This window comes from Akkermansia sp. N21116, from assembly GCF_029854705.2.
Taxonomy (GTDB): Bacteria; Verrucomicrobiota; Verrucomicrobiia; order Verrucomicrobiales; family Akkermansiaceae; genus Akkermansia.
Genome location: NZ_CP139035.1, coordinates 3401699 through 3497179, shown reverse-complemented (window position 1 = coordinate 3497179; position 95481 = coordinate 3401699). Strand labels below are relative to the sequence as shown.

Below are 95481 nucleotides of genomic sequence, written 5' to 3'. Positions count from 1 at the left end.
AAGAGTCAACTATAATTCAGAAATAGACAAATGGGGGCTACTCGCCCCCAATCCCCCCGGCAGCGTGCGACGCTGCATCCGGGGGAATTATTTTTTTCGTTAAGCTATTGAGATAAATGATTAGAGAATGACAGCAGGCAATAAGTGCACACTTTCGTGTTTTTCCCACAGAGAGAAAATGTTTGTACTTCGCCTGCAAGATTTCATTGCACCTCAAGGCACTAACCGTTGCCAAATAGAGAAGATGGCGCAGTTCCTTTCTGCCCCCATGTATTTTGCGTGTTCCTTTCATCGTTCCGCTTTCCCAGGAATAAGGCACTACTCCGAGTAGGGCTGACGCCTGCTTTCTATTAATGCTTCCCAATTCGGGCATGAGGCTAATCAACGCCATGGCATTGCGTTTCCCTATTCCTTTAACATTCAAATAGGTTTCATACTTTTCTTTTAGCTCTTGATGAGTATTGATGAGTTTTTCCATTTGAACCTGCAACGCCTCTATGCGTTTTTCTTCCTGCTTCAGGGCTTGATCCAATTGCTGTTTCAGAAACGGCTGATTGGTTGCTTTTTGCTCGTTTTTCAACTGTGCCCGTCTTTTGACATAAAAAGTAAGGACACTTTCGTATTCTTTGAGCTGAAGAATTTCTCGGGTAAGTGGATAGTCTTGCTCAAGTTGTTTGTCTTTTCCCAATTGGCAGAGCACCTGAGCGTCCAAACGGTCGGTCTTGGCCTGTAGTCCTTCACTTCTGGCATAGTTTCTTACTCGTACCGGATTAAGGCATGTTTGGGAGATATTGGCGTCCATGAAAACGGGGATAAGCCGACGGCTTAAATAGCCGGTGGACTCATACACGACATGAACTGGTTGTTCCTGTTTTTCAAAAAGACGGAACATGTTCTTATGTCCTGTCTTGTTGTTGGTGAATCGGTAGGTTTTATGCTGAAGGCAGATATCCAAATAGTCTTTGGATATATCTACTCCGGCATAGTTCTTTTGAGGTATGTTTTCTCCTACTTCACGATTGATTTTTGTTTTGTTGGGCTTCATTCTGATCTCCTCCTCAAATGCGGACTCATCTCGGGGAGACGGTCCTTTCAACTATTCGAGATTTGGAATGATCGGATCCCCGGATGGGGCTTGTATCGGCACTGACTCTTTGACATTCTCCGCCCTAGGGCGGGAATCTGGCTGTCTCTCGTGCTCAATACAAGCCAGGGCTTCGTGGTTGCGATCCTCGAAGCCCTGCTCCGATTCCACGAAGCATTTTACCCTCCGTGGTAATCAAATATTAGCTCTTTTTATTATTTGGGGCTGTCTCTCTAAAAAGAGGCAACCCCTTTGTTTTTTTGAAAAAATCGTACAAAACGCCCTTTCCACGGAATCTTACCAGAAAAAAATCCATAAACCACCATCACTGGTCTTTTATTAAATTCCTGCTTTTATTCTGTTCTCCCCACTATTCTTCATTTAGCTTTTTTCCATGTTCAAACTCAGACACCATGCATTCTATCTTCTTACCGCGCTTGGAGGGACGCTCCTCATGCCAGCTTGGGGAGGTCCTGTAGCTCCATGGCTCAGAGCTTACATTGACGGTGAAGAAGTAGTTGGCACTACATTGGAAAGCCGCTACAGCACTCCTGACGATGAAGCGACCAAACCTGTCATCCAATGGGAAAAAGCGGATTCCCGCAACGGAAAACCCGTTCCGGTGCAGCAGGGCAAGGATGCGGAATCCTACACCCTGACGGACAAAGACGCCGGAAAATACTTTCGGATCATTGTGGGCAAAGGGACCAAGGACGCCATCGCCAGCCAATGGATAGGCCCGGTCATCACGGAAGAGCAGGCGGAAAGCATCAACAACCGTTTTGATCCCGGTAAAAGCTACCAGGAAAATGTGGATGCACTCCAAAAGGAGCTGTCCGAAAAACTCAAGGACGCCGTTTACTTCACCGTCGATACAGATAAACTCCACGGCGCGCCTTACGCGATGGTCGGAAACAAACGGATAGCGCTGCCTGAAGATGTCAGGCCTTTCCGGGAAAACGGGAATATCTACGTAAACCATCCTTTTGTGCAAGCCGTTTTCAACAAAGAGCTGCCGGACGAAATCATGGAGGAAGCAGGCGGCCAGAAGGCCTATGAAATAGGCAACGTGGCCAAGGCCCTGAAACTCCACCTCTGGCAGGGAGACAAGGAAAAGGCCCCCGTACCAAACTTCCGCATGCAGCCCATGGCGGAAGGCCTGGTGGTTCTTTCTCCTGAAAAAGATGTTTTCTCCCCCGTCCGGGACCGCGACCTGATCAATGAAGCCATCAACAGACTCTTTGACTTCAAGGCCAATGACAAGCAGTTGAAATGGTTCCGCGACGCCAAATTCGGCCTGTTCGTGCACTGGAACCCCTCTTCCCTGCTGGAACGGGAAATCAGCTGGGAACGCAATGCGGCGCGCCCCAAGGACAGTGCGAGCGGCCACCAAAACGTCATAGACTTTGAATATGACTCAGCCCATCGCCGCTTCAACCCCAAGCAATACGATCCCAGGAAGTGGATGTCCGTGGCCAAAAAAAGCGGCATGAAATACGCTGTTCTGACCACCAAGCACCACGACAGCTTCTCCAACTTCCCCTCCGACTACGACACATTCACCATCGCCAACACTCCCTACGGCAAAGACATCGTGGGGCAGTTCGCGGCAGCGGCCCATGCGGCAGGGCTCAGGCTGGGCTTCTATTATTCCGGCCGGGACTGGTACAATCCCTACTACCTGACCAACCAGCACTACCGCTATCTGGAATACTACTTCGGCCAGCTCAGTGAACTGCTCACCCGCTACGGCCAGGTAGACGTGCTCTGGTTCGACAGCCTGGGCAATAGCTCCCTGAACCAGTGGGATCCGCGTACCATGATGCGCCGCATCAAGCAGTACCAGCCGGACATTCTAGTCAACAACCGCATGAACGGCACGAGGGGAGGCAACAAGGGGCCGCTGGCCGACGACCTGAAAGGCGACTTCCTGACGCCGGAATGCAAGCTGGGGCCGTTCAATGATAAAACGCCCTGGGAAAGCTGCATGACCGTGGCTGACATTCCCGGTACACGCTGGACAGGCAACTGGTCCTATACCTCCAAGGCCAAGGTCAAACCCGTTGAAACCTCCATCAAATTCCTGATCAACAACACCGTCAAGGACGGCAACCTGCTTTACAACATCGGGCCCACCCCGCTGGGTACTCTGGATCCGAAACAGGCAGAAACCTTCTTGGCCATGGGTAAATGGATCGCCCCCTACCGGGAGGCTATCTACAATACCCGCGGAGGCCCCTACAAAGACGAACCCTGGGGCGGCAGCTGCTACAAAACAACCAACAGCGGCAAAAAAATCGTTTATCTGCATATCAGTCCGCTGATCGCTCAAAAAGGAAAAGAGCTTAAAGGAAACGAGCCGCTCTTCATCAAAGACATCGGAGAGAAATTCACGAAGGCAACCATCATCGTGAACGGCAAAGGAAACGGGCAGGCTGCCAAACTTGAAAAAGTAGATGACCAATACAAAATCACCCTGCCCGCAGGCGTAGCCTGGGACAGCATAGACACCGTCATCAAACTTCAATGACCCCCTTTCTCCTACGGAGCGAGAGATAGCATGCAGCTCGGGGGCTGTTTCACGAAGGATTGAAAAATCCGACTGAGACAGCCCTTGTATGAAAGTCGAGGAGAGTTCCTCGGTTTATTGATCGCCAAAGCAGACGCCCAAGTCGCGACCGGTCTGGACGAGTTGGCAGCCGGGATCGACCAGTTTGAGCGTTTTGACTGCTTCTTCGATCGGAACTGCAACCATTTCCGTACCGTGCAGAGCAACCATGTGGCTGAATTGCCCGGCGGAGACGAGTTGGATGGCATGAGCTCCGAAGCGGGTTCCGATGACGCGGTCGAAGGCGCAGGGGGATCCGCCGCGCTGAGTATGGCCGAGGACGCAGGCTCGCGTTTCGATACCGGTGGCTTCTTCGAGCTTTTCGGCGATGACATTGCCGATACCTCCTAGGCGGACTTCACCTTGAGTGGCAGCGTCGATGAGAATTAATTCGTTGGCGAGCATGGCGCCTTCGGAGACGACGACGATGATTTCACGCTGTCCTTTCGCTTTGCGTTCGTTGATGGATGCGACGACGGTTCCGAGATCGAAGGGGATTTCGGGGAGGAGGATGACGTCCGCACTACCTGCAATGCCACCATGGAGGGCGATCCATCCGGCATGGCGCCCCATGACTTCAACAACCATCATGCGCTGGTGGGCGCAGGCGGTAGTACGGAGGCGATCAATGGCTTCGGTGACGACTTCTACGGCGCTGTTGAAGCCAAAGGTGACGTCGGTGGCTCCCAGGTCATTGTCGATGGTTTTGGGAACTCCGACGACAGGCAGACCGATTTCGGAAAGGAGGAGGGCTGTGGATTGTGAACCGTCTCCGCCGACAACGATCAGGGCTTCGATGTTGAGACGTTCTACCGTGGCTTTGGTCTTGGCGAGAACCGAGGGTTCAATTTCACCTTTTTGGCCGATGCCTACTTTGATCGCGAAGTTGCCCTTGTTGACAGTGCCGAGGATGGTGCCGCCCATGGAGCGGATGTTGCGGCAGCTTTCGGGAGTGAGAATTTCGTAGCGGGGTTTGTCCGGCTCGGAGAGGAGACCTTCGAAGCCGTCGTAAAAACCATAGACGGTCCAGCCTTTTCTGGAAGCGGCGCCGACGGCTCCTTCGATAACCGCATTAAGTCCGGGGCAATCTCCTCCACTGTTCAGGATACCGATATTCATAATTTTTTGAAGTAGTGAGTTGAATGAAATTGCCGGGAGTTTATCCCGGCATTTGCTATTATTTGGTTGGTTGTTGAGCAGTGGGAAGTTGGAGGAATTCCTTGTGATCAAGCGCGGGAGCCCCCGAGTTGATCCATCGTTCCCACGATTTCCAGCTATGAGTGATAAGACTCTTGGAAAGCTTGTAACGGTCTTCCGTGCCAAGTACGACGATGACCAGACGCTGAGGGTAGATCATGTCTTTGCCTGTTTGCGGGTTTTGCCTGACGTAGGCATTGCGCGTGGCACTCAGAAGAATGCAAGGGCCGGAGATCCTTGATTTGGCTGTTTTGATTCCGTCGACTCCCGGTTGTGCAAGGAGGGCGTTGGTGTTGGTAACGTCGTAAAGTTGCGTTCCGCTGGAGAGGGTTTCTACTCCGATGCGGCGGCTGGGTTGCTTGACGATGAAGCAGAAGGCTGGCCGTTGGGTGGCGTACATGCCTAGAAGAGCCAGGTCAACGGCGCAGGAGGTGGAGGCCGAATCGGGAGATTCCAGACCATGAGGGGCAACGAAATGCGTTTTCTTCATGCCGATGGCCGCTGCGAGATTGTTCATTTCACGGACGAACAGGCTGATCGGAGAGCCTCCGCCACGGCGGGCAGACAGGTCTCTGCCGACGAAATTGGCGATGGTCAGCGAAGAAACGTTATCGGCTCCCAGCAGGGTTGAGTAAAGAGCGTCGCGAAGGGTGATACGGTCACCGGGCCGGAGGTTCATGGGGTTGCCCATCGTGATGGCATAGGCTTCCTGAGGAACCGTGATGATACGGTTGAGTTCGACCTTGGTACGTTCCACCCAGTCCAGGGCGACAAGAGCAGTGGCAACCTGGGCGAGGCTGGAGATGGGGCGTTCCTTCTCTGCGTTGCTGCTGAACAGTATTTTGCCGGAGTTGGATTCAACTGCGATGTAGCTTGGCGCACCCTTCTGCTGAGCCATGGCGGGCATGACGGAGAGGGCGACGAGCGCTGCGAATGCTAGAATCAATTTCTTCATAAGGAGGCGGGCAGATAATGAAACGAAAATTCGGGTTTGGAAAGCGAAAAAACGGTTCGCATCAAATGTGGTGCGAACCGTTGGATCCAAATGTGTTTTTAACTTACGGCATCAGTCGTTGATGACCCCGCAATACTTGGCGCAAGTCCATAGGGCGCGCGGGTGGTGGAAGAAGGATTTCCACAGGCTGCCCTTGAGTGTATTGGAAGGGGAACCGTCGCGGTTGAGATAGCCGAACCATTCTCCGTTTTCTTTGTCCTGGAAGTGGTTGAAGGACCACTCGTGCACCATGTTGTGCATGGTGGCGTAGCGGGATTCTCCCGTCAGGACATAGGCAAGCATGGAACCGATGAGGGCTTCGTCGTGAGGCCACCAGAATTTCATGTTGTGCCAGTATTCCTGGACGGGTTTGTTGTAAACGTCGCAATAGTAGAGCAGTCCGCCTTGTTCCCGGTCCCATCCGCGTGCGAAGGCCCAGTCGATCATGTCGCAGCCGATTTTGATCAGGGCTGGGTCGTTGCCGCGTTGCCGGGCTTCTTCCAGGACGAACCATCCGCCTTCGATCGTATGGCCGGGATTCAGCGTACGTTCATTGAAATGATCAATGATGCTGCCGTCCGGAGCTACGACTTCCATGACTGCCTTGATGTCGGGCTTCATGAACAGGGTGACCAGGTCGTTGATGCAACGGTCGATCCATTGAGTGAATAAGGGGTCTTTGCCCAGAAACCGGCGCATTTCCTGGGCGGTGACGAGGGTGATCATCCGGGAGCCCAGATCGGTTGCCGGGCGGTTACCCGTGAACTTCGGTTCCATGGCTCCGGGTTCGAAGTGGATCCGGGTGAAGATATCGAACCAATGGCGTGCCTTGACGGCTGAGTCGCCGTTCCCCGTAGCGGCCGCATGGGCGGCGAAGGAAATAGCGGCAAACGATTCGCTGTAGGCATAACGGCGCTTGCGAATCGGGGTGCCGTCCTGGGCTACATGGAAGTACATGCGGCCATCGGACGGGTCGACGCAGTAGCGCTCCAGGAAAGTGAGGGCGCTTTCCGCCCATGCAAGCCATTCCGGACGTTTCTCGATGCTCTGATACATGGTCAGCAGCATCCAGGCCATACGGCCCTGGGCCCAGACGGATTTGTCGGTATCGACGATGGAGCCGTCCGCATCGAAGCAATGCAGAAGGCCTCCATGCCGGGTATCAACGGCGCGGGGGAACCAAAACGGGACAACGTCGTTGAGCAGGCGGTCTTTATAGAATTCGCCCAGTTCTTTCAGATCGAGAGAATCGCTCATGGTTGACCGGATTAGTTGAGTGCCCACTGGAAGAAGCCGATGGCTTCGAGTTCTGCCCGGAGTTCCTTCAGGGCAGTTGCGGACGGATTGCCCTGGGGCAGGCGGGCCGGTCCCAGCGGGACTCCCTGCCAGCCGAGGACTGCTTTGGCACATCCCATGTAGCCTTTAGACGCCAGGATGTTGATCATTTTGACGGAAAGGAGCTGACATTCGTGAGCCGTAGCCAAGTCTCCTTCCGCATAGGAAGCCATGAGTTTCTGGTACAGGGCGGGAGCAAAGTTGAAGGAACTGCCGACGGCACCTTTGGCTCCGGTGGCGAGGGCGCCCAGGAACCATTCGTCAACGCCCCAGGGGAGGTCGAATGCACCAGTTTCATAGTTCAGAGCATCCATGTACAGGGCAAGATCGGGATTGGTGAATTTGATCCCTGCAAAATTGGGGATGCGTTCCTTGGCCAGTTTGAGGAAGGCGACGGGACTGAAGCGGACGCCGGTCAACACGGGGATGTCGTAGAAGTAGTAAGGGAGGTTGGGAGCTCCTGCTGCAGCTTCGGCGCAGCAATCGACAAGGAGTTCCAGAGTGCCGGGCTTGTAATAGGACGGTGCAAGCGAACTTGTGGCCAGGAAACCGAGTTCCTGGGCATAGGCTGCCAGTTCCCGGGCATCGCGGATGCTGTTGGAACCGGTGTGGGCGATAACGCCGACGCCATACTTCTCACCTGCTTCTTTCCATGCGGCATAGATTTCCTTGCGTTCGGCAAGCTGCATGGAAGAGGACTCTCCCGTACTGCCGGTGATGAAGGCAAGTTTGACGTTTTGTTCGGACAGGTGGCGTGCCTGGTCGGCAACGGCTGCGGGGTTCAGGTCTCCGTTTTCGAGGAACGGCGTATGGACTGCGGCGACGAGACCGTGGAGTTTTAATTGGGAATTCATGGGAGTCTTCTGTTGATGTTGATAGAAGGGGGGATTATTTGGCTGAAGAACTGTTACGGAAAAGGCGGAGGGCGAGTTGAGCCCATGTTTCCAGTCGGTCGAACAGTTCGGAGGATTCCAGTTCTTCCGGGGATTTGAAAGAAAGGTTGGCTAGGGCGGACTCGTTGGATGTGACGTCGCCCGATTCCAGTTCAAAGAGGTGGACGATACCGAGATGGACGGCTCCGACGTCGTTGGTGTCATCATTAATGGCTCCAATGACGTGCTGGGTGTAGGATCCTTTGATGCTAATTTCTTCGCGGACTTCTCGGTCGACTCCGGCCATGTAAGTAGCGAGGGTGATGGTATCTTCCTGGTTATCGATGGGGTTGATATGTCCGCCGATACCGAGAGAACCTTTGTCGTGCAGTCTGGCTTCTCCTCCGGAGCCTCCGCGGGTGTAATGGAGGATTTTACCGTCGCGAACGAAAATTCCATAAGGAATAATCTGTTTGAAGGAGGAATCCTGCTCCGCTGCTTCCCGATCCATGAAACGGGCTACCCCCGGCTTCATGCAGGCGTCCAGCAGATGGCTGGCCTCCGGGCTGGTCCCCTGAAAGTAACCGGCTTCTTCAAAAGCGGATCGGGGAATAACGAGTACTTGTTCTCCATGGTACCGGGACATGCCAAACAACGTATATGAATCGGTGCATGGTTCAATCCAAATATGCGTTAAACTTGAAGGAAGAAATGGAAAATGTACGAAAATGGAAAAGAAAAATTGAGCGAAAACTCCTGTGTACGGACTCTAATACGCATGGAAGAATTGAGAATAATTCAAATTATAGGCCGTGAAATTTTGGATTCACGCGGAAATCCTACTATTGAAGCAGAAGTCCGCTTGGCCGGAGGAGCATTGGGACGGGCATCCGTACCCAGCGGGGCATCGACGGGCGAACATGAAGCCTGGGAACTCCGCGATGGAGACAAATCCCGCTACCATGGACGCGGAGTAACCCGAGCGGTTGGTAATATCAATGACTTGATTGCCCCGGCTCTTGTCGGTTGGGATGCGACTCGGCAGACGGATATTGATGCGATTATGACGTCGCTGGACGGTACGGTGAACAAGTCCCGGCTGGGGGCCAACGCTATCTTGGGAGTGTCTCTTGCCGTGGCAAGGGCTGCGGCAGTCCAATTGGGGTTGCCTTTGTACAAATACCTCGGAGGACCGAATGCGAAGGTTCTGCCTGTTCCAATGATGAATATCATCAATGGAGGAGCGCATTCCGATGCCCCGATTGACTTTCAGGAACTGATGATTATGCCCAAAGGGGCTCCTTCTTTCCGGGAGGCTCTCCGGTATGGTGCGGAAATTTTCCATTCTCTGAAGGACGTGCTGCACTCCAGGGGGCTGTCGACTGCCGTCGGTGATGAAGGCGGGTTTGCGCCCGATTTCAAATCGGTGGAGGATGCTCTGGACAGTATTGCCCTTGCTGTCGAGAAGGCGGGATATGAGTTGGGAGAAGATATTGTGTTGGCGTTGGATGCAGCGTCTTCCGAGTTTTATGATGCGGATTCCGGGTTGTACGTCTTTAAGAAATCCGACGGAAGTAAGAAAACGGCTTCCGAGTTGGCTGATTACTATGTGGAGTTGAAGAAAAAATATCCCATTGCCTCAATTGAAGACGGCTGTGCTGAAAATGATTGGGACGGCTGGAAGGTCCTGACGGAGAAACTGAGTGCTACGACCCAGCTTGTTGGAGATGACCTTTTCGTGACGAATGTGGAATTCCTGAAGAAGGGGATGGAAAAGGGCGTTGCCAATTCCATTCTCGTCAAGGTTAACCAGATCGGTTCCCTGACGGAAACGTTCGATACGGTGGATATGGCGATGCGCAACCGCTATACGGCAGTGATTTCCCACCGTTCCGGAGAAACGGAGGATTCTACCATTGCGGATATGGCTGTGGCATTGAATGCCGGGCAAATCAAGACAGGCTCCTTGAGCCGTTCCGACCGCATGGCCAAGTACAACCAGTTGTTGCGCATTGAGGAAGAACTGGGAACTTCCGCCCGTTTCGGCAGTGATCTTTTGCTGTTTTGATGAAATGATTTGAATGAGGTGCCGCCTACCGGAAGGATATTCCCGGTAGGCGGCACTTCCTGTCTTGCGGGATAGATTTTTTTCCCATAGAACAAAAGAGTGAATAGGAAAGTCGTTGTTTTTGCCGTTGCCGGGGTGCTTCTTGCGGTTATCCTGTTTTTTCTGCTGGGGGAGAAACCGGATCCTCGCGAGGTTGTTCTTGGGGATTGGGTCGATCCCCATTATCGGGTTGAGGCTCATGTGTCGCCCCATGAAATACGTTTTTCTCTGCCGGACGACCGGAGAGGGCATACCTTCTCCTACAGGATGGATACGGATAAGGATCCATGCGAGATGATTCTACTGAGGGATGATGGAAAAACTCCTTTTTTTACGGCTTTGCTTGAATTCGAAGGGAGAGACAAGGTAAAATCACGCAGTGCCAAACGCCGCTCCCTGATGGACGGTGGCATGGCAGGGAACTGGCAACGCATGAAGGATGAAAAAAAATGAGTCCGGTGCAGAACTTTTTTTCAATCCGCGTGTTTAATAGTCAGAAGTACTATGGAAGAAATGAATCAGGAAGACCGTCCATTATGGGATTTGCTTGGCAAGGCGGAGCGGGCTAAGGCCCCTGCCGGATTTGCCGATTCCATCATGGCGAAGATTTCCGCGGTAGAACAGCCTGCGGTGCCTGTGCCCCATGGTTCATGGGGACGCTGGAAGTGGAGCGGAGCGGTGGCGGCAGCCTTGGTCGTCTGCGTGAGTTTGGTCATTTCCTTGCAGGATTCCTCCGTGTCTCAGGATACTTATGCTGTACAGGTTGTGGATGACGAGCTTCTGCTGGATGTGGCTTATGCCTCTTTGGGTAGTGAAAGCCTGCAAGATGCCGTATGCCTGCTTTCTTCACAGGAGTCCGTTGCTGATATGAGCGATTCGGAAATCGTCGGTCTCGTATTCTGAATAAATCGTTTGCCTTGTCTCATCCATGCCTTCCCTTGAGGAAGGCATTTTTTATGGTTGGATGGGGAGGGAAAATTCCTGCGGAGCACCTCCGGCACACGGTGGGAATCAATGAATGGAATGCACCGGTTCGATACGGATGATGTTTTCTTCCGGGAGAGCAAGGTTGTTTTTATCCCTGGCAATCATTTCAAAATATTCCGGATCCTGAGCCATCCAGATGTATTCCTGTTTGGCTTGCTTGAGGCGGATGTGGGCTTTTTCCAGCTTGGCCCGTGTAAAACTTTGTTCCTGTTCCAGATTTCTGAGCTCTTTCCAAGGCTTGAGGCAAAGGAGGGAAAGAAGGGCTGCCATTAAAAAAAACAGCACCGTCGCAAATAAAGGCAGGGTATGCCGGACGACTTCTACACGCTTTTGTCTCCGAACGGCAAGTTCGTTAAGCGTGTATTTGGAATGGCGCCGGCGGGAAAAAAACATAGCTATGTCTTGACATCAGACTTTTGAGGCTATCCTGGCCCCGTGTCAAGATGGAAATCAGCGAGTAGTGGAATTTATACTTCCATGGATACGGGCCGGGATACGGCGTCAGATTGTAGTGAAAAAAACTTTCAGTGTTGTTCTTGGATGCAGGCTGACCGGATGGCTTCGAATAGATCGTCCTTTTCCAGAATGTAGCCGGTCATGGGATCATGCCACATGAAAGCTATTTTGGATGTACGAAGGCTGCCGGTGGGATCCGTTTCATGCGCAACAGGAAGCTTGTCCTGAAGTTCCGGCACGATTTTTTCGACGAGTTCGAATGTCGTGACCGGCTCGGAAACAAGATTGGCTGAGAAAAGCCCGCACATCCACGCCGTTTCAACATCTGCAACGATCCGGGAAACCGGATAGAACTGGTGGCGTTCCAGCAGGGAGACAGGAAGTGTATTCTTGTCCGTCTTTTTGAGTTCATCGAGCACGGAAAAACCCTGTCCCAGGCCAATGAGTTCAGGTAGGCGGATCGTAAGGACTCTCCCAAATTGAAGGTTGAGAAAGTCTCTCAACTTAATTCGGTCATTCAAATAGGGATCGCTGCTTTCTGTGAGCTGGTCAGCATCTTCATCACCGTCCGGAGGCAGCAGATCAAGGGTTGTGATGTAGGTAAGACGTTCGATTTTTACTTCGTGGAGACGATGGATCAGTTTTTCGGTCAGCGTCGCGTATTTGTTCGGTTCTGCCTTTGCCGCTGCCGGCCCTTCCCAGAAGGCAGGATCAATGAGAAGAACTTCTCCGAATTGCTTGTTGCGGATGAGATCCCAGTTTTCCGGTTCAAACAGGTAATCGTAAAACCGTTTCGACGCCCAGAGTTTTCCGAGCGGACAGGACGATCCGATGAGGGCCGTGTTGGTCATGGATGGGGCGGGCGGGGAAAGGCTGTGCTTAGCTCAGGGCATTGAATGCGGACTTGAAGAAGAAGTATCCCCAGCCCCAGTCTGGATGGCCCGCCCAGTCGCGATCATAGTGGCGGTCGGGCAGGAGGAAGCGCTCCGGATGGGGCATGAGGCCCATGGCACGTCCGGTTTTGTCCTGAAGTCCGGCAATGTTGCTGGCGGAGCCGTTGTGGTTGTCGGCGTACTGAAGAGCGACGAGTCCTTCGGCGAGGTATTTTTCCGCATCTCCCGGATTGGTGACGAGGCGTCCTTCCGCATGGGCGGAAGGAAGTTCGAATTCATCGGGAAGCAGCTGAAGGAAGGGTGATGTCTTGGAAACTTTGACGAGACGATCCCATATGCATTCGAACCGTTCGCTCTTGTTATTGATGAGGCTGGCCTTGGGCAGGATCCCCAGTTTGGTCAGGATCTGAAATCCGTTGCAGATGCCGAAGATAAAACCTCCGTTGGCGTGGTGTTTGTGCAAGGCATCACCGAGGAAGCGTTCCGTTTCCATCTGGGCAAGACGGCCGCTGGTGACGTAGTCGCCATAGCTGAAACCGCCGCTAAGGACGACGAGCTGGGCTTTTTTCACATGATCCGGCGTGGCCGTCGCGATCGGCTGAACCTGTGTGGAGAATCCGGATGCAAGAAGAGCGCGTTCCGTTTCCACATCGCAGTTGGTACCGGGGTACTTGAGAAGAAGTGCGTGAGGCATGATGAAAGGGTGGGGAAAAGTTTGAAATCAGACGGGAATGAGGAATCAATAATAGGGAGTCAAACCGTCTTTCCAGAGCTTCTTAAGTTCTTTGACGGAACTGTCGAGAACGAGTTTGCCTCCGCAGCATGTAGCTTTGAGACTGTCGATATCCTCCGTGGATTCTCCGATACAGGCGCAGGGGAATCCTTCCATAGCTGCTTCGAATTCGGAAGCGAGGTCGGGGTCGACTTCGACGAGAATGCGTCCGGTGCTTTCGCTGAAGAGTGGGACTGCGGGGGAATTCCAGTTGCCTCGCGTCGGCAGCTTGGAGAGATCCAGCGTGATGCCTCCCTTGCCGGAGAATGCCATTTCGGCAGCCGCTACGGCGAGACCGCCTTCCGAAATATCATGGGCGGAGAGGACGAGTCCGGCGGTGAGGGCTCCATAGTATGCCTTGTAGAGAGCGAAGTTAGCCTTGCAATCCGTCTGGGGGACTTTGGCTTCCTGGATGCCGTTGATACGGGCAAAGACAGAAGCACCCATTTCATCTTCCGTGTAACCGATCATGTAGAGCTTGCTGTTATTGCGGCGCAGGGAAGAACCCGTGACATGGGAGGGGTCTTCTACGATACCGAATCCTGAGCAAAGGAAACTGACGGGGATGTTGATTTCCTTGCCGTCGAGTTCGAAGTAGTTATAGAATGAGTCCTTGCCGGAAATATACGGGGCATTGTAGTCCAGAGCCGCGCGGGCGATGCCCTTGACGCATTCGACGATGCGCCCGAGTTCCTTCGGATTGTGGGGATTGCCCATGCAGAAGTTGTCGAGCAGGCCGATGCGGTCGGGATTGGCTCCAACAAGGATGAGCTGGCGGACACATTCGTCCACCGTGCCGGTGCCCATGGCGTAGGGATCGGTTTTTCCCCATTCGGGCAGGATGGCGCAGGCCATGGCCATGCACTTGTCGGAACCGTTGACGGCGACGACGGAACCGTCCTGAGGAGCATCGGCTGTGGCTCCGGCGAGGGGCTTGAGGATCGTGTTACCCTGTACTTCGTGGTCGTATTCGCGGATGATGGGTTCGCGGGAGACGATGGCGAAGTCGGCCATGACGGTTTTGAGGGAAGTGTTCAGATCCTTGTCCGGCAGGTCGAGCCCGGTTTTGGCGGGAGCTGAATCGAAGGTGGAAACCAGATGCTTGGTGGGAGCTTCGTGCAATTTGGAATTATCCATGCTGCAGACGAGTTCTCCGTTGTGCCAGACCTTGAGGATGCCGGTGTCGTCGGAGTGTCCGAGGACAGTCAGTTCCGTCTGGAAGGTGTCGGCTAGCTTCTGAAGTTCGGGAATGTCTTTTTCTTCAACGGCGAGCACCATGCGTTCCTGGGATTCGGATAGGAAGATTTCCCAGGATTTGAGCCCCTGTTCCTTGAGAGGGGCGTTTTCAAGGAAGATTTCCCCGCCGGTTTCGCTGAGCATTTCACCGGCTGCAGAGGAGAAACCTCCGGCTCCGCAGTCCGTGATAAAGACGATCAGGCCGCGTTCACGGGCTTCAAGAATGAAATCAAGTGTCTTCTTTTCTTCGATCGGGTTGCCGATCTGGACGGCGGTGAAGTCTTCTTCATGGGAGGCTTCGTCCAGAGCGGCGGACGAGAAGGTTGCTCCCTTGAGCCCGTCGCGTCCCGTACGGCCGCCGATAGCGATGATTTTCAGGCCTGGGCGCATTTCCTTCTGGATGTCTTCGCGGGGAATGACGCCGGCTGTACCGCAGTAGACGAGAGGGTTGTAGATGTAAGTCGGGTCGAACTGGATGGCTCCACTGACTGTCGGAATGCCCATGCGGTTACCATAGTCGCGGACACCGTGGACAACTCCGCGCATGATGCCGAGGGGGTGGATGACGTCGTCTCCCTTGATCGTCCGTGGATCGGTGTCGGGGGCTCCGAAGCAGAAAACGTCCAGGGAAGCGATAGGCTTGGCCCCTTTGCCGGCACCGAGAATGTCACGGATGACGCCGCCGAGTCCGGTGTTGGCCCCTGCATAAGGCTCAATGGCAGAGGGGTGATTGTGCGTTTCTGCCTTCAAACAGACGGCCAGTTTGTCGTCCAGTCCGATGAATCCGGCATTGTCCACGAATGCGCTGAGGACGAATCCCGGCTTGCGGGCCATAATTTCCTCGGACGGGCGCAGGATATAGGTTTTGAACAGGCTTTTGACCGTTTCCTTGCTGCCATTGGAGGTGTGCTCGATCTCGGCGGAGAAGATACGGTGCTTGCAGTGTTCGGACCAGGTTTGGGCAATGACTTCGAGTTCGACATCGGTAGGTTCCCGGCCTTCTTCGATAAAGATTTTCTGGATGACTTCCATGTCCTCGGTGGACAGGGAGAGTTTTTGCGCCTTGCTCAGCTCGGTAAGCTGGTCGCTGGTCAAGTCGCGGATGGGAACGATACGGTATGTTTTTTCGGACATGGTCGGAAAATAGGGAAGGATGGTTGCGAGAAATCAGGCGATAGTCCAGTTGTGGATGGCGGGGTTGCACACATCCTTGGCAAAGCGGGCGGACAAAGCTGTTTTGTCGCCTTCCCCGAATACATACACGCGCTGTGTGATTTTAAGTTTGTCAATGGAGAACGGCATGTCCGGACGGCCCTGGTAGTTCTGGATGATGGCTTCTTTTTCCAGATCCAGCGCTCCGGCTTTCATACCGTAGTCGAGGATGAAGAGAGTCCCGTCAAGCATGGGCGTCTCTTGTTCCGAAACCTCTTGGGCGATGTGATCGACCAGAATGCTCAGCAGGTATTCCCTGGCCTTGTCGACATCACCTCCTACTTCAACCGTATAAACGCGGCTGCGGCGGAAGAGAAGGCCGGCATTGAGGGGAGTGTACAGCAGGTTGTCGGCATTGGCTGCATCCTGAAATCGGCTGATTACTTCAAAGTGGAGTGTCATATCGCCCAAGAGGTACGGGTGTTGAGGCTAAAGTCAGGCGTTCTTCTGGAGGCGTGCAAGCACTTCTTCGTAGGCTTCCATTACATTGCCGAGATCCTGACGGAAACGGTCCTTGTCCATTTTGGCTCCGGTTTCAATGTCCCACAGACGGCAGGTATCGGGAGAAATCTCATCGGCGAGAACGATCTGAGTCGGATCTTCGGCAAGGCGACCAAATTCGATCTTGAAGTCGACGAGGGTCAGGCCGACTTGCTTGAAGAAATCGATGAGCACTTCATTCACCGTGCGAGCCTGGTCCTTGAGGAACTGGCATTCGGCTTCCGTAGCGGCACCCAGTTCCCGGGCGTAGTCATCGTTGATGAAGGGATCGCCCAGAGAGTCGTCCTTGTAGGAGAATTCGACGATCGGCTTCGTGAAGCGGGTTCCTTCCTTAACGCCCATGCGCTTGCTGAACGAACCGGCGGCGATGTTGCGGACGATGACTTCCAGCGGAAGGATGGAAACTTTTTTGACGTCGATGTTGATGTCGTCCACATCGGCTACAAGGTGGGTTTTCACGCCTTTGCTTTCAAGCATCTTGTAGATGACGAGCGTGATGGCCTTATTCATTTTGCCCTTGTTTTCAAACTGGGCCTTTTTAGCGCCGTTGCCGGCGGTGGCATCGTCCTTGTATTCCATGCGGAGTACATTGGGATTTTCGGTCGTATAAAGTCTCTTGGCCTTTCCTTCGTAAATGGGTTCCATGATTAGGGTGCGCGGAGGTTAAAACGCGGCTCCCCCACATACTGCATTGGACTCGCAAGGTCAAGCCGCAACAGAATCATATCGCTGGTTTGCCAGGAAAAATTCTTCCAATTTTGTCACAGAAGACTTCCGGCTTGCCTTCTTGCTTTTCTCGGCGCATCCTGTATAAAGCAGAGAAATTTCATTCTGAAATCAGGATTACGGAAATTCGCATTGATTCACGGAGGGGAAGAGGTATGGTGAACGAAGTATGCATGCCGATTTGGAGAAACTGAAATCGTTGGGCAAAATCAGCCCCTCTCTCGCAGGAAAACTTGATCAACTCTCTCCCGGTCGTTATTGCCACCACAAGGAATGGGGAACCGGGAAGGTTTCCAGTTGGAACCTCCCGAAGAAAACCCTGGTGATCGATTTTGAAGCCAAATCAAGCCATACGATGGCTCTTGATTTGGCTTTTAAGTCTCTGACCCTTCTCCCGGACGACCATTTCCTCGTCCAACGCTACGAAGAATTGGAAAAATTGAAGGAACTCGCCAAGTCGAATCCTGTCGAACTTATCCGCGTGACGCTGGAAGGTAATAACAACCAACTCAAGCCAGAAGAACTGGAAAAAAATCTCAAAGGAAGCGTTGTTCCCGCCGCCAAGTGGAAAAACTGGTGGGACAACGTTCGTTCGGAACTTCACAGCAAAGTGGAATTCGCGATGCCGACCCGCAAGGGTGAGGCCATCCGCCTTCGCCAGCAGGAAATGAGTTATGTGGAGTCCGTGATTGACGACTACAGCAGCCATAAGGATATCAAAGCCCGGGTACGGGTCGTCGATTCCGCCAAGCTGGAAAAACTGGTGGCCGACAAGGAAGGTTCTCGGAAACTGCTGCAAATGCTGAATGAAGATGTTCTCAACGGTAGTACTATTGTGCTTCAGCAGACGCTGGAACTTGCCGTGATCCGCGATATGATCGCTTCGGCTATTGGAGAGGATCTTTCTTCGTACAAGGCATTGGCCGATATTCTGTGCGAATACATGGAGCCTTTGCCGGAAATCCTCGGCGCTATTCCCGCCGTTCGCCAGAAGAGCATTTACGAAGCCTATCCCGTAGCTTTTGGTGATGGCTGGGTGGAACAGGCATTGCGTGTCTTTGACCTCGGCGGAGCTCGTGCCGTCGGCGAAGTTGCCAAGTTTATCAAGGAACAGAAACAGGAAGCTGCCTTGCAGGAACACCTCCGCAAGGGTGTTCTCAGCCAGACCCTCCAGCCGGACGGCCTGATCTGGATCTGCCGGAATAGAAAAACAGATGGCAAGGGGGCTTTCTGCATCGAAGTCGGTTCCGCTATTCTTGCCCTGATTGACCAGGACTATATGGACGGCGGTCCGAACCGCATGCTCCGCCTGAAGAATCTGATCATGGACGACAGCCACCTTGTCTGTGACATGATCAAGGAAGTCCCTTTCGGTGAAGTCCGTCAGTTTGCCAAACTTCTTTATGGTTCTCCTGCGTTCCCCGAGTTGGACCGCAAGGCCTTGCTTGCCCGCATGATGAGTATCCATCCGACACTGCAGGACATCATCCTCAAGTACGGAAGCGACGATACCAGGAAGAAACAGGAACCCGTTTTCGTTTCCTGGAGCAGTCTGGACAAACGCAAGGCGGAATACGAGGAGCTCGTTAACGTCAAGATCCCGCAGAACAAGCACAACAAGTCCGTCTTCCGTGCCGAAGGTGACTTGCGTGAAAATGCCGGCTATCAGGATGCCAAGGAAGTGGAACGCGTTTTGAACCGTCGCCGCGCCGAGTTGGAACGCGATCTGTCCATGGCTCGCGGTACTGACTTCAAGGGCGCTGATACTTCCGCCGTTTCCATGGGAACGATTGTTACCTTGGAAAGCGAATCCGGCGATTGTGTCGATTACACGGTTCTAGGCGCCTGGGATTCCGATCCCGAGCAGCACATTGTCTCTTACCTTTCCCAGGCCGGGAAGAAACTGGTTGGTCACAAGGTGGGAGAATCCGTGACGATCGTCCCGATTAACGAAGAACGTAAGCGTATCTTTACGATCAAGGCTATTAAAGCGGTGAATCCGTAAGTTCAGGTTTCTGCCTGTTTTTAAAGGGCTGTCCTGCCGGGAGAGGCAGGGCGGCCCTTTTTGTGTGTAGAACTTCTTTTCTTTCCGGGAGGAGCTGTAGCAGGTCTTTTTGTGAGACAATAAATATAGATTGCTTTGTTCGGGAAGAGGAGAGTACACGGAGAATTAGAATACGTCTCCCTGTTCCGGATACGCAGCGAAAAAAAGCCCCGCCGTCCAATTAAGGAAGGCAGGGCCTGGATTTACGGTCTTATACGGTTTTAGAAGGAGTACCTTACGCCGATGTTTGCCGTGAAGTCCCTCGTGCCGCTGCGGAATTCGAAGCTCGTTCCTCCGAAGGCGGAGAGGCGTTCATTGAACGGGACGGTGGCTCCGGCTCCGATCAGGGCTCCGATGCGGTTGTTGGCCGCGGGGTTCACGGTGAAGTTCCTGCCGGGGGCTCCCATGAAGGACGCGGTGAGCGGGGCTCCCTGGTCGCCGACGTCGAAGGTCATGAGGGCCATGGCTTCGAAGCGGGCCGAGGGGGCGCTGCTTATCACGCTGAAGTCGCGGGTGTAGCGGCCGCCGAGGCCGAGGATGGTGGCCCAGGCGTCCTGGCGGTCGAGGTGGAGGGCGGCGTTGCCGATGTCACCCTTTTCCGAGTAGCTTCCGATCCAGCCCAGGCTGCTCTCGACGGTGAAGAGCGGGGCGATGGTGGACTTGGCGTCCAGCTGGAAGGTGTAGGAGAGCTCGTAGGCGAAGTTCAACGACGTACCGGAAGCGGCGCCGCGGGACATGTGGGCGAAGCGGTCGCCGACTGTTACGAAGCGGTCGTTGGTGAAGTCGTGGAACCCGATGCCGAGGCTGGCGCGGTTCTGCCAGGCTCCGTTGCGGTAGGTGCCGTAGAGGTCGATGTTGTAGGTATCGGTCTCGTCGGTGGCTCCCAGGACTTCGGTACGGGCGTAGTCGTAGCCCAGGGAGATGCCGAGCATGGTGTTGGCATCGAGGCTGCGTTCGGCTCCCATCATGGCTCCCCACGAGCTGCGGCTGAAGCCGGGGGCGTTGCTGTCTCCGTTGGCTTTGTTGTAGCCGGCCGTCGGGGTGACCCAGACTTCGGTGTTGCTGCGTCCGTGGCTGATCATGCCGCCCTTGGCGTCCGGAGTGACGGAGATGGCATAGGTGCCGGTGCCCATCGAGCTGCGCAGGTTGCGCAGGTGGTTGACGTTGCCGGCGAGCATGGAGCTCATCATGGTGGTTAGGCGGGTGCCTCCGACGGAGTCGAGGGCAGCCTTGGCTTCCGCTTCGCTCCTGGTGTGTTTGAAGGCGTTGATCATGTCGAGCAGTTCGCCGGTGGCGATGCCGTCGTTATCGATACCTTCAATGACGCCCGAGATGCCGCTCTGGTTGTCGTTCTTGTTGGCTCCCTTGTGGTTGATGGAGAGGACGAGGTCGGATCCAGTGGCGGTGTTTTCGAGGTGCGCGTTGAGCAGGTAGAGATCGTGCTGGACTTCGTCATGGAAGGTGCCGGTGAGTTCTCCCGCATCGACGATGTGGAAGCGGGTGCCGTCGACTACGCCGCGTTCCTGGGTCGGGGTGTAGGCTCCCTTGCGGATTTCCACGAGCGAGTTGTTCAGGTCGGCCTTGCCGGTGACGACGAGTTTGTCGCTGGCGTTGTTGGCCAGATCGAGGTCGACGATGGTCTTGGTGCCGGTCTTGTAGACGCCCATGCAGTCGGCTTCGGAGCGTTCGAAGGCGGCGGAGCCGAGGGTGAGGGTTTCTATACCGCTGTTGGCTTTGCCGGCTTCTCCGATTTCGATGACGGTGTCATCGTTACGGGCATCGACGTGGCCTGTGGTGGAACCGTTGCCGGAGAGCATCGTTCCCCGGGCGAGGGTGACGTTGCTGCCGATATTGCCGTTGAGGGCGAGGTCGCCTTCATTGACTTTGATGGCGGTGGCGAAGCCCTGGCTGTTGGCGTTGTTGATAGCCAGCGTGGCGTTTCCGGTCTTGGTCATGGTTCCCTGGGGTCCGGAGAGCTGTCCGTTCCAGGTGGTGTGGGACAGGGTGTTTACGGTGAAGGCATAGTCGCCATCAACCGTTAGTCCGGAATCGAAGACGACGGGGGCTCCGTCATGCGTACCGGTGAGGACGCTGACTCCATTGCCGTGGATGCACAGCGTTGAGGAGCTGCCGTAGGCGTTGGAGGCCGTGGCGGCGAGGGTTCCTTCAGCCAGATGGAGTGTACCGTCGTAGGAAGCGTTTTCCTTGTTGAAGGCGAGGGTACCCTGACCCGTCTTGAAGAGTTCTCCCGATCCGGAGAACCCACCGTTGACGTTCATCGTCTTGTCGGTATCCACCATGATTTCTCCATCGTCGGTCATCTGGATGGTACCTTCCATGGTGAAGTTTTCATGGACGTTGACGAGGCGGTCTCCCGCGCTCCGCAGCATGCCTTCGTTGAAGTCGAGCGTGCTGTCTGCCGTGATGATAGAGGATGATCCCTTAAGGATGTTGACGGTGCCGTCGGAGAGGACGATGTCGCTGTCGATGATGCTGGCGCCGTCGATGTTGAGTTCGCCTCCGTCCCGGATGTAGATGGCTTCGTCCAAGGTCAGTTCCGTGTCCTTGACGGTGGTGGTGCCGGAGTTGACCAGATCGTTGCCCTGGACGGTGCTTCCGTCAAGGGTAAGTTCCGAACCGGTTTCAACCGTTGTGCTGGTAATAGTACCGGCGGAGTTGGTCAGAGTCGCGCTGGAACCGACGCCGTTGGAACTGGTGCCGACATTGAGTTCGGCCAATCCGAGGATTGTTCCTTCGGTGTTCAGGGTAGCTCCGTCGAGGTTGACCTTTCCGTCATTGGTTTCCGAGTTTCCTAGGGTGTCGGCGGAAGAACCGTTGGCGGCGGCATTGGTGCCTGTGAGCGTGATGCTGGAACCTTCGCCGGCGGTCACGTTGTGGATGGTGTTACCGCCCAGGGAAGTGAAGTTCTGATCTCCTTCGGCAATATTGAGGTTGCCGACGGTGTAATCCGTACCATTCATGAGAATATCTCCTTCCGTCTGGTCCAGGGTGCCGATGATGGACTTGGCATCGTTGAGTGCAGGATCATGGGAGAGGACGAGTTCGGCATCTCCGCTCTTGACGATGGTATCTCCGGCGGCGTTGATCTGCCCGGCCAGGATGAAGTCCTGGTCCGTCTGGATGGTCAGGCCGTTGTCGTTGGTGGCGATGTCCTTGCTGACGGTGGCTCCGTCGGCGGTGTTCTTCAGCGTGACTCCTTCTCCGGTGACGGAGAGGGTGCCGTCCTTGCCGATCGCTTCATTGGCGTTGACCACGAGCGTGCCGCCGCCGATGGCGATGTCGTCTTCGAATCCTTCGTTGGTGGAATTGATGACGATTTCGCCGGTTTCACCGTTGGCGTTGAGGGAGAGCGTATCGTCTCCGTTGGAACCGGAACTGAGCGTACCGTTGATGTTCAGCGTGCCGTTGACGTTGATCGAGGCGTCCGCGTCCACTGTGATTCCCATGTTCTGGTTGTGCGTGCCGTTGATGGTGACGACGGGGCTGGAGGCACCCGGATAGGTCAAGTCGTCGTTGGGCTTGAAGGAAATAGCTCCGTTGAAGTTGTTGCCTTCGGCGTTTCCGTTGACGGTGAAGCTGCCTCCGGTCATGGTGACGTTGGAAGTGAAGTTGCTCTTCTCGTCGATGGTGAGACTGGCATTCGGATCAATCAGCGTTCCTTCCTTGACGACCAGGGTGCCCGGATTGCCGTTCTCGTCATTGACCGTCACGTTGACCGTGTCGGAGATGTTGAGGGAACCGGAGACGGTGTTGTCGTTGGAAAGGACGAGGTCGCCGCCGACGACGGTCAGGTCACCGTTGATGTCGACCGTGTCGAGTCCCAGGTGGGTGGAGTCGGTGGACGAGGTATTGGTGGTGCTGATGCTGCCGTTGACGGTTGTATTGGCGATGTCGAGGCTGGAAGCGTCGTTGAGGGTAATCTCACCCTGACCGCCGTTGAGGTTGAGCACAGTGTCGGAGATGGACCCGGAGGCATTGCCGTTCATCGTGATGTTGTCGGCGTTGACGCTGTTCCCATTGCCGGTGACGGTCAGACTGCCATCGTCATTGACAGTGACGTTGCCCAGATCGCCGGCTCCGGTGGAGTCGAGCGTCAGGGAACCGTTGCCGCTGACGGTGGTCTTGTCCGAGACGTTGGCGGTGCCGTTCAGGGTGACGTCGCCGTCAGTGACGGCAAGGTTGCCGCCGACCTTCGTCGTACCGTCGGAGGTAAGGCTTCCGGAGACATTGAGGTCGTTACCTACCGAGAGAGAACCTTCTATGTCGGCGTTGCCTGCTACCGTCATATCGGTACCGGCCTTGACCGTGGAATTTCCTCCCATGGTCAGGGATGAGTCGGAGTCGATGCCGATTTCACCCTTGGCCGAGATTGTACCGCCGGTACCGGAAACCTGAGCGTGTTCCAGGGCAATGTCGTTGCCGGCGGTCAGCGTTCCATTGACGGTGAACTGGTTGTTGATGAGCTTGACATTCTTGGTGACGTCCAGAGTGGCTCCTGTATTGATCGTTGTTGTACCACTCAGGGTAGCGTTCGTGGAAACGTCGACGCGGGTGATATCCCCAATATCGGTGGATCCGATGTTAAGCGTACCGTTGGAGGTAAGTTCGTCGAGGGAGATGCCGGAGTTCTGATCGAAGGTCATGAGACCGTCGTTAAGAACATTGTTCATCTTCAAATTGCTGTCGTGGATGAGGATTTCCCCGTTTGTCTCGGCTGTCATATTGCCTCCGTTGGAAGCGGTAACTCCGGTGAGGGAGATTGTTCCGTCGATAGCGTTGAGGTCGGCATCAGCCATCAAGTTGTCTCCCATGCCGAGCGAGATGTCGCCGCCGTCCGCAGTCAGATCACCGAAGATGTTTTCTCCCGTACTGACGACAAGACCGCCGTTGACTTCCAGATCGTCGATGATCGCATCTTCGAGCGTCAGGGTTCCTGAACCGACTTTGGAAATGAAGCCTTTGGAATCCACCGCGCCGTTGAGGACGACGTCAGAGGCATTGTCGATAACGAGGTCGTCTGTCCGGGTGGCAAGGAGGATATCCTTGTTCTGGTCTCCGGTGATGGTGAGCTTGTGAGCACCGTTGACGACCAGCGTACCGTCGGTGCCCAGAGCATTTGCGGATCCGGCAATGAGGTCGACCGTACCGTTAAGGACGATATCTCCCGTGTGAGAGCCCGTACCGTCGATTGTCAGGTTATTTGAACCGTTGACGGTGATGTTACCATTGCCGGAGGCGATGGCGCCGATTTCCAGATTGCCTTCCGCCAGGTTGATCGTGCCGTCGGCGTTGGCGACTAACGTATTGCCGGAGGCATCCCACTCGGCGTTGACGTTGATTTCACGGGCTGTGGTCGTTCCTCCGGCCAGCGTGATGGCATTGCCGGCGGAGATCGCGGAATCCGCGTTGTTGTAGTTCAACGTACCTTCTTCGATTGTCAGCGAGCCGTTCAGCGTGCCGGCATTGGCGACCGAACCGAGATCAATCGTACCGTTGCCGATGCGGATGTTGCCCGTGTGGGTGCCTTCGATCAGGTAGAGACCGTTTTTGTCGATGACGGTTTCCTTGCCGACGGCATTCAACGTGGCACCGTTGTGCAGGGTCAGGTTGATGTTGGTCGTGTTGAGCAGGAGTTCGCCGACGGTATTGGTTCCGTACAGGTCAAACTGGCCGCCGTCCATCGTCAGGGCCTGGCCGATGGAGGAATCCGTCATGGACAGGGTGTTGGTTGTTCCCAGCAGAGTGACGTTACCAGAGACGGAGGTTCGATCCAGCGTCAGTGTGTTGGAGTCGGCGCTGACGAGGATGCTGCCTGTCAGTGCCGTATTGGTGAGGCTTGCCGTGGAGTTGTTGCTGACGCTGATGTCGGCGCTCAGGGATGATGCCGTACCGGCAGTTGTCCCGGTCAGTGTCAGGGAGCCGTGGTCGGCTACAGTGACGTCGCCGAGTTTGCCGAAGGTTTCGGTGTTGGAGACAGTTAGACTGGAGCCGATGCCGGTGATGTCTGTGCGGGTCACATCCAGCGTGACATCGGTCAGCGTGGCCGCCGCGTTGACGTCCATCATCCCGGTGACGGTGATGTTACCGCCTTCGGTGGTCATGGCTGCGTCGATGACGAGATCTTGAACAGTGATGCTGAGATTGTCGCCGGAGATGGCGGCGTTGATGTCAACTGTGCCATTGACGGCGGTGAGCGTATTGCCATCGCCTGTCAGTTCTGCATTCAGGATAATCGAACCTTCACGGGACGTCAGCGTACTGCCTCCGTTGTCGGTTACTGCACCGGCGATGGTCATGTCCGTTCCGGAGATTAGTGTCGTGCGGCCCAGAGTGGCGTTCGTGATATCCAGGGAACTGAGGGATTCGAGCGTTCCTCCGTCGACGGAACCGTATCCTTCAAGGTCGTTGGCGTTTCCAGAGAGAACGATCGTTCCGGCGGTAACGGAACCGGCGATGGAAGTCGATCCCGTTGAGGTCAGGGAGTGGCGTACCGTGAGAGAACTGCCCGTGTTCACGGTCAATGTACCGTCAACCTGCCGTCCTTGGTCATCGAACGAGTAGCCGATGCTCATGGATTCGGCCGTGACTGTCGCGGCGTTAGCGGCTTGGTTGTTTCCACCCAGGTTCAAATCACCGGTGATGCTCGTTATTCCGAGGGAATATTCGTTGCCGGCCATGAGTCTCAGCATTTTGCCGGCATCGACGATTGTATGTGCCGCCGTTAGGGAAACATCCTTCATAGTTGTCCCGTCTCCGTCTTCGACAAGGTGCAATGTGCCTGTTTCGATCGTGGTGTGTTCCAGATTGCCCGAACCGGAGATGGCAAGCGTGCCCCCCGTCGTGATGGAAGATCCTTCTCCCGTCATCGTGATGTTGTTCAGGGAAATCTCGCCGATTGCTTCAATGGAAGCATTGGCCCCGTTCATGGTCAAATCTCCGTCAACGGAAATGGTTTCTCCCGCAAGGAGGCTATCGTCTCCATTAATCGTGGAGGAATCTCCCTGGAGCGTCAGTGTTCCGCCTGCGATGAGAGACAACGTGTCGGAAGTCGTGATGTCGTTGTCTATGGTCAAGTCTCCGTCCGATATAATCGATCCGTTGGCTTCGTCTTCCAGAGTCGTGATTTCCAGGTCGTCTGCCGTCTCTAGCGAGGAACCGCCTGCCAGGGTCAGGGAAGAGATGGTGCTGTCCGCTGCCGTTGTCGTGGAGAGAGACGATGCTCCGTCCAGCATGATGCTGCCCTCAGCGAACAGGATTGTCGCGGCTTGTGCATTTGCGCCGCCCGTCAAGGCAAGCGTGCTGTTCGTGCTTCCGTTGAGTGTCCCGAGACTTTGGCTTCCGCCGTCTAAAGTCAGACTGACTCCTTCGGCAAGCGTGGTCGAGTCGTGCACGTCTACTGTGGAGTTAGTCCAGATGTAGGTGCCGCTGTTGAGGAGCAGTTTGTGCCCGGCTGTCAGCGACAGATTACCCGATGTTAAAGTGACTGCGGAGGACAGCGAGACATTGCCTCCGGCGAGGGAGACGTCGTTGCCGATATTCGTAATGTCGGAGAGAGTGAGATCTTCCGTAGCCGTCAACTTGGAATTGTTGCCCAGTGAAGTTGCGTTTGCCTGGATGCTCCGGGCAGATACGGTCGTTCCGGTCAGTTCCATGGATGCGGTTTTCAGGCCATTGGCGAGAATCAGCTGGCTGTTATTATTTCCCTTCAGCGTGCCGAGCAGGTTCATGCTGTTGGCCGTCAGAGAAGACGCTCTCAGGTCGAAGATGGTACCGGCGCTGCTGGTGATATCATTACCTTGGATGATGAGATTGGGGGAAGTCTGCCAAGTGCTCAGGGCAATCGTGCCCTGCATCAGGTTCAAGTTTCCGAGGTCGGAGCCTGTTTTGGTCAGATAAAGAATGGGATTATTACCACCAGCGGAGACATTCAAGGAACCCTGATTGTTGATCAGTCCTCCCAATTGCAAGTCGCGTGTCGTTGTCAGATTGACAGTGGCTCCCTTGTTAATAACAAGTCCCTTACCCTGATCTATTCCAAACGTGACGGCGTGTATTCCTGATTCGGCAATGAGAGAACCGCTTGTCCCCATACCGTGGTTTGCCCCCGAAGCTGTAATAGAAACAGAGTCCTTCAAGATGATATTGCCAGTATGCGTACCGGTTTTGTCAAACGTGAAGGTACCGGAACCGGTAAGAGTCAGATCCCCGTTTCCAGTGAGACCGTGGCTCGTCATGTTGAAGGTGCCCATGTTGATCGTTCCGTTTCCGTTGACGGTAAGAGCCTTGCCGGAGGCGAGCGTCCAGGAACTTCCCAGGTTGATCACGGAATTGCCGTACGGGTCGGCCAGGAAGGAGAGTTCTCCGTTAACCGTACCGCCTCCGTAGGAGAGCGTGCCGCCCTGGATGCCCAGATTACCGTCTACAATGCCGGTGGAGGCCAGCGTGGCGGTACCGCCCATCAGGGTGACGTTGCCTGTGACCGTACCGTTGATCTGCATGTCGGAGCCGAAACCGATGCCGGTGGTGTTGACATTCAGAGTAGCTCCGTTGTCGATGGTTACTTTGGCGTTATTGGCAAGAGCTAAAGTGTCAATAGCATTTGTGCCGCCCCGGATGTTCAGGGACGAATTGTCCATCCATACGGTGCCGGTCACTGTGGAGCTGGTCATGTTCAGGATGTCTCCGGTGTTGACGGTAATGTTGCCGTTCACGGTAGCATTTGTCAGATTGACGGTGTCAACCAAGGCATCGGCTACGGTTGAGATGCCGCCGTCGAGCTGAATAGTATTCAGGCTGATGGACGATCCGTTGGCTGCCGAAATGCTGGAGGCTGTCAGATAGGAACCGGCCTGGCCTGTGGCAGAGAGTGTGCCTCCGTTTACAATGACGGTACCGAGAGATCCCAGATTGTCGGCGCGTACCGACTTGTTGACAAGTGTCAGCGTGGCCCCGTTCCTTATGGAGAGAGTGTCGGCAATGGCCATTTTCGACCAAGTGGTGGACGATTGGTCGGAAATGTGGATTTGCAGAATGGTGTCCGGATCGTGCAGGTTCAGGTTGTGGGAAGTGACGCCTGTGGCGAACACTTGCGCACCGTTCCTGAGAATGACGCTGTAACTGCCTTCTGCGCTGATTTCACCACGGATGGGAGTAGGAGACGTTAAATCGTCTTTGACCCCATCGAAAATAAAGTTTCCTGCGAGGGTTTTGATTTCCGAGGAAGCGTCCCATTGGATTTTGTTTTTGTTATCTTCCGTGATGGTGATATCGCCGGTTCTAAAGATAAGGTGCCCGTTGTTGGCAACGCTGATGCCGGCGTAAGGGCCGGTCAGTATGTCGGAGCTCCCGAGGCTTAACGATGTATAGGCGTTGTTAGCTTCCCCATCAATGGCGATGAAAGACCGATCTCCCATATTCAGCATGTTTGAAGCACTGGCTTGCGTACCGTTAGTAATGGCCAGGGTGGTCAGTCCGGAAGCGCTATTGAGGGAAACATCTCCGAGGTTGACAACGGAACCGGGAGTTCCATTCCGGGTGACGTTGTTCAACTCAAGCAGTTTCCCGTTGGTTATGGTCGTCGACACGTAAGGGCCGCTGAGATTAAGAGATCCATTGTTGAATTGTGTCGATTCGGTAATCTGTAGCAAGGTGCCGGATATATCGTTATCGTTGCCGATGAGCACATTGGTGTAAGAGGCATTGATTCCGGTCACAAGCGAGTTGATTGTGACATTTCCGTCTCCGGTTGATTCAAAATGGAGTAGATCCCCGGTAATGCTATTGCGATCCAGAACCGTGGTTTTCCCTTGCAGGGAGAATGTCTTGCCCCTCAACTCGGCATCTGTGATAGAGGAGGTTGAACCTGTCCCTCCTATCCTCAGAATGTTGTTTGAAGAGACAATAGCTTTTTCTCCGTTTTCGATACCGGCGATCGTATTGTTTCCTGTCAAGGCAATGGAATCTTGAACAACTAGTTTGGCTTGTTCATTGGCCGCAGTATTCGTAATGGTCGTTGTTCCGAGGACGGTGATGTCACCGGACTGTTCCGTCTGGGTCAGCGAGGAGTCGGAAATGGTCAGTTGGGAGGATGTATTGTCCCTGTAGGATCTGAAGTTGGATTGGTTGCCGCCTTCAAGAATCAGGGCATTGTCGCCGCCGGTCAGGTCGATGTCACCCAGTTCGGATGGAATGGACGCATGGCTTCCACGAAGTGTAAGCGTAGATTGGCTGCTAATCTCTGTCTTTAAGGTGTTGATGTAACTATCTGATAGTGTAGTGTTTTTACCGATGCTCAGGCTGTTTGCCGAGTCCCCGTTGGTATTTTTCATGACCGACAGGTTGGAACCTTCCATATCCGTGTTGGGATTCAAAACAATATCCTGACCCAGCAGTCGAGAGCCCGAAAGGGTTGTATAGGACCCTTCCAGAGTCAGCGTCATAGCGGATTGGATGGTATCGTCTTCCAGTTCGTTCCCCGTTCCGGCCAGAGTCAGGTTGCCGTTGGTGGCCAGTGTTCCGTTGCCTGCGGGATTGAATATTCCGAACTGATTCGTACCGTCTACCTTTGAGTTGATGATCGTCGCATCAGTTGATCCGGTATTTTGAATCAGCAATCCTTGGGAAAGGTATACGGTGCCGTTACTGGAAAAGTCTTCCCATTTGTCGAATGAGACCGTGCTGTCATTGATAACCAGATTGCCTCCATTGACGAGGGAAACGTCCTTGATGTTGTACGACTGGGCAGATGCTCCGGGTTCACGGGAGAAGACTAGGGTTGCGTTTTCTACCGTTGTGCCGGTGGCCAGATTCAGTACGGAATCGGAGATTTGAACGTAATCCGTGTCCGATGTCCCGAAAACAGCCAACTTGGAGGCATTCAGAGAGGAATCGAATACGTCTTCCTTGCTGCCATTCAAGATGAATTGTAACGTTTCCGTGGCTGTGGCATTGACAAATCCGAATCCCGTATTGTTGTTTGCCGGGTTGATTACGATGTTGTTGGCATTTAATGTCAGACGATTATTGGAAGTCATGCCCGTGGAGATTCCTTCGATTGTCAGAGTATGACCAGAAGCGTCCAATGTACCGTAAGCCCCGTCGTCAAGCTGCTTAACAGTCAAGTCTCCTGTAGAGATAAGAGTGCCGGAGTCGTTCCCACTACCTAATGCGACGATACCTTCCAGAATAGTTCCGGTTCCATTGTCCACAGTCAACGTAGCGTTATTGATGATATTGAGGAAGGTGCCCGTTGATTGGGAAAGGGAAACCGTCGTGAGATCGGTTTGTAGCTCCAACCATCCTCCGTTGACGTTGATGGCAGCGAGCGTATCGAAATCTGGAGACGTTGTAGGAGCAAGAATGTAGAGAAAACCGTTGTCCAGCGTGAGTGTACCAGAGAAGTCTCCCTGGGCTGTCAGGTTCAGGGTACCGCTTTGGGTGTCCAGATTCAGCGTGCCTTGTCCGATAAGACCGCCGTTAATGGTGCTGATGGAATCTCCCGTGATAGTCAGGTTTGTTCCATTCGTGATTGTCAACGCGAAGTTATTGGTATCAAGGGTTCCGATTGTACCATCAAGCGTGGCATTGCCGGAAAGAATGACATCGCCTTGGAACGAACCGGAGCCCAGAGATAACTGTTTATCGATGATGAGCGTGCCATTCCCTCCAATGGTTTTGCCGATGGCCAACAGCCCCTCAGAGAGAGAGAATTTTCCATCGACGACAAGATTTCCATCCAGGGACAATTCCCCAACGAGGGTGCAATCGGAATCTCCTGTGACGGTAAATGTTTGATCTGTCTCAATGGTAGCGTCCGTCATCATTGTTCCGGATGTCCATGTCAGGATGCCTCCGTCTTTTAGAGCAAATGAGTCGATCTTCAATGTACCCCCATCCAGCGTAATCCCGTTACCCGCATTCTCGATAATACTGATTCCGCCTATGGCGTTCCACATTCCTCCGTCGGAAATAATGGCGGTTCCTGTCCCTCCATTATTTTCCGCTCCGTTAGATCCTCCCAGAGTGATTTCGGCAGTAGTAGTCAGGGAGCCATTTTTGATGGAAATAGTCCCGATTCCTTGATTAAAGCCTACGTTAGTTTTAGTTTCGATTGTTAAGTTGCCACCATCAATTGCAAGGAGTCCTTTTCCATTATCTTCTCCGATAGCGATAGGGGAGGTACTATTGGGATCAATTGAGAAATTACCTCCCGTAACAAGGAGTGTACCTTCTCCGCCAGTTTGGGAACCGACTGTGAGAGCTGTTCTGTACTGAGTCCATGTGCCGCTTTTCAGTTCCAGTATGCCTTCCGAGCCTGCGCCAATAAGGAAAGCTCCCTGGAGGCTTTGTGTATCGAGTATTCCTCCATCAAGGAGGATATAAGCATTATTGTTAATCTGGTAATCTTCAGTTGTGCTGATTGTTACTTGGTTTCCTTGACCGATGGTCTGGGTCGGCGTCAGAGCGGCGGTTGTGGAGGTGCTGGTCAGAGCCATACCTATTGCCGCGGTGTAGATGGCAAGAAGAGCCTTGCGGAGATTGAGGGGGAGGTGGGGTTTCATGATTGTTGGTGGATTTTAGAATGTTGTTATTAGAAGATTGAAAGGAAGGGGAAGAAATACGACCTCACCAAGATTGGAAGGAAGGGAGTGTCCTGGGTATATGCAGGCGGAAAACAAAAAGGACGCCGATAAGGAGCGCCCAGAAAACGGTGGATAATGACAACATACGGGTATAGGAATAACCCACGGTATTTCTAAGAGGGAAAGCCGGTGGTGTGAGTTGTAAGCCATTGAATAAAAGGCCGATATGGACATGGTTTTGCCCGTTGTTTCGGTTTTTTAGTCTCATCAGCACCTTTTTTCTAGCGGATTTACAATCCGCTATCTTGGTATTATATAACTTGTTTATTATAAGTATTTAATAATATTATTTAGGGCGATCTGACGCATCGGTATCCCAACCGCTAAGAGATAGATGATTTTTTTACTCTCTCTCTTTGCCCAAAAAAATAGGAACATATTTATAATAAATTATTTCCATATTGTTCAAAAATAGATTCCACCCCTTCTCCCCTGAGAACCGGGTATGTGTTTGGAACCAGAAAAAGCATCTGTTACGAATTTGATACTGCCCCTCAGTGACTGTGTTGTAAAAGCTTGATCATAAAGGAGAATTCGGGATTGGAAAAAAATTACATATCTCTTGACGGCGGATTGTAAATCCGCTTAAATCTGCGTTCGAGAAGAGATAAGTAAAATTTGACGGCGTATTTTGCCTGTCAGAAAAGGATTACAACCTATTTTAATTAATTGTAATCAACTAATAATAAATGAAATACTAATGAGGCTTGGACAATGGTTTCTTTTCCAGTCATGTTTTTGACTTATGCGATTCACATAACGGAAGTTCGTTCCCCAGGATGCCTTCTTTTGAGGCATTGGGTGTTTTCTCTCGGCCGGCGCGTGCAGCAGCAATTTATCTCCGCATGTTCTGGGCGATGATCTCTTTTCTTTAGCAACAGCAACCGTCTCCGATTCTATTTTCACACCAACAAACAACTTACTATGAAACAAAAACTTATTACCTTCATACTTATCGTATGCTCCTTCTCGTCGGTTACACTTCTTCCTTCTTGCGTTAGCCCTAAGGAAGTCCTTTATATACAGGATGTTAGCGCTGATAGTAAGGAAAAGCTCAAAAATAACTACCAGACGACAATCCAGAAGGACGACCAGCTCTACATCTCCGTTAGCAGCAAGCAACCGGAACTGACTGCTCCCTTTGCCGTGTCCGAGATGGGAACGACCGGCAATAACAATACAAATAAACCTAAGGGGTATTTGGTCGACGTCAATGGAGACATTGTCCTGCCTGTCATCGGTAAAATGAAGGCCTCCGGCAAAACCTGTTCTCAATTGGCCTCCGACATTGCTTCTTCTCTCAAGCGCAATGATTACATCAGTGACGCTTCCGTCAACGTGCAGATCATGAATTTCAAGTTTTCCGTCATTGGCGAAGTCAACAAACCCGGCACCTATTCCATCGAAGGCCAGCGGGTCACGATCCTCGAAGCCATTTCCCGCGCCGGAGACTTAAATATCGACGGCAACCGCGACATCACCCTCATCCGCGAAACGAACGGTCAGCGCCAGATCGCCAACATCGACCTTCGCAGCAAGGACCTTTTCAACTCTCCCTATTATTATATTCAGCAGAACGATATCATTTATGTTTCTCCTTCGGAACGCAAGGTCAATACCCGCAGCGATGCTGTCCAGTGGTATGGTTGGGGGCTTTCAGGGTTGGGGGTCACTCTGGCCGTGATTGCCATGTGCCTGTAAACATAGGAATTCCGGCCATTTCCTTTCCCCCCAGGGGAAGTGGCCGGACATTTTGATCTTCTATTTCCCATTTATCCATCATATTCCATGGTAGAACCGTTACCTGCTGTTGCTTCCAGCTCCTCCGAGGAACAGGAAGAAACTTCATTCTCCCTCGACATTATCCTGACGGTTTTGCGTCGGTACTGGTATGCCGTGATTATTACCGCCTTGCTGGGCGCATGTACGGCGTACTATCTGGCCGGTAGACAAAACTACGTCTATCAAAAGACAGCCAGTGTGATGATGCGTGATTCCAAGGCGGGCAAAGGCGCTTCTTCGGAACGTATCATGACCGAGCTTGGGATCGACTCCGGCTCCGCCAACCTGGCCAACGAAAGTTACGTCCTGAAATCCACCGCCTTGATGAAAAAAGTGGTGGAGGATCTGGATTTGCACATTTCCTATGGTGTCCGGAAGGATTTCCGGGAACTGGATCTGTATCGGGACACTCCGCTTCTCGTTGTTTTCCAGGCAATCGACAAAAGCCGCCCCTACTCGTTTGGCATCACTCCCCGGGAGGACGAACAATTCACCCTGACTTATTCCAGTACGGATGACACCCCGACGGAGGTGACCGGTTCCTATGGACAGCCCCTTGTTCTCCCCTTCGCCACCCTGACTGTTCACCCTACGTCAAGAATGAATGATTCCTGGAAGGACCGGGAGGTCCTGGTTCACTATACCTCCCCCCTTGCGACGACCCATTCTCTTCTTGCCGGTTTGACTGTTACCCGTCCGGACGCCAAGGATTCCAGTCTTTTGGAGATGACGCTGACGGCCGGCAATCCGGACAAGGCCACCGATGTTCTCAACCACCTTATCGAGGTGTACAATCAGCTCTCGAAAGACGAGAAGAGCCAGTCCTCCCGGAAAGTGGAGAGCTTTATCGATAAAAGCTTGAAGGAGGTCAAAGCCTCTTTGGAGGCTGTCGATCAAAAAATTACCGACTCCAAGATTAAGGGAGACATCGTCCGTGATACGGAGACGACGATGACGGCCGATTTCACGACCTCCCAGGCGTTGGAAAAGGAAATCTTCGATTTGGAAACCCAGATCAAGCTTGCTTCGAATCTCGCCTCCAGCCTCAAGGAAACAGGCATGAAAGATGCCTTGATCTCCGTTGATACGGGACTGGCGGACTCCAGCATTGCCAGCCAGGTGACGCTCTACAACGAGGCCTATCTGGAATATCAGAAGATCGCTGGCAGCGCCGGTCGTAGAAACCCTATTGCCGTCGGGTTGCGCGATAAGATGAATTCTACCCGTGCGGCAGCCGGCAAAGCTCTGACGAACTACCGGAACAATCTGGAAATCAAACATCGGGAACTCCAGAAAAAACAGGCATCACTCTCCGACCGACTGGCGGCAACCGCTGCCAAGGAACACGAACTGATGCCCCTGATGTGGGAGCACAAGGTCAAAGAGGAAATCTACCTGATGCTTCTCAGCAAACAACTGGAGAATGCCCTGGCCCTTGCCGCAGCGGAACCCTCCGCCCGCGTGCTGGAAACCGCCCATGGCAGCGATCTTCCCATTTCTCCTAAAACCATGCAGTTTGTCGCCGCCGGTGGTCTCGGTGGCGCCGCCCTGTGCATCTTCGCTTTTGTGGGCGTGTCCATGCTCAACAACAAAGTCAGGAACAAACACGACCTGCCGGGAGTCAGCAACCTTCCCGTCCTGGCGGAATTGCCCGTTTTGAGCAAAAAGGAAAGCAAACATCCTTCCCTCTTCATCCAGGACGATCATTCCGTGATTGCGGAATGCTTCCACATCCTGCGCAACAATGTCGACTCCCTTCTGCCCAGGCCCGAACAGGGCGGTTACATCATGATGGTCACCTCCACCATGGCTGGAGAAGGGAAGACCATGACGTCCTGCAACCTGGCTTCCGCTTTTGCCAAGGCCGGGAAAAAGGTGCTCCTCATTGACGGCGACTTGCGGAAAACCTCCCTCAGCAACAAACTTGGAGGGAAAGGGCGCAAGGGGTTGACTTCCATCCTGCGCAAACAAGTAGAGGATCCGGCCTCGGTGATCCACACGGCGGAAAACGCTCCGGACGGTTTGTTCGTCCTCTATGCCGGCCCCTATGTCCCCAATCCCGTGACATTGCTCAGTACGCCTCTGCTGGGCAAATTGCTGAAGTACCTTCAGAAGCAGTACGATGCCGTCATCATCGACTGCCCACCCTATGGGATCCTGGCCGACACCGCCATCATCGGCGCCTTGGCGGATATCTCCCTTTACGTCGTCCGCAGCGGTATGATCGACAAGCGATATTTCACTCAAGTCCAGCAACTTGCCGACAAGGGCAAACTCCACAACCTCTCTTACGTCATCAATGAGGTCGACTTTAAATCCGCCAGCTACAACCACTACGGTTATGGCTACGGATACCAGTACGGCTATGGGTGCAAGGAAAGCGAAGATGCGGAGAAAGCCCACGAATCCTGATTTCTTCCCGTCACGACTCCCCTATTCATCACCATGTTGGAATTCCTGTTCAAACGGCGGCTTTCATCATCCAGCCTCTTCCCGGACGGCATGGATATGCACACGCATATCCTCTGGGGGGTCGATGACGGCGCTTCATGCCTGCAGGACAGCCTCGGGATCATTCGCAGGTTGAAATCCATGGGACTCAAGGGTGCCTACTGCACACCGCACATCATGGCGCGGTACCCGAAAAACACTCCGGACTACCTCCGGGAACGTTTCGAACAACTCCTGGCCGACACCGGGGACGAAGGCTTCCAGCTCAAACTTGCCGCCGAATACATGCTCGACGAACAGTTTGAATGCCAGCTTGCTACCCATACTCCGCTGACCTACGACGGCACCCTGCTGCTCGTCGAACTCCCGCAATACTTCCTCCCCGCCGGCTGGATGGACATGCTCCTCATGGTGCAGGACAAGGGCTACACCCCCGTCCTCGCCCATCCCGAGCGCTACGGGCGTATCCTTCAGGAATCGGAACTCCTCCGGCTGAGGAGCCGGGGCATCCAGTTCCAGGGCAACGTCGGTTCCCTCGCCGGCCTCTACGGCAAAGCCGTCGCCGATACCGCCCGCAAACTGCGTGCGGGCAATCACTACACATGGTGGGGCACGGATTCACACTTCCCATCCATGGCAGGTAAAATGTGCCTGAGCGGTTAAGTATAAAACCATTATCATTACTATTGCACGATGCCCTCTTTATCCTACAACTTATCCAATATCGTGGACATTCCTCTTCAGAGGGGGATTTACGCGTGCTGGTTCAAGCGCCATATTGATATTGCCGCCAGTCTGATCGGATTGATTGTCCTGTCGCCTTTCCTGCTGTTCATAAGCCTGCTGCTCCTGTTTTGCAACCGGGGCACCCCCTTCTTTATTCAGGAGCGGGTGGGGCGTGGCATGAAACCGTTTAAAATTATCAAATTTAAAACGATGAACGACAAAAAGGATGCTTCCGGCAATCTTCTTCCCGATGCCGAGAGAACCGGTCCCCTGGGGCGTTTTCTGCGTGCTACGTCGATTGATGAGTTACCGGAACTGGTGAATGTCTTTATAGGTGATATGAGTCTGATTGGCCCCCGGCCATGGATTCCTGAGCAAATGGCTAGATTTGAGCCATTGGTCCAGGAAAAGAGAATGGCTCTGAGCCCCGGCATTACAGGACGGGCCCAGGTCCAGGGACGCAACAACCTGACCTTCCGGCAGCGTGTTTGCCTGGATCTGGAATACCAGCGCAACCTGACGTTTTATCAGGACCTTAAAATTCTCTTCGGCACTTTCGTCCAAGTCCTCAAGAGGGAAGGGATCGATCAATGCCAGGAGGTTTTCGACCACACTTCAGGTACGATCCCTCCCAAAGATCCGGAAACCAGGGGGCTTAGGGGAAATCAAGCTCGTCGTCGGAACGAGTGAATCGCGATGGAGAGTGTGGACATGGAAACTTACTTCAGAATACGTTACGAATTTTCCAAAGATGAGGTACATCGCCGCATCAGGGAAGCCGTATCGCGTTGTGAAGCTGGCTATATCTGTGTAGCCGATGGCAATGTGCTGACCCATGTCCAACATAACCCCGAGTACTGGCGGATCGTGTACGATTCCATGTTTGCCATTTGCGACAGTGGATGGGTTCCCCTCTATCTGCGTCTTCTGTATGGGATTCGCCGCGAACAATATTGTGGAGCTCAAATTTTTCAAGATATCGTTTCATCGGAGCAATACCGCATGGCATTCCTTGGAACGGATGATGTCACTCTCCAGGCTCTGAGGGAGAAGATCTCCTCCTGGAATCCCCAGGTACAAGATATGCTTTTCATGGCATTGCCTTACCGTGAGGTCGATGAATTCGATTATCTTGCCATTGCCGAAAAGCTGAACCAGAAGCAGATAGATATCATCTGGGTGGCTTTGGGGGCCCCGAAGCAGGAACAATTCATGAATAGTCTGCGTCCGTTTTTGAAACAGGGGGTCATGCTGGGGGTAGGTGCCGTGTTCAATTTCTACAGTGGTCGCCTCAAGCGTGCGCCACAATGGTTGGTCTCCTTGAAACTCGAATTTGCTTATCGCATCCTGACAGAACCCGGAAAGCAAATCGCGCGCTGCAAAGGAATTGTCAAAACCCTCCCTCTCATTTTCCGCATCGAAAAAGACCGCAAACTCATCGCCAAACTTACCCGCGAACTGCAATCCCTGCAGAGCCGTCATATCGAACAAGATAAAGAAGAACTCATCACAGCCTTCGGACAAAGTCCGGAACAGTTGGATTCTTTGTTGGAGACCTGCGAATCTCACCCCGAAACCCATTTTACTATCATCACCGATGATGCCCGCTTTTGGCAACTGCCAGCAAACGTCAGTATTGTCCTTATGGTTAATGATCAATAATAGAATAAAACAATGAAAGGTATAGTATTAGCCGGAGGTCCCGGAACTCGTTTTTTGTATAGCTCCCCGCCAAGGATATTGCAACATGAGAAGGTGAGCGATTGAAACAATTGAAACTTTCAAAAATCAATCCCAAGCTGCACGTAAAGAAGAAGGTTAAGTGTATAAATGGTTTCTGATATTTCTACAAATAAAAAACGCATAGTCAAAAATACCTTGTTACTTTACATGCGTATGCTTTTGACAATGGCGGTATCATTGTACACTAGTCGTATTGTGTTGGAAACACTTGGGGTAGACGACTATGGTATTTATAATGTGGTGGGCGGTGTCGTTACCATGTTTACGGTACTTTCTGGTTCATTAAGTTCTGCTATCAGTCGATTCATTACCTTTGAACTTGGGCATGGGGATATAAAAAAGCTGAAATTGATATTCAGTATCTCCGTGACCATACAATTTTTCATTGCTATCGGCATTCTTCTTATTGCCGAGATTGTAGGAGTATGGTTTCTCAACGAGAAAATGAATATTCCTGCCGACAGATTGCTTGCTGCCAACTGGGTACTGCAATGTTCTATTGTCACGTTGATGATAAATCTGGTTAGTGTTCCTTACAATGCCGCAATCATAGCACATGAAAAGATGTCGGCCTTTGCTTATGTCTCTATTTTTGAAGTCACGCTGAAACTTCTTATTGTGTACATGCTTTACATATCATCTTACGACAAACTTATTGTATATGCCATTCTTTTAATGCTGGTAGCCTTGATTATTCGAATGATATATGGCGTATATTGTAAGAAACATTTCGAGGAGGCATCTTATTTATTGGTTTGGGATAGGAATGTATTCAAAGAGATGTTGGAATTTTCTGGATGGAATTTTTTGGGAAACGCCTCTTATCTGTTGAATACACAAGGTGTCAACATGCTTATTAATATGTATTTCGGAGTTGCAGTAAATGCTGCGCGTGGAATAGCTGTACAAGTGAATGGAGCTGTGATGAATTTCGTAAGCAATTTCACGGTAGCCATCAATCCCCAAATTACCAAATCTTATGCCTCCGGGGATTTGCAATATATGTACAAGCTCTTAAATCAAGGAACAAAATTTGTATTTTTTATCATGTATTTTTTTGTTGTTCCATTTGTGTTGGAAGCTGAAACAATATTAAGTATATGGCTGAAAGAAGTTCCCGAACAGAGTACCATATTCCTCAGGTTGGTCTTATTAGCTTCTCTTGCCAGTATTTCAGGGAACGAATTGTCCTATGGAATAATTTCTACAGGACAAATAAAGAATTACCAGTTGGCTGTTTCTTTTATTGGAGTAATGGTATTCCCGTTAACTTGGATAGCGTATGAATTAGGAGCCAGTGCTTCCTGTACTTATTTATTCTTCATTGTCATCTATGTATCATTAAATATCATTCGCCTGCAATTCCTTAAAAAACTGATTCATTTTCCACTCAGGGCGTTTTTGATTGAAGCCGTTAAACCCATCAGTATTGTGGCGATATCGGCATTTATACTTCCAGGAATGGTCGTGTATCTTATGTCGCCTTCTCTGCCTCGCATGATACTTGTCTTTACCATCAGTTTTATTTCCACAGGAAGTATCATTTACAGATGGGGACTGACCGGAAGCGAACGGAATTTCATTGTGGTGAAAAGCAAGGAACTTATCAAGAAAATGTCAAACAGATAAAATGGCAATAAAAAAAATCTTAAAGCAAGGGCTAAAATTCGTTTTTGGCAAACGCCCGATACAACTTACAGCTCAAATCACTCAGTTGGGAGCTTCGGAACTTCTCAAGGATAGGGTAGCTTTGATTACAGGTGGTACCAGTGGCATCGGATATGTAATTGCCGATGCCATGCTTAGGGCTGGTGCAGCCGCAGTTGTGATTACCGGACGTGACGAGGAACGATGCAGGAATGCTGTCAATTCATTACTAGTAGCATCTTCAGACCGTCAAGGCAAAGTTTTCTATCAGGTTTTGGATAATCGTAAGGTGGGTACTTTCGAAGCAAATTTTTCGGAAATTCAAAATAAACTTTCTGGGGGGGGAATGGAAATAAGCATTTTAGTAAACAATGCGGGAATACAAGGTTCTCAATTCGGTGTTGCGAAAGAGGAAGATTATGACAATGTGATGGATACCAACCTGAAGGGAGTTTTTTTCCTCTCCCAATTAGTGGCCCGATATATGGTGGATAATCATATTGAAGGGAACATATTGAATATTGCTTCTGCATCGAGCCTGCGTCCTGCCGCAAGCGTATATACCTTGAGCAAGGTCGGGATAAAAGAATTCACGTTGGGAATGGCTAAATCGTTGATATCTCATGGTATCGTAGTCAATGGCTTGGCACCCGGACCAACCATTACCCCGATGTTGGTAAAGCAAGCGAAAGAACCGAATCTTGCATTTGGTCACAATCCGCTCGGTCGCTTTGCCATGCCGGAAGAAATAGCGAACATGGCTGTCATCCTTACATCCAATATGAGCCGTACGATAGTGGGAAGTATTGTATATATGACCGGAGGCGGCGGAACGATTACCTATGAGGACGTTCAGTATCCTTTTTAATGATCCTATACGAAGATTAAATAAAAAATGAGGAGATAATTCAAATGCGTTATTATACAGATGAGAAAAATCTACAGATTATCATAGCCTTGTTGAAAGCTTTTGGCATCAAAAAAATCATAACAAGTCCAGGTTCCACAAATCATACGCTGGTTGCCAGTATGCAGAATGATGCATGGTTTGAAATGTATTCATCTGTGGATGAACGGTCGGCCGCCTATATGGCATGTGGGTTATGTGAAGAAAGTGGTGAGCCCGTTGTCATCACCTGTACGGAAGCTACAGCTTCACGTAATTATATGCCAGGATTGACAGAAGCCTATTATCGCAAGTTGCCCGTTCTGGCCATTACTACCACACATGGTGCCGACAAAGTCGGGCATCATTTCGCGCAGGTTATCGACCATTCTGTATTGCCCAATGATATTGCCCTGTACCATACGTATATACCTTCATGCCATTCCATCAAAGATGAGAAGTTAACAGAGCTGAAAGTGAATGAGGCTCTATTGGAGTTAAGCCATCGTGGTGGCGGCCCCGTCTATCTGAATGTAGAGTCAATTGCGAGCCGTGACTATGCAACCAGGGAATTGCCTGCGGTACGCAAATTAGAACGTTTTGCTGTATGGGATAAACTTCCGGAATTACCGAAAGGAAGAATCGGCATTTTTGTCGGTTCGCATAAGAGATGGAACGAATCTGAAATCACAGCCATCGAAAGATTTTGTGAAGTCAATAATGCCGTCATATTCTGTGACCATACAAGTGGATATCACGGAACATATCATGTCAACTATTCATTAGTAGGAGGGCAGGAGATTTATCAATCCGACTTAGGTAAGTTGCGCCTGTTGATTCATATTGGCGAGGTGTCCGGTGACTATTTTTCCATAGGGCTTGGAGGTAGTGCCCAAGAAGTGTGGCGGGTGAACGAAGACGGCAAGGTACGCGACTGCTTCGGTAAATTGCGTTATATTTTTGAAATGAGCGAGCAAACTTTTTTCAACATTTATTCAGTGGACAAACAGCCTGCTCCGATGCACATTATCGAGCGATATAAAGCTGAATACAACCAGTTTATTAGCAAAATTCCGGATCTGCCGTTAACAAAAGTATGGATAGCTTCCCGGATAATTCCGAAGCTTCCTGCCGATTCTACGATCCATTTCAGTATTCTGGGTTCCTTACGTGCCGGAAACTTCTTCGAATTGCCATCCAGCGTCCAGTCCGGTTGTAACGTGGGCGGTTTCGGTATAGATGGTGCTACCTCTACCTTGATAGGCGCTTCACTGGCTAATCCGGATAAGCTTTATTTTCTTATGACGGGAGATTTGGCCTTCTTTTATGATTTAAATGCCATAGGCAATCGTCATGTAGGGAAGAATGTCAGAATATTGTTGGTTAATAACGGAGACGGTACAGAATTCCGGATGTATTGGCATCCTGTTTTTGCGTTTAACAAAGAAGACGCAGACAGATATATGGCGGGGGGGGGACATTATGGGAACAAATCGGTAAGTTTTGTCAGGCACATGGCCGAGGACTTGGGCTTTGAATATCTGACAGCTTCCGGTAAAGAAGAATTCTTGCTCAACTACGAACATTTTTTGTCACCGGAGCGGCTTGGCAATCCCATAATCTTTGAAGTCTTCACCAATAGTGAAGAGGATAATTTCGCTGTGCATACTGCCAGACATCTCGTAGTTGATAAGAAACTCCTATTAAAGGGCAAGGTCATCGGTTCACTTAAAAAGGTTGTCGGAGAACAGATCATTGAAGGAATTAAGAAGATAACCAGATAAGAAATGAAGGCTGCTATCATAGAGTCTGTATTTAACCCGTTACTGTTTTGGTGCCTCATTCGTATAGAACCGCACTGGAAGGATATCTATTACGCAAAGAAGTTTAATTGATACATGAATACAAAAAAACTGAAGGATTTGACGAGGCCCTTGTACGGACCTATTTTACGCACAATACGAAAGATGTGTAAAACAAACTTCATAAAGAATGATATAGAAAGAATAAAAACGGAAATATCTTGCTGCCCGAAGTCTCAGCCAAGACTGTTTTATTTGGGAATTACCGCTCACTCTAATTTGGGAGATATGGCCCAGTACTACTGCATCCATAACTGGATACTGAAAAATTATCCTGAGCATAAACTTATTGAGGTAGAGGCTGATACCGTAGTGAACGAAAAATATGGCTTTATCAAATTGATTGAGAGGGAATACAGGAATCGTGACATAATCCTGTTTCAAAGCGGATATACCACACAGGATTTGGGGGGAAATCATGACTTGATGCACCGGCTGGTGATTGAGGCACTTCCGGATGCACGAATTTTGATGATGCCTCAAACCGTATTCTTTCAACATCATGAAAACAAGCTGCGAAGTGCTCAAATCTACAATCAGGCACACAATATGTTGTTTTTGGCAAGAGATAAGGTCTCTTACGGAACGGCTCAAGAAATGATGCCGGATGTACACGTAGAACTTTTCCCTGATATTGTAACAAGCCTTATAGGAACATTCTGTTTCAACCAGAACCGACGTGGGATAAGTTTATGCTGCAGGAACGACGGCGAAAAGTATTTTTCGGAAGAAGAACTGTTTTCACTGATCAAGAGGTTTGAGGACGTGCCTGTTGTCGTGAGTGATACAACCGTCAAGGTTTTTTTTACCAAGATAAGAAAAGACCCCCGAAAGTATATCGAACAGCAAATAGAATACTTTTCCAGGTTTGAAGCCGTGATAACCGACCGTTATCACGGAACCATATTTGCTCTTGCGGCAGGAACACCGGTGGTGATTATCAGAACAATAGATCATAAGGTTATTACAGGTGCTGACTGGTTTAAGGGCGTTTACGATGACTACGTATATATGGCTCAAGATCTGGATGACGCATTCCAAATAGTGTCTTCCATTAGAAAGAAAAATTTGAATCACTGCCTACAGCTGGTCTTTGCAACTGAATATTACGACAAACTTAAAAGTATATTTGAATCAGGAAAAAAATGAATTTCAGCTTCTCGATTTGCGACCGTAAAAGACCTTTTTCCTATGTAGTCTGGGGAATGCTTTTGCATTCTCTTGGAATAATATTTCTCAATATCACTCATATGCAACTCATATATGCTGCTATATGTTATTTGGGGTGGTGTTCTATTTTCCGGGGATTTTATCTGGCAAGGCATCGCCTGTCTTTCCAATTGCCCTGTAAGCATTTATGGTTGTTTTTTTCTTATGTGATTTTGTGCATCATCATGATTGTGAGGGGATATTTGATAGATTATCCCTATCAATGGTTTACTATACAGGGATTGATCAATTTTCATTTTTTTCAACCTACTTACATATTGCCTTATCTTATGCCTTTGTTTTTGCTTTGGCCGATAAGCGATTATGATTTTCGTCCCATTGTCAAAGCTTCTGTTCTCATTAGCATTATTGTCATCATTGCTTTCTTCTTATTTTATGATCAAATTTTGTCCTCATCTATCAAACAAAGCACAGAAACACTCCAGTCATGGGAAACCTCTGCGGAAGATTACCGATATTATGGACAAATATATAGCAATATAGCCCTTGTCGCATTATGTAGAAAGTATGTTTCTTCCAAAGTTTGGATTATCAATATTGTTGCTCTTTTATTTACTTTGCTGATAAATATGATGGGAGCTCGTAGAGGCAACTCGGCAACGATAGGGACATTATTGCTTTTCAATATTTATTTTTACATTAAATCGGTGAATTGGCGTTATAAAATTATTGCGATGATACTAACCGCTGTCATGGCAAGTGGAACCGTCTATTTGGCTTCTGATTTTTCCGGGTTTGATTATTTGAAAAAACGGGGAATGCATGATTCGCGTTCCAAAGTAGACGAAGCATTGACAGCCCAAATGAATGACGTAGAATTATGGGTAGGTAAAGGTCTTAACGGAAGGTATTATTTTCCTCTCCTGGAAAATGATAAGTTAAATGGATGGCGATATGGCAGCGAGACCGGTTATTATAACCTGGTGTTAAAAGGGGGATATCTCTTGGCTTGGACATACATACTCCTGCTCCTTTATCCTGCGCTATTGGGTATTTTCAAGTCACGCAATACTTTATGTAAGGCGTTGGGGTTCATTATACTTTTAAGCCTTTTGGAACTCTATCCGTTCGGACATTTGACGTTCAACTTGAAATTTTTGGTGATTTGGATGGGGATAGCCTTGTTGATGTCGCCCAAGGTAAGGAATATGAATGATGATGAAATTCGTAATTATTACTTTCTACAGCCAGTAAAAGGCAAATAATCAGATCTGTAACAGAAGATTTTTACAATTACAATATAATCATGAAAATTCTGTGGATAGCTAACAATCTGTTTCAAGAATATTTTGATCACAAAGGAATTTCCGCTCCTTTTACGGGAGGATGGATGCGTTCCCTGGCACTTCAATTAAAAGAAATCGATCCAGGTATGGAACTGGCCATTGCTTCTCGCATCAAGAGTGTGAAGCAATGGGAGGAAGTAAAAGCTGGAGGATTTACTTTTTATGCATTACCTGGGTTGCTCTATCGTGATACTTATGATGCTTCGATAGAAAAAGACTGGAAGGAAATCGCTCAACGTTTTTCTCCGGATGTGGTGCATATACATGGCAGTGAATATCCTCATGGCCTGGCCTATGTCAATGCTGTGGGGGCAGCAAACGTAGTGGTGTCCATACAGGGGCTGGTTTCTCGCTGTGCGAGAAACTATACCGCAGACATTAGAATATCTGATATGTTAAAGAATATAACTTTTTATGATTTATTTATTGCTTCAACGCCCATGAAAGGACGGAAAAGATATATCCGTCAAGGTCACATGGAAGAGGAATTGCTTCGTAAAATAAATCATATTATCGGTCGCACTACATGGGATCATGATCATACGTGGGCTATTAATCCTCTCGCAACGTATCATTTCTGCAATGAGACTTTACGGCCTGCATTTTATGCTAACGAAAAATGGAATATTAATCAATGCCATCGGCATCGCATCTTTCTTAGCCAGACCAACCAACCCCTCAAAGGCATCCACAAATTGGTAGAAGCCATGCCTCTCATTTTACGGGATTATCCTGATACCGAAGTGTATGTGGCAGGTCATGATTTTCTTAACACATCCTCCTTCCGAAGCAGATTGAGATACACAACCTTTGCCCACTACGTGAATTCGCTAATGATTAAATATGGGATCAGGGATAGATTTCATTTTACAGGGATGATTGATGCAGATCGTATGGCTGAGCAATATCGACAGGCAAACGTGTTTGTTTGTCCGTCCTCCATTGAAAATTCACCTAATTCGTTGGGTGAGGCTCAACTGGTTGGTTGCCCGGTAGTCGCCTCCTATGTTGGCGGTGTGCCCGACATGATCGAGAACGGAAGAACCGGATTGCTTTATCGGTTTGAGGAAACCGAAATGCTCGCAGCAGCTATATGCCGAATCTTTGGGAATGATGATCTGGCAGGAAAATTGTCAAAAAATGGGATAGAAGTCGCTAGGGAACGCCATGATGGCATCACGAATGCTAATCGCACGATGGAAATATACACTGAAATAAAAAGTGAAAAATGATGGAAAAAATAATACTCAAAGGTCTGCGCAAGATCTATCGTAAATGTACAAAGGTTGAATTTACGGGCAATCCCTGGCCACAAGCAGACGAGTGGGAAAAGACCAATCAACTATTAACGGAGTTGTTCAGCAACGACAAAGCTTGCTTTATTGGAAGGATAGGGACATCTGAACTTGCCGTTGTATTAAACTATTTGACTGTACATGGGAACCGTTCGTATGTCAGGAAATGTATTGACTATATTATTGATGATACCAGAATGCCTTTCTACGATACTGGACGTCCTTTCTATGAAATACAGAATAATGCAGGGTTCTTTTCCGGCAAGGGAGGAAATATAATTGTAGAAATCGAAAGATTTGCAGAATTGTATCTGAAAGAAATACCGATGATGGATGTATGTGGCCGTTTTTCTTATCCCGAAAAGTTTTTGCCCTTCAACCAAGACTGCAGGATGGTACAGCTGGAAAGCTTATATCCGTTTTTTGCCCGGCAACCCTGGACTAAAATACTTGAGGGTAAGAAAGTATTGGTAGTGCATCCGTTCAAGGATAGCATATTGGCTCAATATAAAAATCATCGCAGGCATTTGTTCAATAATCCGGATATGCTGCCTGACTTCGATTTGGAGATTATTAAAGCCGTGCAGACTATTGCAGGAGAGAAAAGTCCTTTTAAAGATTGGTTTGAGGCATTGGATTTCATGAAGGAAGAAATTACCAAACGCAATTTTGATTTCCTCATAGTGGGTTGTGGAGCTTATGGTCTGCCTCTTGCTGCATTTGCCAAATCGTTGAATAAAAAAGCATTGCATTTAGGGGGGGGGGCTCAGCTACTTTTTGGAATTAAAGGAAAACGCTGGGAAGGCCGTTATCATGGAGATGATACGAGATTCACAGATTTGTTCAATGAATATTGGACTTATCCAAGTGATGCCGAACGGCCTCGGAATGCTCAAAAAGTAGAAGGAGCCTGTTACTGGTCATGAAAAGATTTGTTCACCCACATTACATTAATCTTTTGGGAATCACCATTTCTCGTTTGGTTTCGACAGCAATTTGTAGAATAAAGGCTGCGTGGTGGGGGGTAACGCTCGGTAAGGGAAATCAATTCAAAGGATGTACCATATTCCGTATGCTCCCAAACTCTCAAATAGTAATTGGAGACCATGCGTGTTTCAATTCGTCCCATTCTTCCAATCTGATTGGGGTATATACACCTTGTATAATTGCAACACTTTACCGTAATGCAGAGATAAAAATAGGAAACGACTGCGGATTTTCTGGTACAGTGGTAGCCGCAGCTCTAAAAATAGAAATAGGTAACCACGTAAGATGTGGTGCCAATACATTAATCACAGACACGGACTGGCATCAAGGAGATACACGTGTCGGTAATGATGCCCCCGTCATTATTTGTGACAACGTTTGGCTTGGCTACGGTGTCAAGGTGTTGAAAGGTGTGACAATCGGGGAAAATTCACTTATTGGAGCCGGGAGTATCGTGACTAAGGACATTCCTGCAAATGTAGTGGCTGCCGGAGTTCCGTGTAAAGTGATTAAACAAATCGACTATGCTGAATAATATAGTATTTTTAGGTTGTACCAATGGGTATGGATATTCTTTTTCTGCCTGTAATACAAAGGTGGAGTTCATGGCAAAAGGACTTTCCGAACAAGGAGACATTTGCTATATACATAACGGTTCGATTGGGAAAAAGGGTATTTCTGTACCGGAGTATACAAAGTTGGATGGAATCGGGACTGTCGTTGATTATCCCGCAAAAGGTGTATGGTATGTCAGCCCTTTCAGGAACAATGCTCGGTTGATATCCGATCTGAAAAGATGGTATCGCCCGGAAAGGATGAATTGGGTGATAGTAGAAGCTCCCTATCTTCCATTTTATTATTTGAATATTCTCGCTGCACGTAAAGCCGGCTATAGGGTAGCGGCCATTTCACACGAGTGGTTAGGTACTTTTTTAAATAAGAACCACTTGAAAAAATGGGGTAATCACTTATATTCTAGGGTATTTGGTTATAGCGTGGATGCGATATTACCTATCAGCGAATATATCATCCGAAGAATACAGAAATTCAGAAAGCCTTATCTGAAAATTCCTGTGGAAGCGGATTTTGCAGATTTTACAATTCCGACGAAAAAAGGGTCTTTTTTTCTGTATTGCGTTTCTGCTGAATACATAAGAGTAATTCGGACAGTGATAGATGGTTTCAGTGATTTTGCAAAGCAACATTCTGAGTATCATCTGATATTGGTACTTGCAGGAGGACAGGGCGCCATAGACGATGTCTGTCGTATGATAGAGGATATGAAACTGTCTAGACTGGTGGAAATCAGATATGGAATACCTTTCGATGAATTCATGTATCTCAACCGGACAGCATCAGGGCTGGTTGTTCCTCTTGATCCTGATTATGAGCAGGATAAGGCCAGGTTTAGTCAGAAAATTGCCGAATATCTGGCTTCTGGTACGGCGATTATTTCAAATGATGTAGGTGAGGTGAAAACTTATTTCAAGGATAAAGTCAACATCATACTAAATGAATACTCGTCTTCCGGCTTTTGCAGTTCCTTTGAATGGATTGCAACCAATCCGGACAAGTCAATTGAGATCGGCCTGAAAGGTTTCGAATTGGGGAGGGAACATTTTGATTACAGGTTATGCGGAAAACAGCTGCATGATTTTCTCTCTGACCGACACCTGTTCAGTGCCAGTTTGAACTCCTGACTGATCGGGTCGATTGGCATGTGAATGATGTTGTAAAAATAAATTGTAAAAATATGCGTTTATTGGGTTATTTTGTTAAGATGCGAGAAGGGATATCTTTTATCTGGGATAGTTTCCTTGCGTTCTGTTATAAACAGTGCCTGGGGAGCTGTGGCCATAATGTTCTCTTGAAACCATCCACATCGGTTTTCAAGGGACTGCATAATATTCACATTTCCGATAATGTGAGAATTGCCCGGTATGCTGTCATCTATTCAACTGAAGCCAAAGTGTTGATCGGTCCTAAAACGGAAATTGCTCCATATTTGAAAATCATATCGGGTAATCACAGGTTTGATAAAACAGGACATTTTATTTTTGATGGTGATTATGAAAAAAAGTCAGGTGATGATAAAGATGTGATTCTTGAAGGCGATCATTGGCTTGGAATCAATGTGACCATACTTTCCGGAGTGACCGTGGGGCGGGGAAGTATCATTGCCGCAGGAGCTGTACTAAACAAGTCTGTTCCACCTTATGCAATAGTGGGGGGGGTACCGGCAAAAGTCCTCAAATATCGATTTACCATTGATGAATGTCTTGAACACGAGTGCAGGCTATATCCAGCAGAGAAAAGATTGACGCGGGAACAGTTGGAACAATCCAGGCAAATACGGTAATGGAACGAGATTACAGCATTGATCTTCTTAAGTGTTTGGTCGCACTACTGATTACATGGTCTCACCTGGATCCCTTGCTCGGAAAATATGCTATGTTTGCTACGGGTGGTTCGTTTGGTGACTGTTTGTTTTTCTTTTGTTCTGGGTATACCCTGTTTCTCAGTCAAAAGAAAATGAGTTTTTTTAATTGGTATAAACGGCGCATTAACAGAATTTATCCGACAGTATTTGCTTGGGCATTAGTATGTGCGTGCTTTTTTCATAGTAATAGAAACATGGCGGAAATAGTTATTTCAGGCGGTGGATTTTTTGTCTCCTGTATTATGATTTTCTATTTATTATTCTATCCAATTAAGAAATATATCATAACGGATGCTATTACGATACAATCATGCCGTTATATCTGTTTCTTTGTTAGCGGGATATTAACGGTATCCTATATCGCTTTGTTTTTCTTCGTGAATGTGAATGATTCCGACATGATGTATCGATGGATTTGGAGCTTGTATTTTATACCTATGTTTATGGGGGGAGTGTTGGGAAAAATACAATTTGATCAAAGGGGAAATGGCTTAAACTATTCTGTATGGAAAATATGCGTTGGTTTATCTATGTCTGTTATGGGGTATTATATTTTGACATATATTACTAAAATGGATTATTTTCTGTTTTTGAAGCCACTTGTTATATTACCTCAGTTAGGTGTTACTTTGTTTTTTATTTGTTATGTCGGACTATTTATGCAGAGCGTCTCTATAACAATAAATTTAGTTATGTGTTTATTAGAATTATTGGAGGATTATGTCTGGAAATATATATCGTTCAGTCAATAATAATTCGCGAATTTGCGATGATGAAATATTTTCCTTTGAAAATATTGATAGTATTTATAATGGTAGTCTTTTTTGCGTATGTATTAAAATGTATAGGTCAAGTTTGGCGGCAGACTTTTAAAGATTCGGATTATGATTGGAAAGAAATACTAAATCCATGGTGATGGAGATTGGTATTTATGTTTAACTGATATACAATTAAAACAATATCCATAAGGTTATGGTCAAAGTTATGATGATTGGTACTTCCAAAAAATCGGGGGGGGGCATATCATCTGCGATAAGATTGATTAAAAAAATGCCGGTATGGGAAAAGTATTCTTGCTATTGGCTAGGTACGCAGATTCAACGAAATGTATTGTGGAAATTATGGTATGCCACGAAAGCTGCAATGATAACCCCGTTTCTGATGTGGAAATATGATATAATCCATTTTCACATGGTTCCGGGAACCACCTTGTTGATCCAATTGCCTGAGTTGCTTGTAGCTAGATTATACAGGAAAAAAATAATTATGGAAGTACATGTCGGCAATCAATTGGTACCCTATGCAGATGATATTTTTTTTAAATGGTGGTTTAGGCAAGCCGATCTTATATTGTTGCTTTCCCATAAATGGGAGCTCTTGTTTAAAGAAGCATATATGGATATACAGAAGCCTACCGATGTTCTTTATAATGCGTGTGAAATGATCCCACCCATTCCCTCGGAACAAAAAAAGAAGCTAATCATTTTTGCTGGTACAATAGATGATAACAAAGCTCCCGATCTATTGCTGAAAGCCTGGTCTTGTCTGAAAGATAAATATCCGGATTGGAGAGTTGTTTTTATGGGTAACGGAAATATAGACAAATACAAGCAAATGTCAGAAGAACTTGGTGTAGATGATCGTGTAGAATTTACAGATTACATTGTTGGAGATCGTAAATATCAACAATTTCATGATGCTTCTATTTATTGTATGTGTTCTTATGTAGAGGGGTTCCCAATGGTGGTACTGGAAGCATGGTCTTATAGCCTAGCGGTCATAACAACGCCCGTCGGAGGGTTGCCTGATGTGATAGAGGAAGGTAAGAATTGTTTAACATTTCCATTTGGAGAGTCTGATAAATTGGCAACTCAACTTGAACGACTGATTTGTGATGAACAACTCAGGAGAAACATCAGCAATTATGGATACAAATATGCTCAAGATCATTTTTCATTAAATGTTGTTAGTGCTCACCTGGAAAGAATTTATTCCAATTTATTAAAACACAAAAATATTGATTGTTTATGAAGATAGTTAATATTCTCGGTGGTCTTGGGAACCAGATGTTTCAGTATGCTTTGGCTTTGGCTATCAAACATCAATATGAATCGGTATCAGAAGTACGCATTGATCCACGTGCTTTTCGTGGTTACCCTATTCATAATGGTTATGAATTGGAACGGATCTTTAACGTGTCGATACCCGAAGCGACTGTTAGCGAAGTCATGAAGGTTGCTTATCCGTTCTTGAATTATCGGATTTGGCAGCTGTGCCGCTTGTTTCCTAAAAGAAGATCCATGAGATATGAATGGAAAAGTATGGCTTATGATGAACGGGTTTTGACCAATACCAAGGACGAGTATCTGATAGGTTACTGGCAGACAGAACGTTATTTTCAGGCTGTCCGTCGGGAAGTATTGAAAGCGTTCACCTTCCCGTCTTTTGAATCTGGTTCCCCAAACGAATCTTTAGGCAAAGAACTGCAACGAAGAAATTCCGTTGCATTACATATACGACGTGGGGATTACTTGAAGATTGGCAATACATCAGGAATTTGTACCATCGAGTATTATAAAAAGGCTATCTCTCATATAAAAGAAAAGATTATTCCCGAAGTGTATTCCGTCTTTTCCGATGACATTGACTGGTGTGTAGAGTGCTTGGGAGCAATTTTCGGCAATTCGGACGTAAGATATGTAAACTGGAATAAAGGGAGAGAGAGTTTTCGTGATATTCAGCTGATGAGTCTTTGCAAGCATAACATCATAGCCAACAGTTCGTTTTCCTGGTGGGGGGCGTGGCTTAATCAACATTCGGAGAAGATTGTGATCGCCCCGTCCCGGTGGATGAATTCTGAAGGGTGGTCTGAAATCATTCCAGACGGGTGGGAAACCATTCAGGTATAAGGTATCGGCTTATACGACAGATACCATGTGAAAACCGTTCAATCGACAGAAATATGATCAACGTCCTCATCAACGCATACGCTTGTAGTCCCCATTGGGGAAGCGAACCAGGCATGGCCTGGAACTGGATCTCATGCCTGGCCCAGCATTGTAATCTCTTTGTCATTACCGAGGGCGAGTGGAGGAAAGAGATAGAAGAAGCAGTCTCCATCCACCCTTATAGAGACCATATGCATTTCTATTATCATCCCGTTCCGGATAAAATCCGCAGAATGTGCTGGAACCAGGGTGACTGGAGATTCTATTGGTACTACCAAAAATGGCAGAAGAAGACACTGCAAATAGCTAGGCAGATTGTCTCCGAAAATCGGATAGACATTCTTCATCAGCTGAATATGATCGGTTTTCGTGAACCCGGCTATCTGTGGAAGATTGAGGGTGTTCCTTTTGTCTGGGGACCTATTGGAGGGATGGAGCTGATGCCTTTGTCTTTTCTGAAAGGAGTTTCCAAGTCGCAATATATAAAGGCCTGTGTGAAAAACTTAATCAACGACTGGCAGCGCAAGCACCATCCCCGGGTATTACAGGCACTCCACAGGGCATTCGCCCTAATTGCCGCGACCAAAGGATGCGCGGATGTGATTCAAGGATACCATCATCAGGATGTGGTCCTGATCAATGAAACGGGATGTAGCAAGAATGATTCTCCGGAGAATCTCCATGATTTTCATAAACCCGGGCTGGAATTGATGTGGGTGGGGAAATTTGATTCCCGGAAGCAACTGGGATTGGCTATTGCAACGATGGAGCAATTAAGGGACATTTCGGTAAAAATGCACATTGTAGGAGCCGGATCGGAGGCAGAATCCAGACATTATCAGAATATGGCATCGCAATCAGGCGTGGATTCTGAAATCGTCTGGCATGGCTTGCTGTCCAATCAGGAAGTCCAGGAGATGATGAGGAAGGCCGATCTGCTGCTTTTCACCAGCATCATGGAGGGGACTCCCCACGTGGTGCTGGAGGCCGTCAAGAACAATCTTCCCGTGTTATGCCTAAAGACCTGCGGACAAGGGGAAGTCGTGGATTCATCCATCGGTTGCACCATACCTTTGACGAATCCCAAAGACTGCGTGCGTGACTTCGCCGCACAAATCCGAAAGCTATACGACAACCGTGACTTGTTGCAGCAAATGTCCGATACCTGCTATCAAAAGCAAATAGAACTGTCATGGGAGAACAAGGCCTTACGGATGATGGAGGTGTACAAAATGGGGTTGTCCTATACAAAAAGTTTTCGATTTTAAGGGCGGATACAGTAAATGGAAGGATTTGGAATTCCTGCCTGCTCTACCCCCTGGGCAGGTGGGGGATGGCGGCTAGGAGGTTTTGGGTGTAGGGATGGGTGGGGGAGGTGAAGAGGGTGTCGGAGGGACCGTATTCGACGATAGTACCTTGGCGCATGACGGCGATGTTGTCGGAGATGTAGCGGACGACGGAGAGGTCGTGCGAGATGAAGATCATGGTGAGGTTCAGATCGCGCGCGAGGGTGGTGAGGAGGTTGAGGATTTGCGACTGGATGGAGACGTCGAGGGCGGAGACGGGTTCGTCGGCAATGATGAGTTTGGGCTCGGGGGCAAGGGCCCGGGCGATGGCGATGCGTTGGCGTTGGCCTCCGGAGAATTCATGCGGGTATTTTTGCATGTAGCGCGGGTCGAGGCCGACTTTTTCCATGAGGGCTGTGACGGCGTCGCGGAGTTGGGCTTTGCCGAGGGGACGGCGCTGGCGGATGGCTTCGGCAAGGGTGGAGTAGATGGTGTAGCGCGGGTTGAGGGAGGCGTAGGGATCCTGGAAGATCATCTGGAAGTCGAGCCGCCGCTTGCGGATGGTTTTGTTGGGCAGGGCGGTGAGGTTTTCTCCCTGTAGGATGACGGCTCCGGCGGTGGGGCGCTGGAGCTGCATGATGGTGCGCGAGAGGGTGGATTTGCCACAGCCGGATTCTCCGACGAGACCGAGGATTTCCCCTTGTTCGACGGCGAGGCTGACTCCGTTGACGGCGCAGACGGGAGGGGCGGCTTTGCCGGTGAGGAAGTTTTTTTTGCCGGGGAAGCGAACGTGGATGTCTTGTACTTCGAGGAAGGACATGGCGGCAGGGAGGGAACGGAAGGAGGTTAGGCTTCCGGAGAGGGGATATCCGGGGCATCCGGGGCGGGTTCCCAGCGGATGGAGAGGGTGGCGCGGGCGCAACCGTCGCTGCCGAGGATGGTGTGCCGGCTGGCGGGGACCGGGGCGGAGTCGTCGAGTTGCAGGAGGGAACGGAGGTCTTCGCCGGGGAGGGTTTCTTTGTTGAAGGCGATGAAGATTTCGGCGGGGCGTTTGCCGGCGATCCAGGAGTCGGGGATGGTGTCGAGCGCCCAGATGAGGTAAGCGGAGTTGTTGATGTGGCGGTTGAAGTCGACGAGGCTGCGTTCGGCATGGAAGTGCCGGGTGGGGATGGCGGTGTTGTCCGAGGGGACGGGGCAGGGGGCGGCATCAGACGCGGAGTCCGGGGTGTCGTCGGTTGTTTTGTTGGTTCCGTGGGATTTGAGGGAGAGTCGTTTTTCGTCGATGGGGACGAGGGGGGAGGGGGAGCCTTGCGGGACTTCGGGGAAGTGGGAGATGTGTTTTTTTAACGCGACGGGACGACGGCGGCGGGCGTCGATGAGAACCCACTGGCAGGTGGCTTCGATGAGGGGGGAACCGTCTGTGTCGCTGATGACGAATTCGCGGTAGGCGATGAGGGGGCTGGCGGGGTAGGTCCAGGTGGCGGCGTCGAGGGTTTGCTTCCACTCGGGGAGCCGGTGGATGCGGATGGCGAGGCGGAATTCGACCCAGGCGAGTCTGTGCCGGCAGCAGAATTGGTAACCGAAACCTTGGGATGAGGCGTGATCTTCGGCGATGTCCTGGAGCCACCGGAGGATGGCGGCGGGATGGAGGCGGCAGTCGGCTCCGCATTCGTCGGTGCGGACGCGCAGTTGCTGGGTGTATTTGTCCATGATGCGGGTGGGGGGGATGGGGCTTTGTGTTATGGCAGTCCCCAGGGGGTGCGGAGTTTCATGTATTCCCGTGAGGGGAGGAGGATGTAGACGGGGGTTTTGGCGGGATCGATCCAGCGGATGAGGGCCCGGAGGTTTTCTTCGGACATGGTGGTGCAACCGGCGGTGGGGATGGCTCCGTTACCGCGCCAGATATGAAAGAAGATGGAGGAGCCGGCGCCGGGGACGGGGCGTCCGGGCGTTTCGTCGGAGTTGTGGCGGATGAAGAGTTTGAGGCTGTGGTGGTAGTCGTTGAGCTTCATCTGCTGCTGGAGTTCCCAGGGGGTACTGGCCGGACGTTTGAGGATGATGTGCCGATTGTAATCCGGGGAGGCGGGGTCGTCTACCCAGAGGTCGGAGGGGGTGACGCGGCGATAGGTGAGGCTGCGGTGTTTGTCGGGGGTGCGCACGGTACCGTAGGCGTCGCCGAGGAGGAAGACTCCGGCGGGGGAGCGGAGGTCTCCTTCTTTTTTAGCGGTTTGCCCATGTCCGGGCATGGTGAGGCCGAGTCCCCAGACTGAGCCGTTTTTGCCAAGGCGGCCGTGGAATGGGCCTTTGACGAGGGTCCATTGGCCGCCGCGTTTTTCGAGGAGACTGAGCTGGACATGGGAGTCGTTCCAACCGTTGGTGGAGCCGACGATGGCCTGGCTGCAGTTGGCGGGCAGTGCGGAGGCGCGGGCGCTTCCGGTACCTAGTATCAGGGCGGTGCTGAGGAGGACAAGGGCGAACAGGCGTTTCATGGCCGGGATGGATGGGGGCGGGGAGGGGAGAGACGGCGCGTTTTTCAGGCGAGGGGGCGGCGGAGTTCTTCGACGGCTTCCTGCATGTCGTCGACGGTGATGTCGTGGGAGACGAAGGCTTGGCCTGCCTGGGAGAGGAGGATGAATTTGATGGAGCCGTTGCGGAATTTTTTGTCCTTGGCGATTTTTTCCATGATGGTCTCGGTGTCGAGTCCCTTGGGGAGGACGGTGGGGAGGTCCATGGCTCGGATGACGTTCATGATGGAACGTGCGTCCGCCGGAGGAAGGCCGGCTTTTTGAACGCTGAGGTGCAGGGCGGCGCGCATGCCGAGGGCGACGGCTTCACCGTGGAAGATTTCACCGTAGGGGAGGGAGGCTTCGATACCGTGGCCGATGGTGTGTCCGAAGTTGAGGAGGGCGCGTACGTCCCGGGTTTCCCGTTCGTCTTCTTCGACGATGCGGGCTTTGATGGCGACGTTGCGCGCGATGAGGTCGGGCAGGCGTTCGATGGTATTCAGAGAGAAGCCGATGGAGATTTCCGGGCCTATTTCGCGGAGTTCCGGGAGCATGGAGGCGTCCCGGATGGCGGCGTGCTTGATGACTTCGGCCATGCCTTCCGCGAGGGCGCGGGTGTCCATGGTGACGAGGGTGGTGGGGTCGATGACAACGACGGCGGGCTGGTGGAATGTGCCGATGAGGTTTTTACCTTCGGGGATGTTGACGGCTGTTTTGCCTCCGGTGGAGCTATCGGACTGGGCGACAATGGTCGTGGGGATCTGGATGAAGGGGATGCCGCGGTAGTAGATGGATGCGACGAAGCCGGCAAGGTCTCCGATGACGCCTCCGCCAAGGGCTGCGATGGAACTGCTGCGGTCATGCCCGGCGCGGACGAGTTCCGAACAGAGTTCCCGGACGCATTCCAGGCTCTTGGAAGACTCCCCGGCGGGAACGGTGTGCTGGCTGACGATGAAGCCGGTGCTTTCCAGGGAGGTCTTGACGCGATCGGCGTAGTACCCGGAGACGCGGGTTTCGGTGATGATGGCGATTTTGCCGGAGAGGCCGGCACGGAAGGCGAATTCCCCGACCCGGTCCAGGTTGCCGTTGTCGATGTGGATGTTGTAGGAGCGTTCTCCCAGGGATAGAGAAACTGTGGGCATGGCTTTCTTGTAACGCGAAGGTGTTACAAGGGCAAGCATGCTCCTTGTCTTTTACGAGGGGGGCCGCGAAAGGAATCTGCGGGTGGGTGGGGGATCAGGTCGCCCAGGCTGTTATTCGTCCCGGTCCGTCAGGTCACGGGCTTCCAGAATGGCTTGCCAGCGCTTGGCTACCCAGGGGCGGATGAGTCCGTAGAGGAGGTAGATGCAGAAGAGGATGGCCGGCATGACCCAGGGGAAGCAGAACAGGGCGATCCCGGCAAAGGCAAGGACGGCGATGGCCGTCATCGTACCTTTGGTGGTGAAGTTGATGTGCTTGAAGCTGGGGTACATGACGCGGCTCATCATGAGGATGGAGATGCCGACCATGATGATGGCGAGGAGGTATTTCCAGAATCCGAGGTCGATTTCCGTGCGGTACAGGTGGATGATGAGGTACATCGTGGAGACGATGGCTCCGGCGGCCATGGGTACGGGCAATCCGATGAAGTCGGACGTTTGTCCTTCCTTTTTGGGGGAGGCGGCCATGCAGTTGAACCGTGCGAGGCGCAGCCCGGCGCAGAGGAGGTAGAGGGCGGCAATGCCCCAGCCGATCCAGGGTTGCGGGATGCTGAAGAGGACGGCTTTGGAGAGGAGCAGGGCGGGTGCGATACCGAAGGAGACGATGTCGGCGAGGGAGTCGAATTCCCGGCCGAAGGGGCCTTCCTGGCCGCTCATGCGGGCTACGCGCCCGTCGAGGAGGTCGAAGATGCAGGAGGCGAAGATGAAGTAGGTGGCCTGCTGGTAGGATTCGTAGGCGGCCTGGAACTGGTAGGTGGAGTTCTGGGTGCCGGCGATCATCCCCTGGAGGATGGTCATGATGGCGAAGAATCCGCAGAGGAGGTTGCCCGCGGTGAAAAGATTCGGCAGGAGGGGAATCTTGGGCTCGTCCGGTACGATGGGCTTTTGCATGGCTTCAGAAGGTTTTTGATAGGCGGGAAGGGGTGCTTTCCCCGGGAGGGAAGAGTTTGCCCCTCCCGCAGAGGAGGTGGTGCTGTTAGAGAACCATGGCCTTGGCGGCGGCATCGGCAAGGGTTTGACGGGCTGTCCTGTCTGGAGCCGATCCGCGAGCCTGGTCTGCTCGTCCTCCTCCTTTGCCGCCGGCCATGGCAGCCAGGGCTTGGAGGAGTTTGCCGGCCTGGAGGCCTTTCTCTTGTGCTATCGTGCCGCAATAGGAGCCCAATAGCAAGGTGGAATCATCATCAATGATGATGAAGGCGGCGCCGGGATATTGTCTTTTTTTGAGGCCGTTGAGAAGTTCCTGAAGCATTTCTCCCGACCCGGTTTCGGATATGACGATCGTGTCCGTGTGGGAGGAGAGGAGTTCGTTGAGGAGTTTGTCTGCATGGCCGGCGGCGGCGGCGGCGTGGGCTTTCTTGACTTTTTTCTCAGCGTCGAGGGCGATTTCCTTCATGTGTTCGACAGCCTGGGCGAACTGGTCGAGGCGGAGGTTGATTTCGTCGATGTCGCGGGAGGCCAGGGCCTTCATGGCGGGTCTGTCGTCGAGCTTGGGTAGTGCAAACTGTTCGAGGCCCATGTCGGCAAGCTTGCCGTTGGCTTCTATGGTTTTTTCGTAGAAGGTGTAGAATTCCCGTGCTTTGGCGGCGACGTGTTCCTTGATGGCGGCGACGGCGGCATCTCCTGTCATGGCTTCGATGCGCCGTACTCCGGAGGCGATGGCACCTTCGCTTTTGATTTTGAAGAGGCCGATGTTTTTGGTGTTGTCGATGTGGGTTCCGCCGCAGAATTCCATGCTGATGCCGTTGAGTGCGTCTTCTTCCCCGCCGACTTGAATGACGCGGACAACGTCGCCGTATTTGTCGCCGAAGAACTGGGTAATGGCCTTGTTGTTCTTGACGTCGGAGTAGGCGTGTTCCGTACCATGGACGGTGAGTCCGGAGGAGATCCAGCCGTTGACGCGGGCTTCGATGGCCTTGATTTGATCGTGTGTGAGCGCGGCGCTGTTGAAGTCGAAGCGAAGGCGTTCTTCCGAGACGAAGGACCCCTGCTGGGCTGCATCCGTGCTGACGATTTCATGCAGAGCCTTGTGTAGAAGGTGCGTGGCCGTATGATTGGCCTCGATTTTCCGGCGGCGTTCCGTATCGAGAATGAGGCGTACTTGGTCTCCTTCCTTCAGGTCGAGATCCGGTGTTTTGTCGATGACGTGGGCGCGGGCCTGTCCGATTTGCTGGACGGCGAGGACGGGGTGGCTGTCGCCTCCGATGACGATGAGGCCGGTATCGGAAACCTGGCCCCCCATTTCAGCGTAGAACGGGCTTTTGTCGGTGATGACGAAGAGGGTGTTGTCCTGCGGGACGATCCGGGTGACGGTGGCTGTGCATTCGTCGCAGCCATAGCCGATGAAGTCGGTGACGGCATCCGTCTTGAGATCGAGAGCCCGGACGATTTCGTTTTTGCGTGCGGCGCGAGCACGTTCGCGCTGTTCTTGCATGAGCTGGTCGAAGCGGGCGCTGTCGAGGGCCAGGCCTCGTTCTTCAGCGATGAGAGCCGTGAGGTCGATCGGGAAACCGAAGGTGTCGTAAAGCTTGAAGGCGAAGTCTCCGCTGATTTTGCCGGACGTGGCGGCTTCGGCTTCGAAGAGTTCCAATCCGCGGTCCAGCGTTTCGTTGAAGCTGGTTTCTTCGCGCAGGAGGACATCTTTAATTGTGTCGCGACGGGTATTGAGCTCCGGGAATGTGGTCCCGAAAGATTCCACGAGTGTGTCTACGAGCTCAGCCAGGAAGGGGCGGGTGAATCCGAGCGTTCGTCCATACCGGACGGCGCGGCGGAGGATGCGGCGGAGGACGTAGTTGCGGCCGTTGTTGCCGGGAAGGATGCCGTCGGCAATGGAGAAACTGAGGGTGCGGATGTGGTCGGCGATGACTCGGAAGGCGATAGCTTCCTTGAGCGTATCGTCCATTTGCTGACCTTTGCCGGCGCCGGAGGGGTAAACGTCCGTGTAGGTTTTGCCGGAAAGGCGTTCGATCGCGTCGAACAGGGGACGGAATACGTCTGTGGCGTAATTGGAGATACGGCGGGAAAAATCTTTGAAGCCGTCCGTGCACTGGATAATGGAACAGGCGCGTTCGAAGCCCATGCCGGTGTCGATGTGGCGGGCGGGGAGGTCGCGGAAGGTACCGTCGCTTTCAGCGTTGTACTGGATGAAGACGAGGTTCCAGATTTCGATGCACTTGTCGGAGTCACCGTTGACGAGTTTGCCCATCGTGTCTCCCTGTGGAGTGAGATCGACATGCAGTTCGGAGCAGGGACCGCAGGGGCCGGTTTCCCCCATCATCCAGAAGTTGTCTTTGACATTGCCGTTGACGATGTGCACATCCGGGTCGAGACCGCGGGCGCGGAAGAGTTCCGCCCAGACATCCCAGGCCTCCTGGTCGAATTCTCCGGGATCGTTTTTACTTTTGTCCGGGCAATATACGGTGGCATAGAGGCGTTCTGCGGGGAAGCCCCAGCGTTCTACGACGAGTTCCCAACTCCAGTGGATGGCTTCTTTTTTGAAGTAGTCGCCGAAGGACCAGTTGCCGAGCATTTCAAAGAAGGTGTGGTGGTACGTGTCATAGCCGACATCTTCCAGGTCGTTGTGTTTTCCTCCGGCACGGATGCATTTCTGGGTATCCGTCGCACGGGCGGGATTCCACGGAGGAGTCCATACGCCGAGGAAGTAGGGGACGAACTGGTTCATTCCCGCGTTGGTGAATAGCAAACCGGGACTCTGCGGCATCAGGGAGGCAGAAGGGACGATCGTGTGTTGTTTTTCCTGGAAGAAATTGAGGAAGCTTTGACGTATTTCGGCTGCGGTCATCATGGCGGGGTGAAAATTGGCTGCGCGATTATGCCTGTATCGTGATGATAGTAAATCGCAAATTCTGTGTATACCTTGCCGTTGGGGGAGAAAGGTTGCGTCGCGGCCGTTCTTTGAACGGGAGGGTTTATGAGGATCAGTGGTTGTTTTTCCCGGCTAAATCATAGTCGAAGAAGGGGCACCAGTTGTCAAGGCGGTGGTTTTCCCCATCTATGGTTGCTGTTATCGTGTTGCCCTGGGAGTCCCGCAGACAACCCCGGGCACCTGTCCGGGGCCCGGAGGGAAGTTTGGCATTCAGAGTCATGCCATATCTGATATGTGCTTTGGACGGGTTGTCCGCAGTCGTGATACAGATGACGCCGGGGCTGGTTACTTCTACGGAAGAAATTGTTTTTTCCGTGCCGTCTTCGCCGATGAGGGAGAATCCGTAGTTGCCGGGATCGGAAATGGCTTCGGTATCCAGGACGAGAGGTGCAACAGGAGTATGGAATTTCACGTAAATCGCCCACTGCGTACCGCGTTTGACGATTTTATGGGAGACAGGGTGGATAGGAAGCCATTTTTTCCCGTCGGCCAGCACTTGTTTCATGACGTATCCGATATGGGCTCCGTACAACTTGGACATGGGCGCCGTCAAGTGAACTCCGTCGCTGTATGTCAGATGGTACATGGGGGTTGTCATGATGTAGCGGCTCTCCGGATCCAGTGCCAGTTCAAGTTGTGCAATGGCGATTGTCGCGTAGTCGGTCGGGTTTTGGGCATGGTAGTTCAAATGGGAACCGACCTGATAGCCGAAGCAGTATAAATCGTTCTTTTGTCCGGTGATCTTTTTGGCGTCTTGGTTGAGATCCCGGATCAGGGTGGTCATCTGTTGTTTGTACCAATCCTTTTCCTTTTTATCCTGCTGGTCCGTTTCTCCTTGCGTCCAGATAAAACCGGGCATGGAGAAGGTCTTCTTTTCCATGCCGGCAAGTTTCTTACCTTGCTCCAGGTCATCCAGAATATTTTGATAGGGGCCTGTGCCCTTGACGAGTGCCGTGATGCTGACTCCGCCGATTCCGTTGGCTGCACCGAGAATCTGAGTTTTTCCTGCCAATGGAGAGTTGCTGGTTTTGAGAAAACGAATGAAAAATTCTGCGGCGCCGGAGACGGGCGTTTCTCCTCTGGGGCCGTTGGGAGGCGAAGTACTTTCTACCAGAGGCACGAAGCGGCTTTTGTCGTTACCGGTTTCGTAGGGGCGAACGCCGCCTGCGAACATGATGTTCTTAAACGGTTGCTCTGTTGAAACGACAGGATTGGCCGTCCAACCGACAGAGAGAGATTGTCCGACGGATGGAATGTAATTAATGTCGGTTAGCGGTGTTGGGGCGGACTGGGCATGGTGGGAAAATCCCATCATTGCCAGAAGAGCCAGGGAGGAAAAATAACGCGGGAATCTTGCGAAATTCATGATATCTGAGGATTAATGAGAAAAGGCACTGCAAAAACCCGAGGATTTTTGCAGTGCCGGAGAGAGGAGATGCATTATAGGCGGAAGAATTACTTCTTCCAGGAGTAAACGTTGTCTTCCGTGAATTCGGGTTCGAGGATCTTATGGTCAAGCTGGCTGCCCGTGCCGTCGGGTCCGGTACCGTACACGATCACGCGAGAGAAGATCGGGCGTTCTTTCTTGCTGGTCGGATCCTGGATTTCTTCGTCTCCGTCGGCATCAAGCACGACATAGTAGGGTTTGCCCCATGGATCGTACAGTCCTGCATCTCTGCCGTTCATGAAAATGCCGCCTTTCGGATTGTCGACTATGGCTCCGCTGACGTATTTTTTACGGGTACGGTTGACGCGGTCCAATTCGGGGCCTTTCTCGCGGTCGATCAGGATGGTGATCAGGCGGGAGGGATCCTCGACGCTTGTCGTGATGCATTTGTCCTTGTCCATGCGCACGACGGAATCGACCGGCAGTACGCCCTGATGGTCGGCGATAAAATTGTTGATGGCCAGAGCAAGGTCGGCGCAATCTTTTTGGGACTGGCGTTCGCGAGCTGTATTCATCGCCTTCTGAGCGGTGACGAATGCAACACCGGCCAAGGCGACGATGATGGAAATGACAACCAGCAATTCAACGAGGGTGAATCCTTTCCTGCGCAGTGATATGGGGGAGAGTTTCATATTTCTATCAAGAGTAATCAATTTGGCTTTCAGAGCAAGACGAAAGGCTTATCGGAACAAATTTTATTGATCCTCCTTTTCGAAGAGATTTCTGACGACGGCGAAGTCCACCCACTGTTTGTCCCGGTCGACTTTGACGGGGATGACCGGCAGGATGCGTCCTGGCTGGAGGGAACTTCCTTTCGAGTGTGACCAACGGTCTGCAAAACTCTCGTATCTCCAGTTGCCTTTGGGGAAGGAGTCCGGCTTGACAAGCCCCTTGATCTGCAGGCGGGGGATTTCCACGAGGAGTCCGAAATGGCGTACTTCCGAAATGATGGCCCTGTGGACTTCGGGAGTTTGGGCGTGAGTCTGTTCTTCCAGCCATTCCATGAGCTTGATCATGTTGGATTCCTTTTCGGCCGAGGCAGAGACGCGTTCCGTGTCGGAAATATGATCCGCGATTTCCTGGAGCCTGGCAACGGAACCGGCTCCGCGTGAGGCATTGGCGGGAGGGTTATCAAGCAAGGCGTTCAGGGAACGATGGACAACCAGGTCGGCGTACCGGCGAATGGGGCTGGTGAAATGGCAGTAATTGGTCTTGGAAAGTCCGTAGTGTCCCAGAGGCGATGTGTCGTATCGGGCCCTCATCAAGCTTTTGAGCAGGGATATTTTCATGATTTGCTCGTCGGGAGATCCCTTGATGGAGGCTAGCAGGGTCATCAGGTTTTTCTTATTCGTCAGATCATGAACCGTGTGCCCGTAGACTTTGCAGAGTTCACCGAAAGCATTGAGCTTGGCTTCGTCCGGATCCTCATGGACACGGTAGATCGTGGGACGGTTTTTGTTTTTCAGAGCTTCGGCTACGGCTTCGTTGGCTGCCAGCATGCATTCTTCAATCATCTGGTGGCTTTCGTCATATTCTTCCGAGACGATTTTGACGGCTTTACCCTGGGTATCCAGCAGAACGCGTACTTCGGGGAAATCCAGATCCAGAGCTCCGTTTGCAAAACGCTTGCGGCGGAGCAGGGAAGCAAGATCCCATGCGTCCTTCAGCATGCGGCTTAAATCGTCTTTTCCCTTGCCGTTCATGAGTTGATAGGCTTCGGGGTAGGTCATTTGCCGTTCGTTGCGGATATAGGCGTCCGCGAATTTCGTTTTAATACGTTCTCCCTTGGTGTTGAAGCGCATGACGCAGACCTTGGTCAGGCGGATGACGCCTGCTCTAAGACTGCACAAATCATCGCACAGGCGTGGGGGGAGCATGGGAATAACCCTGTCGGGGAGGTAGGTGGAGTTTCCTCTCTTCATGGCCTCTTCGTCCAAAGGGGAACCGATGGCAACGTAATGGGAAACGTCTGCGATGTGGACGGCTAGTTCCCATCCGTCTGCATCGCGGGTGACGTGGATGGCATCGTCGAAGTCGCGGGCTCCTTCGGGGTCAATAGTCATGACGGGGCGGTCCGTCCAGTCTTCTCTCCGAGCCAGTTCCTGTTGGTCGAGATCTTCAGTCAGTTCCTCGGTATTGCGGATGACATCCTGCGGGAACTGGCGAGGGAGCTGGTATTTGCGGATGACGGCTTCCATATCCACATGAGGGTCTTTCGGATAGCCCAGAACCTCCAGAACGGTACCGCGGGACGGAATTCTGCCTTCTCCCCATGAGACGGGTGAAACTGTAACCAGCATGCCGGATTCGATGGCCTGTTTCGGTTTCTCCGTCAACTCAATGTATTCCGGTGACGAGATGCCGTCTCCGAAGACCTTGCCGAAGGAGCGGGTCGGCCTGAAGTTTCCCACCCAGACCTGTGTCCTGCGTGCCAGGATATTCTCGACGCGGACTTTGATCTGGAATTCTTCCAGGCTGGAGGGACGTCCCTTGCGATGTTTTTTCCATCCTTTGGGGAGGGAACGCTGCAGGGAAACTGCGACACGGTCTCCGTCCATGGCCGTATTCAAACGATTGGGCTGGATGATGATTTCCGGGATGGATTCCGTATCCCATCCGTATTCACGGGCAACGGCATCGCCCTTGTCGGGGATGAAGAGGCATTTTCCGGATTTTAAGCGCCTGATACGTCCGGTGACCAGATCATGGTTGACGACTTTCAGGGCAAAACGGCCTTTTTTCAGACGGACGACAGAATGGTCTCGCTCCAATTCGTCCATGAGGATGCGGAGAGATGATCTGTCACTGCCTTGCAAGTCCAGCTTCCGGGATAATTCCGATTTATTGAGCGGTTCATAGTCCGCTCGCCCCATTAGTTCGAGCACTTGTGCCCGGAGGTTTCCGTTCATACGAAACCTAGATTAGCACAAAAGCCGGAAACCGCCACGTAATTTTCCCGGACATAACGAGGAGATTCCCGGAAAGAAAATATGTCCGGGGAGGAGGCGAAGGCAATTATTCTTCGTCCCGGCCTTTGGCTGCGAGTTCCTGTCTGGAATTGGGCAGGGGCATGCTATTGACATCACCCCATTTTCCGCGTTCGATCATTTTCATGAGTCCGGTAACGTGCGATGTCCACTTGCTGCTGACGTTGGGAGCGTATCGACGGCTGATCCTGGCAATACTGACAAGCCCCTTTTGTTGATACACTTTGAGGATGTATCCGAGGGAGTCGATGCTTTCGTCAATGTCGTGGAAGCGTTTCAGTCCACGACCGTCCATAATGCCGGCCACATTGTTTTTTTTGCGGTAGGCATTGGATTTCCCATGGTTGGTTTCAAATCTGATGATAGCTTCCATCAGGACCGGATCCACCGCGTATTTGTTTGCGGTTTCGTGGATGGCGGGACGAATATCAGTAATCGCATCAGCAAAACAGAATGTCGTCAGAAATACGCATAAAGCTATGATTCTGAAAGGCATGGCCGGGCTTGTATGAAAATTGGTGACGCATAACAAGCTTTTTTTTTGAAATGGGCCGGGACAGACTCCCGTAAATTCCGTACTTTGCAACTCGTAGAAGAGCAATCTATGCCCAGGAAAAACGCATTCGAGATTCCCCTCATGAAAACCAAATTGACACCCCTTATCCTTGTAACGACCGCCCTTGGCATGGCCCATGGCCAGGAGGGGCAATTTCCCTCCGTTTACCCGGCTCCCGTTTCTGGGCAGCGTCTCTCTCCTCCTATTGCTGCGGCTCCTTCTTTGAATGGTGCCAAAGTGTATGGAGCAAGGCCGGGATCCGAGATGTTGTATAAGGTTGCCGTTTCCGGAGAACGTCCCATGAAAATTGTAGCTCATGGATTGCCTAATGGATTGAAAATAAGCGAATCCGGTGTAATATCCGGAAGGGTGGCGCGAGCGGGGTCCTATCCTGTCCGTATTGTAGCTGAGAATGCTGCCGGGCGTACTGAAGGTACGGTGACTATTAAGGTCGGGGAAGACCTTTGTCTGACTCCTCCTATGGGATGGAATAGCTGGTATTCATACAGTGAAGCGGTTAGCCAGGATGCCATTGAAAAAGTAGCCCGGTTGTTCCATGATAAGGGGCTTGTTGAACACGGTTGGAGTTATGTGAATATCGACGACTGCTGGCAAGGTCGGCGAGGGGGGGATTTGTTTGCGATCCAACCCAATAAAAAATTCCGTGACATGAAGGCCATGTGCGACACTTTGCATGGTTTGGGTCTGAAAGTCGGCATCTATTCTTCCCCGTGGATGGGTACTTATGCCGGATTTACCGGAGGGAGCGCTCCCAACGCCAAGGCGGACTTTACGGGACTTGCCCTTCCGGAGAAAGACTGGTTGCAGGAAGGACAGATCTTTGGTCGTTATCCCGGTTTGCACAAGCAAAAGGTGGATCGTGTGGGACCGGTATGGATGTTCGACAAAGATGCCAAACAGTGGGCCCGATGGGGATTCGATTACGTAAAAGTAGACTGGAATCCCAACGACGTGCCGACAACGAAACGTATCGACAAGGATCTGAGAGCTTCCGGGCGCGACATTGTCCTGAGTCTTTCCAATGCCGCTCCGTTTGAAAACATGGAAGGACTTAGCGTTCACTCCAACCTCTGGAGGACGACCGGTGATATCCAGGACAATTGGGGGAGTATTTCCCGGATTGGTTTTTCCCAGGACAAGTGGCAGAAATATACGCGACCCGGCCATTGGAATGATCCGGACATGCTCCAGATTGGGAAAATCGGTCAGCCCAACCGCCCCAATGTGACGTTTAAACAAACGGGACTGACTCCCGATGAGGAATATTTGCAGGTGTCTCTGTGGTGCCTTTTGTCCGCACCTCTTATTATATCGTGCGATCTGGAGAACATCGACGACTTCACGATGGGCTTGTTGACGAACGACGAAGTCATTGCCGTCAACCAGGATGTTGCAGCCAAGCCGGCTGTAAAAGCATGGAGCGAAGGGCCGTTTCAGGTATGGACGAAGGAATTGTCTGATGGCTCGCTGGCCGCCGGATTTTTCAACACTGGCAACGAGAAGGCCAACTGCACCGTCGATCTGGAAGCTCTGGGTATGAAAGGCCCACAACAGATTCGCGACCTGTGGAAGCGCCAGGATGTTGGCTCTGCCCAAGGGAAGATTACGGTGGAAATCAATCCTCACGGAGTAACTCTGTTCCGTATGACCCCGGTTCAACAATAATGTTATAAGGATCTAGAACAATCACGAATAGAAAAACTGGCTATTTACGGAACGCGTAGGTAGCCAGTTTTTCGTATATGATCTTTGAGTTATCCTTAACGGATAGCAAGGAAGACTCTGATGCTTATTTCTGAAGCAATTCACACACAGCTTCGATTGCAGATTTCTCGTATGTTTTATCCTTTTTCATGATAAGGGTGAGGGCGGTTTCTCCATTTTTATTTTCTGCTTTGGTATCGGCACCCTTGCTGATTAACTGCTCAATAACTGAACGGTAATTTTTGTGTGAGTAGTGGGTGTTTGACCAGGTTTGCGCAGCCCACAGGAGTGCTGTTTCTCCATTGTTGCCCTTGATGTTGACATTGGCGCCGTTATCCAGCAGGAGCTTGACGATATCGGCGTTGCCGTTGTTGGCTGCCGACATGAGCGGAGTTTCTCCATCTACCGTGTCTTTCTCATTTACGGAGACTCTGGGGATAATGATGGCATCGCGGACGATATCGATGTTTCTGCCCTTGGCCGCCCATCGCAAGACGGAGCGTCCTTTTTGATCTTTGGCGGACAGGTTTTTGCTGGCTTTCCGTACAAGATCATAGATGTCCTTATTACCCTTATAAGCAGCAATCATCAGAGGAGTCAACCCGTTGTTATCGACATCGTCAGCCTTGGCTCCTTGTTCCAGGAAGAGTTTGACCAGGCTCGTCCTGCCCTCGTAGATGGCTAACATCAACGGGGTTTCCTGACTATGGTTGCGTGTGTCTAGTTCTAATCCATTCTTGATGAGGAGTTCGGCAAGGCCTGCCGTCGCATGACGGATGGTCATCTTGAGGAGTTTATCCTGCTTGATAGATGTGGGGCTGATGCCTTTGTCGATGATGATCTGGGCAATGTCCTTGCTGTCGCTACTGATTGCGGCGGACAAACTGTCCGCTGTAAAGACGGCACCTTTTCTCAGGAGCATTTTGACGGTGTCCAGATTACCGGATTTAATAACAATATCGATGGGGGGGGGCGTCCCATAGAATGATTGGACTTCCCTGACCGGGTTGGCTCCATGTTGCATCATGAGCTCGACCAATTCTGGGTGACCATTATTCAGTGCAAGGCTCCAGAGCTTGTCGTTGACGGTAGCCCCGTGTTCAATGGCCAGCCTGGCGAGGGGAAGATCGGTCTCATTAATAGCTATCTGAAGAATATTGGTGGATGATTCGACATTGGGATTAGCTTTCAACAATTTTGCGACGATCACCATGTGCTTGTTGCCGTACGCCAAAGTGATCGGGGAACGTCTTCCCCATGTGTTGTCCACTTGGGCTCCGGCTTGAATAAGTTGTACGACGATGTCCAATTTGCCGCCTTCCGCTGCCCATGCGAGGGCTGTTTGCCCGATTTTATCTTTATCATCGATTTTGGCTCCCTGTTTCAGTAGTAAGTCGACGATATTCTTATGCCCCATCCACGCGGCACCCATCAGAGGCGTTCTGCCTTGCTTGTCCGTGGCATTGAGGTCGGCCTTGGCATTGACTAGTTCCGTGACGGCGGCCAGTGAACCCTTTCTGGCAGCGATGCGCAGAGGCGTTTTTTGACTTTGATCACGTATGTCTACGGAGGCACCGTGGTTGACGAGGTATCGGATGAGCTTGGATGCACCTTTGTCAGCAGCAGCACAGAGCAGGGGGATGTCGTATTTGGATCCGACGAGAAGGAAATCAATATTATCGATCGTATCGGCTTTCTGAGTAGCCTTTGCCATCGAAATCCAGAATTCCTTGTCGGAGGCTTCTTGAGCCTCGTTGGCTTTCTTTTGAAACAGAGCTGTATAATTGTCAAGAGTGCGATCCTGGGTGTAGTACCAGACGCCAGCTCCAATACAGAGGCAGAGAAGAGGGATGGCAAGCAACTTGAGCGACTTTTTCTTCTTCGGCTTGCCACTCACTGTAAAGCACTCGGCCTGTCGGAGGAGTTTATAGGGCAGATACCCCGTCATGTGTTCACTACGGCAGGGTGTTGTATCGCCGATTTTCCCTTCCTTGACGAGGAGTTGAATGTGCGCGTAGCTGAAGGGGCCATATTCCTGATCCCGAAGGATGACATAAAACTGTTGCATGGTCGTAGACATGTAAAATGTTAATATAGATTAGCTGATATTACTTTTTCAAGCGTTTTTCGATCTGACTCCACGATTGATCCAGAGGAGAGCAGACAGGGGTTTTGTCTGTGATTTGCTTTTGTTCGAGCATCTGGCTCAGATCCTCCGTAGTGAAGGGGCCAGAGATGATATCGTCAAACTGGATATACAATTCTTGAGCATTGTATGCATACGCGCTCTCCGTACTCTGGACTCCGACAATGCTTTGAACTTTTTTCCGGGAAGAAAAAAGTGTGCCCGCTCCCACAAGAAAAAGGAGGGCTCCCACCACCATGAGAGGAATGCGCAGGGGAGCCAATGGTGATGGCACTGTACCATGTAAGCGGACGATGGGATACCAGATCTTGTCGTAAGAAATAGATTCATTACCAAGCAGCTTTGCGTTTTCGGTAGGCTGAAATACGGAAAGCCCGGTATTGTAGGGGAGCACACAGATGAGTTCTTTGACTTTCGATAGATCAATGGGCTGTGTAAATGGAAAGAAAATAGTGCCGAACTGAGCTTTCAAAAAGTTGGTTGTTCCCAAGTCACTCATGGATTGGCTTCCATTGATTTCCAGTGTAAGCTTATTCTTCTCGTCTTCCGGTTTGATATTGTTGTCATCTCGGCAAAGCAGAGTGACAGAGGTTAGTGAAAAATTTCTGATATCCGTTCCTTCAGGAAATAGATCAGCCAAGGTAATGATAAAGGGGAGTTCTGCCTTGATATTGAATCGATCTGCTCGGACAGAAAACTTTTGGTCATCAACATCTTGTCGGGCTTGCCCATTCAATGTGGCAAAGGCAGACACGGAGGATCCGTTGGAAACAGATATTTTTGTATCCAGACAGGCATTGATTCTCTCTGGAAATAACAAGACTCCGCCTCCAATGAGGCTGCCCGCGATAATAAGAATGAAGGATAGACTCTTTTTCATGGATTTCTATTTTTTGACGGTCGTGCGTATCATGTAGTGGAAGAGATACGTTTTTTTTGAATAATTTTTTAATTTATTATCAGTTGATATAGTTGATAATTGATTTTCAGATTAATAAATTTGAGAAATATCGAATATGCCACTCCCTGAGTCTAAATATATCTGCTGTTCTGTTGGTTAAAAAATAATCCGTCTACCGTAATTTTCTATTTGGCGGATTAATTCGTATGAATTAATGTCGATTATGTTAGTTTTTTCTGATTTGATTTCACTTAAAAAACTAAAGGCGAGATATTTGCCGTCATGCGAAATTTTGTGGCACTAAATATTTGTTTTTGATTTAACAAATGGTTGAACCAGTTGTCGTATCAATAACGCTGGCATCGGAATCAAGTATCGTCGCAAAAAATTTCCCATCAGTCGAAAATTGTCCATACTATCCACTTGGACGAATAACAGGATTTGGAGGTAAGTGAAATTTTGGCTTTTGGAATGAGGATGGATCTAAATTTTCAGGAGTTGTTAGTATAATAATTTTTTTTTTTGCTCAACTACCCACTTTTGATCCTCTTGACTGAAATATTTGAGACGAGTTTTTTCTCTCCGCCAATATCTATTGTAATTGTTTCTCCATCAACGGAAATCATTTTTCCTTTAATGGTTTTCGTTCCTTCTGCCGATTTCCACACGCGGACTTCTTCACTCGCAAAATTGAGGAAACACTAGTCATTAAAAAATGATAAATATGGTATATTTTGTGTCAAGATTTAATAACATTGTTACCGATTATGCTGATATGTTTCCTTGTACATTTCCTGAGGTAGAGCGATGAAAGGTTGATAGAAGAGGGGTACTCAGTGGCCGTCTTCTGATGGGGTGCGTTTTTTGTCTTTCACATGGAGCGGATTTACGGCACAAATCGTTTCGTTATGTGGAAAGGCCGATTTTCTCAACCCACCGCCGATTTAGTTCTCCGCTATGGAGAATCCGTATCCTATGATTGGAGATTGTACAGGCATGATATTGCCGGATCCATTGCTCATGCCCGAGCCCAGTTGGAGGCCGGATTGCTGACGGAGGATGAATTTGCCGCGATTCAATCCGGGCTGGAAGGGATTTTGTCTGATATCGAAGCGGGTCATTTTACGTGGAGCCAGGAGCTTGAAGATGTTCACATGAACATTGAGAGCGAGTTGACCCGCCGCATCGGAGCTCCCGGCGCCAAGCTGCATACCGCCCGTTCCCGCAATGATCAGGTTGCCACGGATACGCGCCTTTACTGTCGCGATGCCGTAACGTCCGTTATCGGCAAGGTACGCGGCTTGCAACGGGCTCTGCTGGCCAAAGCCCGTGAATATGCCGATGACATGATGCCCGGCTATACCCATCTTCAGCGTGCCCAGCCCGTTACATTTGGTCACCATTTGCTTGCCTATGTAGAAATGTTTGACCGCGATGTGGAACGTCTGGAGTCCTGCCGTGAACGCCTGAATGTTTCCCCTCTCGGTTCCGGTGCTATTGCCGGATCGACGATCTGCCTTGACCGTGAATCGATTGCTCAGGAGCTCGGCTTTAACGGCGTGACCCAAAATTCCATGGATGCCATTGCCGACAGGGACTATATCATGGAATTCCTTTTTGACTTGGCCCTAATCGGCACGCATCTATCCCGCATGAGCGAGGATATGATCCTCTGGTGTTCGTCCGAGTTCGGCTTCATTACCTTGGATGATGCCCATACGACCGGCTCTTCCCTCATGCCGCAGAAAAAGAATCCTGATGTGTGTGAACTGACTCGCGGTAAAACGGGACGCCTCTACGGGAACCTGACCTCTGTCATGGTGGCCGTCAAGGGGCTTCCTCTGACGTATAACCGGGACCTGCAGGAAGACAAGGAACCCCTTTTCGATTCGATCGATACGGTAGAACTGGCCTTGGACGTCAACGCCGAAATGGTCTCCGGACTCATCTTCAACCGTGAACGTGCCATGCAGGCTGCTTCCGATCCGATGCTGCTGGCAACCGATTTGGCCGACTACCTTGTCCGCAAGGGAGTGCCTTTTCGTCAAGCCCACGAATTGGTCGGCAAAGCCGTGGCCATGAGCGTTGCTTCCGGAACGCCCCTGAACCGGTTGACCGACGAACAGTTCGCGTCCATTTCCGAAGCGTATGGAACCGATGCCCGCGATGTCTTCCAATTGGAGCGTGCCTTTTCCCTGAGAAAGAACCCGGGAGCTCCCAATCCTGAGCATACGGCACGCAGGATTGCTTATTGGGAACAGAAATTTGCCTGAGCATCGAATTTTTTCGGTTTCCTCCCGGATTTATGACTTGAAGGAAATGCGGGGGCGGTCTAATTTGCCGCCTCCGCGTTTTTTTTACTTTTTCCTGCAATGCTTAAGCCTGTTATTCTCTCCTGTCTCAAGACCTATGACAAGAAGACGTTTCTTGCCGATCTTTTTGCCGGTCTGACCGTTGGCGTTGTCGCACTGCCCCTGGCGATGGCATTCGCCATTGCTTGCGGCATGGACCCTGCCAAGGGTTTGATTACTGCCATTGTCGCGGGGTTCCTGATTTCCCTGTTCGGGGGAAGCCGTTTCCAGATTGGCGGGCCTACGGGCGCCTTTGTCGTCATCATCATGGGAATTGTAGCCAGTTACGGAGTTGGCGGGTTGCTGATCTGCACGCTGATGGCCGGTGTTTTCCTGATCATCATGGGAGTATGCCGCATGGGAGCTTTGATCCGGTTCATTCCATTTCCGGTGACGACCGGTTTTACGTCCGGGATTGCCATGGTGATTTTCTCAACCCAGGTTAAGGATATGCTGGGACTGAGTATTCCCGGGGAAATTCCCGGCGGTTTCATTGAAAAGTGGGCATGCTACCTGCAATATGCCGGTACGGTCAATTGGGCGGCTTTGGCTCTATGCGTCGGTACGGTAGCGGTGATCCTTATTTGCAAGCGGCTGAGTTCCAAATTACCGGCGATGTTGATAGCGATGCTTGTTATGACCGGTGTGTCGCTCGTATGTTCCCTGCCGGTTGAGACGATCGGGGATCGTTTTCCCAGTCTTCCCAATGCCCTGCCCATGCCTTCTCTTCCTTCCATGGAATGGGCGTCCCTGCAGGGGCTCGTGATGCCGGCGTTTACAATTGCCTTGCTGGCGGCTATTGAATCATTGCTGAGCGCATCCGTTGCGGACGGAATGACCAGTACTCGTCATAAACCTAATGCGGAACTAGTGGCTCAGGGAATTGGCAACATCGGTTCCGCTCTCTTCATGGGTATTCCCGCAACGGGAGCGATTGCCCGTACGGCTACTAATGTCAAATCGGGAGCGAAGACTCCTGTTGCCGGTATGATCCATGCCCTGGTTCTTCTGGCGATCCTCATGGCGTTTTCCCAATACGCCAAGATGATTCCCTTTGCGGTATTGGCGGGTATTTTGTCCGTGGTCTGCTACAATATGAGCGAGATTCATGTATTTGCCCGCCTGGCCCGCGGCCCGCGGCCCGATGCAGCCGTTCTGGTGATCACGTTTGCTTTGACCGTGCTGGTGGATTTGGTCGTTGCCGTGGAAGTGGGGGTGGTTCTGGCCGCTTTGCTCTTTATCGGCCGCATGGCCCAGATCAGCAATGTCTGCCCGATTACGGGACAGATTACCTTTGGTGCCGATGATCCCGAGGATGATTCACGTTCCATTGAAAAGAAGACGGTGCCGCCTCAAGTGGAGGTGTTCGATATCCAGGGGCCTTTCTTCTTCGGCGCAGTCGATCAATTCAAGGAACAGGTACTGGGTTCCCTTGATCACGACATCAAAATTGTCATCCTCCGCATGAGGCTTGTTCCGGCTCTTGATGCAACGGGACTGAATGTGCTCGGAGACTTCTTCCAGCGTTGCCGGGAAAGGCGAATCGTCCTCCTTCTGTGCGGTGTCCAGACACAGCCTTTGGATGTCATCCGTCATGCTCCGTTCTATCGCCGTCTGAAGAGCTATAATATCTGCTCCAATATCGATGCCGCCCTTGTACGGGCCAATGCCATTCTTGACGAACTTCCGGATCCCGTTCATGAAGAACCTGTCGGGGAGTTTCGCAAAAGGGAGGAAGGCTGATTTCGGAGACTTACCCAAGGTCGATTCCGAACAACGATGACAAATCCTTGCCTTTCAGTCGGTTTTTTCCGGTTTCCGAATCCGGTATCATACTTTCCGGAGATGAAGTGGGCAGCAGATTTTCCGGGCGGATTCCCCGCAGGGTAAATAAGAGCTCTGGAGTATCGTCCAGAAGAACGCCGAGGGCATACAGGGCCGCCGCCGCGTGTTTGCACATATCGGCCCAGTCGGGACAGGTGCAGGACATTTTCCAGTCTTCGGGATTGGGGAGAATTCCCGAATCGGGGTCGCAGAGGATTGTAAGAAGTTCTGGCCCGATTTCTCCTTTCAGCAGGTCGATCCACGAGGACAGGCGTCCTGCGCATGCTTCCCTGAGCTTTTCGATTTCATCGGCGTCGAGCGGGCGGATGCCGATGGTAACTTCGTAGGCGCTTTCTCCTGCTACAATCGCTTCGATAGAACCTTTTCCGATGCGGAGATCCAGAACGCATCCGCACCGCAGATAAGTTCTGCCGGGAGCCAGGCGCATGCCGTAGGTCTCGCTAAGGGCAAGGTGTTTCATCCATTGCCTGCCCCAGAAGTTGCGGGCCAGATTGCGTCCCGTGGCGCGGACGGGACGGAGCTCCCTGGTGCCGTCGTCCAAAAGACGGAGCATTTCCGCAGCCCACTCCTTGAGTTGGGACGTATTGGCGGGTTTTTCATCGTCGTCGCAAAAGCTGCACATAGGCGTATTGTCCTTGCCCCCTATGATAACGGTAAACGTATGGCTGAGCAAGCATGGCGTTAGCGCGGGTTGACGAGTTGCCGTGTCTATGGCATGCAAGAGCACATGTTGCAGGTATTCTTCTTGCTGCTGAGCGGAATTGTTTTTCTGGTGTTGATGTCCTTGCGCTACGGCAAGGCCAGGAGTCCCTTGTTTTCGTATGGGGAACGTCCTTTGCCTGGATTCCCCGGCCCGGTCGGCCTGGTTCACCGCCTGGACGGTGTGGGGAGGAAGCAGCGCCAGATTGTCCCCGGGCGCCATCCCTCCTACAACGGCAAGGATGGCAGCATGGTTTTACCCGTTCAGTGGGAAGAAAAAGTTACAACCGGGCGCATGGCCTGCGTCGCCCATACATGGGCCCTTGCCATAATGGCGGAAGAAGATCCCTCCGGCGACAAAAACCGTACCCAGTCTATTAACCGTTCCAGAATGATCCCGTTTTTTGTGGCTTTGATTGCCCTGGCCCTTATTTTTACAAAGCGTGCGGACGTCATGCTGGTTTCTTCCCTGGCCGTTTTTACCTGGGCATTCCTCACTTTTGCTGCTGTTCCGACTCAAATGCGGGAGAAAAAAGCAGCGGATATTGCCCGCAAAGGGTTGCGGGAGGCTGGAATGTGGCCTCAGCTCTCCGAAGATGCCTATGCACTGGACGCCTGCCTTGATGCCATGGCCTGGAGTCGTGTGGCAGGATTTCCCCGCATCCTGCCACGATGACGGCGGGTGGGCTTTACGCTTGGAGTTCCGTGGATGACAGGGCTTCGAATCTTGCCAGAATCCAGAGAAGATCCGAAAGGCGGTTGAGGAAAAGAGCCGAATCGACATTGCTCAGATCTCCGCTCATCCTGAGGCCGACGACGCGGCGTTCCGCTCGTCGGCAAACGGTGCGAGCCCAGTCCAGATGGGCGGAACCTGAGTTGCCTTCCTTGCCGGGACGAGCCCAACCCTTAAAACGGATATCACAGTCTTTTTCCAGATTCTTGGAGGTTGATTCCACCCAGGTGACATCTTCCGGCTTGATGCGGGCGTAGCCTTTTTCATCGTATTTGGGAAGGTCTTCTTCCAATGTGGCCAACTCTCCCATGAGCCCGACGAGGCGTTGCTGGACGCCGTCGAGTATGTCGGTGGTCGCTGTGGAGATGCCCGAATGGCGGACGACCCCCAGGACGGCATTGAGTTCATCCACTGTTCCGTACGTTTCAATACGGGGGGCTGTCTTGGAACTTCTCTTGCCGAACATGAGGTCGGTTTGACCATCGTCTCCTCTTTTGGTAATAACGCTCATGAATCCCCCTATAACACGCATCCATGAAGTTGGCACGATTAAATAATGTCCCCGAGGTTTTTCACTCTCTACAAGGAGAAGGGGCATCCATCGGTATGCCTGCCGTCTTTGTCCGCCTGGCCGGCTGCAACCTTGCCTGCTCGTGGTGCGATACGGCTTATTCATGGGACGGCAGTGTCCGTGCCGTGGAAATGGAGCCGTGCGATGTTGCCGAACTTGTGCTTCGCTTTCCATGCCGCCGTCTTGTTCTGACGGGAGGGGAACCTCTGGTTCAACAGAAGGAATTGCCTGATTTTCTGGAGCTTCTCCCGAACCATATGATGGAGGTGGAAACCAATGGAACCATCATACCCGATGCGGCGGTTGCTCGCCGGATTTCACAGTTCAACGTATCGCCCAAATTGGCGCATGCGGGTAATGCTCGGTCATTGAATCCGGCGGTATTATCATGGTTCGCCAATGAGGCCGGAGAAAAATCGTGGTTTAAATTCGTCGTCGAATCCGAGCGTGATATCAAGGATGTCGAGTTTCTCATAGAGACATGCGGTGTGGAGCGTTCCCGAGTCATTGTGATGCCTCAGGCCGGCAGTCTGGCATGTCTGGAAGGAGTCCGGCGCAATGTGGCGGAATTGTGCATTCGGAGGGGATTCCGTTTTTCCGACCGCCTGCACATGACCCTGTGGGGGGATAAGAAAGGTGTGTGAAAGAACAATCCCCGGCAAACCCGGAACGGGCTGCTGGGGATTGCTGGAAGTCGTGACGGGAGCCTGTCTCAGGCCTTTTTGAGGACTTCGCGGCGCTTTTTAACGGCGTCGGCGAGGACTTCGAGTACATTCACCGTGGTATCCCAGTTAATGCACTGGTCGGTGACGCTTTTCCCGTATTCCATATCGCAGCTGATCTTTTGGGCGCCCTCGACAAGAAAGCTTTCGATCATGACCGAACAGATCTCCGGATTGCCGTTTGCGATTTGATTGGCGATTTCTTCGGCGACGACGGGCTGGTTGCGATAATCCTTCTTGCTGTTGCCATGGGAAAGATCAACCATAATGCGGTTTTCGATACCGGCCTTGCGGAGTTTTTCGGTCGCTTCGCGGATGTGTTCCGGTGAGTAGTTTGGTCCTTCCGTAGAACCGCGGAGGATGAGGTGGCAGGATTTATTGCCGGCGGTGGATACGATGGCGGACACTCCCTGCTTGGTCACGGAAAGGAAACAGTGCGGACAAGATGCAGAAATGATCGCGTCGATGGCGATTTGCAGGCAACCGCTCGTTCCGTTCTTGAATCCGACGGGCATGGACAGTCCGGAGGCCAGTTCGCGGTGGACCTGGCTTTCCGTCGTACGAGCTCCGATAGCCCCCCACGTGATCAGGTCGGCAATGTACTGCGGTGTGATCGTGTCGAGGAATTCCGTAGCGGCGGGTACGCCGAGGTCGGCGATGCGGAGCAGGAGGCCGCGAGCCATGTGCAGGCCGCGGTTGATGTCGTAGGATTCGTTGAGGAAGGGGTCGTTGATCAGGCCTTTCCAGCCTACGGTGGTACGCGGTTTTTCAAAATAGACGCGCATGACGATGGACAACTCGTCTTTAAATCGCGTCATTTGTTCATGGAGGCGGGTTGCATATTCGACTGCAGCTTCCGGATCATGGATGGAGCAGGGGCCAACGATGACGAGCAATCTGTCATCCTTGCCTTCGATAATGTCATCTGCCGTCTTGCGCGCTTCCGAGATCATTTGAGTGATCGCCGGTGTCGCCGGATAGTCCTTGATGAGGATTGCCGGGGAGATAAGCGGTTCGATATCGGTGATGCGGACGTCGTCTGTCTTGAACCAGTTCATGTACGGAATCTATTGAGCGTTTTTTAGAGCCCGATGAAAAGGAAAAACACCGTATGCAGACGGTGAAACAGGATATTTGACAGAAATTCATGTCACATTCAAGCAATTAGGGGCTTGCCAACGGATGCGGGATTGTTTTATATAGCTTGCCCGATTAAGAGGGTAGCCCCTTATAGACACGTCTCATGAAAGTAGAACTGGTAGAGAAAGCCGCCAAGATAATTAAGGATTCCCAGATTTTGGTCAACATTGTTTCCAAGCGTGTTGATCAGTTGAATAAAGGCCGTGCTCCCTTGATCCCGACCACTCCGCACATGGGCGCCGCCGATATTGCCCTGACTGAAATCATCGAAGGCAAGCTGGTGTACGAAGAAACCGAGCAAGTGGGATAGTCCGCGTGGCCTGGTAATTCGTCGGACAACGAGAAACAAACCGGAGGCAGCCTCCCTTGCTTCCTCCGAGGTGATCAACAAGCCTCCTCTTTGACAAGTAGAGGCTTTTTTCCTCTCCCCATGAAAGACAAGAAGACAAGTTCCGAAATTTCCACCAATAAAAAAGCTCGCCGGGATTTTGAAATTCTGGAGAAGCATGAATGCGGCATCGAATTGAAGGGTACGGAGGTTAAATCCATCCGCGCCGGCAAGGTCAATTTGTCCGATTCCTTTGCCCGAGTGGAACGAGGGCAGCTTCTGTTGTACGGGTGTGATATTCAACCTTGGGAGACGGCCGGCGCTTTCTTCCAGCATGAAGCCAAACGCCCTCGCCGTCTCCTCATGCACAAAAGGGAAATCTTCAAGCTGGAACAATTTCTCGCCCAGAAGGGCTGTTCCCTCCCGGCTCTGCGCTTGTACTGGAAATCAGGCAAGGTTAAGTTGGAACTTGGCGTCGGCAAGGGCAAAACACATCAGGATCAGCGCTACGACCTTAAGGCTCGTGTAGAAATGCGCGAAGCTCAACGGGAAGTCTCCCGCTTCAACAGACGGTAAGGCGAAAGTTGCTCCGGGCAGATTCCTCATGTCCGCTCCATTTGTTCAGCGAGCCCAATCGACGGCGATTTCGGCGATGCCTCCTTTTTTGTCGTCGTACTTGACGTGGCCGTGTTCAATTCCGTAGCGATGGACGTCGCGAGTGACTTTGACGTCAAAACAGCAGTATTTTGCGATTTCCATGAGAAGATCCTCATTGCCGGTTTTGGCGTATTCCGCCCACCATTTGAGCGCCTGGGTTCCGACGGCTGTTTTGGAGTTGCCGAGTGAAGCTCCGGCAATTGAGTCGAGCTTGAGCCGGAATCCGTAACGGTCTTCGATGTCCTTGCAGAGGTCGAGGTTGCGGGTCGTGTCGGCCATGCTCCACATATCGTAGCGTTGGAGGACACCATAGTCGAAATGGAGGTGGTTGTAGCCGACGACGAGGTCTGCCTTGCGGAGCTGGTCGATGAGTTCCATGACTTCTTCTTCGCGATAGATCTTGTATTCGTCCAGCAGGGTGGAGTAGGTGACTCCGACGGACATGCGCATTTCCGCGGTATTATGCCAGCCTCCTACTTCGGCGGCAGAGTGGCGCGTTTCCAAGTCAAAGTAAACGATGTCCTTCATGCCTTGTCAGATTAGCCGAGATCGGGGATAGGCTCAAGTCCCACTTGCTTTCATGGTGTATTTGGGGGCATAATTCTCCCCGATCCATGACACCTGCCTTTCATCTTGTCCTGTTCCATCCGGAGATCCCGCACAATACGGGAGCTGCCGGACGCCTGGCTCTGGCTACCGGTTCCAGGCTCCATTTAATCAAGCCGCTCGGTTTTAGCCTGGATGAAAAACACATCCGGCGGACGGGTCTGGATTACTGGGCGAAGGTCGATCTGTGCGTATGGGATTCTCTGGAGGAATTGATCCGGTCCGCAGAGCCGGGTTCCCGGTTTTGGTATTTGTCTACCAAGGCGAAGACATTGTATTGGGACGCCGGTTTCCAACGGGGGGATTATTTTATATTCGGGCCTGAATCCAAAGGCCTCCCGGAAAGCCTCCTGCATGAAAATGCCGCTCGTGCGTTGACTATTCCGATGCCGGGCGAGGGTTCCCGGAGTTTGAATCTTTCCACTTCCGTGGCGATTGTGCTGTACGAGGGTATGCGTGCCTTGCGTGGATAAGAGCTAGGGGAATGTCGTGGAAACCGGAAACGCTCCGGGGAAGGGTACTTCCTGCCGGAGCGTTAATCGGATAAAAACCGTGTTTGGATACGCCCGAGGCGTAAGAAACCGTGTTTTTTTAGCGCATGTCGATGGTCGGGACGGGAATCGGTACCTTGGGGCCGACGTACGCGGTCAACGGACGGTAGATGCGGTTGTCTTCCAGTTGTTCCAGAACCTGGGCCACCCAGCCGGCGACGCGCGCAATCGCAAAAATAGCTGTAAAAAGTTTCGTTGGAACGCCGATGCTATAGTAAACCGTGGCGGAATAAAAGTCGACGTTGGCATTTAAGCCTTTGCGCTCGCGAATGATTTTGGCGATTTTTTCCGACATGCGGATCCATTTGGGCTCGCCGATTTTTTCTGTCAGGCGGATAGCCATGCGGCGCAGGTGGGGAGCGCGAGGATCAAGGGTTCGGTACACGCGATGGCCCATGCCCATGATCTTTTCCTTGTTGGCGAGTTTCTTTGTGATGTAGCTTTCGACATTGGCTTCTTCACCGATTTCCTTGAGCATTTCGATGACGCCCTCATTGGCTCCTCCGTGCAAGGGCCCCTTGAGGGTACCGATGGCGGAGGTGATGGCGGAATACATGTCCGAAAGGGTGGAGATACAGACGCGCGCGGCGAAGGTGGAGGCATTCATTCCGTGGTCGGCATGCAGGATGTAGGCGACATCAAGCGTGCGGGCTTCGTCGGGATCCGGTTCCGTGCCTTTGAGAAGCCAGAGGAAGTGGGAAGCTTCGTCAAGATCCTCGCGCACGGGTGGCAGGTCGAGCCCGGCGCAGACGCGATGGTAGTAGGCGACCATGACAGGGATTTTAGCGATCAGGCTGAGTCCGATTTCTTTAACCTGGGATGGATCTTTAGTGCGGTCGTCGTACATGCCGAGCATGGATACGGCTGTTCTGAGGGCGGACATGGGACGCGCGGACTTGGTAGCTGCTTTGAAGAAGTCCAGAATAGGTTGCGGGAGTTCCCGGTCACTGCGCAGGCGCTGGCAGACATGCTTCAGTTCATCCTTGTTCGGAAGGCGTTTGTTGAGAAGCAGGAAAATGATTTCCTCGAAATGGCATAACTCAACCAAATCTTCAATATCATATCCCAAATAGAGCAGACGGCCTTCTTCGCCACGTACGTCGCTCAAAGACGATTCGTTGGCAATAACGCCTTTCAGCCCCTTGGCATATACGGGTGCATCAGTTGTGTTGTTGTCATTCATAGTTTTTAGGAATTTGCGGAGTTCCCTGTTTGCGGCTGCATAAAAGTATAATGAGAGAACAGAAGTCAAGCCTTAACTACTGCCGGGTCGCCCATGCCGGACGTTTGGCGGCGGTAATATGAGGAGGCCGTACATAAATGGGAGCCGGAGCGTGTTCCAGCAGGGCGACGCGTTCCTGGTCGTTCCGGTTGAACCATGCTTCACCGAGAATGCGGGCGGAAGGGATTTGTGCAGAGGAGATATCCGGGAAATCCAGGGTTGCCGTGACGTCGGGATCCTCCGGAGAATAGACGGTTTCCCCCTGAGACCGCCAGCCGGGAAGGGCTAATTTCAATTCCTCGGTGTCCATGATGGCAATCTCGCCCTGTAGGCGGCGATTGCGGAAAGTGGCGACGGCCCATCCGTTGCGTCGGGCGTCGGAGATGACTCGATAGTCGGATTTGCCCTCGGCGGGGATGGCTTCCCAGGAACACAGGGAAACGACCCGGCTTCCGTGGATCAGGGAAATGCCGTCTGCTGCAGCCAACGCAACGCGGATTCCTCCGTATGATCCGGGACCTGCTCCCACGACGATGGTAGAAATCCTCAATTCGCCCGGCATGCCGAGAAGTGTCTTCAAATGCGGGAAGATGCTGGACGAATGATGGCGTTCTGCCGTCCATGATCTTTCCCCGGAGAATTGTCCTCCCTTCCAAAGTGCCATGGAGGCATGGGATCCCGATGTTTCAATAGCCAGTAGATCTCCTTCCATGTGGTGCAGAGTACCCTAATTTGCCTGTAACGGGAATTAAAATATTGTTGTGAACGGGGGAAATGAATCACCCCCCTGTCGTAAATGGAATTGACTCTTTTCTTCTTTTTCTCTACGAACTCAGGTAGTTCCCTCCATGCAGAAGCAAGCCAAGAAAAGTAATCCCTTCCCCCAAAGACAATGGAGGAAGTATGCGGATGATTCGAGGCCTCCGCTTTATCCTCCTGTTTTGGAAATGCTTTCACAGTGCAATCGGAGGGCTAAAGCGGTTTCCTACAAGGCCCGAATGGCTTCGACCGAGTACTGGGATGATTCCTGGGATGCCGGGATGGTGGAGGATTTGGCTTTTCCGACGGGGTGGAGGAAGTGGATGCGCCGGATGATGGGGGTCTTCGTGTTTTTACCGCTGGCCATTCTATTGTCGATGACACTTTTCGGCGAGGTGGTGAAATCCAGGACCAATGTGGACGTCTGGTTGTCGGAAGCCGTGTGGTTTTCCATCATGGGGTGCTTGGTGTGGATCGTGCTGGCGGCGATCCGCATTTGCATGTCGCCGTTTTTGTACTGGTATGTCCTGGGGCATGAACTGACGCATGCCGTAGCTGTGATCCTGAGTTTCGGCAAGGTGTCCGGGTTTCGTGCGGCACTGGATGGCGGGCATGTCCAGACGAATAAAAACAATCTTTTTATTGCCCTGTCCCCCTATTTCATTCCTTTGTGGGCGTTAGTCTGGGCCGGTATTTATGCCGTGATCAATTGGATATGGCCTCTCGACGGATGGCAGGCCCTGCTATACGGCGGTATCGGTTTCTGGTGGGCCTATCACTTGTACTGGACGAGTTGGATCATTCCCAAGGATCAGCCCGATTTAAAAGAAAATGGAACGTTTTTTTCCCTGATGATTGTTTATTTGGCCAATCTGGTGCTGCTGACAGGGATGTTGATGTTGTGCGGACTTGTTGGATTCAAGGCGTTTTGGCTCGGGCTGAAAATCAATTCCCTGGACATGTGGAATACGTTCCATGAATTGGCGGTCTGGTTTGCCGGGGTGGTGCACTGAACAATCCTTTCGGGTGCCGGGGTGTACCTGTCTTGTTGCTTTCTGTGAGGAAATGAACTCTTTTTTGTGGATATATGAAACATATTGATTAGAATACTTCCCTGTATGCGCTTCTTCCATTATTTGCTTATTGTTCCGGTTTGCCTGGCAGGATGGAGCCTTCCTGCATCGGCGAAGGCACCCAAGCCCAATATTGTTTTTATTCTTGTCGATGACATGGGGTGGGGAGATCTCGGATGTTTTTACCAGAATGACCGTCATAAAGAGCGGAAACCCGTTCTTACTACGCCCAATCTGGACAAGATGGGCAAGGAGGGTATCCAGCTCCGCCGGCACTATTCCGGCGCTCCTGTATGCGCTCCTTCCCGTGCTTCTTTGTTTTCCGGCGTTCATCAGGGGAATGCCCGCGTCGTCCGAGACAATACGTTCGACATGCCTCTGGAGAATTCCCATACGCTGGCTTCCGTGCTGAAGCAGGCCGGTTATTCGACGGCCCTGATCGGCAAATGGGGACTGGGCGGAGGCCGTGAAAGCGGCGGAGGTCCCGATGAATCGACAGCGTTTCCCACGAAGCGGGGATTTGACTACTTTTTCGGTTATCTCGACCATATTGCCGGGCATCGTCATTATCCGGCAAATGATCCGGCCGCCGGTCCCCGAGGCATCACGGCTATTTGGGACAACGACAAGATTATCACGAAAGATTGCGACAAGGCCTATTCGACGGATCTTCTGACAGCTCGTGCAAAAAAATGGATTGTGGATCATGAAAAGGAAGATCCTGGCAAGCCGTTTTTCCTGGCATTGACCTACATTGCTCCCCATGCTGCGCTGAAAGTTCCGACCAAGGCTTATCCTTCCGGGGGAGGTCTCAAGGGTGGGGTTCAGTGGATTGGCGAACCCGGACGGATTATCAACACCGCTTCCGGAGAGATTGATTCCTTCATCTATCCCCGATATAAAAGGCAGGACTGGCCCGAATTCGCCAAGCGCCATGCAACGATGATCGGCCGTATTGACGAAGGCGTGGGCGATATCCTCCACCTGCTTAAGGATCTTAAAATCGATAAAAATACTTTGGTGGTGTTCGCTTCCGACAATGGCCCCCATAATGAAGGCAGTTTCTACAAGTTCGTCCAGAATCCCTCCTTCTTCCGTTCCTATGGCCCGTTTGATGGAATCAAGCGCGACATGTGGGAAGGCGGCATGCGTGTTCCGGCTCTGGTTCGTTGGCCCGCCGCCATTCCGGCCGGACAGGTTTCCCAAAATCCGGGACAGTTCCACGACTGGATGGCTACATTTGCCGAAGTCGCCGGCGTGCCGGTTCCCGCCCGTACAGACGGCACCTCCCTGATCCCGACACTGACGGGGCATGGAGAGCGCCAGGAACCCGGTATTGTTTATTTCGAATACAATTACGGGGGAAAGACTCCTGCCTATGCCGATTTTGCCGATGAACATAAGAATGCGATTCGCGGTCAGCAGCAGGCTGTTTACATCGGCAAGTACATCGGTGTCCGTACCGGAATCAAAAATCAGTCGGACGATTTCCAAATCTTCGACACGGAAAAAGATCCCCAGGAAACGAACAATCTTGCAACGTCCCTGCCCAATGCTTCGAAGTTGCAGCAGGAGATGAAGGACAAGGTCCTCCGGGTTCGCCGCGTATACGATTATAATAATACGGTCCGGGGCAATCTTGTCCACCGTCCCTATGACAATGAACTCGTCCCGGGGGTAGAAGCTCCCGATGCCAAACCGGGTCTCGCTTTTGCATTGATCGACAGTAAACCGGCTCCTTGGGTGCCGCGCGCTCCCAAGGGGACCAAGACGGAATCCGTCAACGGATTGGTTTTTCCCGCTTCCCTGGCATCGGACAAAAAGGGATTCTCCGGGGAATGGTCCGGGTTGATCCGCATCCCGAAGGACGGAGATTACAAATTCTTCGTCAAGACGGATGCAAACTCCGGTTCCAAGGCCTTCGTTCGCCTGCATGGCAAGGACGGGATGGCTCTTGTCGATGCGGACTTTGCCTATACTCCGGGAGAAGAAGTGGATTCATCCGCCGCAATAGGCACGGATGAATGCAAACCGGCCAAGACCGGTATGACTCCCGTTCATTTGAAGGCCGGGTTGCATCCGATCACCATCGGTTACGTCCATGGCGCCGGAGAAAGCGCTCCCGTACTGGATTTCTCTTGGAAAGGTCCGCAGATCAAAAAGGCACTGGTGCCTGCCGATGCGTTCTTCCAGGTGTCGGCTCATCAGAACCGATAGGAGGCTGTTTCAACAGATCTGATTTTCAACGAGGCCGTTCCGACACCCATCGGAACGGCCTCGTTGTTTCCCCTTCCTATGCATTCAAGCCGGGTCGCCGGCGGAGTGATACGTCCTGAAATGGAGGAACCCCATGAGAACGGCGACAACCAGGCTGCTTGCCAGGAAAACGATAGCCGTCGAATGGCAAATATTTCCGATGCCAACGAGCGGTGAGACGAGTCCGCCGGCGCCGAACAGGACGGCTCCCAGGAAGGCTGAGGCCGTTCCGGCACGTTTTTTCTCGCTGTTCATGGCGAGAATGGTCGAAGACGGCATGATCAATCCCAGGAAGAACAAGGCAAGGAACAGACTGGCCTCAAACAGCCATAACGGGCCGTCCGCCAGCAGAATTCCCGCTGTGGAAATTGTCGTCAAGATACCCAGGATACAGCCTGTCCGCAAAGCGATCCGCACATTGGAAAAGGAAGAAAGAACGAGGCTGCTGGCTACCATGGCCAGGGAATTGACAGCGAAGGCTCCTCCGAACATCATGGGATTTAAGCCATAGTGGTTTTGCAGGACATAGGGAGATGAGGAGATATAGGCAAACAGAATCCCGAATGTGGCTCCCTGCAATAAGCTGTATAACATGAAGGAGCGGTTTCGGAACAGATAACGGAATTGAGCAAGAGAGGCAACGGGCGATGCCTGGAGACGTTTACCATCGGGCAGGGATTCCTTGAACCGCAGGGATAGGATCGTGATCGTTATGCCCAGGGCGAACAGGAAAACGAAGATCCCTCTCCAGTTCGTCACTTCCAGCAGCAGGCTGCCGCAGATGGGGGAGATCATTGGAGCCAGGCTGTTCATGGCCATGATAATGCCGAAGGCGCGTGTCAGATCCTTCCCGGTAAACAAATCGGTCGTGATCGAACGGGAGAGGACGATGCCGCCTGCTCCGGCCATTCCCTGGAGCACGCGGAATACCAGGAAGGAATGGATGTCCCACGCCAGTATGCATCCTCCTGTCGATGCCAGAAAGAGAAGGAGAGAGATGCGGAGAGGATTCCGCCTCCCGTATTTGTCGCTGAGAGGGCCGATGAGGATCTGTCCGATGGCCAGGCCGATCATGCTGGTCGTCAGGCTCAGTTGAACCATGACGGGAGTCGTCGAGAAACTGTCTGCCATCATCGGGAGGGCCGGCAGATACATATCCGTGAGCAAGGGAGCAAAGCCCGATAGTGCCGCTAGGAAAATGTAGATGAAAAGACGGTAGGCGCGACTCATGAGATGATTGTTTGTTATCGAAATGAAATTAATAATGCAAGATAATAGTTTTTATTTGGTAATTATTTTACATGATGTGATGACCGGCATGCGGAGGGATCGGAATTGACAGGGGAGGGGATTCGATAACAGTAGTTGCATGAAATACCTTCTGCTGTGCGCTTGTATTGTTTTGGGCTTCGTTTCCCTGTCTGCCTCTGCGCCTTCTACGGAAGGAGTAAAGGATAAAATTGCCCGTAAGATCTGGCAGAACGAATGTGCCGGTTCCGTGAAGGGCCTTGTGTCATGGAACAAAGGGGAGAACTTTCCTTCCTTGGGAATCGGGCATTTTATCTGGTACCCTCGAGGTGTCCGCGGGCCGTTTGAGGAGAGTTTCCCGGAATTTGTCCGCTTTGCCGCGTCCAAGGGCGTTACCGTGCCTTCCTGGGCGCGCGGGACTGCCCCCTGGGCGGACAGGCAGGCTTTTTTGGCTTCCGACAAAAAAGGAGGATTGGCCGATGTCATGCGTGCATGGCTGGCCTCCCATACGGAAATCCAGGCGGATTTCATCATTAAACGCTCGGTATCGGCTTTGCAGAGGATTTGCCGTGAAGCGAAGAATCCGGAGGATATCTCGCGGAAATATTATGCCGTGGCCTCGACTCCTCAGGGGATGTATGCGTTGATCGACTATGTCAATTTTAAAGGGGAGGGCGTGAACGCCGCGGAGCGGTACCGCAACCAGGGATGGGGGCTCCTTCAGGTGCTGGAGGAGATGCGGCCCGTCGTTGCGGGAAATGCGGCTTCTACAGAGTTTTCCCGAGCGGCCGGAAAGGTCCTTTCCCGGCGCGTTGCCAATAGTCCTGCCGACCGCGGCGAACGCAGGTGGCTCCAGGGTTGGTTGAACCGTTGTGCGACCTATGCCGTCCCCTTGTAACGGGTTTTCGTCACAATTTTTCGTGTGATTTGCCTTGACGTACCCCTCCCGGGCAGTGTACTCCGCATGCCTACATTAATAATTGAGTATTGACAATGACTCCTTACACAAACGAAGAAACGTCTCTGATTTTGTTCAAGCCCGACTGTGTGCGCAAAAACCTTTCCGGTACGATTTTGAAGCGGCTCCTGCATGAAGGATTCCGCCTTCGCGGGCTGAAAATGATCCAGCTGGATGAAGCGATTTTAAGAGAACACTATGCACATATTCTCGATCTTGTGATCGACGGAACCCCTCTCTTTCCCCGTTTGCTCGCTTTCATGACCAGTTCCCCGGTCGTCGCTGTGGCTTTGAGCGGCCCCGGCGTGATCGTACGCGTACGCGAATTGCTTGGACCTACCAATTCCACCAAGGCTCCCAAGGGAACGATCCGCGGCGATTACGGCACCGATAGCATGATGAATATTTGTCACGCTTCCGATAGTCCCGAATCGGCAGCGACGGAACTTGCCCGTTTCTTTAAGCCGGGTGAATTGTTCGATTATCTCAGTTGATCCCTGATGGTTCAACTGTTTGATTGGGGATGTCCTCCCGGGGGACATCCCTTTTTAAATTCTCCGTGGACGGGAGATGGAAAAGAGAGTAAATATCCGGTATGGATTTTAACTCAGGCATAGCGGCAAACGTCATTGATACGATCGGGGGGACGCCCATGATCCGTCTGAATAAGGTGACGGAGGGCAGTCCTGCTGAAATTCTACTGAAGTGCGAATTCCGCAATCCTCTTTTCAGTATTAAAGACAGGGTGGCCCTTTTCATGATCCGCGAGGCCGAACGCCGGGGACTCCTGAAACCGGGGGGCTTGATTATCGAACCGACCTCCGGCAATACGGGAATCGGGCTGGCCTTCGTTGCCCGTAGCCTGGGGTACCGGTGTCTGCTGGTCATGCCGGAGACCATGTCGGTGGAACGCCGGGCTTTGCTCGGCATGCTCGGTGCGGAAATTGTCCTGACTCCCGGTTCCCTGGCTATGAAAGGTTCTATCGATAAAGCCCGGGAGTTGACGGAGAAATACGGTGACAATGCCTTCATGCCCGATCAGTTTTCCAACCCGGCTAATGCCGAAGCCCATTACATGGGGACCGGCCCCGAAATTGTGGCTCAGACGGGCGGTCGTGTGGATGTGTTCGTTGCTGGAATCGGTACCGGCGGGACGATTATGGGTATTGGACGCCGCTTGAAGGAAGAATGTCCCGGTGTCCGTATCGTTGGCATGGAACCGTCCGAAAGCGCCGTGTTGTCGGGAGGTTCCCCGGGGGCTCATATGATCCAGGGAATAGGAGCCGGATTTATCCCCTCTATTCTGGACGTATCCCTGTTGGATGAAGTCATTGCTGTTCCGGGAGAGGCCGCTGTCGAAATGGCCCGGCGCCTGAACAAGGAAGAAGGGATTCCTGCCGGTATTTCCACGGGAGGCAATGTGTACGCTGCTCTGGAACTGGCCCGGCGTCCCGGCATGGAGGGCAAGCGTATTGTGACGGTGGCCTCTTCCGCCGTAGAACGGTACATGAGTACCGTGCTGGTCAGGAATGTCCGGGAACAAGTCACACACCTTCCCATCAGTCGATAGGGAACGATGTAAGATCAAAGAGTTTGAAAGAGAATGCCCTTTTATAGCGTATATTATACGCTATGACGAACAATTCGACTCTCCTTTGTTCCATGCTGGCCGGTATTGCCGCGCTGGCGTGGAGTAGTCCGGCTTCCATGGACGTTGAAGCCCCCCGTCCGTACGGGGCGGTGCCTTCGCCAGCTCAGTTGGCGTGGAACGACATGGAAATGCACGGGTTTGTTCATTTTACGACGAACACGTTTACGGGAAGGGAATGGGGATTTGGTGACGAATCACCGGACATGTTCAACCCGACGGATTATGACCCGGAGCAAATCGTCAAGGTCATGGCCGATGGGGGCATGAAAGGGATTATCCTCACGGCCAAGCATCACGACGGCTTTTGCCTGTGGCCGACAAAGACGACCAAGCACAGCGTAGCTTCCTCTTCGTGGAAGCACGGCAAAGGAGATGTCGTACGCGACTTCGCCAACGCCTGTAAAAAATACGGGTTGAAGTTCGGCATTTATCTTTCGCCCTGGGACCGCAACCATCCTGCCTACGGAACGCCGGAATACATCAAGGTCTACCGCGAACAACTTCGAGAATTGCTGACCAATTATGGCCCCTTGTTTGAAGTATGGCACGACGGTGCCAATGGAGGCGACGGTTACTACGGTGGCAAACGGGAAAAGCGTTCCATTGACCGTAGTACCTACTACGATTGGCCCAAAACCTGGGAACTCGTGCACCGGCTTCAGCCGGGAGCCGTCATTTTCTCCGATGTCGGACCGGGATGCCGATGGGTCGGCAATGAATCGGGTTTTGCCAATTATCCCTGCTGGGCGACGTATGAACCTAAGAGCCCTGATGCTTCCCCTGCCGCTCCCGGGCATTGCACTTCCGGCAATCTCCCATCCGGAGACGTGAACGGCAAATTCTGGATTCCTGCCGAGGCGGATGTTTCCATTCGTCCGGGCTGGTTCTGGCACGAATCTGAAAATGCACGTGTCAGGACTCCGGAAAACCTGATGGAACTGTACTTTTGCAGCGTTGGCCGCGGAGCCAATCTCAATCTCAATGTTCCGCCGGATCGCCGCGGGCGCATCCATGAAAATGATGAGGTAGCTCTGAAGGGATTCGCCGCACTCCTCAAAAAACTTTATTCCCGCAACTTTGCAGCCGGTGCTGTCGTTTCGGCGGATTCCACTCGCCCGGGAACGGATGCTTCCCGGGTATTGGATCGCAAGAGAACGACTTTCTGGATGGCTGCCGATGGTCACAAGACGGGTACGGTGACATTGAATTTGCCGGAAGAGGCCGAGTTCGACGTCATTCGCTTGGCGGAACCGATTCAGCTGGGACAGAGAATTCGTAAGTTCTCCGTCTCCGTTTTGGAGGATGGCCAGTTTGTGCCATGGGTTGACGGCAGCAGCATTGGCGGCCACACCCTGCGTCAGGGTAAGCTTGTCAAAACCAAAGCTGTTCGCGTATCCATCGATGCGGCGGATGCCGAACCGGCCTTGAGCGAAATTTCGCTTTGGAAGCGCCCGGTTGTGATGAAAGCCCCGGAAGTCGTTCGGAACGCCGAGGGCAAGGTTGAATTGAAATCTCCCTCCGGCATGACGCTTCGTTATACCCTCGACGGCACGGAACCGGGGACTTCGTCTCCGGAATACAAGGAACCTCTGAATTTACCGCTTGGCGGTAAAATTGCCGCTCGTGCATTCCGTGGAGAAGAAATGTCTTCCGTCACTACTGAAGAACTCCCCGTCAGCACGGCAGACTGGAAGGTCATCGCCGCTGAACAAGCCGCCTCTGATCCGAAGGCTGCCATCGATGGCAATCCACGTACTTTGTGGCACACGCACGCCGGTTCCGGAGAAATCGCTCCTCCTCAGGCCATCGACATCGATATGGGTTCTTCCATCCCTGTGTCTGCCGTGTACTACACGCCCCGGCAGGATGGCATCACCCGCGGCATCATCAGCAACTACGAAGTCTATCTGAGCCAGGATGGCAAGGATTGGGGCTCCCCAGTTGCCGCTGGTGAATTCTCCAACATCAAGGCCAACCCCATTCGCCAGAAAATCACCTTGGAGAAACCTGTCTCTGCTCGCTACATGCGCTTCGTCGGCAAATCCGTCGTCGATGGCAACCATGTTGTCGTTGCTGAACTCGGCGTCGAAGCGGCACGATAATTTGCCCCTTTACCCAACAGGGCTGGTTCCATGTTTGGAATCAGCCCTGCTTGATTATTTTGATTGTGGCAGTATGGGGAAGGTAGTAGAGAGAACAAACGATGTCTCTTCCTGCCCGCCTTTGTTTCATCCTGATCCCCGTACTGGGGCTTTTCCTGAGTTCCTGCACGCTTGTTGACCATTCGTGGAACAAGCTGGAAAAAGATACAGTGTTCTACCTGCCAGAGCAACCAGCAGGGAAGAAGGCATATAGAATCGAAAGTCAGGGGAAAAATGATCTTCTCGCCGGGGATTACATTCCCTGCACATTGGTTCCCTATTCCCGTGAAACATCTCCTTTTGTCCATTCTGTGTTTGGTGGTGTCGTTGGGGCTGCTGATATCAGAGAAATTGTGTTTCGTCGGAGAGATGACTTGCCCGTGCGCACCGGATATGTAGTGGATAACCGGATAAGGAGGCACACCGTGTTTAGTCTGCCGCGTCGGGCTAAGCTGGTGAAGAGAGAAGCTGATGAAGATGAAAGATTCAGCTCTGTATTTTGGCGATACGAGGTGACTCATTGTGAAGGAGACAGTCCAAACTATTGTGGCTACAACGATCTTCCAGAATTTCCGGCAGAGGGTCGCCCGAAGAAAATTGTGACGGAAAGCCTTACCTTCTATAATAACAATTTTGTCCTCTGCAAATCCCCTCCTCCATCGCCCTTTGCTTGTGAACCAGCGAGCAGGCGGGTTTCCTGCCCGCTTTATGACCGTTTCATCAATTATCCCCTCGGGGCGGTGCAGGTTGTGACTTTTCCCATCGTCTGGCCACTTCACGAATGGCTATGGGGTTACTTGAGAAGCGACGACGAATAGATTGCCTCCTTCCGAATCAGCCCTGCTTGATTATTTTGATTGTGGCAGTATGGGGAAGGTAGTATGAGAAACAAACGATGTCTTTTCCTGCCCGCCTTTGTTTCATCCTGATTCCCGTACTGGGGATTTTCTTGAGCTCCTGCACGCTTGTTGACCATTCGTGAAACAAGCTGGAAAAAGATACAGTGTTCTACCTGCCAGAGCAACCAGCAGGGAAGAAGGCGTATAGAATCGAAAGTCAGGGAGAAGATGACCCTCTAGCCGGGGATTACATTCCCTGCACATTGGTTCCCTATTCCCGTGAAACATCTCCTTTTGTCCATTCTGTGTTTATGGGGCTTATCGATATCAGAGAAATTGTGTTTCGTCGGAGAGATGACTTGCCCGTGCGCACCGGATATGTAGTGGTGGATCGAGGAAGAAGGAATACCGTGTTTAGTCTGCCGCGTCGGGCGAAGCTGGTGAAGAGAGAAGCTGATGAAGATGAAAGAATAGGTGCACAGTGGGAATATGAGATGCCTCTTTGGGAAGGAGGTAAACCGAGCTATTGCGGCTACAATAAGCTTCCCAAATTCCCGGCAACGAGACGCCCGAAGAAAATTGTGATGGAAAGCTGTACTTCCTATAATGGCAGTGTTGTCATCTGCAAGTCTCCTCCCCCGTCTCCCTTTGCTTGTGAAGCGACGAGCAGGCAAGTTCCTTGTCTGGTTTATGACCGTTTCATCAATTAGCCCATCGGGCCGTACAGTTTGTTGCTTTCCCCATCGTCTGGTTACTTTACGAATTACCAATGGGAGCCTTGAGGAGCGACGAAGGATAGATTGGCTTCTTTACTAGTTTCAGCGGGTTATGGTGCGGTATTCCGTGATGCGTTTTTATGAAAAGTACCCCAATCGTTGTTGGGATTCTGTCCCATATCAAGTTCGAGAACTCCTCCTTCTATAATCTGTTCGTGGGATATTCCGCAAGATGTCCATGGTTTACCGTTTAAACGGGCAGATTGGATATAGATATTTTTTCGGTTGTTATGATTGGCCTTAATGACAAATTCCTTGCCTTTGGCGTAACGAGGATCCAGTTTGATTGTAATTTGTTCAAAAACAGGACTGGTGATTTCATAACGTGTATCTCCGGGACAGATGGGATGAATTCCCATTGCTGCCAATACATACCAGGCGGACATTTGGCCGACATCTTCGTTACCTACTAGTCCTTCAACTGAATTCCCATAAGCTTTGTTACAAATTTTCCTGGTCCAGAACTGGGTTTCACAAGGACTGCCAAGTCTGTTAAACAGGAACGGAATATGGTGAACCGGTTCGTTGGCATGATTGTAATAATTGTTCCAGAGCATGTCTTCCGGAGTATGATTGAATAGATTTCGCAATTCCATCAGAGCCATATCTTTGCCTCCTAAAAGTTCGATAAAGCCCTCTATGTCATGAGGAACAAACCAGCCCTGTTGGTAAGGATTGGATTCCGTGCAACCATAACCTTGGGCCAACCTGCCTTGAACTGGCCAATCTTTCCATGAACCGTCGGCGTTTCG

General features: G+C 51.5%; 73 protein-coding genes (1 of these 73 running past the window's edge). 40 read left to right on the top strand and 33 right to left on the bottom strand.

Going from position 1 to position 95481, the window contains the following annotated elements; genetic code table 11:
• Nucleotides 1–37: 37 nt before the first annotated feature.
• A complete protein-coding gene (locus QET93_RS13195; protein WP_322189958.1) occupies nucleotides 38–1045 on the bottom strand; it encodes an IS110 family transposase in 1008 nt (335 codons plus the stop codon).
• 433 nt (nucleotides 1046–1478) lie between these two features.
• On the opposite strand from QET93_RS13195, the gene QET93_RS13190 reads away from it, so the two are divergent.
• On the top strand, nucleotides 1479–3614 hold the full coding sequence (locus tag QET93_RS13190; RefSeq protein ID WP_280126795.1) for an alpha-L-fucosidase: 2136 nt from the start codon (nucleotides 1479–1481) through the stop codon (nucleotides 3612–3614).
• A 114-nt stretch (nucleotides 3615–3728) separates the two neighbouring features.
• On the opposite strand, the gene QET93_RS13185 is transcribed toward QET93_RS13190, so the two are convergent.
• From QET93_RS13185 to QET93_RS13165, 5 genes are all read right to left on the bottom strand, one after another.
• Nucleotides 3729–4811, bottom strand: coding sequence for an ATP-dependent 6-phosphofructokinase (locus QET93_RS13185; protein WP_280126796.1), 1083 nt, complete (start codon nucleotides 4809–4811; stop codon nucleotides 3729–3731).
• Between the two features lie 58 nt (nucleotides 4812–4869).
• On the bottom strand, nucleotides 4870–5844 hold the full coding sequence (locus tag QET93_RS13180) for a serine hydrolase (RefSeq protein WP_280126797.1): 975 nt from the start codon (nucleotides 5842–5844) through the stop codon (nucleotides 4870–4872).
• A gap of 111 nt (nucleotides 5845–5955) precedes the next feature.
• Nucleotides 5956–7140 (bottom strand): AGE family epimerase/isomerase, encoded by a 1185-nt coding sequence (locus tag QET93_RS13175; protein WP_280131322.1) that lies wholly within the window; start codon nucleotides 7138–7140, stop codon nucleotides 5956–5958.
• A gap of 11 nt (nucleotides 7141–7151) precedes the next feature.
• Nucleotides 7152–8072, bottom strand: coding sequence for a dihydrodipicolinate synthase family protein (locus QET93_RS13170; protein ID WP_280126799.1), 921 nt, complete (start codon nucleotides 8070–8072; stop codon nucleotides 7152–7154).
• A 34-nt stretch (nucleotides 8073–8106) separates the two neighbouring features.
• Entirely contained in the window at nucleotides 8107–8736 is a 630-nt protein-coding gene (locus QET93_RS13165; RefSeq protein WP_280131323.1) for a hypothetical protein, read from the bottom strand.
• 132 nt (nucleotides 8737–8868) lie between these two features.
• Between QET93_RS13165 and eno the strand changes: the two genes are divergently transcribed.
• From eno to QET93_RS13150, 3 genes are all read left to right on the top strand, one after another.
• Complete coding sequence (gene eno, locus QET93_RS13160) at nucleotides 8869–10158, top strand: phosphopyruvate hydratase (protein WP_280131324.1); 1290 nt, start codon at nucleotides 8869–8871, stop codon at nucleotides 10156–10158.
• Nucleotides 10159–10257: 99 nt separating this feature from the next.
• A complete protein-coding gene (locus tag QET93_RS13155; RefSeq protein WP_280126802.1) occupies nucleotides 10258–10650 on the top strand; it encodes a hypothetical protein in 393 nt (130 codons plus the stop codon).
• A 60-nt stretch (nucleotides 10651–10710) separates the two neighbouring features.
• On the top strand, nucleotides 10711–11100 hold the full coding sequence (locus tag QET93_RS13150; RefSeq protein ID WP_322190024.1) for a hypothetical protein: 390 nt from the start codon (nucleotides 10711–10713) through the stop codon (nucleotides 11098–11100).
• Between the two features lie 108 nt (nucleotides 11101–11208).
• Here QET93_RS13150 and QET93_RS13145 read toward each other — a convergent pair whose 3' ends face one another.
• From QET93_RS13145 to purC, 6 genes are all read right to left on the bottom strand, one after another.
• Nucleotides 11209–11577 carry a septum formation initiator family protein gene (locus tag QET93_RS13145; protein WP_280126804.1) on the bottom strand — a complete coding sequence of 123 codons (369 nt, stop codon included), beginning with the start codon at nucleotides 11575–11577 and terminating at the stop codon, nucleotides 11209–11211.
• Between the two features lie 131 nt (nucleotides 11578–11708).
• Nucleotides 11709–12491, bottom strand: coding sequence for a hypothetical protein (locus QET93_RS13140; protein WP_280131326.1), 783 nt, complete (start codon nucleotides 12489–12491; stop codon nucleotides 11709–11711).
• Nucleotides 12492–12519: 28 nt separating this feature from the next.
• On the bottom strand, nucleotides 12520–13227 hold the full coding sequence (locus tag QET93_RS13135; RefSeq protein ID WP_280126806.1) for a phosphoribosylformylglycinamidine synthase subunit PurQ: 708 nt from the start codon (nucleotides 13225–13227) through the stop codon (nucleotides 12520–12522).
• A 45-nt stretch (nucleotides 13228–13272) separates the two neighbouring features.
• On the bottom strand, nucleotides 13273–15675 hold the full coding sequence (purL, locus tag QET93_RS13130) for a phosphoribosylformylglycinamidine synthase subunit PurL (protein ID WP_280131327.1): 2403 nt from the start codon (nucleotides 15673–15675) through the stop codon (nucleotides 13273–13275).
• 33 nt (nucleotides 15676–15708) lie between these two features.
• Nucleotides 15709–16155: a hypothetical protein gene (locus QET93_RS13125; protein ID WP_280131328.1), complete on the bottom strand. Its 447-nt coding sequence runs from the start codon at nucleotides 16153–16155 to the stop codon at nucleotides 15709–15711.
• 33 nt (nucleotides 16156–16188) lie between these two features.
• Nucleotides 16189–16899 (bottom strand): phosphoribosylaminoimidazolesuccinocarboxamide synthase, encoded by a 711-nt coding sequence (gene purC / locus QET93_RS13120; RefSeq protein WP_280126809.1) that lies wholly within the window; start codon nucleotides 16897–16899, stop codon nucleotides 16189–16191.
• Nucleotides 16900–17149: 250 nt separating this feature from the next.
• Between purC and QET93_RS13115 the strand changes: the two genes are divergently transcribed.
• Nucleotides 17150–18985 (top strand): GreA/GreB family elongation factor, encoded by a 1836-nt coding sequence (locus QET93_RS13115; protein WP_280131329.1) that lies wholly within the window; start codon nucleotides 17150–17152, stop codon nucleotides 18983–18985.
• 260 nt (nucleotides 18986–19245) lie between these two features.
• Here the strand turns inward: QET93_RS13115 and QET93_RS13110 are convergent, their stop codons facing one another.
• On the bottom strand, nucleotides 19246–31605 hold the full coding sequence (locus QET93_RS13110) for a hypothetical protein (RefSeq protein WP_322190023.1): 12360 nt from the start codon (nucleotides 31603–31605) through the stop codon (nucleotides 19246–19248).
• A gap of 1005 nt (nucleotides 31606–32610) precedes the next feature.
• Here QET93_RS13110 and QET93_RS13105 point away from each other — a divergent pair.
• The 19 genes from QET93_RS13105 (at nucleotide 32611) to QET93_RS13015 (ending at nucleotide 54237) form a co-directional block, all read left to right on the top strand.
• Complete coding sequence (locus QET93_RS13105; protein WP_280132538.1) at nucleotides 32611–33387, top strand: polysaccharide biosynthesis/export family protein; 777 nt, start codon at nucleotides 32611–32613, stop codon at nucleotides 33385–33387.
• Nucleotides 33388–33474: 87 nt separating this feature from the next.
• On the top strand, nucleotides 33475–35880 hold the full coding sequence (locus QET93_RS13100) for a polysaccharide biosynthesis tyrosine autokinase (RefSeq protein ID WP_280132537.1): 2406 nt from the start codon (nucleotides 33475–33477) through the stop codon (nucleotides 35878–35880).
• A 33-nt stretch (nucleotides 35881–35913) separates the two neighbouring features.
• Nucleotides 35914–36582, top strand: a complete 669-nt coding sequence (locus tag QET93_RS13095) for a CpsB/CapC family capsule biosynthesis tyrosine phosphatase (protein ID WP_280132536.1) — start codon at nucleotides 35914–35916, stop codon at nucleotides 36580–36582.
• A gap of 63 nt (nucleotides 36583–36645) precedes the next feature.
• Nucleotides 36646–37335 carry a sugar transferase gene (locus QET93_RS13090; RefSeq protein WP_280132535.1) on the top strand — a complete coding sequence of 230 codons (690 nt, stop codon included), beginning with the start codon at nucleotides 36646–36648 and terminating at the stop codon, nucleotides 37333–37335.
• Nucleotides 37336–37356: 21 nt separating this feature from the next.
• Nucleotides 37357–38307 carry a WecB/TagA/CpsF family glycosyltransferase gene (locus QET93_RS13085; protein WP_280132534.1) on the top strand — a complete coding sequence of 317 codons (951 nt, stop codon included), beginning with the start codon at nucleotides 37357–37359 and terminating at the stop codon, nucleotides 38305–38307.
• 168 nt (nucleotides 38308–38475) lie between these two features.
• The gene (locus QET93_RS13080; protein ID WP_280132533.1) at nucleotides 38476–40017 is read left to right on the top strand and encodes a hypothetical protein; all 1542 of its coding nucleotides are present in this window, start codon (nucleotides 38476–38478) and stop codon (nucleotides 40015–40017) included.
• 1 nt (nucleotide 40018) lies between these two features.
• On the top strand, nucleotides 40019–40903 hold the full coding sequence (locus QET93_RS13075) for an SDR family oxidoreductase (RefSeq protein WP_280132532.1): 885 nt from the start codon (nucleotides 40019–40021) through the stop codon (nucleotides 40901–40903).
• A gap of 44 nt (nucleotides 40904–40947) precedes the next feature.
• Entirely contained in the window at nucleotides 40948–42705 is a 1758-nt protein-coding gene (locus tag QET93_RS13070; protein WP_280132531.1) for a thiamine pyrophosphate-binding protein, read from the top strand.
• A gap of 114 nt (nucleotides 42706–42819) precedes the next feature.
• Complete coding sequence (locus QET93_RS13065) at nucleotides 42820–43932, top strand: polysaccharide pyruvyl transferase family protein (protein ID WP_280132530.1); 1113 nt, start codon at nucleotides 42820–42822, stop codon at nucleotides 43930–43932.
• A gap of 101 nt (nucleotides 43933–44033) precedes the next feature.
• Complete coding sequence (locus QET93_RS13060; protein WP_280132529.1) at nucleotides 44034–45218, top strand: hypothetical protein; 1185 nt, start codon at nucleotides 44034–44036, stop codon at nucleotides 45216–45218.
• A 41-nt stretch (nucleotides 45219–45259) separates the two neighbouring features.
• A complete protein-coding gene (locus QET93_RS13055) occupies nucleotides 45260–46531 on the top strand; it encodes a glycosyltransferase family 4 protein (RefSeq protein ID WP_280132528.1) in 1272 nt (423 codons plus the stop codon).
• On the top strand, nucleotides 46528–47520 hold the full coding sequence (locus QET93_RS13050) for a hypothetical protein (protein WP_280132527.1): 993 nt from the start codon (nucleotides 46528–46530) through the stop codon (nucleotides 47518–47520). The genes QET93_RS13055 and QET93_RS13050 overlap by 4 nt, the downstream gene beginning before the upstream one ends.
• Entirely contained in the window at nucleotides 47517–48116 is a 600-nt protein-coding gene (locus tag QET93_RS13045) for an acyltransferase (protein ID WP_280132526.1), read from the top strand. The genes QET93_RS13050 and QET93_RS13045 overlap by 4 nt, the downstream gene beginning before the upstream one ends.
• Before the next feature lie 70 nt (nucleotides 48117–48186).
• Nucleotides 48187–49281 carry a hypothetical protein gene (locus QET93_RS13040; protein ID WP_280132525.1) on the top strand — a complete coding sequence of 365 codons (1095 nt, stop codon included), beginning with the start codon at nucleotides 48187–48189 and terminating at the stop codon, nucleotides 49279–49281.
• 20 nt (nucleotides 49282–49301) lie between these two features.
• Nucleotides 49302–49940, top strand: a complete 639-nt coding sequence (locus QET93_RS13035) for a hypothetical protein (RefSeq protein ID WP_322190022.1) — start codon at nucleotides 49302–49304, stop codon at nucleotides 49938–49940.
• The gene (locus QET93_RS13030; protein ID WP_322190021.1) at nucleotides 49871–50773 is read left to right on the top strand and encodes an acyltransferase; all 903 of its coding nucleotides are present in this window, start codon (nucleotides 49871–49873) and stop codon (nucleotides 50771–50773) included. The genes QET93_RS13035 and QET93_RS13030 overlap by 70 nt, the downstream gene beginning before the upstream one ends.
• Before the next feature lie 232 nt (nucleotides 50774–51005).
• A complete protein-coding gene (locus QET93_RS13025; protein ID WP_322190020.1) occupies nucleotides 51006–52052 on the top strand; it encodes a glycosyltransferase family 4 protein in 1047 nt (348 codons plus the stop codon).
• Nucleotides 52049–52930 (top strand): alpha-1,2-fucosyltransferase, encoded by an 882-nt coding sequence (locus QET93_RS13020; protein ID WP_280132521.1) that lies wholly within the window; start codon nucleotides 52049–52051, stop codon nucleotides 52928–52930. Before QET93_RS13025 ends, QET93_RS13020 begins: the two co-directional genes overlap by 4 nt.
• A gap of 53 nt (nucleotides 52931–52983) precedes the next feature.
• On the top strand, nucleotides 52984–54237 hold the full coding sequence (locus QET93_RS13015) for a glycosyltransferase (RefSeq protein WP_280132520.1): 1254 nt from the start codon (nucleotides 52984–52986) through the stop codon (nucleotides 54235–54237).
• 43 nt (nucleotides 54238–54280) lie between these two features.
• Here the strand turns inward: QET93_RS13015 and QET93_RS13010 are convergent, their stop codons facing one another.
• The 10 genes from QET93_RS13010 to QET93_RS12965 all read right to left on the bottom strand — a co-directional run bounded on the left by QET93_RS13010 (nucleotide 54281) and on the right by QET93_RS12965 (nucleotide 66771).
• Nucleotides 54281–55075, bottom strand: a complete 795-nt coding sequence (locus tag QET93_RS13010; protein WP_280132519.1) for an ATP-binding cassette domain-containing protein — start codon at nucleotides 55073–55075, stop codon at nucleotides 54281–54283.
• Nucleotides 55076–55101: 26 nt separating this feature from the next.
• Nucleotides 55102–55965, bottom strand: a complete 864-nt coding sequence (locus QET93_RS13005) for an acyl-ACP thioesterase domain-containing protein (protein ID WP_280132518.1) — start codon at nucleotides 55963–55965, stop codon at nucleotides 55102–55104.
• Between the two features lie 29 nt (nucleotides 55966–55994).
• Nucleotides 55995–56744: a L,D-transpeptidase family protein gene (locus QET93_RS13000; protein ID WP_280132517.1), complete on the bottom strand. Its 750-nt coding sequence runs from the start codon at nucleotides 56742–56744 to the stop codon at nucleotides 55995–55997.
• A 44-nt stretch (nucleotides 56745–56788) separates the two neighbouring features.
• A complete protein-coding gene (gene aroB / locus QET93_RS12995) occupies nucleotides 56789–57940 on the bottom strand; it encodes a 3-dehydroquinate synthase (RefSeq protein ID WP_280132516.1) in 1152 nt (383 codons plus the stop codon).
• A gap of 72 nt (nucleotides 57941–58012) precedes the next feature.
• Nucleotides 58013–58849: a CDP-diacylglycerol--serine O-phosphatidyltransferase gene (gene pssA, locus QET93_RS12990; protein WP_280127503.1), complete on the bottom strand. Its 837-nt coding sequence runs from the start codon at nucleotides 58847–58849 to the stop codon at nucleotides 58013–58015.
• An 85-nt stretch (nucleotides 58850–58934) separates the two neighbouring features.
• On the bottom strand, nucleotides 58935–61760 hold the full coding sequence (gene alaS, locus QET93_RS12985; protein WP_280127502.1) for an alanine--tRNA ligase: 2826 nt from the start codon (nucleotides 61758–61760) through the stop codon (nucleotides 58935–58937).
• Nucleotides 61761–61893: 133 nt separating this feature from the next.
• On the bottom strand, nucleotides 61894–63207 hold the full coding sequence (locus tag QET93_RS12980; protein ID WP_280132515.1) for a sialate O-acetylesterase: 1314 nt from the start codon (nucleotides 63205–63207) through the stop codon (nucleotides 61894–61896).
• Between the two features lie 89 nt (nucleotides 63208–63296).
• A complete protein-coding gene (locus QET93_RS12975) occupies nucleotides 63297–63920 on the bottom strand; it encodes a type II secretion system protein (protein WP_280132514.1) in 624 nt (207 codons plus the stop codon).
• Between the two features lie 63 nt (nucleotides 63921–63983).
• Nucleotides 63984–66197 (bottom strand): VacB/RNase II family 3'-5' exoribonuclease, encoded by a 2214-nt coding sequence (locus tag QET93_RS12970; protein WP_280132513.1) that lies wholly within the window; start codon nucleotides 66195–66197, stop codon nucleotides 63984–63986.
• Nucleotides 66198–66303: 106 nt separating this feature from the next.
• Complete coding sequence (locus QET93_RS12965; RefSeq protein WP_280127498.1) at nucleotides 66304–66771, bottom strand: glucosaminidase domain-containing protein; 468 nt, start codon at nucleotides 66769–66771, stop codon at nucleotides 66304–66306.
• Between the two features lie 141 nt (nucleotides 66772–66912).
• On the opposite strand from QET93_RS12965, the gene QET93_RS12960 reads away from it, so the two are divergent.
• The gene (locus tag QET93_RS12960) at nucleotides 66913–68517 is read left to right on the top strand and encodes a glycoside hydrolase family 27 protein (RefSeq protein WP_280132512.1); all 1605 of its coding nucleotides are present in this window, start codon (nucleotides 66913–66915) and stop codon (nucleotides 68515–68517) included.
• Between the two features lie 124 nt (nucleotides 68518–68641).
• Here QET93_RS12960 and QET93_RS12955 read toward each other — a convergent pair whose 3' ends face one another.
• Together QET93_RS12955 and QET93_RS12950 are read right to left on the bottom strand one after the other, a co-directional pair.
• Nucleotides 68642–70636, bottom strand: a complete 1995-nt coding sequence (locus QET93_RS12955; RefSeq protein WP_322190019.1) for an ankyrin repeat domain-containing protein — start codon at nucleotides 70634–70636, stop codon at nucleotides 68642–68644.
• Between the two features lie 28 nt (nucleotides 70637–70664).
• The gene (locus QET93_RS12950; protein WP_280132510.1) at nucleotides 70665–71582 is read right to left on the bottom strand and encodes a hypothetical protein; all 918 of its coding nucleotides are present in this window, start codon (nucleotides 71580–71582) and stop codon (nucleotides 70665–70667) included.
• 896 nt (nucleotides 71583–72478) lie between these two features.
• Between QET93_RS12950 and argH the strand changes: the two genes are divergently transcribed.
• The gene (argH, locus tag QET93_RS12945; RefSeq protein ID WP_280132509.1) at nucleotides 72479–73876 is read left to right on the top strand and encodes an argininosuccinate lyase; all 1398 of its coding nucleotides are present in this window, start codon (nucleotides 72479–72481) and stop codon (nucleotides 73874–73876) included.
• 99 nt (nucleotides 73877–73975) lie between these two features.
• A complete protein-coding gene (locus tag QET93_RS12940) occupies nucleotides 73976–75697 on the top strand; it encodes a SulP family inorganic anion transporter (protein ID WP_280127495.1) in 1722 nt (573 codons plus the stop codon).
• A 10-nt stretch (nucleotides 75698–75707) separates the two neighbouring features.
• Here QET93_RS12940 and QET93_RS12935 read toward each other — a convergent pair whose 3' ends face one another.
• Nucleotides 75708–76421 (bottom strand): SWIM zinc finger family protein, encoded by a 714-nt coding sequence (locus tag QET93_RS12935; RefSeq protein WP_280132508.1) that lies wholly within the window; start codon nucleotides 76419–76421, stop codon nucleotides 75708–75710.
• A 105-nt stretch (nucleotides 76422–76526) separates the two neighbouring features.
• Between QET93_RS12935 and QET93_RS12930 the strand changes: the two genes are divergently transcribed.
• On the top strand, nucleotides 76527–77174 hold the full coding sequence (locus QET93_RS12930) for a hypothetical protein (protein ID WP_322190018.1): 648 nt from the start codon (nucleotides 76527–76529) through the stop codon (nucleotides 77172–77174).
• Between the two features lie 13 nt (nucleotides 77175–77187).
• Here the strand turns inward: QET93_RS12930 and QET93_RS12925 are convergent, their stop codons facing one another.
• Entirely contained in the window at nucleotides 77188–77742 is a 555-nt protein-coding gene (locus QET93_RS12925; RefSeq protein WP_280127492.1) for a cob(I)yrinic acid a,c-diamide adenosyltransferase, read from the bottom strand.
• A gap of 23 nt (nucleotides 77743–77765) precedes the next feature.
• Here QET93_RS12925 and QET93_RS12920 point away from each other — a divergent pair, with 23 nt between their 5' ends.
• Nucleotides 77766–78446: a 7-carboxy-7-deazaguanine synthase QueE gene (locus tag QET93_RS12920; RefSeq protein WP_280127491.1), complete on the top strand. Its 681-nt coding sequence runs from the start codon at nucleotides 77766–77768 to the stop codon at nucleotides 78444–78446.
• A gap of 68 nt (nucleotides 78447–78514) precedes the next feature.
• Here QET93_RS12920 and QET93_RS12915 read toward each other — a convergent pair whose 3' ends face one another.
• Nucleotides 78515–79582: a 3-deoxy-7-phosphoheptulonate synthase gene (locus QET93_RS12915; RefSeq protein WP_280127490.1), complete on the bottom strand. Its 1068-nt coding sequence runs from the start codon at nucleotides 79580–79582 to the stop codon at nucleotides 78515–78517.
• A 185-nt stretch (nucleotides 79583–79767) separates the two neighbouring features.
• Between QET93_RS12915 and QET93_RS12910 the strand changes: the two genes are divergently transcribed.
• Nucleotides 79768–79974 carry a DNA-directed RNA polymerase subunit omega gene (locus QET93_RS12910; protein ID WP_280127489.1) on the top strand — a complete coding sequence of 69 codons (207 nt, stop codon included), beginning with the start codon at nucleotides 79768–79770 and terminating at the stop codon, nucleotides 79972–79974.
• A 120-nt stretch (nucleotides 79975–80094) separates the two neighbouring features.
• Nucleotides 80095–80568, top strand: a complete 474-nt coding sequence (smpB, locus tag QET93_RS12905; RefSeq protein WP_280127488.1) for an SsrA-binding protein SmpB — start codon at nucleotides 80095–80097, stop codon at nucleotides 80566–80568.
• Nucleotides 80569–80613: 45 nt separating this feature from the next.
• On the opposite strand, the gene QET93_RS12900 is transcribed toward smpB, so the two are convergent.
• On the bottom strand, nucleotides 80614–81177 hold the full coding sequence (locus tag QET93_RS12900) for a ribonuclease H-like domain-containing protein (protein WP_280132506.1): 564 nt from the start codon (nucleotides 81175–81177) through the stop codon (nucleotides 80614–80616).
• 86 nt (nucleotides 81178–81263) lie between these two features.
• Here QET93_RS12900 and QET93_RS12895 point away from each other — a divergent pair, with 86 nt between their 5' ends.
• On the top strand, nucleotides 81264–81728 hold the full coding sequence (locus QET93_RS12895) for a tRNA (cytidine(34)-2'-O)-methyltransferase (protein ID WP_280132505.1): 465 nt from the start codon (nucleotides 81264–81266) through the stop codon (nucleotides 81726–81728).
• Between the two features lie 118 nt (nucleotides 81729–81846).
• Here QET93_RS12895 and QET93_RS12890 read toward each other — a convergent pair whose 3' ends face one another.
• Nucleotides 81847–82989, bottom strand: a complete 1143-nt coding sequence (locus QET93_RS12890) for a citrate/2-methylcitrate synthase (RefSeq protein ID WP_280127485.1) — start codon at nucleotides 82987–82989, stop codon at nucleotides 81847–81849.
• Nucleotides 82990–83065: 76 nt separating this feature from the next.
• Nucleotides 83066–83740, bottom strand: a complete 675-nt coding sequence (gene tsaB, locus QET93_RS12885; protein WP_280132504.1) for a tRNA (adenosine(37)-N6)-threonylcarbamoyltransferase complex dimerization subunit type 1 TsaB — start codon at nucleotides 83738–83740, stop codon at nucleotides 83066–83068.
• Between the two features lie 286 nt (nucleotides 83741–84026).
• On the opposite strand from tsaB, the gene QET93_RS12880 reads away from it, so the two are divergent.
• Complete coding sequence (locus QET93_RS12880; protein WP_322190017.1) at nucleotides 84027–84800, top strand: hypothetical protein; 774 nt, start codon at nucleotides 84027–84029, stop codon at nucleotides 84798–84800.
• Nucleotides 84801–84905: 105 nt separating this feature from the next.
• Nucleotides 84906–87077: a sulfatase-like hydrolase/transferase gene (locus QET93_RS12875; protein WP_280132502.1), complete on the top strand. Its 2172-nt coding sequence runs from the start codon at nucleotides 84906–84908 to the stop codon at nucleotides 87075–87077.
• Nucleotides 87078–87161: 84 nt separating this feature from the next.
• On the opposite strand, the gene QET93_RS12870 is transcribed toward QET93_RS12875, so the two are convergent.
• Nucleotides 87162–88346: a multidrug effflux MFS transporter gene (locus QET93_RS12870; protein ID WP_280132501.1), complete on the bottom strand. Its 1185-nt coding sequence runs from the start codon at nucleotides 88344–88346 to the stop codon at nucleotides 87162–87164.
• Nucleotides 88347–88485: 139 nt separating this feature from the next.
• Between QET93_RS12870 and QET93_RS12865 the strand changes: the two genes are divergently transcribed.
• The 6 genes from QET93_RS12865 (at nucleotide 88486) to QET93_RS12840 (ending at nucleotide 94663) form a co-directional block, all read left to right on the top strand.
• Complete coding sequence (locus QET93_RS12865; RefSeq protein ID WP_280127479.1) at nucleotides 88486–89262, top strand: hypothetical protein; 777 nt, start codon at nucleotides 88486–88488, stop codon at nucleotides 89260–89262.
• A 95-nt stretch (nucleotides 89263–89357) separates the two neighbouring features.
• A complete protein-coding gene (locus tag QET93_RS12860) occupies nucleotides 89358–89816 on the top strand; it encodes a nucleoside-diphosphate kinase (protein ID WP_280127478.1) in 459 nt (152 codons plus the stop codon).
• A 101-nt stretch (nucleotides 89817–89917) separates the two neighbouring features.
• Nucleotides 89918–90892 (top strand): cysteine synthase A, encoded by a 975-nt coding sequence (gene cysK, locus QET93_RS12855; protein ID WP_280132500.1) that lies wholly within the window; start codon nucleotides 89918–89920, stop codon nucleotides 90890–90892.
• Nucleotides 90893–90954: 62 nt separating this feature from the next.
• Nucleotides 90955–93075 carry an alpha-L-fucosidase gene (locus tag QET93_RS12850; RefSeq protein ID WP_280132499.1) on the top strand — a complete coding sequence of 707 codons (2121 nt, stop codon included), beginning with the start codon at nucleotides 90955–90957 and terminating at the stop codon, nucleotides 93073–93075.
• A 101-nt stretch (nucleotides 93076–93176) separates the two neighbouring features.
• Nucleotides 93177–93932, top strand: coding sequence for a hypothetical protein (locus tag QET93_RS12845; RefSeq protein ID WP_280132498.1), 756 nt, complete (start codon nucleotides 93177–93179; stop codon nucleotides 93930–93932).
• A 332-nt stretch (nucleotides 93933–94264) separates the two neighbouring features.
• The gene (locus QET93_RS12840) at nucleotides 94265–94663 is read left to right on the top strand and encodes a hypothetical protein (RefSeq protein ID WP_322190016.1); all 399 of its coding nucleotides are present in this window, start codon (nucleotides 94265–94267) and stop codon (nucleotides 94661–94663) included.
• Between the two features lie 116 nt (nucleotides 94664–94779).
• Here QET93_RS12840 and QET93_RS12835 read toward each other — a convergent pair whose 3' ends face one another.
• On the bottom strand, nucleotides 94780–95481 hold the 3' end of the coding sequence (locus tag QET93_RS12835) for a GH92 family glycosyl hydrolase (RefSeq protein ID WP_280132496.1). The gene runs 1704 nt beyond the window's last position; the window shows 702 of its 2406 coding nt (coding positions 1705–2406); the start codon falls outside the window, past its right edge — the gene reads right to left on this strand; its stop codon occupies nucleotides 94780–94782.

Excerpts from the sequence above, each read along its gene's own strand:
- QET93_RS13195 (WP_322189958.1), bottom strand. The coding sequence starts at position 1,045 with ATGAAGCCCAACAAAACAAAAATCAATCGTGAAGTAGGAGAAAACATA.
- QET93_RS13190 (WP_280126795.1), top strand. The coding sequence starts at position 1,479 with ATGTTCAAACTCAGACACCATGCATTCTATCTTCTTACCGCGCTTGGA.
- QET93_RS13185 (WP_280126796.1), bottom strand. The coding sequence starts at position 4,811 with ATGAATATCGGTATCCTGAACAGTGGAGGAGATTGCCCCGGACTTAAT.
- QET93_RS13180 (WP_280126797.1), bottom strand. The coding sequence starts at position 5,844 with ATGAAGAAATTGATTCTAGCATTCGCAGCGCTCGTCGCCCTCTCCGTC.
- QET93_RS13175 (WP_280131322.1), bottom strand. The coding sequence starts at position 7,140 with ATGAGCGATTCTCTCGATCTGAAAGAACTGGGCGAATTCTATAAAGAC.
- QET93_RS13170 (WP_280126799.1), bottom strand. The coding sequence starts at position 8,072 with ATGAATTCCCAATTAAAACTCCACGGTCTCGTCGCCGCAGTCCATACG.
- QET93_RS13165 (WP_280131323.1), bottom strand. The coding sequence starts at position 8,736 with ATGTCCCGGTACCATGGAGAACAAGTACTCGTTATTCCCCGATCCGCT.
- eno (WP_280131324.1), top strand. The coding sequence starts at position 8,869 with ATGGAAGAATTGAGAATAATTCAAATTATAGGCCGTGAAATTTTGGAT.
- QET93_RS13150 (WP_322190024.1), top strand. The coding sequence starts at position 10,711 with ATGAATCAGGAAGACCGTCCATTATGGGATTTGCTTGGCAAGGCGGAG.
- QET93_RS13145 (WP_280126804.1), bottom strand. The coding sequence starts at position 11,577 with ATGTTTTTTTCCCGCCGGCGCCATTCCAAATACACGCTTAACGAACTT.
- QET93_RS13140 (WP_280131326.1), bottom strand. The coding sequence starts at position 12,491 with ATGACCAACACGGCCCTCATCGGATCGTCCTGTCCGCTCGGAAAACTC.
- QET93_RS13135 (WP_280126806.1), bottom strand. The coding sequence starts at position 13,227 with ATGCCTCACGCACTTCTTCTCAAGTACCCCGGTACCAACTGCGATGTG.
- purL (WP_280131327.1), bottom strand. The coding sequence starts at position 15,675 with ATGTCCGAAAAAACATACCGTATCGTTCCCATCCGCGACTTGACCAGC.
- QET93_RS13125 (WP_280131328.1), bottom strand. The coding sequence starts at position 16,155 with ATGACACTCCACTTTGAAGTAATCAGCCGATTTCAGGATGCAGCCAAT.
- purC (WP_280126809.1), bottom strand. The coding sequence starts at position 16,899 with ATGGAACCCATTTACGAAGGAAAGGCCAAGAGACTTTATACGACCGAA.
- QET93_RS13115 (WP_280131329.1), top strand. The coding sequence starts at position 17,150 with ATGCATGCCGATTTGGAGAAACTGAAATCGTTGGGCAAAATCAGCCCC.
- QET93_RS13110 (WP_322190023.1), bottom strand. The coding sequence starts at position 31,605 with ATGAAACCCCACCTCCCCCTCAATCTCCGCAAGGCTCTTCTTGCCATC.
- QET93_RS13105 (WP_280132538.1), top strand. The coding sequence starts at position 32,611 with ATGAAACAAAAACTTATTACCTTCATACTTATCGTATGCTCCTTCTCG.
- QET93_RS13100 (WP_280132537.1), top strand. The coding sequence starts at position 33,475 with ATGGTAGAACCGTTACCTGCTGTTGCTTCCAGCTCCTCCGAGGAACAG.
- QET93_RS13095 (WP_280132536.1), top strand. The coding sequence starts at position 35,914 with ATGTTGGAATTCCTGTTCAAACGGCGGCTTTCATCATCCAGCCTCTTC.
- QET93_RS13085 (WP_280132534.1), top strand. The coding sequence starts at position 37,357 with ATGGAAACTTACTTCAGAATACGTTACGAATTTTCCAAAGATGAGGTA.
- QET93_RS13080 (WP_280132533.1), top strand. The coding sequence starts at position 38,476 with ATGGTTTCTGATATTTCTACAAATAAAAAACGCATAGTCAAAAATACC.
- QET93_RS13075 (WP_280132532.1), top strand. The coding sequence starts at position 40,019 with ATGGCAATAAAAAAAATCTTAAAGCAAGGGCTAAAATTCGTTTTTGGC.
- QET93_RS13070 (WP_280132531.1), top strand. The coding sequence starts at position 40,948 with ATGCGTTATTATACAGATGAGAAAAATCTACAGATTATCATAGCCTTG.
- QET93_RS13065 (WP_280132530.1), top strand. The coding sequence starts at position 42,820 with ATGAATACAAAAAAACTGAAGGATTTGACGAGGCCCTTGTACGGACCT.
- QET93_RS13060 (WP_280132529.1), top strand. The coding sequence starts at position 44,034 with ATGCAACTCATATATGCTGCTATATGTTATTTGGGGTGGTGTTCTATT.
- QET93_RS13055 (WP_280132528.1), top strand. The coding sequence starts at position 45,260 with ATGAAAATTCTGTGGATAGCTAACAATCTGTTTCAAGAATATTTTGAT.
- QET93_RS13050 (WP_280132527.1), top strand. The coding sequence starts at position 46,528 with ATGATGGAAAAAATAATACTCAAAGGTCTGCGCAAGATCTATCGTAAA.
- QET93_RS13045 (WP_280132526.1), top strand. The coding sequence starts at position 47,517 with ATGAAAAGATTTGTTCACCCACATTACATTAATCTTTTGGGAATCACC.
- QET93_RS13040 (WP_280132525.1), top strand. The coding sequence starts at position 48,187 with ATGGCAAAAGGACTTTCCGAACAAGGAGACATTTGCTATATACATAAC.
- QET93_RS13025 (WP_322190020.1), top strand. The coding sequence starts at position 51,006 with ATGATGATTGGTACTTCCAAAAAATCGGGGGGGGGCATATCATCTGCG.
- QET93_RS13020 (WP_280132521.1), top strand. The coding sequence starts at position 52,049 with ATGAAGATAGTTAATATTCTCGGTGGTCTTGGGAACCAGATGTTTCAG.
- QET93_RS13015 (WP_280132520.1), top strand. The coding sequence starts at position 52,984 with ATGATCAACGTCCTCATCAACGCATACGCTTGTAGTCCCCATTGGGGA.
- QET93_RS13010 (WP_280132519.1), bottom strand. The coding sequence starts at position 55,075 with ATGTCCTTCCTCGAAGTACAAGACATCCACGTTCGCTTCCCCGGCAAA.
- QET93_RS13005 (WP_280132518.1), bottom strand. The coding sequence starts at position 55,965 with ATGGACAAATACACCCAGCAACTGCGCGTCCGCACCGACGAATGCGGA.
- QET93_RS13000 (WP_280132517.1), bottom strand. The coding sequence starts at position 56,744 with ATGAAACGCCTGTTCGCCCTTGTCCTCCTCAGCACCGCCCTGATACTA.
- aroB (WP_280132516.1), bottom strand. The coding sequence starts at position 57,940 with ATGCTTGCCCTTGTAACACCTTCGCGTTACAAGAAAGCCATGCCCACA.
- pssA (WP_280127503.1), bottom strand. The coding sequence starts at position 58,849 with ATGCAAAAGCCCATCGTACCGGACGAGCCCAAGATTCCCCTCCTGCCG.
- alaS (WP_280127502.1), bottom strand. The coding sequence starts at position 61,760 with ATGATGACCGCAGCCGAAATACGTCAAAGCTTCCTCAATTTCTTCCAG.
- QET93_RS12980 (WP_280132515.1), bottom strand. The coding sequence starts at position 63,207 with ATGAATTTCGCAAGATTCCCGCGTTATTTTTCCTCCCTGGCTCTTCTG.
- QET93_RS12975 (WP_280132514.1), bottom strand. The coding sequence starts at position 63,920 with ATGAAACTCTCCCCCATATCACTGCGCAGGAAAGGATTCACCCTCGTT.
- QET93_RS12970 (WP_280132513.1), bottom strand. The coding sequence starts at position 66,197 with ATGAACGGAAACCTCCGGGCACAAGTGCTCGAACTAATGGGGCGAGCG.
- QET93_RS12965 (WP_280127498.1), bottom strand. The coding sequence starts at position 66,771 with ATGCCTTTCAGAATCATAGCTTTATGCGTATTTCTGACGACATTCTGT.
- QET93_RS12960 (WP_280132512.1), top strand. The coding sequence starts at position 66,913 with ATGAAAACCAAATTGACACCCCTTATCCTTGTAACGACCGCCCTTGGC.
- QET93_RS12955 (WP_322190019.1), bottom strand. The coding sequence starts at position 70,636 with ATGTCTACGACCATGCAACAGTTTTATGTCATCCTTCGGGATCAGGAA.
- QET93_RS12950 (WP_280132510.1), bottom strand. The coding sequence starts at position 71,582 with ATGAAAAAGAGTCTATCCTTCATTCTTATTATCGCGGGCAGCCTCATT.
- argH (WP_280132509.1), top strand. The coding sequence starts at position 72,479 with ATGGAGCGGATTTACGGCACAAATCGTTTCGTTATGTGGAAAGGCCGA.
- QET93_RS12940 (WP_280127495.1), top strand. The coding sequence starts at position 73,976 with ATGCTTAAGCCTGTTATTCTCTCCTGTCTCAAGACCTATGACAAGAAG.
- QET93_RS12935 (WP_280132508.1), bottom strand. The coding sequence starts at position 76,421 with ATGTGCAGCTTTTGCGACGACGATGAAAAACCCGCCAATACGTCCCAA.
- QET93_RS12930 (WP_322190018.1), top strand. The coding sequence starts at position 76,527 with ATGTTGCAGGTATTCTTCTTGCTGCTGAGCGGAATTGTTTTTCTGGTG.
- QET93_RS12925 (WP_280127492.1), bottom strand. The coding sequence starts at position 77,742 with ATGAGCGTTATTACCAAAAGAGGAGACGATGGTCAAACCGACCTCATG.
- QET93_RS12920 (WP_280127491.1), top strand. The coding sequence starts at position 77,766 with ATGAAGTTGGCACGATTAAATAATGTCCCCGAGGTTTTTCACTCTCTA.
- QET93_RS12915 (WP_280127490.1), bottom strand. The coding sequence starts at position 79,582 with ATGAACTGGTTCAAGACAGACGACGTCCGCATCACCGATATCGAACCG.
- QET93_RS12910 (WP_280127489.1), top strand. The coding sequence starts at position 79,768 with ATGAAAGTAGAACTGGTAGAGAAAGCCGCCAAGATAATTAAGGATTCC.
- smpB (WP_280127488.1), top strand. The coding sequence starts at position 80,095 with ATGAAAGACAAGAAGACAAGTTCCGAAATTTCCACCAATAAAAAAGCT.
- QET93_RS12900 (WP_280132506.1), bottom strand. The coding sequence starts at position 81,177 with ATGAAGGACATCGTTTACTTTGACTTGGAAACGCGCCACTCTGCCGCC.
- QET93_RS12895 (WP_280132505.1), top strand. The coding sequence starts at position 81,264 with ATGACACCTGCCTTTCATCTTGTCCTGTTCCATCCGGAGATCCCGCAC.
- QET93_RS12890 (WP_280127485.1), bottom strand. The coding sequence starts at position 82,989 with ATGAATGACAACAACACAACTGATGCACCCGTATATGCCAAGGGGCTG.
- tsaB (WP_280132504.1), bottom strand. The coding sequence starts at position 83,740 with ATGGAAGGAGATCTACTGGCTATTGAAACATCGGGATCCCATGCCTCC.
- QET93_RS12880 (WP_322190017.1), top strand. The coding sequence starts at position 84,027 with ATGGCTTCGACCGAGTACTGGGATGATTCCTGGGATGCCGGGATGGTG.
- QET93_RS12875 (WP_280132502.1), top strand. The coding sequence starts at position 84,906 with ATGCGCTTCTTCCATTATTTGCTTATTGTTCCGGTTTGCCTGGCAGGA.
- QET93_RS12870 (WP_280132501.1), bottom strand. The coding sequence starts at position 88,346 with ATGAGTCGCGCCTACCGTCTTTTCATCTACATTTTCCTAGCGGCACTA.
- QET93_RS12865 (WP_280127479.1), top strand. The coding sequence starts at position 88,486 with ATGAAATACCTTCTGCTGTGCGCTTGTATTGTTTTGGGCTTCGTTTCC.
- QET93_RS12860 (WP_280127478.1), top strand. The coding sequence starts at position 89,358 with ATGACTCCTTACACAAACGAAGAAACGTCTCTGATTTTGTTCAAGCCC.
- cysK (WP_280132500.1), top strand. The coding sequence starts at position 89,918 with ATGGATTTTAACTCAGGCATAGCGGCAAACGTCATTGATACGATCGGG.
- QET93_RS12850 (WP_280132499.1), top strand. The coding sequence starts at position 90,955 with ATGACGAACAATTCGACTCTCCTTTGTTCCATGCTGGCCGGTATTGCC.
- QET93_RS12845 (WP_280132498.1), top strand. The coding sequence starts at position 93,177 with ATGTCTCTTCCTGCCCGCCTTTGTTTCATCCTGATCCCCGTACTGGGG.
- QET93_RS12840 (WP_322190016.1), top strand. The coding sequence starts at position 94,265 with ATGGGGCTTATCGATATCAGAGAAATTGTGTTTCGTCGGAGAGATGAC.